Genomic DNA, 112,474 nt, shown 5'->3' with positions numbered 1-112,474 from the left:
AACCAACCGCTCCAGCGTACCGGGACGGTCGCACCGGGCCAACACGACCCCGGTCTGGCGCCGGGGCGACCGTCGTCAGGCGCTCTGTGAGAAGGCGCCGCGAAGATATTCGTGTACCGCGTGCTCGGGCACGCGGAACGAGCGGCCGACCCGGACCGCGGTGAGGTCACCGCCGTGCACGAGCCGGTAGACGGTCATCTTGGAGACCCGCATCAGTGCGGCCACCTCTGCCACCGTCAGGAACCGTACCTCCGAGAGTCGTTCCTCGGTCTGGGCTGGACCCGTCATCTCGTTCGCACCGATCCTTTCGCAGGCACGTGCGTGTCATCAGAACGGTATCGATACTGCTGTGACCAACGCGATGCGTTCCGTGAAATGCCCACAAAAAGTCAAGCCCGACACGCCAGATCTGCGAAGTTTTGACCCTATTGAGTTACTTCCGGGAGGTTACGACCTTCGCGACGAAGCCCATCCCGGCCGGGCGCTCGGCGATCCGGCGCATCAGGTACCCGTACCACTGCTCTCCGTACGGCAGGTAGACCCGCACGGTGTGCCCGCCGGCGGCCAGGCGCGCCTGCTCGTCCGGGCGTACGCCGTAGAGGAGCTGGAACTCGTACTCCCCGGTGGAGCGGTCGAACCAGCGGGCCCGGTCCTCGCCGATCGCGATGAGCCGCGGGTCGTGCGTCGCGACCATCGGGTAACCCTCACCGGACATCAGGATGTTCAGGCAGCGCACGAACGACTTGTCGACGTCGAGCGCCGACTGGAACGCCACCGACTCCGGCTCGGAATACGCACCCTTGCAGAGCCGGACCCGCGACTTGGCCGTCGACAGCTCCCGGCAGTCCCCCTCGGTACGCCGCAGGTGCGCCTGAAGCACCGCCCCGGTGTTCGGGAACTCCTCCCGCAGCGCCAGGAGCGTCTCCAGCGTCGCGTCCGTGGTGGTGTGGTCCTCGGCGTCCAGCGTCACGCTGGTGCCCGCCTCGGCGGCAGCGGCGCAGATCGCGTGCGCGTGCTCGCGCGCGAGCTTCTCGTCGATCCGCTGACCCAGCGCCGACAGCTTCACGCTCACCTCGGCCGCCGGCGTCAGACCCGAGTCCCGCAGCCGGCCGAGCAACGAGACGTACTCGTCGCGCACCGTCACCGCCTGCTCGATGGTCCGGGTGTCCTCGACCAGATGATCGAGAGTGACGGCCAGGCCGTCGTCGGCGAGCTCCCTGCTCACCCGCAGGGCCTCATCGGCGCTGCTGCCGGCGACGAACCGCCGCGCGAGGCCCTTGCTGACCGGGGCGGACTCGACCAGACGCTCGAGCCGGGAGGAGCCGGCGGCGGCGATAAAGAGGGAACGGAGCATGTGCCGAGGGTAACCTCCGGAGGAGTCCGCAAACCCCGCCGCGCTTCATACATGCCCTACCCGGCAACGTCCCGCTACCGTTGTCGGGTGAACTTCGATGCGTACGCCCGGACGGCAGTCGACCTCGTCAACGCCGGACTGGACGATCTCGCCGGGTTGCGGGCCCTGTTCTCCGGCGAGCAGGCATACATGCGGGATCAGGTCGCCGAGAAAGACGTCGTCGCGTTCCGCCGCGCCCAGCGGCGCCTGCGCGAGGTCTTCGAGTACGGCACGACCGGCCGCGACGCCGAGGCGGTGCGCGAGCTGAACACCCTCCTCGAGGCGTACCCGGTGCAGCCACGCATCTCCGGGCACGAGGCGAGCGACTGGCACATGCACGTGACCAGCCGCGGCTCCTCGGTCAGCGCGGAATACCTCGCGGGCGCGGCGTGGGGCCTGGCCGTGTGGCTCTGCGAGTACGGCAGCGTCCGGTTCGGCATCTGCGCCGACGAGCGCTGCGGCAACGTCTATCTGGACACGTCGTCGAACAACTGCCGCCGGTTCTGCTCGGAGCGCTGCGCGACCCGCTCGCACGTGGCCGCGCACCGCGCCCGCAAGCGGGCGGCCAGCCTCACGCCGGCGTGATCGCCGTTTCGGCGGGGGCGAGGTAACGGCGAGCGAACTCCAGGGACTCCCGCAGGTCGGCCTCGCGGGCCGCCCGGCTGGACGCCTTACGAGTATTGATCTCCAGCGCCACCGAGCCGGTGAAACCGCGGCCGGCCAGCGACTGGAGCAGCTCGGCGCACGGCTGGTTGCCCCGGCCCGGCACGAGGTGCTCGTCGCGGCCCTCACCGGTGCCGTCGCCGAGGTGCACGTGCCGCAGGGCGGAGCCCATCTTGTCGGCCATCTCCAGCGCGTCGATCCGGGACGCCGCGCAGTGCGAGAGATCCAGCGTGTACGCGTCGAAGCCGGTCTCGGTCGGGTCCCAGCCCGGGGTGTAGGGCACGAACCAGCGACCCGCCATCTTCACCGGGAACATGTTCTCCACGGCGAAGGAGAGGTCGGGGTGCCGGCCGCGCACCTTGGCAAGGCCCTCCGCGAAGTTCTTGGCGTAATCGCGCTGCCAGCTGAACGGCGGGTGCACCACCACGGTGGGGGCGCCGAGCGTCTCGGCGAGCTGGGCCGCCCGGCTGAGCCGCTCCCACGGGTCCGAGCTCCAGACCCGCTGGGTGACCAGCAGGCAGGGTGCGTGGACGGAGAGCACCGGGACGTCGTAGTGGTCGGCCAATCCCTTCAGGGCGCCGGAGTCCTGGCTGACGGCGTCGGTCCACACCATGACCTCAAGGCCGTCGTAGCCCACGGTGGCCGCCATCTCGAAGGCGGCAGCGGTCGGCTCCGGGAAGACTGAAGAGCTGGAGAGAAGCACAGGAACGCGGGAACTCACGCCCCAAGCGTAGCCGCGCCCGGCACGCCCGGATATATCAGCTCTAAACGGTCATGATCCACTGGTGGGCGTACGCTGAGCCGGATGAGCCGCTCGCAGCCTCCCGCCGAGGTCTCCCTCGACTTCCCTCGGGAGTGGATCGAGTTTCTCGATCCCGCCGACGAACAACACCTCGTCCGAGCCGATCTGACCTGGCTGCTCTCCCGCTGGACCTGCGTTTTCGGCTCCGCGTGCCGTGGCATCGTGCCCGGCCGGGCCGAGGACGGCTGCTGCTCGCACGGCGCGTTCTTCACCGACGCCGACGACGAGAACCGGATCAAATCGGCTGCGGCGAAGCTCACTCCGGAGACCTGGCAGCACTACCGGCGGGGCTTCAAGAACTACACCGAGATGGACTCGGTCGACGGAACAAAACCCGCACGGCGTACAGCCACCCGATCCAGTGACGGCCCGTGTGTCTTTCTGAACGAGAAGGACTTCCCTGCCGGCGGTGGCTGCGCTCTGCACGCCCAGGCTCTGCGCGACGGGGTACACCCGCTGAAATACAAGCCGGACGTCTGCTGGCAGCTGCCGATCCGCCGGGAACAGGACTGGATCAAGCGGGCCGACGGGACGAAACTCCTGCAGTCCACGTTGACCGAGTTCGACCGCCGCGGCTGGGGGCCGGGCGGCCACGACCTCGGCTGGTGGTGCACGTCAGCACCGGACGCACACGTCGGCACCGAGCCGATGTACATCACGTACGCACCGGAGCTGACTGAGCTGGTCGGCGAGGTCGCGTACGCCAAGCTCGCCGAGCTCTGCGCGGCCCGCCTCAAATCCGGCCTGATCGCCATCCACCCGGCCACCAAGGCGGCCGGCACACCGCGCAAGCGAGGCGGACGTGAGCCCGCCTCGCCGCGCGCGGCCGATCAGGGCTCGAACTTGTAGCCGAGACCGCGCACCGTGACGATGTAACGCGGTGCCGACGGCTCGGGTTCGACCTTGGAGCGCAGCCGCTTCACGTGGACGTCAAGGGTCTTCGTGTCACCGACGTAATCGGCACCCCAGACGCGGTCGATCAGCTGGCCTCGGGTGAGCACCCGTCCGGCGTTGCGGAGCAGCAGCTCCAGCAGCTCGAACTCCTTCAGCGGCAGCTGGACGCCGGCGCCGTCGACGGTGACCACGTGCCGTTCCACGTCCATCCGGACCGGGCCGGCCGCGAGCGTCGGGGTGGTCACCTCGGCGGCCTCGGTGCCCTGCCTGCGCAGCACAGCGCGGATCCGGGCGACCAGCTCACGGGGTGAGTACGGCTTGGTGACGTAGTCGTCCGCACCGATCTCCAGACCGACGACCTTGTCGATCTCGCTGTCCCGGGCGGTGACCATGATGATCGGAACGGCCGAACGCTGCCGCAGCTGGCGGCAGACCTCGGTGCCGGACATCTCCGGCAGCATGAGGTCGAGCAGCACGATGTCGGCACCAGTCCGGTCGAACTGCGTCAGGGCCGAGGTTCCGGTCGCAGCGACCGACACCTCGAAACCCTCCTTGCGCAGCATGTAGGACAGGGCGTCGGAGAACGACTCCTCGTCCTCGACCACGAGCACGCGGGCCAATGTGGTTCCTTCCGTCGTCGGTGGCCGGGTCAGCGCCCGGCCACACCGGACTCGATCTCAATCGCCGTCGGTGACGGCGAAGCGGCTTCAGGGGGACGCGCGGGTAGGCGCAGGGTGAACGTAGAACCGTCGCCGAGTGCACTCGTGACGTCGACACGGCCGCCGTGGTTGGTGGCGATGTGCTTGACGATGGCCAGGCCGAGGCCGGTGCCACCGGTTGATCGCGACCGTGCCTGATCGGCGCGGTAGAAGCGTTCGAAGATCCGGTCGACGTCCTGAGGCGAGATCCCGATGCCCTGGTCGGCGACGTCGATCTCGATCCAGTCGTCGATCTCGCGCATGGTGAGCAAGACCTTGGTGTCCTCGCCCGAGTACGCGATCGCGTTCTCCACGAGGTTGGTGACCGCCGTGGCGATCTGGGTGTCGTTGCCGTACGCCATGGCGCCCTTGGGCCCGTCGACGACGACCTCGATGCTCTTGGCCGAGGACGTGGTCCGGGTCCGGTCCACCACTTCGGCGATCACCCAGTCGAGCGAGACCGGCTCCGGCTGCGGCAGCGGCTCGGCCCCTTGCAGGCGGCTGAGTTCCAGCAGCTCGCTGACCAGCCGGCCCATCCGGGCGGACTCATGATGGATGCGCTCGGCGAACCGGCGCGCCGCCAGCAGGTCCTCGGACTGCGCCTCGGGTGCCGAGTCGGGCAGCTGGGTGGCGTCCAGCAGCGCCTCGGCCAGCAGCTGGAGAGCCCCGATCGGGGTCTTCAGCTCGTGACTGACGTTGGCCACGAAGTCGCGGCGGACCCGCGCCAGCCGGTGCGCCTCGGTCACGTCGGCAGCCTCGATCGCGACGTGCGTCGAGTTCAGCGCGACGGCTCGCAGGTGCACACCGAGCGGAGCCTGTGCCCCACCCGCGCGACCTCGCGGGAGGTCCAGCTCCACTTCGCGACGCACGCCTGTGCGTCGCACCTGCCCAGCCAGGGTACGCAAGATCGGGTGCGCCGCGATCGTGCCCGGCGCTCCTCCCGACCGCAGCAGTCCCATCGCGCGGGCGGCTGGGTTCACCAGCACGGGGTAGTCGTCCGCATCGAGCACGACGACACCCACCCGCAGCGAATCGAGGCTTTTGCGACCGAGCCCTTTGAACCCGTTCTTGCCTGCCGGGCGGTCATCGTCCGGTTCGATGGCGGCGCTCCCCTCCTGCGGCCCACGCGGGGCCGTCTCGGCCTGCCGGCGGACCCGAGCCAGAAGCAGGCCCGCTCCCACGCCGACGGCGAGCGTGACCAGGACGAGGCCGACGACGTACTTCCATTCCACGCTGCGATCGTAGGGTCAATGTTTACCTGCGCTACAGGGCCAAAGGTACGAATCGGGCCCGCTTCCAATAATGTTCACCACTACGCCTGGCGTCGTTCACCAGTGTTCATGTTCGCGCCGCTGGGTCCGCCTAACCTGGGCAGCACACCGGCCGCCCGAGAACCGGGCCGGCCCTGAGGAGCACCGGGATCAAGACATGCGCGAGGAGTACCAGGCTGACCTCGTCGAGGTGGGCCGTCTTTTGGTGACCATGGCAGAGTCGGTTCGCGCCACCCTGCGCAAGGCGACGACCGCGCTGCTGACCGCCGACCTCAAGGCCGCCGAGGCCGTGATCGAGCGTGACGCCGAGGTTGACGCCATCTACGAGCAGGTCGAGCTGAAAGTGGCGGACATCATCGCCCGGCAGGCGCCGGTCGCGAGTGACCTGCGTCGGGTGATCACCACCCTGCACATCTCCGCTGATCTGGAGCGGATGGGCGACCTGGCCGAGCACGTGGCGAAAACCGCCAAGCGCCGGCACCCGTCGCCGGCCGTGCCGGCCGAGCTGCGGCCGACCTTCAAGGAGATGGCCGACGTCGCGGACCTGATGGCCGAGAAGATCATCAAGCTGCTGGGCGCGCCGAACGTCGCGCTCGCTGCGGAACTGGAGAAGGACGACGACGCGATCGACGACGCCGAGCGTCATCTGTTCAAGATCATGCTGGCCGACGACTGGCCTTACGGCGCGGAGACCGCGATCGACGGCGCCCTGCTGGGCCGTTTCTACGAGCGGTACGCCGACCACGCCGTGAACATCGGCGAGCAGGTCATCTACCTGGTCACCGGCGAGTCACCGGCCGGAGCGAACTGAATTGATCCCAGTGTTCGCGGCGTGACTTCCGCGGCCTGAGGATCCGAAGGCCGGGACACCACGGGGGTGTCCCGGCCTTCGTCGTTCCTACGTTCTTACTTCTCTTACTTCTTGCCCTGGTTGGCGACCGCGGCGGCGGCCTCCTTCGCGGCGACCGGGTCGAGGTACGTGCCGCCCGGGTTGGTCGGGCGCAGGTTCTCGTCCAGGTCGTAACGCAGCGGGATGCCGGTCGGGATGTTCAGCTTCGCGATCGCCTCGTCGGAGACGTCGTCGAGGTGCTTCACGATGGCGCGCAGCGAGTTGCCGTGCGCCGCGACCAGGACCGTCTTGCCGGCGCGCAGGTCCGGGACGATCTGGTCGTACCAGTACGGCAGGGCCCGCTCCAGCACGTCCTTCAAGCATTCCGCCTTCGGGAGCAGTTCCGGCGCGAGGCTCGCGTACCGGGCGTCGCCGGCCTGGGAGAACTCGGAGCCGTCCTCGATCGGGGGCGGCGGTACGTCGTACGACCGGCGCCAGAGCATGAACTGCTCCTCGCCGTACGCCTCCAGGGTCTGCTTCTTGTCCTTGCCCTGCAGCGCGCCGTAGTGGCGCTCGTTCAGACGCCAGGATCGCTTCACTTCGATCCAGTGGCGGTCGGTCAGGTGCAGCGCGATCTCGCTGGTCCGGATCGCGCGACGCAGCAGGCTCGTGTGCACCACGTCGGGCAGCACGCCCTGCTCCTTGAGCAGCTCGCCGCCGCGCCGGGCCTCGTCCTCACCCTTCGCGTCCAGGTCCACGTCGACCCAGCCGGTGAAGAGGTTCTTGGCGTTCCACTCGCTGTTGCCGTGCCGCAGCAGCACCAGGGTTCCAGTCATGACCTCATCTTCCCTCTCCCGCATGGTGGCCGCGCGGGCACCCGCCATCGTGTCCACCGACACGTCGAAAACCGGTTGCCCCACCCCCTAAGTTGTAAGGGAACAGAGCATGATCACTGCTTACGGGAGGCGTCGTGTCGGGTTGGTTACGGCAGGCCGCGGGCGGATTGCCCCGGCAGTTCTGGTTCCTCTGGACCGGGACGCTGATCAACCGGCTCGGGTCGTTCGTGGTGCTGTTCCTGAGCATCTACCTGACCGGCGACCGCGGCTTCACCCAGACGCAGGCCGGTGTCATTCTCGGTCTTTACGGCGCCGGCGGCGCGATCGGCGTCCTCACCGGCGGCGTGCTGAGCGACCGCTGGGGACGCCGGCCCACCATGCTGGTCGCGCAGTTCGGCGCCGCCGCGCTGATGCTCACGCTCGGGTTCGCGCACACCTACTGGCAGATCGCCGCCGTCACGTTCCTGCTCGGCGCGTTCGCCGAAGGTGTCCGGCCCGCGTTCTCCGCGATGATGGTCGACGTCGTGCCGGAACACGACCGGGTCCGGGCGTACTCACTGAACTACTGGGCGATCAACCTCGGCTTCGCGCTCGCCGCGGTCGCGGCCGGCCTCGCCTCCCAGTTCGACTACCTGCTGCTCTTCGTCGTCGACGCGGGCACGACACTGCTCACCGCGATCATCACGGCCATCTTCCTGGCGGAGACCAGGCCGGCGCGTAGCCGTACCCAAGAAGTGACCGCACCCGGCGGCATGGGCACCGCCTTGCGTGACCGGGTCTTTCTCGTCTATCTGCTGCTCAGCCTGGCGTCGGTGCTGGTGATCCTGCAGCACGCGTCCACGCTGCCGCTCACGATGCTCGCCGACGGCCTCTCCGCAGCGACTTACGGCGCGGTGATCGCGGTCAACGGTGTGCTGATCGTTCTCGGACAGCTCTTCGTCCCGAAGCTCATCGAGGGGCGCAACAGCGCCAAGGTCCTGGCACTCGCCGTCTTGATCATCGGCGCCGGCTTCGGGCTGGTCGCCCTCGCCGACACCCCCCTTGTGTACGCACTAACGGTGACCATTTGGACACTCGGTGAGATGCTCCAGTCGCCGAGCAACGCGGCCACCGTCGCGGCGCTGTCCCCGCCCGCGCTGCGCGGCAGGTACCAGGGCCTGAACTCGCTGTCGTGGTCGGTCGGCACGGCTCTGGCCCCGATCCTCGGCGGGCTGGTGCTGCAGAAAGCCGGCGACGCGGTGCTGTGGGCGGGCTGTTTCGCACTGTGCGCGATCGCCGCGGTCGGACAGCTTCTCTCCGGTCCGGCACGGGAGCGGAGGGCGGCCCTGCGACGCGCCGAAGAGGCCACGCTCGAATCACGCATGAACGCCGTCTCGGTTCCATAGAACACATCGGACAGTGAGTGAAATCGGCTTTCCCCAAAGGGGCCGCGACCAAACGCGCGCGCCAATGGAGAATCGAAGAGAGTGCGTCACAAGTTAGACCGCACAAACAAAAGCGCCGGCGGCGGCGGGCGGCACCCATCCCCATAGGCGCCGCCCGCACTAACCGCCGGTCTCGGGTCGCGCCGTCCCCCAACGGCTCATGCCACCCGTCCCCAAACGCCGAACCGCGGCGATCATTGCTGATCGACCCGTTCCCCGAACTAACGCTCCGGCGTCCATCGACCACGCTAGTTGGGGCAGTCAAGCCTCACAACCCGATTTCGTGTCGACATCTGTCTCAACCGTCACAGAAACCAACAATCAACCGATCGGACGAGTAGGCAATCACTCTTCCGGGCTCCCCGGCACGGAAGAAATCACCACTCATCGATAAGCGGATGTTCACCCGAGAACCCATCGAGCGCATCGGGAAGCCCCGATATAGTCCGCCCTAGATCAAATTCCCCCCATCGATACGGTGTCCGGGGTTTCCCGCCTTCCAGGGTTTCCTCCAGCCGGCCGCGACGTGTTGCCTCAGCCACCCGCGAGACAGCAGCACCAGCCAGCCGGCGTGGAGTTTGCAGGGCGGGCGTGCGGCGGGTTGGGGCGTGCGGCGGGTTGGGCGTGCGGCGGGTTTTCGGCGGCATCCAGCCGCGCACAGGCCTCCATGCCGATCGTGGCCCCGAACCACAGCCCGACGGAACCGACGGCAACCGCAGCCCGCACGGAAACCACAGCCCGCACGGAAACCGCAGCCCGCACGGAAACCGCAGCCCGCACGGAAACCGCAGCCCGCACGGAAACCGCAGCCCGCACGGGAGCCGCAGCCCGCGCGCGCCGCGGCCCAAGATCGCGCAGGCCAGGGCGAGTGTGTCGACTTCGGGTTCACTACGCCCCAAACTCGACACACACCCCGCGAACCACCTGCCCTGTGTCGATTTCGGGTTCGATACGCACCTCAACTCGACACACACCGGGCGGGAGCGCCCACGGGGCGATGACCCGCCAAGCAGACCGGCCCCAGCTGCTGGGGCAAGCCGACTGGCGGGGCAAGCCGTAGCTCAGATAGGTCATCAGCCCCGATGACATATCTGAGCTACGGCTCACCCCGCGGAGACGGGGCCTGCGGCGATAGAACACGCCCGACCACAGGTCGACGCCACGATCCCCAGTAGGCGGCTACCTCAATTGACCAGCAGTGACAGCCGGGCGGGCGGGCCTCACAGGGTGGACAGGACACCACCGTGAGCGCCCGTCCAGGGCAGGCCGGGTGCGTCCGTCACCCCCGGGACGGCGCACGCTTTCCGCGTGCGCTCACCGGGACGGAATCGCCGACCGGCGTGGACGAGGACACACGTAACAGGCGATTCGCGGGGATGAAGCCACACGTAACGACATTGTGCGGCTTCGTCCATGCCAGGGCCGAGACAGGAGCTCACGCACGCGCTGTGTGAGGCCTCATCACCACTGCCAGCCGCTTACGTGGGGCCTCATCACCACTGCCAGCCACTTGCGTGAGGCCTCGCACAGCAGCGGGCACCCCCAGAACCCGATCACGCAGACGGCGCCTGGTCAGGGGTTGGTGGGGCCTTCGGCCAGGTGTTTGAAGGCCTGCAGGTTTGCCAGGGACTCGCCTCGCTTGACCCGCCACTCCCACTCGCGGCGGATGGAGGATCCGAAGCCGATCTCCAGCATCGTGTCGAACGATTCGTCAGCATATGTCAGGACAGAGCCCAGGATTCGGTCCAGCTCGTCGTCGTCCAGGCCCTTGAGGGAGACCCGGCCCGTCAGGTAGACGTCGCCGGCGGTGTCGATGGAGAACCCGACGCCGTACATCCGGGCGTTGCGGCGCAGCATCCAGGCCCACAGTTCTTCGTGGCGCTCGTCCGGGCGGCGCATCACGAAGGCCTCGATGCGCAGCGAGTGCTCGCCGACGATCAGGTTGCAGGCCGTCTTGAGTTTGTGGGTGCCGGGCAGAGTGACCACAAAGGACGACTCGCCGGTCGGTTCCCACTCCAGCTCGCGCGAAGTCAGGAACTCGGTGATCAGCTTCTTCACCATGCGTACGTCGCCCCCTCCAGCCGCGCTGCGATCAGCGCGCGGTGTTCGGTCACCGCGTCACGGTAGACCCGCAGCAGGTTGTCGGCAGTGCGATCCCAGGAGAACTGCGACGCGTGGGCGACCGCGCCGGCGGCCAGCCGGTGGCGTTGTGCGGGTGAGTCGAGGAGCTGTTCCAGTACGCGAGCCCAGTCTGCCGGGTCGTGCCCGTCGACGAGCACGCCGCTGATCCCGTCCTGGACCGCGGTGACCAGGCCGCCGACCGCGGCGGCGACCACCGGGGTCCCGCAGGCCTGCGCTTCGAGCGCGACCAGCCCGAACGACTCGTTGTACGACGGCACCGCGACCAGGTCGGCGGCCCGGTACAGCGCGGCCAGGTCGGCGCCGGTCTGCGGGGGCAGGAACACCACCGAGTCGGCGACGCCGAGTGAGGCGGCCAGCTCGATCAGCGAGGTGGGCCGGTCCAGGCCGCTGCCGCTGGGTCCGCCGCAGATCACCACGGTGACGTCGGAGGAGCCACCGCCGGCGCGCATCTCGGCGAGCGCGGAAATCAGCACGTCGGGGGCCTTGAGCGGCTGGATCCGGCCGACGAACGCGATGATCCGGCCGTGCTCGGGCAGGCCGAACCGGGCCCGGTCGGCGTCGCCGGGGCGGAAACGCTCCAGGTCGACGCCGGGCTGCACCACGCTGACCAGGCGAGGGTCCGCGCCGTAGTGGGTGATCAGGTCCTGCGCCTCGAACCGGGTGTTCGCCACCAGGCGGTCGGACTCGGCGATGACCTGCTCCTCGCCGATCACCCGGGCCCGCGGCTCGGGCCGGTCACCGACCGCGATGAACTTGTTCTTCACCTTGGCGAGGGTGTGCGCGGTGTGGATGTGCGGCACACCCCAGCGCTCCCGGGCGAGCCAGCCCACCTGACCGGAGAGCCAGTAGTGCGAGTGGATCAGGTCGTAGTAACCGGGCGGGTGCGCCGCTTCGGCCCGCAGCACGCCGGTGGTGAAGGCGCAGAGCTGCGACGGCAGCTCCTCCTTGTCGAGGCCTTCGAACGGCCCCGAGGTGACGTGCCGCACATGCACGCCGGGCGACATCTCGACCAGCGGTGGCAGCCCGCTCGCGGTCGCCCGGGTGAAGATCTCCACCTCGACCCCGCGCGCTGCGAGACGCTTCGCAACCTCCACGATGTACACGTTCATCCCGCCGGCGTCGCCGGTGCCCGGCTGCTCCAGCGGGGAAGTGTGCACGGACAGGGTGGCGATCCGCCGAGGAGTAGGAGTAGGCCACGAGCCGGAACCCGATCCCACGTTGACTCCCTCCGCTTCAGCGCCGCTTCCAGTGTGAAAACTTGTTGCGCCAACGTTCATCTTCCCCATCGGCAGGGCGTGAACCACCATGCAGCCGAGCGAGGGTGACCCAGGTCATGAGGGAAGATCGGTACATGGAGAACATCGCAGTGGTCACCGGAGCCTCGAGTGGCATCGGCGCGGCGACCGCACGCCGCCTTGCCGCCGAGGGATTTCACGTGGTCGCCGTGGCCCGGCGGGCCGACCGGCTGGACGCGTTGGTCAAGGAGATCGGTTCGGGCGCGACCGCTGTCGAGTGCGACGTGACCTCGGACGAATCGGTCGCGCGGCTCGCCGAGACGGTTTCCGGGCTGGGCACTCTCACCCTGCTGGTCAACAACGCGGGCGGGGCGCGCGGGGCGGACCCGGTGTCGGCCGGGTCGGTCGACGACTGGCAGTGGATGTACGACGTCAACGTGCTCGGCACCCTGCGGGTCACCAAGGCGCTGCTCCCGGCCCTGGAGGCAAGCGGCGCCGGCACGATCGTGACGATCGGCTCGACCGCTTCGTTCGTGGTCTACGAGGGCGGCGGCGGTTACACGGCGGCCAAGCACGCGCAGACCGCGCTGGTCGGGACGCTGCGGCTGGAACTGTCCGGCAAGCCGGTCCGGGTCATCGAGGTCGACCCGGGGATGGTCCGGACCGACGAGTTCGCTCTGAACCGTTTTGATGGTGATCAGAGCAAAGCGGACGCGGTCTACGCCGGCGTCAAGGAACCGCTCATCGCGGACGACATCGCTGACATCGTCGCGTTCGCGGCCACCCGTCCGCACCACGTCAACATCGACCGGCTGGTGGTGCGGCCGATCGCGCAGGCCGCCCAGCACAAGGTGCACCGGGAGAAGTAAGACGTGAAGCCGCTCGGCGCCATCACCCGGGGGACGACCAATCCCAACCGGTTACGCCGTGTGGACAACTTTCTCGCGTACAGATGCTCGTCGCTCTTGAAAGAAGCGGCGCAGCCGCTAGTTATTGATCTTGGTTATGGCGCCACGCCGGTCACTGCGGTAGAGCTCCGCGGCCGCCTTGCGGCCGCGGTGCGACCGGACGTCACGGTGGTCGGTTTGGAGATCGATTCGGTACGCGTAACCGACGCCCAACCCCACGCGGATCCGCCGTTTCTGAAATTCCAACGGGGTGGATTCGAGCTGGCCGGGCTGGCGCCGCACGTGGTGCGCGCGTTCAACGTGCTGCGTCAGTACCCGGAGGACGAGGTGTCCGCGGCCTGGCGGACGATGACCGCGACCGGCGCGCTGCTGATCGAGGGCACCTGCGACGAGCTGGGCCGGATCGCCACCTGGGCGGTGGTCGAGGCCGGTGTGCCGAGCACGCTGACCCTCTCCGCCCGGCTGCCGGACCTGGAGCATCCGGCGATCTTCGCGGAGCGGCTGCCGAAAGCGCTGATCCACCACAACGTGCCGGGTCATCCGGTGTACGAGTTGCTGCGCTCGCTCGGCCGCGCGTGGGAGACCGAGGCGACGCCGTTCGGGCCGAGACAGCGCTGGCTCGCCACCGTCCGGCGGATGCGCGCCGAGGGCTGGCCCGTGCTGGACGGTCCGGCCCGATGGCGGCTCGGCGAGCTGACGCTGCCCTGGCCGGCTTAGGCCACCACGGATTTAAGGGCTTCCAGAAGCGCGTCCGCGGTGAACGGCTTCTTCACCAGCAGGGCGTCCTCGCCGACCAGGCCCTTGGTGACGGCGATGTCCTTGGGCAGCCCCGAAATGAAGACCACCCCGAGCCCCGGACGCAGGTCTCGCGCGGCACCGGCAAGCTCACCGCCGGAGACACCCGGCAGGGTCAGGTCGGTGACCAGGGCGGCGATCTCCGGATGCGCACGGCAGACCGAGATGGCCTCCTCGTGATCACCGGCCACCAGTGTCGCGTACCCACGGCGCTCCAGCATGCGGCGCATGATGTCGCGCAGATCCTCTTCGTCGTCGACGACCAGGACGGTCGGCTTCTCAACGACCGGCGCCTCGGACATGCGTTCCTCCTCGGGGCTGTGGTCGAACATCACGCTATCCGCCACCGGGCCCGGAGTAAGGCGCTTTGCCAACCGGCAGTGCTTTACCGGCACTGAAACGGCGAACGCCCCGCGACGCAGTGGACGTCGCGGGGCGTACGGGACTGCAGAGCCTCAGGAGGCGAGGTGACCGGTGTAGAGGAGCTTGTTCGGCGAGCCGGATCCGGGGCTGCGGACCAGGCCCGAGCCGGCGTTGGCGACCAGGTCGTCGCGGACCTGACGAGGCGTCCAGGCCGGGTGCTCGGCGAGCACCAGGGCGGCCGCGCCGGCGACGTGCGGCGATGCCATCGAGGTGCCGCTCATCGTCTTGACCGCGGAGTTCGAGCCCTTGCCGGCCGACTGGATGTCCACGCCGGGCGCGAACAGGTCGAGGCAGGTGCCGTAGTTGGAGAACGAGGCCCGCTTGTCGAACTTGTCCACCGCGCCGACCGTGATCGCGTCGGGCGTACCGCCGGGCGAGCTCTTGCAGGCGTTCTTGTTCTCGTTGCCGCCGGCGATCGCGTACGTCACACCCTTGGCGATGGACCGGTTGACGGCCGCGTCGAGGGTTTTGCTGACCGGGCCGCCGAGGCTCATGTTCGCCACGGCGGGCAGCTTCGCGTTCGCGGTCACCCAGTCGACGGCCGCGATGAAGTCGGAGAACTTGCCGGAGCCGTCGCAGCCGAGGACCTTGAGCGCGACCAGGTCGATGTCCTTGGCGACGCCGTAGGTCGCGCCGCCGATGGTGCCGGCGACGTGCGTGCCGTGGCCGTTGCAGTCGTTGGCCGTCTTGTCGTTGTCGACGAAGTCCCAGCCGTTGCTGGCCCGGCCGCCGAACTCCTGGTGCGAGACCCGGACCCCGGTGTCGATCACGTACGCCGTGACGCCGGCGGCTGAGGTGTACCGGTAGCTCTTGGAGAGCTTCGCGGTGCGCTGGTCGATCCGGTCCAGGCCCCAGGTCACCTGCTCCGCCTGGGCGCTGGGAACCGCGGTGCTGCTGATCGTCGCGTCCTGCTCGACGTACTGCACGGACTCGTCGGCGGCGAGGCGGGCCGCCTGGAACGCGGTCGCGTGGAGCTGGAATCCGCGTACGGTCGAAAGGTAGTTCGCGCCGACCGTTCCGCCGTACTCGCGCACCAACTCCTGCGAGGCTGAGGGAACACGGCCCGCGGCGGCCGAGCCGGGCTTGAGCACCACGATGTAACTGCCCGGCACCGCGCCCTCAACGCCGGCGCCGGTGATGACGCCCAGCTCAGCGGCGGCCGGAGCGGCTGATGCCGGCGCGGCAAGGCCGAAGAAGGTCACGGATGCGGCGCTCGCAGCAGCGATGAGACGTACGGCCTGGAAGCGGGCGTCGGTACCGAACATGCGGTGTCCTCTCGGTCTTGCTCCGGCCAGAAGGCATGCCGTAGCGACTTGAGGGAAATGTTGAACTGAGACGAGAGCGCATCCGGGTCCTGCCGAGGTGCGTTGAGGTTGCCGGTGACCAGGTTGATTTAGATCGGTCTGATCACACCGGGAACCCTTAACCCGACCGTGTGCCGAACCGAACATCTCTGCTGTCAGGACCGCCCGCTGTACGCCACCTGAGCAAGGAGAGCGATATGACCACTCTGCTGTCGCCCGAGATCGACACCGTAGGCGAGTTGACCGCGCGCTGTGACCGCTGCGGAGCGGCCGCCAAGCTGGAGGTCGAGGTGTCCAGCGGCGGCGAACTGGCGTTCTGCGGCCACCACGCCAACCGGTACGACGCCGACATCCTCCGGATCGGTAGCAAGATCCGGCTGGAGGAGGGCTTCGTCTGGGCGGGCAAGTAGCCGCCCGCACCGGTTCGCCGCGTTATGCTCTTTCCCTCACGTCTTGGGGGTATATGTGCATATCGCGGCGCATGGCGTGGGCAGGCTGTCCCGGCTGATCGCCGGGTGCGCCGGGATCGCGGTCGCCGTCTGCGGCGTCGTGAGCGCGCGCACGCTCGACGACGGCGGGCCGCCGGAGGGATATTCGTCCACTCCGGCGGTCGCGCTGATTCCGGCCGGGATCGCCCTTCTGGTCCAGGCCGCACCGATATCCGGCGGACGGGCCGGCCGATTACGCGCCGGCGCCGCCGTACTGTTCGCCCTGATCGCCACCGGACTCGCGGCCGTCGCCCTCGTCGACCAGCCCGCCGCTTCCGTCGCCACCCTGCTCTCCGGGCTGGCCCTCGCCTGTTTCGACCTGCGGCTGCCCCGCCAGGACGGCTCGATGCCGTTCCGCGTCGCCGACCCCCTGCTGCTGGGCGCCGCCGTCATCGCGCTGGTCGCGCTGGTACCCCGGCTGTTCGCACCGGCATTCCCACCCGGGCGCGGGCCGGACAGCGTCATGTCGCTGCCCCAGGCCGGCGCCCTTCTGGTTCTCACCGCCGGGGCGGTCCTGGCCCGCTCTCTCGACCAGGCCGACCTCCGGCAGCGCCCCCTCGTCGAGGAGTTGCGCGACCGGGAGGATTTCGCCCAGACGCTGCTTCAGTCGATGAACGAGGCGGTCATGGTGCTCGACGCCAATTACCGGGTGATCGACGTGAACCGGCGATGGCGGGAGCTGACCGGGTACGCCGACGACGACCTGGCCCGTGATCCGCCGCCACTGCCCCCACCCGGTTCCGGCGGTGACTGGACGATCCCGCGCGCCGACGGCACGGCGGTGCCGGTCCTCGCCACCATGGCGGCCATCCCGGACGCCGCCGGAACGACCCGCGGATATGTCGCCACCTGCGTCGACATCGCCGAACGCAAGCACGCCGAGGACGCTCTCACCGAGCACGCAGCCGAGCTGGAGCGAGGCAACGCCCAGCTCGCCTCGGCGCTCGCCTTCAAGAACGACCTGACCTCGATGCTGACCCACGACGTGGCACAGCCGATCAGCTCGATCGCCAGCCTCGCCGAACTGCTCTGCGCCGACTGGGCGGACCTGCCGGACGACATCCGTCTGGAACTCGCCACGAAGATCGACAAGAACACCCGGCGGCTGGTCAAGATGATGAACGACCTTCAGCTGCTCTTCCGCCTCGACACCGGCTCGGTCACCGCCCGCCGGGTGCCGGCGCCGCTGCACGAGGTGGTCCGCACGGTCAGCGCCACGATGGCCGGCGACGACGTCGAGATCGCGATCGACGAGGACCTGGCCGCGCTGATCGACCGGGGCCATCTCACCGTCGTGGTGGAGAACCTGCTGAAGAACGCACTGACCCACGGCGCCCCGCCGATCGTGGTCCAGGCCGAGCCGCAGGGTACGACAGTGCTGCTGGTGGTGCAGGACAGCGGTCCCGGTGTTCCGGAGGCGGTGCTGCCGGGGATCTTCGGCCGGTTCAGCCGGGGCGCCGGACTGGGCCTCTTCATCGTCCGCCACCTGGTCGAGGCGAACGGCGGCACCGTCCGTTACGAGCACGCCACCCCGCAGGGCGCCCGCCTGCTGGTCACCCTGGAACGGGCACCGGCCTAGCCCACCGCCGGCACGCGAAAGGCCGGCCCATCGGGCCGGCCTTCACGACGTTTTAGCGGCTCAGCTGCCGCGTTCTTCCTCGTTGATCATGCCGTCGCCCCACATGTCGGACTTGCCGGTGTGCCCGCCCATCCGCGCGCTGCCGGAGACCCCTCCGCTGATCTCTGGCTCCGCGCCGGTGTCCCAGCCGGCGCCCGGGCCGGGTGCGGGCTGCGCGGCGTTGCGGTTACGGATGCGCTGGGCCACCGAGGCCGGTGACGCGGGGTTAGTCGTGGGCGCATTGCCCAGGAACGAGCGTCCGGTGATCTGTTTGGTGCTGGCACCGGTCGGAATCGGGCGCCCACCCAGCACGCCGCTCTCCACCAGGCCCTTGAACGTGGTCAGATCGGCCTTGAGCCGGCGGTTCAGGGACTCCTGCCCGTGCCGGTCGCTCGGCATCAGAAAGGCGATGTCCGCCTCGAGCTGCGCGACGATCTGGGTCTTCGTCTCACCCATCGGCCGCAGCGTGAGCGTCTCGGCGAGCAGCGGACCTTCCATCGTCGACCAGGAGACCCGCTCGTCCATCGACCGCTCGATGATCTGAGCGTCGAATTCGCGCCGTTTACCGTCGACATCCATGATCCAGTGGGTCTGGTCGGCGCCGATCGACGTCACCTGCCGCACACCGGTCATGAAACGCGGGTAGTTCTCGAACGCCGCGAGCTGTTCGTACACCGTGTGGACCGGTGCACTGACTTCGATCGCCTGCTGAACCATGCTCATCGCAACTCTCCCATGCTGAAGTGCTGGCATGACCGAGCGTACGGAGACGAGCACTGATCGTGTTCAGTTTTGATGCTTTGCTCAGACCCTGCGGAGGTACTGCCAGCGGCCGACCTCGGCGGCGTACCGGGCGTCACTCGCGGGAACCAGCGCCACAGCGGCGTCCCGGAGTGCCTGCACCATCCGCGGCGACGGGCTGCGCCACGCTTCGCTGATCTCCACAACCGTGCCGGTGCTCCGGCAGGCGGCAGCCAGGTCGGCGACCAGCTCCGGGCTCACCGCTGAGTCGTCGACACCGGACTGCGCCAGCAGCGCGAGCGGACGGGCCAGCTGGGCCGGCACGTACCGGGAGGCCCGCTCGATGCCCTTGATCGTGGCGCCGACGAGGTGCTCGGCGACCTGCGCGGAGGTGAACACGCCGGCGTCGAGGCGGTCCCGGATCTGCCGGGCGTCCAGGAGCTCACCGCCGATCGGCAGCGCGGAGACCGCAACCGAGAGGGCGTCCAGCTGGGCCAGGTCGGGCGGCAGTGCCAGCCAGCCGTCCGGGCGTACCACCTCGACCTCGGCGGCCACCCGCAGCGTCAGCTCGGTGCGGTGCCGGGCGCGGCGGACCGCGTCGGCGTACGCGGTCAGCCAGGCGGTGTCCGGACCCGCCTGGTCCGCGAAGGTGAGCGCGGTCAGGCCCGCCCGGTCGGCGGCCGAGACCACCACACCGACCGCTTCCCGGCCGGAGGAGAAGCCGGTGTGCACGTGGGCGTCCACCGTCAGATCCAGAACGCCGGCGACCACTGTCTCGCGCTCAACCACCACGCTTGCTCCCCGCAATCGAAGGGACGGGGTTCTTCCCGTCTGACCATGAGATTGCGGGAGCGACGTTGTCGGCCGGGTCAGCCGCCGGTGCAGGTGAGGAGCGTCATCCGCCGCTCGGACGGGCGCAACCGATCCGCACTTTCCGGGCACCCGGAACGGCATCCGTACCCCGGCAATCTTTCCCTCGACCGCGCGTACGCGCCTCGCGTGCCGGGAAGGGAAAGCATGAAGGTTCGACATCGTGGCCGTACCGTGCTCGCTGCCGTAGCCGCTGCCACCCTGGTGGGCACGCTGCTGCCCGCGGCGGCGCAGGCGGCACCCACCGCGGCCGCGGCGGCGGCCAAGGTCCCGGTGGTGACCGGCAGCGCGATGACCGGCGGGACACCGCTGAACATGCGACGCTCACCGTCCCCGGGCGCCGAGCGGGTCGGCTCGGTCGAGAACGGCAAGACGGTCTGGATTCTCTGCCAGGTCGCGGCGCAGCAGGTCACCGGCACGGTACGGACCACGAACCTCTGGGATCACCTGGCGAACGGCTCGTATGTCTCGGACGCCTACGTGGTACGCCCGGACACCGGGATCCCGGTTTGCGCGACGACCCCGGCCACTCCGGTCACGCCGGCCGAACCGGCGCCGGCCATTCCCAAACCGGTCAAGGGCGAGAGCTGGGGTCTGCCGGTCGGCGCGAGTCTGGTGAGCGGATTCCGTACCGTAGCTCGCCCTTCGCACGACGGCGTCGACCTGTCGGCGACCCGCGAGACCCCGATCCTGGCCGCCGCGGCCGGCACCGTGATCCGGGTGGTCTGCAACGTCTCCGCCGGTTCGTGCGATGTGGACGGTAACCGCAACCTCGGCGGCTGCGGCTGGTACGCCGAGGTCCAGCACGCCGGCGGTGTCGTCACCCGGTACTGCCACATGGTCCGCCGGCCGGTCGTGAAGGTCGGCCAGGTCGTGAAGAAGGGCCAGCTGCTCGGCAACGTCGGGACCTCCGGGTCATCGTCCGGCCCGCACCTGCACTTCGAGGTGCACGTGAACGGCGCGCCGGCGACCCACGCGAACGCGGTCGACCCGATCGCTTTCTACCGCACCCGAGGCCTCATCGTCCGATAAGGACAGAAAGGCGCCCGCCGCGGTGTATGCGGCAGGCGCCGTTCTGTCCGGATCGAATCACTCGTCCGGGTCGGGCTTCTCGAGCATCCGGGCCAGCGCGTGGACGGCTTCCTCGGTCGGCGACGCGGCCGCCCGGTTCGCGTCCTGGAGCTCGCGATAAACCTCCTCGCGATGGACCTGCACGTCCCGAGGAGCCTGGATGCCAAGCCGGATGACGTCACCACGGGCCTCGAGAACCGTGATGACGACGTCGTCGCCGATCATCACGCTCTCCCCTGCCCGCCGGGTCAGCACAAGCATCGGTGCCCTCCTCCATCCATGGAACGGACAGCATGGCAAAGGCGCGGCCGCGATGGAAACCGCGACCGCGCCTCAAAGGAGGATCAGAAGTGGCGGTTCATGATCGCCCGGACCGGGTAGCCGGTTCCACTCAGGACGACCTGCATGGCCCGCATGCTGTCGCGATCCACCACGATCGGCGCGAGGAGATTCGCGGTGGTCTCGTCCTGCCCCGCGGTGATCACCGAGAGCAGCAGCAGACGGTCCGGGTCCTTCGTGTTCAGCGCCGCGAACACCTGGTTCTCGATTTCCGGGGCGTACTCCGGGAAGAACGGCTCCGGCGGAGCGACCAGGAAGCGCAGCTCCGGGTTGTCGACAGACGTGAGCGCGAAGAGCAGGCCTTCGTCGTTGAGGCGCACGAGAACGAATTCCCGGTGCGCCGGGAAACCCGGCATGGGCACCGCCATCGTGATGGTCGGCAACCCGAGCGACGGGTCGGTCACGGTGGCCTCAATCGGTCGGGACGCGGTGCGAGTAGTCATGGTCACCTCAGGAAATCGATGAGCGAGGGCTGGATCACCTTGGCCGTGGCGGCCAGGGCGGCCTGATACGAGGTCTGCTGGAGCTGCAATTCCATGATCGCCTTAGGCAGGTCGACATCCTCGATATCGGAGAGCTGCGACGACACGGACATCAAGCGATCCTCAGCGGACTGCTTCATCTGGGTAACCCGATTATATCGGGCACCTACGTCCGAAAGAGTGGAATTCAGGATCTGCGACGCTTTATCGAGATTCTGTAGCCCAGCAGTTATTCCGGCGCTGTCTCCGTCACGCATGGACTTTGCAAGGCCGTCCAGGACCTTGAAGAGCTGTGCCGGATTTGCGACTTCATTGCCATTCGAGTCCGTTATGGTCTCCGCTCCGAAGACCTCCGGGCCTCGTACGTCGACCCGCACTTTGGCGTTCGGGCCGATCGATCGGAGCATTTCGCCGTTGGATTCGCCGGCGTAGGCCCCGGATGAGTCGTAGGCGGTGAACTCGGGTGTGGCACCGCCGAAGACCGGTCGATCCAGGTACTTCGTGTTCGCGTACTGGATCAGGGTGCCCTTGATCTGTTCGACCTCGGCTGCCCTGGCCTTGTTCGCCTCCGGCGTGCTGCCACCGCCGGCGCTGACCCCGGCCAAGGTCAGCTCGCGTACCTTGGAGATGAGGCCGATCGAATCCTGCAGGGTGTCCTGCACGGCTCCGAGCCGGCCCACGGCGTCGTCCGCGTTGGCCGAGTACTTCTGGTTCGCGCGAACCTCGCTGCGTAACTGGAGCGCGGTTACCGTTCCGGTCGGCGAATCGGACGGACGCCGCAACTGCTTGCCACTGGAGATCTGGTCCTGCGCGGTCTGCGTACGGGACATCGTCCGCTGCAGGCTTGCCATGGTGCGGGTACGGACGCTGCTTTCGGTTATCCGCGGACTACTACTCATGAACGGGACTCCCCCTACCTACCGACAAGGCCGGTCCTGTTGATCAGTTGGTCGAGCATCGAGTCGATCGTGGTGAGAACCCGGGACGCGGCTTCGTATCCACGCTGGTAGGTGAGGAGGTTGGTCATCTCCTCGTCGAGGTTCACCCCGGACTCGGAATCCCGCGCGGCGTCCACCTGGTCGGTCACCGCGTTCTGGATGTCGCGGCGCCGCATCGAGGACTGCGCGGCGACACCGAGGTCGCCGATCAGGGACTGATACTCGGCGTCGGCGCCGACACGCGAGGTGGAGAGCTCGGAGAGGTCGTCGGCGAGCTCACCGTTGAGGACGCCGGGAGTGCCCGTCGGGTCGCCCGTCGAGATGGCGACCTTGGCGGGGTCGGTGATGCCCACCGAGATGTTCGCGGCCGAGAGCGGGTTCACGTTGCTCGCCACGAAGAAGTCCTGCCCCGTTGTCCCGTCGAGGCTGTACCCGGAGCTGTGCAGGGTGTTGACCGTCGACGCGAGTGTGGTGGCGACCGTGTCGAGCCGCTGGGACATGCTGTCCAGCGTTCCGCCCTTGGCCAGCAGCTCCATCGACGCGCCCATGCTGCCGCCGGGGCTCACCGGTGTCCCGGTGTCCGACCACCGCAGGTTGACCTCGGTGGTCGCCAGGTCTTCGAGCCGCAGAGCGCTGCCGGCCTGGATCTCCACTCTGCGGGTGGAGAACTCGGCGACCAGCGGCGCACTGCCGACGTAGATGCTCATCGCACCGTTCGGCAACTCCGTCGCGGTGGCGCCGGCCATCTCGGACAGCTTCAGGATCGCCTGGCCCCGCTGGTCCTGCAGTTCGTTGGCCTGCAGGCCGGCACCCTTGGCGATCACGATCTCCTTGTTCAGCTTGGCGATCGAGTCGGCCGTCTTGTTGACCTCGCCGACGTACGTGTCCAGCCCCGCACGGGTTGCCTCGTACTGGTTGTTCAGTTGCTTGGACGCGTCGTTGAGAGTGGCCGCGACGGTCGTCGCCTGCTGGATCATCGCCGCCTTCGGAGCGGCCTTGTCGGGATTGGTGGCGACGGCGTTCCAGCCGTCCCACATGTCCTGCAGACGAGCCTGCAGAGCGGTGTCGCTCGGCTCGCCGAAGGCGTCCTCGATCAGCGTGTACGCCGAGGCCTTCTCGTTGTGGTACGCCGAGTTGGCATGCTCGGTGAAGCTGCGCTGATCGAGTGCGCCGTTACGCAATCGCTCCACCGAGGACACTGTGACGCCACTGCCCACCGCGTCGGTGGTGGCGTACACGCCCGGTACCAGGTTGGCGTTCTGCGACTGCATCACCACGCGTTGCCGGGTGTAACCCTCGGTGTTGGCGTTGGCGATGTTCTGGCCTGAGACGTCCAGGCCACGGCGCTGCGCGTAAAGCGAGCTCAGCGCCGTATTGATTCCACCGAATGTGCTGCCCATCAGATCGCCTCATCAACCAGGCTGGGGCGGCGAGCGCCGCCGGTGACGGTCTGGCCCTGCGGCCCGTACGTTTCCACAGTCTGGGCAAACGCGAGCATGGTTTCGCGAGCAGCGCGCTGCCCGGCCGTGAGCAGGTCACGGTTGACGTCGGCCAAGGCCTTGATCTCCGACGTCAGCAGCAGGAACGCCTTACGGTGCTGGTGCAGCAGATCCGACCAGGGGTCGGGCGCCGCGTCCGCGAGCTCACCGAGGGAGGCGTCCGGCGACAGACCCAGCTCGGCGGCTACCTCCTGCGAGTAAGCGGCGCGGATGACCTCGGTCTGCCGGATCTGGTCGAGCACCACTTCCACCTCGCGGGTGGCGTGGCTGAGCCAGCGTGACCGGTTGGCGGCGAGGAGCAACTGCTCCTCCTCAAGCTTGAACAGCAGCATCTCCAGCAGCTCACGTGCACGCCACAGGACGCTGGCCAGGTCGGTCAGGCTCACCCGGACCTCCGTGTCGTCTCGCTGGCGGGCTCACCCCCTCGGCGGACCCGCTCATTCGGACAGGTCGGCACATCCCCCGCGCCACTGAGCGGTTTCCGACGATCGGCGCTTCCTGGATTAGCCGGATAAAGACCGAAAAAATCTCAGAGAATGACTCATGGCCTCTCGGTGATCGGCCGAAGGGATGAGGCGTAACACCACGGCTCAAGGACGGGCCGGTACGGACCCCAGTCAAGGAGGAATTTTTCAATGGGTCTTCGCATCAACCAGAACATCGCCGCGCAGAACGCCTACCGGAACCTCTCGGTGACCGACAACCAGATGTCGAAGTCGCTCGAGAAGCTGTCCAGTGGTTTCCGGATCAACCGGGCGGCCGACGACGCGGCCGGCCTCTCGATCTCCGAGGGCCTGCGTTCCCAGGTCGGTGGCCTCAAGGTCGCCGTCCGCAACTCGCAGGACGCGATCAGCGTCGTGCAGACCGCTGAAGGCGCGCTGAACGAGACCACCAGCATGCTCCAGCGCATGCGTGACCTCTCCGTTCAGGCCAACAACGCGTCTCTCGACTCCGAGGCGAAGAACGCCGCCCAGGCCGAGTTCTCGCAGCTGCGTTCGGAGATCGACCGGGTCTCCGAGACCACGGCGTTCGGCAAGTCGAAGCTGCTGGACGGCAACTTCGGCAACAGCCAGTCGCTCTCGGGCGCAGCGCTCACCCTCACCGACGGAAAGGTGACCGGGGCGCAGGACCTGGGCATCACCGGCGTCGGCGGCAAGACGCTGGCCACCCCGATCGCGGTGAATGTCGCCAACACCGGCGACACGATGACGCCGGACCAGGTCGCGGCTGAGATGAACGAGAAGCTGAGCGCCGCGCTCAAGGAAAACGGCCTGAACGGCGACGAGCTCACCGTCACGACGAACACCGCCGACAACGGTGACGTCACGTTCGAGGTGAAGGGCTCGAAGACCTTCGAGGGCGGCACCGGCATCGTCACCGGCGACAGCGCCGCGAACCCCAAGGCGACAGCGGGCGACTTCCAGATCGGCGCCAACTCCGGCGAGACGCTCAACATCAACATCAAGGGCGTGGACGCCAAGGGCCTCGGTCTGAAGGACCTCGACCTGACCACCGCAGCTGTCGGCAACGGCAAGACCGGTGCGGCGACGGCGATCGAGGCGATCGACAAGGCCATCACGTCGATCTCGGACCAGCGGGCCAAGCTCGGTGCGTCGCAGAACCGCTTCGAGCACACCATCAACAACCTGAACACCGCGGTGGAGAACCTGTCCGCCTCGGAGTCCCGGATCCGCGACACCGACATGGCGCAGGAAATGGTCTCGTTCACGCGTAACCAGATCCTCACCCAGGCCGGCACCTCCATGCTCTCGCAGGCGAACCAGTCCTCGCAGGGCGTGCTGTCGCTGCTCCGCTGATAGCTCGCAACCGAACAGCACCCATAACAACTGAATCTCGTCGCCAAGCGACCGAATAGGTGGGGGTAGCCGGAAGGTTCGGCTACCCCCACCGCCGCAATTGTCCTCGGACGAAAGCAGGTTTCCCGTGTCCAGTTCGGTAGACGGACTCGTCAGCGGCATGCAGACCAGCTCGATGATCACTCAGTTGATGAAGGTCGAGGCCGCACCGCAGACCAAGCTCAAGACCAAGGTCGAGACCGCGCAGACGGCGATCACGTCCTATCAGTCCGTGAACGCCAAGCTGAAGGCGGTCAAGTCGTCGGCCGACTCGCTCGCACGGCTCGACACCTGGCGCTCGCTCAAGGCCTCGTCGAACAACGAAGCGGTCACCGCGACCGCCGCCGGTGGCGTGGCCGGCCTGTCCGGCAGCACCACGTTCGACGTGATGCGGGTTGCTCGCGCACAGACCTCGGTCCTGCAGGTGGACACCGCGTCGACCGGGTTCCCGGCCAGCTTCACCATCCAGACCGGCTCCTGGTCGGACCAGGACGGCAACCTGACCACCGACGACGATGCCTTCGCGCCGGACGGCAACGCCGCCAGCACCATCAACGTGGGCAGCCCGCAGACCGCGGAGAGAGTCGCGGCCGCGGTGAACTCCGCCGACATCGGTATCCGGGCCTACGTGGTCAAGACCGGCACCGGCACCGGCGCTCTCCAGTTCACCAGCGCCAAGACCGGCGCCGCGACCGGATTCCAGGTCCAGGGCCTGTTCGACACGAACGACGTCAACGGTTACACGGTGCAGGACACATCGGGCCGCGACGCCGTGATGAAGATGAACCCGGGTTCCGCGTCCGAGTACCTGGTCACCAGCACCACGAACACGTTCACCGACGTGATGCCGGGCGTGACCATCACCGCCACCCAGCCGGCCAACGGCGTCACCGTCACCGCCACGAACGACGTCAGCGCCATCACGGCGAAGATCCAGGCGTACGTCGACGCGGCCAACGAGGCGTTCAACGAGATCAAGACGCAGACCAAGTACGACACCGAGACGAAGACCGGTTCGCCGCTGACCGGTGACTTCACGATCCGGCAGATGAACCAGACGATGCTCAGCAAGATCAGCGGTGGCCTGACCTACTCGAAGAACGAGTACGACGCCAACGGCACGGTCATCGGCACCACCGACGTCAACTTCGGCTCGCTGAGCCAGCTCGGCATCGAGCTCAGCCGGGACGGAACACTCAGCTTCTCAGGCACGAAATTCGAGTCCGAGTACGCCAAGGACCCGAGCCGCATCCAGGGCGGCGCGATCGGCTTCGCCAACCAGGTCAAAGAGATGGTCACGAAGCAGTCGAACAGCGTGACTGATGTGATCACCGGGCGGAAGAACGAGATCGAATCGCTCAGCGGTCAGATCGAGAACTGGGACGTGCGGCTCGCCTCCCGGAAGCAGGCCCTGCAACGGCAGTACGCCGCGCTGGAGACCTCGCTCGGCAAGCTGAACAACCAGTCGAGCTGGCTCTCCGGCCAGCTCTCCGGACTCTAAGCAGCGCCGGCCGCATCACCTAGCCGGCCTCGCATACGGCCAGCAGGACCATCGACCGGCCCTTGACCGAGGAGACTCATGACCGCGCCCAACCTTCGTGACCGTTACCTCCAGGATGCGATCAACACGGCTTCGCCGGCGAAGCTGCTGATCATGCTCTACGACCGGATGATCCTTGACCTCGGCCAGGGCGAGGAGGCGTTCCGCAACGGAGACCGTGAAGCCGGTAGCGCGAAGGTGATGCACGCTCAGGAGATCGTGCTCGAGCTGCGGACGACCCTCGACGTGGAAGCCTGGGACGGTGCTCCCGGTCTGGCCAGTTTGTACGGCTTCGTACTCACCGAGCTGATCGGGGCGAACATCGCCCGGGACGCCGACCGGGTGGCGAGCTGCCGGACCCTGTTGGAACCGCTGCGTGACGCGTGGCGCGAGGCGGCTTCGGCCGGGACGTGAGCGTTTAGATGCAGACTCTGGACTGGCGGGACGCCTGGTCCGCAGCGCTCGACGAGCTCGAGCTGGATGTCGCTGCGGTCGAGTCGATGCTCGCCGACGAACAGCGGCACGCCGAGTCTCCGCCGGCCAACCTGTGGAAGCCGCCCACCGAGCTGGGCGCGCTGCCACTCGAACTGCGACCCCGGGCCGACGAGATCCTCACCCGGCAGCTCGCCGCGGCGGAGGAGGTCGCCCGCCGGCTGACGTCGAACCGCCAGCAGATGTCGATGACGGCCCGGATCGAGACCGGTGAGGCGGTAAAGCGCCCCGTCTATCTGGACCGCGCGATGTGAACACGCGTCCCGGAACCCCGGCAGGGGTTCCGGGACGTTGTCGTCTCGGTGTGCAACCTCTCAGCAACCGCTTGGGACTCAGCGGATCGCGCCTCAGGCCGAATTGCAGGGTACGAGCAACGGATTGCTCACCGAGAAGCCACGGATCGGCGATCAAACGGATCGGCTAGGAGCTCCCGTGTTCGATGATCGTTCGTCGTCCGCACTGCGCGTCGCTGTTGCCGGCCTTGCCGCCCGCCAGACCGCCATTGCCAACAACATCTCCAACATCGAGACCCCCGGGTACCGGGCCCGTAAGGTCAAATTTGAGGAAGAGCTCAAAGGCGCCATGGACAAGGGCGAGTCGGCGAGCGGTGTCACCCCGAGTGTCATGACGTCCCTGGAGCCGACAAAGCCCAACGGGAACAACGTCAACCTCGACGAGGAGACGCTCTCCCACATCGATACGACGATGCGCTACAACCTCGCGATCCGTGCGCTGGACGGCAAATACAGCCTGCTCCGCGAAGCCATCAAGGGGGCCTGATCATGAGCACGTTCAACGCGATCGGGGTAGCCGGCACCGGCGTCACTGTCTACCGCAAGTGGCTCGACGCGGTGTCCGACAACATCTCGAACATCAACACCACCACCCGTACCTCCGAGAACGCCTTCCAGGCCCGGTACGTCGAGGCCCGTGCGGCGCAGGACGGCAACGGGGCCGAGGTGGCCGGCATCTCGCTCGGCAGCGCCGAGGGCGTGCTCGCGTACGACCCGGACAACCCGCTCGCCGACGCCGAGGGATACGTCCGGCGTCCGGACATCGACATGGGTTCGCAGATGGCTCAGATGATGATGGCGCAGCGCGCGTACCAGGCCAACCTCGCGGTGGTGGATCGGGCACGTGAGTCGTACACCGCCGCGATCAACCTCGGGAAGTGATCGTGATGACCTCTCCTATCGGTGGTATCCAGGGCATCGGCGGCTTCTCCGGCGTCGAGGGCATCTCCGGGCTGGGCGGCTTCAGCGGCGTCAGCGGGATCTCCGACGACACCGGGACAGCCGCTCCGACCGGACCGAACGCGGACTTCGCCGGCATGCTTGCCAAAGGCCTGGAAGGTGTCCAGGCCTCACAGAGCAAGGCCAGCGAACTCTCCGTCCAGGTCGCCAACGGCACACTGGCCGACCCGGCGCAGTACACGATGGCGTCGACCGAAGCAGCTCTTGGACTTCAGCTCACCATGGCCATCCGCAACAAGGCCGTGGAGGCGTTCCAGGAGATCATGAGGATGCAGGCGTGACATGACTGACCGCCTTCCCGCTCCGGTACGCCGCGTCACGGACACCTTCAAGGCCTTCACGCCGGGACAGAAGGCTGTCACGATCTTCGCGGTCATCGCTCTCATCGTCGGTGGCTATTTCTTCGCCACCTGGGCGGCCAAGCCGTCGTACCAGATTCTCTTCAACAATCTTTCGACAAAGGACGCCAGCGCGATCGTCGAGGCCCTGCAGAAGTCGGGCGCCTCCTACGAGCTGGCCAACGACGGTTCGACCATTCTCGTACCGCGCGATCAGGTCAACGCCCTTCGCCTGCAACTCTCCGGTGAAGGCCTTCCCAACGACGAGGGCACCGGTTACTCGTTGCTGGACCAGCAGGGCATCACCACGAGCGACTTCATGCAGCACACCAATTACCAGCGCGCGCTGGAGGGTGAGCTCGCCACCACGATCAAGTCGATCGACGGCGTCGAGGCGGCCACCGTGCGCCTCGTGATGCCGCAGAAGGACGTCTTCGCCGACGACCAGAGCAAGCCGACCGCGTCGGTCCTGGTCGCGTCGAAGGGCAACGGAACACTTACCAGTGATCAGGTGCAGTCCATCGTGCACCTGGTGGCGTCGAGCGTCGAGGGCCTCGATCCGACGCAGGTCACCGTCGCCGGCGCGGACGGCAGACTGCTCTCCAGCGGAGGCGGCGCCACCATCGGGGCCGGCGGCGAGAGCGGTACCGAGCAGCAGACCGCCGCATTCGAGAGCCGCTTGAACAACTCGCTCCAGAGCATGCTGAACAGCCTGGTCGGCCCCGGCAACGCGGTGGTCACCAGCCGGGTCTCGCTGGACTTCGACCAGACCGAGACGCGCAGCAAGAAGTACACCGCCGACCCCGCGACGCCGGCCGAGTCGGAGAGCATCAACACCGAGACCTACAGCGGTAGCGGGACCGGCCAGGGTGGTGTGCTCGGCCCGGACAACATCCAGGTGCCGAACAACGCGGGCAGCGGCCAGTACAACAACAAGAACGAGGTACGGAACCGGCAGCTCGACGAGGTCGAGGAAGTACGCCGGAACGCGCCGGGCAGCATCGAGAAGCTGGACGTCTCGGTCCTGATGAACAGCGCCGTGGCCGGCTCGGTGGACCCCGCACAGATCCAGGAGCTGCTCAGCGCGGCTGCCGGTATCGACGCCACCCGTGGCGACACCATCGCGGTCGCCTCCATGCCGTTCGACACGAGTGCGGCCAACGCGGCTCAGGAGTCACTCACCGCCGCGACCGCGGCCGAGACGGAAGCCAAGCAGCTCACCCTGATCAAGACGGGCGCCCTGCTCTTCGTGGTACTCGCGCTGATCTTCCTGGCCTGGCGGGCCAACAAGCGGGCCAAGAAGCGCCAGCAGCTCACCGCCGAGGAGCGCAAGCACCTGGAGGACATGCAGGCCGCGCTGGAGGCTCAGCGCCGGGCCGAGCTGGACGTCACGACCGCTACCAGCATGAACATGAACGTGCTGGAGAGTCCGAGCATGGCCGGTCAGAACGACGAGGCCCGCGAGGAGCGGCAGAAGGAGATCGACCAGCTGGTCAAGGAAAAGCCGGAGGAGACCGCGGCGCTGATCCGCAGCTGGCTCTCGGCCGACTCGACGCGCTGACGAACCACTGGCAACACGACGGTTGAGGAGTGTCCGTTGACCAATCCGGGTCTCACCACGCTCTCGATGACGGGCGCGCGCAAGGCCGCGATAATGCTGGTCCAGTTCGGCAAGGAACAGTCCGCCGAAGTACTGGCGAACATGACCGAGAAAGAGGTCGAGATGCTGTCCGCCGAGGTTGCTCGGCTCGGCAAGCTCGACCCCTCTCAGGTCGACGACGTGATGGACGAGTTCTACGCCATGGCGACGACCCGGTACGCCGGGTCGGGCGGCATGGACTACGCCCGGGAGCTGCTGGAGGCGTCGCTCGGCAAGGAGCGGGCGGCGCTGATCCTGGATCGGCTCGAGGCGTCGATGAACGACATCCCGTTCAACTTCCTCAGCCATGCGGACCCGCGTCAGCTGCTCTCGTACGTCCAGTACGAGCATCCGCAGACCATCGCGCTGGTTCTGGCCCACATACCCTCAGCCCTGGCCTCGTCGATCCTGGCGGGGCTTCCGCTGGAGGTGCAGACCGAGGTCGCGCACCGTATCGCGATCATGGACCGCACCTCGCCGGACGTGATCCGGCAGGTGGAGACCGCGTTGCAGCGCAAGCTCTCCACCGTGCTCCAGCCGGACGAGCTCTCCACGGTCGGCGGTCTGCAACCGCTGGTCGACATCATCAACCGCGCCGACCGTACGACCGAACGGCTCATCCTCGAAGCTCTGGAGGCACGCAACCCGGAGCTGGCCGAGGAGATCCGCCGGCGGATGTTCATGTTCGAGGACATCATCAGCCTCGACGACCGCTCGGTGCAGCTGGTGCTTCGCCAGGTGGAGCCGGCCGACCTGGCCACCGCCCTCAAGGGCGTGCCGGAGACCGTGCGCGAGAAGGTCACCAAGAACCTCTCCGAGCGTGGCCGGGAGAACCTCCTGGAGGAGATCGACCTGCTCGGACCGGTCAAGGTCAAGATGGTCGAGGAGGCACAGGCGAAGATCGTCGGTGTCATCCGCACGCTTGAGGACTCCGGACAGATCGAGATCCAACGCGGTGGCGAAGACGATGAGCTCATCGCTTGACGGGCCGGTGATCCGTGGGGCGGTGGCCGACAATGCCACCGCCGCGCGGTTCGCCGTCGACCTGCGCCGCGACGAGCCGATCGACAGCGAGGCGGTGGAGCGGGCGAAACAGCAGGCCCGGACGACCGGTTACGCCGAGGGCTGGGCACAGGGCAAACGCGATGCCACCACGGCCGCCGAGAGCGCCGCGGCTCGTGCCGTCGCCAGCGAGGAAGCGTACGAGCACCGCCGGGCCGCCGCTCTGGTCCAGGCGGTGAACGCCCTCGGCCGGGCGGTGACCGAGCTGGAGACCCAGCTGACACCGACCTTCACCGAGCTGCAGGAAGTCATGCTGGCCACCGCCTTCGAGCTGGCCCAGGCGATCGTCGGGCGTTCCCTGACCGACGATCCGGAACGCGGCATCGACGCGGTACGCCGGGCCATGAGCGCCGCGCCACAGCAGGGCGACGTGTCCGTGAGCCTGCACCCGGACGACTATCAGACGCTGGTGGGCGAGTCCGGCACCAACGAGTTCAACTTCGAGGGGCGCCGGATCAACCTGCGCCCCGACCCCAGCCTGCGTCCCGGCGACGCCGTCGCCTTCACCGGCACCGCCACCATCGACGCGACGATCGAGTCGGCGATGCACCGGGCACGCGAGGCGCTCCGGATCTGAGCGCCTCGGCGCTGTCGAAGGGCAACCAGAATGACCGACGTCTTCCAGCAGCGGCTGCAGAGTGCCATCGCCGCCGCCCGGCCCATGGTCAGCGGCCGGGTGACCGGCGCCGTCGGCCTGCGCGTCACGGTCAGCGGGGTCGACGCCAACGTCGGTGACCTGCTGCGCATCGGCGACGGGCCGGATGCCGTGTTCGCCGAGGTCTCGGCTCTCGACGGCGACAAGCTCGCCTGCCTGCCGCTCGGCCCGATCGCCGGGATGGGCGCCGGCACCCCGGCGTACAGCACCGGCGGGCCGCTGCGGGTCGCGGTCGGGCCGGACCTGCGCGGCCGGATCCTGGACGGCCTGGGCCGGCCGATGGACGGCGGCCCACCACTGCGTGGCGAGATGGTGCCGATCGACTCACCGCCGCCGGGAGCGATGGAACGCCAGCTGGTCGACAAGCCGATGTCCCTCGGGGTACGCGTACTCGACACGCTCGTCCCGTGCGGCCGCGGCCAGCGCATCGGCATCTTCGCCGGCTCCGGCGTCGGCAAGTCCACCCTGATGAGCATGATCACCCGCGGCACCTCGGCGGAGCTGAACGTGGTCGCTCTGGTCGGCGAGCGCGGCCGTGAGGTACGCGAATTCATCGAGCACGACCTCGGCGAGGAAGGCCTCGCCCGGTCGGTCGTGGTGATCGCCACCTCGGACACACCACCGCTGGTCCGGCTCCGGGCCGGCTCGGTCGCCACCCGGATCGCCGAGTACTACCGGGACGAGGGCGCCGACGTGCTGCTGATGATGGACAGCGTGACCCGTGCGGCGATGGCGCAGCGCGAGGTCGGCCTCTCGGTCGGCGAGCCGCCGGCCACCCGCGGATATCCGCCGTCGGTCTTCGCGATGCTCGCCTCCCTGCTGGAACGGGCCGGTCCGGGAGCGCGGGGCAGCATCACCGGGCTCTATACCGTGCTGGTCGAGGGCGACGACCACAACGAGCCGATCGCCGACGCGGCGCGGTCGATCCTCGACGGCCACATCGTGCTGGACCGCAAGCTCGCGACGGCCGGTCACTTCCCGGCCATCCAGGCCCTCGACTCGATCTCCCGGGTCGCCAACAAGATCACTTCGCGGGAGCAGCGCGCCGACGCCACCGAGCTGCGCCGCCTGATGGCCGCACACCGCGAGGTCCGCGAACTCGTCGAGATCGGCGCTTACGTGGTGGGCACCAACCCGGACGCCGACCGGGCCAACGCGGCCTGGTCGCAGATCAGCGCCTTCCTCCGGCAGGACCTCGACGAACGCCTCAGCGCCGAGGACGCCTGGGCCCAGCTACGAGCCGTCCTCGCCACCACCTGAAAGTCGCATTACGCCGAGGCGACGCCGGTTAGCGCAGTAGCAAGCAGGTAGCAGGCGCTCAGCGATTCGGGTGTCGAGCCGAACCGGGAGGGTGAGGGCCCCTCCCGGCCCGGTAGGAGGCGAACGTGAACCGCTTGTTCCGGCTCGGACCCGTGCTTCGTGCCCGAAAGGCGCAGGAGGACGCCGCTCGCGGCGCGGTCATCCAGTCCCGAGCCGAGATCCGTGAAGCCGAAGCCCTGCTCAAACGCCGGCGACTGGAGCTGACCGGCGCCGACGCGCCCACCGAAGGCACCGCCCGTGCCATGGTCGCCTCGCTGGTGGCCCGGCAGTCGCTGGCGGCCGGGCTCTTCTCCGCGCAGCGCATGGTCACCGATGCCGAGGATCTCGAACGCGAAAAGATCGCCGCGCTCACCGAGGCCGCCAAGAAACGGCGTGCCGTGGAGATGATGGCCGAACGGCACGCCGAAGCCGTCCGCGACCACGACCTCCGCGTCGACCAGGCCAATCTCGACGAGCTGGCGGTCACCGCGAAGGCACGGCAGGCCGCCACCGGCTCCCAGGACGGAGGCTCGGAATGACCTCCATGGGTGTCAACGGGGTGATATCCCGCGTCGCCGAGATCAAGGAACAGCTCGGCCTCAATCCACCGCCGCCGGCCACGGTCGGCAGTGCCTCCGGCACCAAATTCGCATCCGCGCTCGCCGACGCGACGGGCGCCGGCATCGCTCAGCCCGGAAAATCCGGACCGAGCGGTGCCGACGTCGTCGCGGCGGCAAAAAAATACTTGGGTACGCCCTACGTCTTCGGCAGCGACACCCCGTCCAAAGGGCTGGACTGCTCGGGGCTGGTGCAGCAGGCGTATGAAGATCTCGGTGTTGATCTGCCGCGCAACTCGTGGCAGCAGGCCAAGGCCGGCCGGCCCGTCGGGAGCATGTCCGACGCCAAGCCGGGCGACATCCTCGCCTTCAACTCGCCGGTCGACCACGTCGCGATCTACCTCGGCGACAACAAGATGATCGCGGCGCCGAAACCGGGTGACCACGTCAAGATCCAGTCGGTGTACGAGAAGCCGAGCCACATCCGGCGTGTCCTCGACGACATTCCCGCCGCCGCGGTCCAGGACATGTCGGCGCTGCGCCCGGCCGGCCTTCGCGCACCGGCGGGCGGTGTGACCGGTGTGCCGTACGCCGACCTGTTCAACCAGGCGGCCTCCCGGCACGGCATCTCGCCGAAGCTGCTCGCCGCGGTCGCGAAGGTGGAGTCCGGGTACAACCCGCAGGCGGTCAGCAAAGCCGGCGCGCAGGGAATGATGCAGCTCATGCCGGCGACGGCGCGCGGGCTCGGCGTCAAGGACGCGTTCGACCCGGCGCAGGCCGTGGAGGGCGCCGCGAAGCTGCTCTCCCAGCATCTGAAGGAGTTCAAGTCGGTACCGCTGGCCCTGGCCGCGTACAACGCGGGTGGCGGTGCGGTGCACAAGTACGACGGAATCCCGCCGTTCGCCGAAACGCAGGCGTACGTGCCGAAGGTCCAGAAGGCCCTGGCCGCCCTCGGCGGCTGACCATCCCCTTAGGAGATACCCGATGGCGCACTCCGTGACGGGTCCCGATCGCCGGCCCACGACCGACAGCACCCGCCGGCCAGGGGCGCGGCGGGACGAGGGGGGTGCGGACTTCGGGTCGGCGCTCTCCGCCGAGATGGGCCGGCCGGGCGGCGAGGACGACAAGGGGGTCGCCTCCCGGAAAGCCGCCGAACGCAAGGCCGACGATCGAGCCGCGGCCGTCGCCGACCGGGCCGCCGCTGATCGAGCCGCGGCTGATCGGGCCGCCGCCGACCGTGGCCTGCTGAATCGAGCGTTGCGCGGACGTCCGGCGAGCCTTGCCGGGCAGACCGCCGCGGCGCGCGCCGCCGAGCAGAGAGCCGCTGTCGATCAACGGGCCGCCACCGAGCAGAAGGCCGCTTCCGAACAGCGGGCCGCTTCCGAGCGGAACGCGGATCGACGGGCCGACTCGCGCGCCGCCGACTCCCGCGCCGCCACTGATCGGGCCGCCACTGATCGGGCCGCGGCCGATCGGGCCGCCGCCGCGCGTGGCAACGCGGGCCGGGCCACCGCTGATCGAGCCGCCGCTGATCGGGTTGCCGCCGACCGGGCCGCTTCGGATCGGGCCGCGGCCACGCGGGACGCTGATCGCGCCGCCGACCGGGCGTCCGCCGTACGCGACGCGGACCGGAACGCCGCCGCACGGTCCGCCGCCAACCGTGCCGTCGCGGGAAAGGTCGCGGCGGACCGGGCGGCAGCCGCCCGAACCGCAGCGGATCGTGGCGTCCCGGACCGGCCGAGGACCGAACGTCCGGACACGGATCGCGCCGCCGACCGCGTCGCGACGGATCGCCCGGCCGCCGCGGAACGCCCGGCGGTCGCTGCGGAGCGGCCGGCTGCCGAACCACGTGCCGTGACCGACCAGCAGGCCACCAAGCAGACCGAGACACCACCGGACCAGGCACTCACCGAACAGGAGAAGGCTGCCGCCGCCATGGCGGCGATGGCCGCTCAGCAGCCGTTCGCCATCCCGATCGCGGGCACCGCCGGACAGGCCGCACCCGGCGCCGAAGCAGCGGCAAGCACCGTCGGCGGCATCGGCGGAGTCGCCGCCTCGGCCGGCTTGAGCGGCCCGGGCGGCACCGGCGCCGCCCCGAGCGGCACGGCAGCGGCCGGAGCCCCGCTCACCGAGGGCGGCACGCCCGCCGCGGGAGACACCTCAGCGGGACAAGCCTTGGCAGCCGGACCTCCGGCCGCCGGAGGGGCGACCGGCCCAGCAGCCGGAGCAGCAGCCGGAGCGGATCAGGGCGGCCCTGCCGGGCAGCTGCGACTGGACCCCGCTCTGACCGGTACGGTCCCCGCCGGCACGCAGCCGGCCGACGCGACACCGACCGCCTCCGCGACCGAAAACGCACAGCCCACCGAAGCACCACGAGCAACCGCCGAGACCACGACCGGCACCGAGAACACGACGGCCGCACCCGGATCGGAAACCGGGGCCACCGGTCCGGCCGGCGAGTCGGCGCAGACCGGCGGCGGTTCACCTGATGGCTCCGGCGCCGGGTCCGGCGGTGAGCAGTTCCGGGCTCCGGAGACCGTCGAGACCGGAGCACCGGCGGCTGGTACGGCCGGCGGGGTGCCGTCTGGCGTACCCGGGCAGTCTCCGGCTGAGGCAGGCCTGCCCGGCGGCGTACCCGCGGGCGTGGCTGGTGTGACGGGGCCGCAGGCCGCGGCACCTGTCGCAGCGACCGCGGACGTCGCGCCCCCACCGCCTTCCACGCCTGTCCCCGGACCGACCGCGCATCAGCTGGCGATGCGGATCGTTCCGCTGAAGCTGGACGCGGACGGCGTGCACCGGCTCACCGTGCACCTGCACCCGGTCGACCTCGGCCCGGTCCAGGTGGTGGCGGAGATCCGCAACGGTGACATCAGTGTCCAGCTCTCCGGCGGCACGGAAGCCGGCACCGAGGCGCTCCGGTCCGCAATGGACGATCTGCGTCGTGAGCTGGAGGACTCCGGGTTCGCGAACTGCACGCTCGATCTGCGACAGGGCACCGCTCAGCAGCAGGCACGCCAGCAGTCCGGCACGCCCGGGGCGCCGGGTCGTCCGGGATCCGCGGGTGGAACCGGTGACCTGCCGACCGAGCCGGCGCCGAACGCCACCCGCCGGGCCGCTCCGGACGGGCGAGTGGACGTCGAGGCCTGACCCGTACGCACGATGACCACCCGCCGTGGCGGGTGGTCATCGGTGTATTCGCGGCTATGTTCGGTCGGTCGGCTCGGGTGTGACCGGAACGCCGTCTGACGGGTTCTTCCGATAGCCGGCCACGATGAACCGCACCCCGGCCAGGAGCACGGCGGCGATCGGCACAGCGATCAGGAACCGGATCAGCACCTGCACGAAGTCGAGCTGGTCGAACAGCAGGCGATACCAGGCCGGCGCGCTGATCAGCAGCGCGAACAGCAGAACCGACGGACGGATCATCGCCGGGCGGCTCGGGTTGTCCGGCGGGGCGAGGCCGCGGACGGCATCACCTCGGCCGCGATCCGGGCGCAGAGCATGGCGGCCCAGGCGTGCGGTGTGGCCGGCTTGCCGTCCAGCGAGAAGATCGGCACGTCCAGCCCGAGCACCGAGGCCGGGTCGCTGGTGAGCTCGACGCTGTGCACCACAAGCGATTCCACATCACCGAGTCCGCGCAGGTGGCGGGCGGTGTCAGCGGTCTTGCGGGTGGCGTCCACGACGGCCCACAGCGCGGTGGCGCCGAGCGCGTCGCACATGTCGTTGACCCAGAACGGGTCGGTGCCGCCGACCGGCGCGTCGATCACCACGATCCACGAGTGGTCCGAGCTCTGCAGCTTGTCGGCCCGGGACTCGGCCGCGCTCCGGCTGGAGATGAGCCGCGACGAGTGCAGCCCCGTTCCGGCCGTCGACGGGCCGGCCAGCAGCAGGTGGCTCTGGTCCACGTGGACCTGCTCCAGCAGCTGCTTCGCGATCGGCATGGTGGTGTGCACCTCGCCGGCGAGGACCAGGATCTCACCGGGTCCGTCCGGGATGCCGGGCGCCGAGGGCCGGGCGGCGAGCACGCTGAGAACGCCGGCGTACGTGTCCCCGCCGATGATCTTGCGAGCCATCTCCTCCGGCATGCCGACCGTCATGAGGTTGCGCTGCACCGGGTCCATGTCGCCGGACGCTCTGATCGAGGCCGGTGCCGCGACCGGAGCGGGCGCCGGTGGCGCGGACGCGACCGGCGGAGCGGCCGGGGAGACCGGTTCGGGGGTCTCCTCCAGCCCGTACACCTCAGCGGCGGAACGGGACGGCGCCGGGCTGAACGGCGCCGCGGTTGCCGCGCGAGGTGGCACCGCGGACGGCTCGGATGTCCGCAGCGGCGTGGGCGTGGCGGCCCTGGCCTGCGCGGACATCGCCGTGCGGATCGGTGCGACCGGCTCCGGCATGTGCGGCATCGGCGCCGAGGTCATCGAAGTCGAGTGCATCGAGGCCGAATGCATCGGGGCCGGCGAGATCTGCGCGGCCGGGGACACCTGGGCGATCGTCGACGTGTACCCGGTCGGCGGCATCGGAGTGGCCGGTGGCCGGGGTGGCTCCTTCGGCGCCGCCGCGCGGGCCGGGAAGCTCGGCACGGTGGGCAGCGCGGCCGGCAGAGGCCGGTTCATCGCGGCGCCACCGGCAGCGGCCGGCCGGAACGGGCGTACCGTCGGCGTCTCCTGGTGTGCCTCGGCCTGCCGGGATCGCGCCGCGACGGCGGGCGGGCTGGCCCCGCCGGCGTGACTCGCGACGTCCAGGCCGGCCATCAGGTCCGCGAAGGCCGCACCGGTGTCACCCAGGCCGGCGGTCCGGCCCTCACGCAGAGCGCGCACGTCCGGGGCCATGCCCGGCTCGGTGGTCACCCGGTCCTGCGATTCGGCCTGTTCCAGCAGACGCTCGAAGTTGTTCGGGTTGTTGCCGGCAACGGTCTGTTGCGCCATGTCATCACTGTCCTCGGTCGAATCCGGTACCTCTACGGAAAGCTCGTAGTGCTGCTTCGCGAAGAAGCCCCCAATACCACCGCTGCGTACCTTGTCGGCGGAAATGATCTTCACACTGGAGCCGTACTCGTCACGTACCTGAGCCAGAAGCGGCTCGATGGTCGGTCCCTCAAGCAGCACCCGCGTAGGCACCGTTCACCACCCCTATCGTCTCGATCTGTGCGGTGGAACCAGAGATTTCGCTGTACGACAGCACCTGCACACGGCGGGAACCGGCCCGCAGCAGTCGCATCAGTGGCAGCCGCAGTTGTGGGGAGCAGGCCAGGATCGGGTTGAGTCCCTGCTGCTCGGCAGCCTCCGCGATCCGGCTGGCCTCGCTGACGATCGCCTCGGCACGCATGCCGTCGATCGCCATGAAGGCGCCGGTGTCACTGGGCCGTAGCGACTCGAGCAAGCCCTGCTCGAGCATCGGGTCGAGCGTGATGACGGTCAGCCGTCCGCCCGACGCGTACTGGGCGGCGATCGCCGGGCCGAGAGCGCCACGTGCCGCCTCGACCAGGCTGTCGTGATCCCCGGTCACCTTGGCCCGCAGCGAGAGCGCCTCGAAGATCCGGACCAGGTCCCGGATCGGCACGCCCTCGTCGAGCATCGCCTGGAGCACCTTCTGGATCTGGCCGAGGCTGAGCAGACCCGGTGTCAGCTCCTCGACCACGACCGGGTGGGTGCGTTTCACCATCTCGGTCAGTGCGCGTACGTCCTCGCGGCCCAGCAGGCGGCTCGCGTTGGTCCGGACGATCTCGGCCAGGTGCGTGATGATCACCGACGCGCGGTCCACCACTGTCGCACCGGAGAGTTCGGCCTGGTAGTGCAGCTCGGCGGGCACCCACTTGCCGGCCAGGCCGAAGACCGGCTCGACACCGGCCCGCCCGGGAAGCGCGTGCAGCCCCTCGCCGATCGCCAGCACCGCGCCCGGCGGCGCCTGCCCGGCTCCGGCGTCGACACCGGAGATCCGGATCGCGTACGAGGAGAGCGGAAGATCAAGATCATCTCGGGTACGCACCGGCGGCATGATGATGCCGAGTTCCATCGCCATTTTTCGGCGTAGTGCGCGTACCCGATCGAGCAGGTCCCCGCTGCTGGCGTCCACGAGGTCGACCAGGTCCGGCGCGAGGGCCAGCTCCAGCGGGTCGATCCGCATCTCGCCGATCAGCGACTCCGGAGAGTCCGGCGAGGGCAGCTCGACCGCTTCGGCCTCGGCTGTTGCCTTCTCCTCCTCCGGCTCCGGTTCCTTGACCCGCTGCGCGATCGCCAGGACCGCGCCGCCGACCAGCAGGAACGGCAGCTTCGGCAGGCCCGGGATGATGCAGAGGGCGAGCGCAGCGCCACCACCGATGCGCAGGGCCAGCTTGTTCTGGCCGAGCTGGGCGGTAACGGTCTGGCCCATGTCGCCGGAGGTGGCCGACCGGGTCACGATCAGACCGGTGGCGACCGAGAGCAGCAGCGCGGGAATCTGGGAGACCAGGCCGTCGCCGATGCTCAGCATGCTGTAGTGGTTCATCGCGTCGACCGGGGCCATCCCGGCCTGCAGGATGCCGATCGCGAAACCGCCGACCAGGTTGATCAGCGTGATGATGATGGCCGCGACGGCGTCGCCCTTGACGAACTTGGAACCACCGTCCATGGCGCCGTAGAACTCGGCCTCGGCGGCCACCTCGGCCCGGCGTTTCTTGGCCTGGGGTTCGTCGATCAGGCCGGCGTTGAGGTCGGCGTCGATCGCCATCTGCTTACCGGGCATGGCGTCGAGGGTGAATCGGGCGCCGACCTCGGCGACCCGCTCGGCGCCCTTGGTCACCACGATCATCTGGACGATGACCAGGATCGAGAAGATCACCAGGCCGATGACCAGGTTTCCACCGACGACGAAGCTGCCGAACGCGTGGATCACCTTGCCCGCGTCGCCGTCACGCAGCACCAGCCGGGTCGCGCTGATGTTCAGCGCCAGCCGGAACAGGGTCATCACCAGGAGCAGGGCCGGGAAGACCGCGAAGTCCAGCGGCTTCTGCACGAACATGGAGATCAGCAGGGTCAGCAGGGCAACCGTGATGTTGACGGCGATGAACAGGTCCAGCAGGAAGGTCGGCAGGGGCACGACCATCATGAGAATGATGCCGACGACCCCTACGGGTACGGCGAACTTGCTGATGCTCTGCTTCTTCACGGCACCTTCCGAGCGTGGGCAGTCCGATGGGCATGCGAGCTCAGCCGCCGGATTGGCGTCGTCCTCGTCGGCGATCCCTCGCCGTCACTGAGGCCGCTATGGCACCGCCACGCACCGATCTTCCCTGCTCTTGCACCGCAATGTGAGCCAATCTCCCGAAATTTCGGTTACGCCACAAAGACCACAGTCGTCAAGGAACGGCCTCTTCGGCGTGTCGCGCCACACGGGCCACACCGGTCACCCGAGTCACACCGATGCCGACTCGGCGTTCGGGTTGCGGTGCAGGCCGGCCGCCGAGCCCTTCTGCTTCAGGCTCATCACGAACGCCAGCACCTTCGCCACCGCCCCGAAGAACTCCGCCGGGATCTCCTGCCCGATCTCGCAGCCGTCGTGCAGTGCCCGAGCCAGCGGCACGTCCTGCACCATCGGAACCCGGTTCTCGGTGGCCAGGTCGCGGATCCTCGCGGCGATCGGGCCCTTCCCCGAGGCCACGACTCTCGGCGCGCCCTTCTGCGGCTCGTACTTGAGCGCGACCGCGACGTGCACCGGGTTGACCACGATGACGTCCGCGGTGGGCACGTCGGCCATCTGCCGGCTCTGCGCCATCGCCATCTGCCGGGCCCTGATCTGGCCCTTGACGTGCGGGTCACCCTCGGTGTTCTTGTACTCCTGCTTGACCTCTTCCTTCGTCATCCGAAGCTGCTTGTTGGAGCGCTTCTTCACGACGAAGTAGTCGGCCGCGGCCATCACGATGCCGGCGGCCGCGGCGGCCCGGATCAGCGAGATCGCGGCATCGCTGACCAGCTTCAGGGTGGAGGCGAGCGGAAGCTGACCGGCCTGCATCAGCTTCGGGACGATGTCCTTCATCGTCATGTAGAGGACGCCGACCAGCACGCCGGTCTTGACCAGTGCCTTGGTCAGCTCCCAGAGCGACTGCATGCCGAACATCCGCTTGATGCCGGGCAGCGGGTTGAGCCTGTTGAACTTCGGCATGAACAGCTTGGTCGCCACCCGGATGCCGCCCTGCGCACCGGCTCCGGCCACACCGACCAGCATCATCGTCAGCGCGAGCGGCAGGACCGCCCAGACGGCACCCTGGAGCGCGTCCCGGAAGATGCCGAGGGTCTTGCCCGGGTCCGGGTTCTGGATGGTGTCCGGGATCTTCTCCACCAGCTCCTTGGCGAGCTCCATCGCTTTGCCCAGGGTCTTGGGCAGCACGACGCTGGCGGCCAGGATGCCGAACCAGGCTCCAAGGTCCGGTGTCTTGCCGATCTGGCCCTCTTGCTTGGCCTTCTTCAGTTTTTGGGCTGTCGGTTGTTCGGTCTTCTCGCCGGACATCTCACCCCCTCAGGTCAGCCGGCCGCGCGGGAGTCAGCCGCCGCCGAGCTTCACGACCGCGGTGACCGCCTTGTCGACCAGCGTGTTCAACACCGTCGGCAGCATGGTGATGGCGAGCCCGGCCATGGTCACCACCATCAGGATCTTTACGGGGAAACCGAGCTGGAACGCGTTGAGCGAGGGCGCCACCCGGTTCAGCAGGCCGAGCGCCACGTCGGCGAGGAAGAGCACCCCGATCAGCGGACCGGCGATCTGGACCCCGGCCAGGAACATCTCACCCACGCCCTTGAGCAGCACCTGGCTGGAGGTCTCCATGGAGAACGCCGACGCGTCCAGCGGCATCGTCCGGAAGCTCTGCAGGAAGCCACGCAGAATCAGCTGATGCCCGTCGCTGGCGAAGAGCAGCGTGATCGCCACCAGGTTGTAGAACCGGCCGAAGATCGAGCTCTGGCTCTGCGACATCGGGTCGTAGACCGAGGCCATCGTCAGGCCACCGAACAGGTCGAGCAGGTCACCGGCGGCCTGGATGGCGGCGAAGAGCATCGCGGTGATGAAACCGAGCGTCGCGCCGATGAAGACCTGCAACAGGACACTGAAGATCAGGTCCTGGGTGTCCAGGCTCGGGACGTTGTTCCGCAGGTACGGCGCCATCGGCAGCGTGAGGCCGACCGAGAGCAGCGCCTTCACCTGGCCCGGGATGAGCCGCGAGCTGAACGGCGGGCACAGCATCATCCAGGCGCCCGTTCGCACCGCGCCCAGCATGACCGCCAGGAACTCCGCGGTGGCGACTTCGAGATTCATGGCTCAGTACGAGCCCACCAGCGCCGTGATGATCAAGGCCCAGCCGTTGACCAGCACGAACAGCAACAGTTTGAACGGCAGCGCCACGGTGACCGGTGGCAACATCATCATGCCGAGACTCATCAGCGACGCGGAGACCACGAGGTCGATGATCAGGAACGGGATGAAGATGACGAAGCCGATGATGAACGCGGCCCGCAGCTCGGAAAGAATGAACGCCGGGATCAGCGTGGTCAGCGGGACGTCGTCCATGTTCTCCGGCTGTTCCGCGCCGGAAACCTTGGTCAGCAGGGCGACCTCGTCCGGGCGGGTCACCGAGCTCATGAACTCGCGCAACGGCTGAATGCCGTCCTGGAACGCCTGCCCCTGTGTCTTGTCCCCGGCCAGGTAGGGCTGCACGCCGACCTCGTTGATCTCCGAGACGGTCGGGCCCATGATGAACAGGCTCAGGAACAGCGCCAGCCCGGCGAGCACCTGGTTGGGCGGCATGGCGGTCAGGCCCAGCGCGTTGCGGGTGATGCCAAGGACCATGAAGACCTTGGTGAACGAGGTGCAGAGCAGCAGCAGGGCCGGCGCCACCGACAGCGCGGTCAGACCGAGAACGATCACCAGGGACGAGGCCGGACGGGACCCGTCGGGATTCGTACCGTTGACGTTGAGGTTGATCGAAGGCGGCGACGGCGGAGCCGGAGCGTGCGGCACGGGCATCTGCGGCACGCGTTCCATGCTCACCGCCACGCCCGCGCCCGGGTGACCCGGCATCGCGGAGGCCGCGCCTGGCAGCAGCACCAGGGCCAGGCCTGCCGTTGCCATCAGGAGCAGGATCGCGCGTCGCATCATCGCCTCGCAGTTCGCTCGGGCCTCGCCGTACGCTCGCGAAGGGAGTCCACTGCGGACATCCAGGTTCGCGGCGAAAGCACCGAGCCATCCAGCCGCCCACCGGCGGCCGCCGGATGTCGGCCGGGAAGCTCGCTGCCTTCCAGGTCGACCGGGATGTGTTCCTCTTCCGGCTCGGTCACGAACGCTTCGAGGTCGTGCTCGACCAGAAGGCTCACCTGCGTGTCGGTAATGCCGATGACAAGAGCACGGTCGGCGACACGGACCACGGCCACGGCCGCGCCCCGCCCCACCTGCTGGCTGCCGAGCACCGAGAGCGATTCGTTGCCGCGTATGCCGAGCGGCCGCCGGATCACCCGGGCCAGACCCCACATGAGCAGCAGAACCACCAGCAGCGTCAAGGCCACCTGGATCAGGAGCTGGATCAAGGCGGTGACTCCTACTCGGCGCCGGGCGCGACGATCTCGGTGATCCGGATGCCGAAGTTCTCGTCGACCACGACGACCTCGCCCCTGGCGATCAGCCGGCCGTTGACCAGCAGATCGGCGGGACTACCCGCGGCGCGGTCGAGCTCGACGATGGCGCCCGGCGTGAGCGAGAGCAGTTCCCGCACGCTCATCCGGGTCCGGCCCAGCTCGGCCGAGACCTCCATCTCGACGTCGTGCAGCATGTCCAGCCCGCCCCGGCCGCCCATCACCGCGGCGATCCGAGGTCCGGGCTGCTGAGCGAGGCCGCCGGACGCGTCGTCGCCGGGCCACTGGCTGAGCACCAGGGCTACGACCGCGCGTACCGCCTCGTCGTCGCGCAGTGGCACCGCCACCGCGCCGTCTTTCGCGGCCAGCGCGCTGAGCGCGACCTCCGGCTCCATCAGCTGGCCCGGATCGAGCACCACCGGGCCGAACACCCGGGCCGCGGCTTCCAGAGCCGGCCGGACCGCGGCGGTCAGGTCCAGCTCGCCGAGCGGGCTCTCCCGCAACGCGTCCGCGAGGTCCTGTCCGACGACCACCACGACCTCACCGGAGGCCGCGCCGGTGAAGCGCGCGGTGATCGCTTGACCTTCGATCACCGTCCCGGCATCCGGAATCACCGGATCAGCGGCGAACAGGGCCCGGCTGGTGGGCAGGACGGCCAGCGCGGCCTCGGCGGCATTCCGGGCTAGCGCCAGCTGCGGCGCGGTCATGGTGGGCGCTGTCATTGGGGGCCAGACTCCTTGGACGGGCTCTCGTTGGGCGGCGGCACGACGAGACAGGCGAGCCGGGCGCCCTGGTTACCGGGAACTGCATGAGCGAAGACGATCTCGTTGACGGTCACCTCGAGTGGCCGGCTGGTCGCATGTCCCAGCGGCACGACATCTCCGGGACGTAGATCCACGATGTCATCGGTACGCATCCGAATGGGCTGAAATCGCACTGCTACGTCGATCGGAGCAGCGGAAAGTCCGGCGGTGAGGTTCCGCAGCGAGCGGTCCTTCGCCTGCCGTTCGGCCGCGCTCAACACGATCGTCTCGGTCCGCGACAGCACCGGCAGGATGGTGTTGAACGGCAGACAGATCGTCGAGACGCACTCCTCCGCGCCGATCTTCATCTCGAACGAGGCGATCACGACGGCGTCGCCGGGCGCGTGAGCCCGCAGGAACTGCGCGTTGTACTCGATCTCCTTGAGATGCGGCGTGATGTCCACCAGCGTCTCGAAGCCGTACCGCAGCTCGCCCAGCATCCGCTCGACCAGGCCGCGCAGCAGCGGCATCTCCACCTCGGTGAGGGGCCGCTCCGGCTGAGTTCCGCCGGGACCGCCGAGCATGTGGTCGATCGCGGTCATCACGGCCGACTGGGCTATCTCCAGCAGGACCGTGCCGGGCAGTGGGTCGAGGGTGACCACCGCGATGATCGTGGGGTTGGCGAGCGCCGCGACGTACTCGTCGTAGTTCAGCTGCTCGATCGAGATCAGCGAGCAGTTGCTGATCGCGCGCAGCCGGGTGGTGAGCAGGGTTCCGCAGCTTCGCGCGTACGTCTCGAACGCGATCTGGAGCGTGCGCACGTGCTCCCGGGACAGCTTGATCGGCCGACGGAAGTCGTACGCTGTCGGGCCTCCACCGTGGCCGCGGCGTGACATCTTTCCGGGGGAACGGGCGGCGGAGACCGCGGAGGGAGACTTGGTCACGTCGTCCTCATCGGCTCACTTCGCGAACCGCTGAGCCGGTGCGGCGTTTTCATCCACTTTTACGACCGATGGGCAGGTCCTCCACACGGAGAGCCTGCCCATCGGTCGATGCCTTAGCGCGTCATTGGGTGACGAATGAGGTGAAGTAGACGTCCATCACCATCTTCACGTCTTCCTCGGTGTACGCCTTGATGAGCGACGCGAGGAACTCCTCCTTGATCGCGTCCCGGCCCTTCTCGGTCTCCAGCTCCGCGACCTCCAGGCCGGTGTACGTCTCGATCGCGATGTTCAGCGCCTCGTTGATGTCGACAGCTTCCTCGCCGCCCTCTTCGGTCTGCTGGAGAGCGAAGCCCAGCTTGAGGTAATGGCCGTCGGCCAGGTTCACCGTGATCGTGTTGTCGATCGCCGTGACGATGCCCTTGACCGGCGCTTCTTCCTTGGCCTCGGCCGAGTCGCCGCGGAGCATGAAGAACGCTCCGGCGCCACCACCCGCGAGCACCACCACCACGATCCCGATGATGATCATCAGCATCTTCTTGGACTTCTTCGGCGCCTCAGCGGCGGCGGCGTCCTTCTCATCAGCCATGTCGGAGCCCCTTTCGTCAGTCGTGGGTGGTGGTGGAGGTCTTCTCGGCGGCTTCGGCGGCCGCCTCCGTCTTCGCCTGAGCCGTGGTCTGACCGGTGTGCAGCTTCGCGTCCGAGCCGGCCGCTGAGGGCAGCAACGCAGCCTGGTCGGCCGTGAGCGTCGTCAGGATCACGACGTCCACGCGACGGTTCTGGGTCACCGATCGCGGGTCGGACGGGTCGATCAGAGGTTTGGTGTCGGAGAAACCGACGGCACTGAGCCGCTTCTTGGCGATGCTGTGCTCGGTGAAGAACCGGACCACTGTCGAAGCACGAGCGGACGAGAGCTCCCAGCCGCTCGGGTAGAACGTCGTCTTGGCCTTGAGCTGGTTGGTGTGCCCATCCACCTCGATCTTGTTGGGCAGCTTCACCAGCGTCGGCGCGACGGCACCGAGGATCTTGCGGCCGCCGCTCTGCAGGTCGGCCCGGTTGCCGGCGAACACCACCTCGTTCGTGATGATGGTGACCACCAGGCCGCGCGCGTCGATCGTGAACTTCGCGTTGCCGAGCAGCTTCTCCTTGGCGAGCGCGTCGGCGATCTTGTTCTCGACCTCTTTGAGGTCTTCGGCTTCCTGCGCCGCCTTCTCCGCGTTGGCCGAAGCCTTCTTGCGGTCCTCGGCCTTGATGGCCGCCTCGACCGCGTCCTTCTGCTTCTGGTTCAGGCCCTCAGTACCCGAGGTGCCGTCACCAGGGTTGGAGCCCGGGTCGATCTGCACCACCTGGGCGGTGTTGGCGGCGCCGTCGAGCGGTGCCGACTGGCCGGAGAATGCCGCGCTGTCGGCGCCGAACCCGGCGGAGAGACCGGCTGCCAGCTCGGCGAACTTCTTCTGGTCGACACTGCTCATCGAGAAGAGCACGACGAAGAGGACGAACAGCAGGGTGAGCATGTCGGCGTACGACACGAGCCAGCGTTCGTGGTTGACGTGTTCCTCGTGTTCTTCGTGGCCCTTCTTCTTCCGGCCACCGCCACCACCACCGGAACTCATCTATCAGGCTGCCTTCTTCGTCGACGCGGCGGCTTCGGCCTTCTTCATCTCGTCCGGCGGCAGCAGACTGCGAAGCTTCTGGGCCACGAGACGCGGGTTCGAGCCGGCCTGAATTGCCAGGACGCCGTCGATCACCAGCTCCATCTCCTCCGCCTCGATGGCACTCAGCCGGCCAAGCCTGGCTCCGAGCGGAAGGAACATCATGTTGGAGCTGAGCACACCCCAGAGGGTCGCGACGAAGGCCGCTGCGATCGAGTGGCCGAGGGTCTCGGGCTGGTCCAAGTTCTCAAGAACGTGAACAAGACCCATGACCGTGCCGATGATGCCGATCGTCGGGGCGTAACCGCCCATGCCTTCGATGAATTTGACGCCGGTCTTGTCGGCCTTCTTCTTGGCCGTGACCTCGGCGTGCAGGATGTCGTGCAATTCGTCCGGATCGGTGCCGTCGATGGCCAGTTGAAGACCGCGTTTGAGGAACGGGTGCTCAACCGTTTTGACCGCGTCCTCAAGGGCCAGCAGACCCTCACGCCGGGCGCGCTCGGCCAGCTTCACGACGGAGTCCAGCAGCTCGGTCGACGGGGTGACTTTCGCGGTCAGGGCCTTCTTCAGCGAGAGCCCGAAGCCCTTGGCGTCCTTCAGGACACCACCGGCCATGGCTGCACAGAAGGAGCCGCCGAACACCAGCAACATCGCCGGGAGCAAAAGGATAGAGGTGGGCGTGCCACCCTCCAGGATCTGGACCGTGAAGACGATCGCCATGCCGATGACGATCCCGAGGATGCTTGCGATATCCATCAGCGGTCCTTTCGGTGCAACTGAAGCACCTTGGCGGCGGTGTCGTCATCCACGGAGGACTCGGCACTGGCAGCGGGGTCGGTTTCCATGCGGCTCGCCTGGGCTATCAGCGAGGCGCGGTAATGGCGTACCGAGTCGATGAATTCGGGCACGGACTCGGCAATGACGTACTTGGTGCCGTCCACCAGGGTCACGACCGTGTCGGGTGTGCAGTCGACACGCTCGACAAGATCCGGATTCAAGGCGAACACGGAACCGTTGATGCGGGTTACGAGGATCACGACTTCCGTCCCTGGGGCGTCTCGGCTGGTGGGGCCCTCCGTGGCCCGTCAACTACTACTTCGGCCAGTTGTGGGCCGCGGATGAGACGGTGGGCAATAAAAAGACCGGGCGGGCAGGAATGCCCGACCCGGTCTCTTTCGAGAACTTGCTTAGCGCTTCATGCTCACGAGTTCCTGGAGAATCTCGTCGGATGTAGTAATGATCTTGGAGTTCGCCTGGAAGCCGCGCTGGGCGACGATCAGGCTGGTGAACTCCTGCGCCAGGTCGACGTTCGACATCTCCAGCGCGCCGGAGATGACCTGACCCATGCCGGCGCTGCCGGGCTGGCCCACCTGGGCGTAACCCGAGTTGACCGACGACCGGTACTGCGAGTTGCCGACCTTCTCCAGACCGTTCACGTTCTTGAACGTCGCCATCGCGACCTGGCCGAGCGTCTGCTTCAGACCGTTGCTGTAGACGCCGACGATCTCACCGGTGTCCGAGACGGTGTAGGAGAGCGAGGTCAGCGCGCCGGCCGTCTGCCCGTCGGTGCCGAACACCCGGGCGTCGGAGAGCCCGGCGTACGAGGTCACATCGGACAGGTCGACCTTGTAGTCGCCCAGGTCCATCGTGCCGTCGGTGCTGGTGACCACCGGCTTGCCGCCGGAGAAGTCCAGGTCGGTCGGGCCGTCCAGCGTCGAGCCGTCCTCGGCCAGCAGCGTGACGGCCCAGGTCGAGGTGGGCGGCGACGCCGTGGCCGCGTTGGCGGACCGCGCGAACTGGGCGGTGACGGTGTGCGTCGCACCCTGGTCGTCGTACACCTTGACCGGGATCGTGGTCTTGTAGTTGAGGCCGGCGTTGTCCGTGTCGTTGGCGTCCGGGATGTCGTCGCTGCTCAGGTTGCCCTTGAGCGTGATCGTGCTGGTCGCGACCGGCGGGATCGTGGCGCCCAGCGGCATCCGGATGTCACCCGGCTTCGCTGCCGCGTTGACCTTGCCGTCCTCAGCGGTCCAGCCCTGTACCGGCTCACCGGTACTCGTGCACAGCGTCCCGTTCGCGTCGAAGAGGAACGAGCCGGCGCGGGTGTACAGCGTCTCGGCGCCGCTGCGGGTGACGAAGAAGCCGTCACCCTGAATCATCATGTCGCCGGACTTGCCGGTGGTCTGCGCGGAGCCCTGGCTGAAGTTCGAGGTGATGCCGGCGACCCGGACACCGAGGCCGACCTGTGCGGCGTTGGTGCCGCCCTGGCCGTTCTGCGGCGAGCCGGCGGCGCCCATCATCTGACTCAGCGTGTCCTGGAACTGCACCTGGGATGCCTTGTAACCGGCGGTGTTGACGTTCGCGATGTTGTTACCCGTGACGTCGATCATCCGCTGGTGCGCATTGAGGCCGCTGATACCGGAGTAGAGAGAACGCAGCATTTAAGGGTCCTTTGCGTCGGGCGAGGAATACGGGAATCAAGCGGTCTGGGTGATTTCCGTGACCTTGGACAGCTGCACATCCGTGTTCCCGACCTTGAGCGTCGGTTCGCTGTCTCCGTTGAGCTTCGCTGAAGTGATCACACCGGTCTGCGTGGCGCCCGTGTCGTCCATGTACGAGACCGTCTTGCCGACGAGCGAGCTGGCGCCGATCATGCGCTGCGACTGCAGCATGCTGATCATGTCTTCCAGCTTCTCGACCTGCGTGAACTGGGCGGTCTGCGCCAGGAACGCGGCCGAGTCAGCCGGTTTCGTCGGGTCCTGGTACTTCAGCTGGGCAACGAGCAACTTCATGAACGTGTCTTTGTCGCTGAGCGACTTGCTCTTCGCTTCGGCACCCTTGGCGCCGGCCAGGGCCGCGGCCTTGGCGGCGTCGCTGGAACTGGAACCGATGGGTCCGGAGGTCGGCGAGGTCATTGACTTCTCCTGTCCGTTACGAGCTCAACCTAAGGTTCGGCTCGGTTGCGGAATTGCTTAGGCACAAATTTGCGGGCCCGCCGATCGGCGGGCCCGCAACAGGAGATCTTCAATTTTCGGGCCTCGGTCAGGGTGCGACAGAAAGGCTGAGCTTTCCCTTGCCGTACCGGTTGACCTCGCACATGAGGTCGAGACGGCGACCGAGAGCGAGCAGGATCGCGCGGGCGTCGCCCGGCAGCTCCATGCCCGGGTAGATGACCTGGTAGAGCTTGAGGTGCGGTTGCCCCTCGCGGTTGAGCAGGCTGGTGAAGACGTTGCAGAGCTCGAAGACGTTCTCCGCGAGGTTGGGAAAGAGCTGCTTCTCGTCGATGCTGTCCTCGGCCGCACCGGCCGGGAGCAGGCCGAGCGCCGCACCGGCGTTCGCCGCGAGACTCAACTGCATACCCATCACCGCGTAAATCTTCTGGCTCGGTTCGGTGAAGATGGCGACCGTTGCGGTCTTGATCTCCTCGGCGCTCAGTGGGTCGCCGGGACTCACGACCACCTCACGGCCGAGCAGATCCTCGAACAGGTTACGGACGGCTAGAGAGCCGGGAAGTACCGAGACGTCTGACATGTCTTAATCATCCCAAAATAGGAGCGAAAACCTCATCGAATCGCTCAGCTGTGAAGGGTTTGACGATGAAGAACGCCGCCCCTGAGGATTCGGCGGCCGTCTTCATCTCCGGAGTGCTCTCCGAAGTGACGAAACCGAACTTGACGTTGTTACCGGCGGACCGGAGCTGCCGCAGCACCTCGATACCGGTCAGATGCGGCATGTTCCAGTCCGAGATGACCACGTCCGGATTCTCGGCGATGGCCTTGTCGAGCGCTTCCTGTCCGTCCGCGGCCTCGATCAGGTCGTGATCACCGAACCCGGCCTGACGCAGGGTCCGGACGACGATCTGCCGCATCACTCGGCTGTCATCGGCAATGAGGATCTTCATTCGCCCTTCTCCTCCTTGTTGTCCGCGCTGCTGTGCCACATCGAAATGGACACCGGTTCGCCCTCCCAGATCCCGTAGACGCCACTGATACGCGTGGCGTTCGGGTACCGCGTCGAGGTTTCCGGCGCGAGCATCACTTGAGGGAGGGACAGTTGTGCGCCGGAAGGCAGCATCGCCTTGACGTTGCCACCGACGATGTTGGCGAGTTCGCCGAGCGTGTCGGAGATGTCCTCCTCGCTCACCTCCTCGGCCTCCATGGCGAGGAATGCGGCCGCCGCACGCTGGGCGGCGACCCGTGAGGAGGCGAACACCACGTGCCCGCTCCAGGATCCGGTGATGGACACCGAGGAGTGCACCTCGGAGGGCTGGTTCTCGTCGTACGTCTGGATCAACGGGCTCACGCCCTCCGGATCCAGGTACGACTCCCACACCTGTTCCACCATCTCGGCGAGGTCGGTCTCGTTGACCTCGACTTCGACACTCATGAGTTCGCTCCGGTCGGCACGAGGCCCAGCAGGGCCAGTTTTTCGATCATGGCGCCCTCCGTGAAGGGCTTGATGACGTATTCGTGGGCACCCGCGGCGAGCGCCCGGACGATCTGGCTCTGTTCGCTTTCGGTAGTGACCATCACCAGGGTCATCTCCCGCAAGCGCGGATCGGCCCGGACTTTGGTGACGAACTCGAGCCCGTTCATGTTGGGCATGTTCCAGTCGATGAGTGCCAGCTCCGGCACCTCGGTCATATCCGCAAGAAGATCCATCGCCTCCTTGCCGTCACCCGCCTCCACCGCCTCGAAGTTCAGCTTCGTGACGATGCGCTTGAGGATCATGCGCATCGCGCGGGAGTCGTCGATCACCATGGCGCGCATCGGCGTCATCCCCTTCTCGCGGCGCCGGCAGGCATCGCGTTTCGAGTCCGGTAAGCAGAGGTGCGGCCGGCGGCCACGCGCTCGTAGTTGTCGTCGATGCCGATCGTGGTCTCGGCCGCGCCCAGGAAGAGCCAGCCGTCCGGACGCAGGATCTTGGCAGCGTTCTGGAGCACCTGGCGCTTGGTCGTGACGTCGAAGTAGATGAGCACGTTGCGCAGGAAGATCACGTCGAACGGCTGCATCGGCGGGAACGGCGCGGTCAGGCTCATGTGCTTGAACGAGACGCTGCGGCGCAGCGTCGGCACGATCCGCCAGTGCGCACCGGCCCGCTCGAAGTACTGCACCAGCTGAGTCGCGGCCAGGCCACGGTTGACCTCGACCTGGCTGTACTCGCCCTTCGTCGCCCGCTCGACCATCGCGGTGGAGATGTCGGTTCCGACGATCTCGTACGTCCAGCCCGCCGGCAGGTTCTCCTGCAGCGTGATCGCGAGGCTGAACGCCTCCTGGCCGCTGGAGCTCGCCGCCGACCAGAACCGCAGCTTGCGTACCGAGGCACGCGACTTGATCAGCTCGGGGAGCACCACCTCGGTGAGCGCCGTGAACGGCTCCCGGTCCCGGAAGAACGACGTCTCGTTGGTGGTGAGCGCGTCGATGATCTTCCGCTGGAACTGAGGATTGGGCCGCCGCTGCAGATCAGCCAGGAACTCGTTGACGTTGGCTGCCCCAACCGCTCGCGCAACCGGGATCAACCGGGCCTCGACCAGGTATTCCTTGCCGGGCGCCAACACGATCGACGCCTCCCGGCGGACCAGGTTGGAGACATAGTTGAAGTCGGCTTGGGAGAGTGTCATCGCGCCACCGCCGGCGATCGACCCACCCGGACACGGTTGAGCAGCGCTCCCGCGATCCGGTCCAAAGGCAGCACCTCGTCGGCAAGCCCCGCGCCGACCACGGCGCCGGGCATACCCCAGACCACCGAGCTCGCCTCGTCCTGTGCCAGCACCTCGGCGCCCGAGTCTCGTAGCACTTTCGCACCACTCCGTCCGTCTTGTCCCATTCCGGTGAGCACAGCAGCGAAGGCCGATGCGCCGTACAGCGAGGCCACCGAGCGGAACATCACGTCCACTGCCGGTCGGCACGAGTTTTCCTGTGGAGCACCGCTGAGCTGGGTGAGCGTCGCGGTCCCCCGGCGAAGAAACACCAGATGTCGGTCACCCGGAGCGATGTAGACAGTGCCCGCCGCGAGTTCCATGCCCTCACCCGCTTCGAGCACCCGCAGCGGCGTGCTGCGGTCCAGCCGCTCGGCGAACATCTTGGTGAAGACCGGCGGCATGTGCTGGGTGATCACGACCGGCACCGGCAGGTCGGCGGGCAGCCCGAGCAGCACCTTGGTGAGCGCGTCCGGGCCGCCGGTCGACGATCCGATGGCGAGGATGTCCACCCGGCCGCCGGGTGCGCGACGCGACGCGGAAGGCCGGCCGGGAGGTGGCGGGGCGGCGGAGAGTGGCGGGCGCCCGGGAGCCGTCGGCGGAAGGCCGGGACGCGGCGGCGCCGCCCCCGGACGCATACCGGCCGGCGCCGGGCGGGTGGGTGGTCCAGCCGATCCGGCCGGCTTCCGCCGGCCACCACCAAGAGCCAGGATCTTGGGTACGAGCTGCTCCCGTACCGCCTCCATCGACTCCTTCACCGAGCCGACGTTGCTCGGCTTGGTGACGTAGTCGGTGGCGCCCGCCGAGAGCGCCTCCAGGGTGGCGGAAGCGCCCGCCGCGGACAGCGTGCTGAACATGATCACCGGCAGCGCCGCGTGCCGTTTGCGCAGCTCGCGCACGGCAGCGATGCCATCCATCTCGGGCATCTCGATGTCCATGGTGACCACGTCGGGCTTGAGCTGGTCGATCTTGGCTTGGGCCAGCAGGCCGTTCGCCGCGGTGCCGACGACCTGGATGCCCTGCGCCTCGCCGAGAGCGTCGACGATCAGCCGACGGACCACCACGGAATCGTCGACGACGAGAACCGAGATCATTCGACCACTCCCTTCAACCGAGCCAGGCCGGACCGAGTGCCGCGACAACCGGTGCGAGCAGCCGGTGAGCTGTTGCGGTGTCCAGCAGATCGCGGACCACCAGCGCCTGTACGGCGCCGCTGAGCATGTTCCAGACGCCACCGGCCCGGTCGGCCAGCGGAATCCCGGCGGTGTCCACCGCCTGGACCAGCAGCATCTGCGCCGCCGCGGCGGTACGGACCCGGTCCGAGAGGTACGCGGCCCAGGAGGCCGAATGCACCGCCGGCGACCACCCGGCGGTGTTACGCCTGGCATCGTCGGCGGAGGTGAGCACCCGGTCCTGATCCTCCGGCCGCAACGTGCGCAACCGGTCGAGCAGGGCCGACACCGTGTAGTGGTGAGGCCCCAGGTCGATCGGGGCCCCGGCCGGCAGCTTCTTCACCGCCGCCACCCACCCGGCGCCGAGACCCCGGCGGGTCTCGTCGTCGAGCACCTCACGCAGATAACTCGCGACCGCCGCGTCACAGAGCAGTGCGGTGGCGGCGGTCGCGTCATCGCTCTGCCGTGCGTCGCGCCCCTTGCCCTCCCAGGTCCACGACATGACGTCGTATCGCAGGCAGGTGAGAAGCGCGTCCACCGAGCCGATCGGCGCGCGCTCGACCAATGTGAGGTTTCCCGCGGGGTCGTCCTTCGACATCCCCTTCAGCGAGGGCATCCGGCGGGCGGCGCTCTCCACCTCCACCCAGAGCGGACCTCGTACGCCCTCGTCCGGCAGTTTCGCCGCCAGGATCGGGAGGTCCTCGGCCTGGAGGCGGAGGGCGCGCAGCAGCACATCGGCAGCGGCCGGCCCACCTTGCAGGCGGGTCAGGTCGAAGCCCAGGACGGGGGCGCTGACGAGGCTGTACATCAGGTCGTGGCGCGGTACGTGTCGACGGCCTGGTTGACGTCGAGAGCCAGCATGAGCCGCCCGTCCAGCTTGAAGGTCCCGACGACCAGCTCCCTGGTCGGTCCGCTGAGCGTGTCCGGTGGTGGCTCGAACGTCTCGTCCTCCAGATCGACGACCTCGCCGATCTTGTCCACCAGAAGGCTCACCGGCTCGCCGTCACCTCGAAGGATGACGTTCATGACCGGACCCTTGAGCGCCTGCCGGACGAGTCCGAGCTGCACCCGCAGGTCCACCGCCGCGATCACCTGACCTCGAAGGTTGAACAGGCCGCCGACGGCCGCCGGCGCGAGCGGCACCGGGGTGTACTCGTTGTACGAGAGCACCTCCTGCACCGTGTGCACCTCGACGCCGAAGAGCTGCCCGGCCACTTCGAAGGTGGCGAACTGACGACTCGCCATCTCAGGCCTCCACCAGCATGTCGTCCATGGTGTCGTTGTAGAAGTTCGGGTCGGCGGCGAGGATCGCGCGGCGCACGTCGAGCAGCTCGGTGACCCGTTGCTGGATCACCGCGGTGCCGACCAGGCCGTCCTCCTCGGCGTCCCGGCGAGCCGTGGTCGAGTTCTCGGCGATGTCGACGATCCGGTCCACCACCAGCGCCACGCTCTTGCCGCCCTCGCTGTAGACCACGACCGAGACGGTGTCCCCCTCGATCTCCTCGCCGTACGCGCCGAGCAGATGGGAGAGCCGGACCAGCGGAAGGATCTGACCGCGGTACTGGACGACCTCGCGGGAGCCGGCGTGTTCGAGCCGGTCGCGCGGGAACTCCTCGAGTCGTGTGACGGTGTCCAGCGGGATCGCCACCCGGCGTTCGCCGACCGCGGTGACCAGCAGGCGTTCGGTTCCTCCGCCGGCCGCGGCGCGGGAGTTCGCGACGACGTTCTCGCGCTCCGAGTCGACGGCCAGGTGCGAACGGCGGGCCAGCGACGAGACGTCCAGGATCAGGCCGACCTTGCCGTCACCGAGAATGGTGGCGCCGGCATAGAGGCCGATGTCCTTGAGCCGCGTGTTGAGTGCCTTGACCACGACTTCTTCGGTGTTCAGGACCCGGTCCACGACCAGGCCGAACCGTCGGCCGTCGGCCTGCAGAACCATGATGTAGACACCCTGGTCGCCGCCGACCTCGAACCCGAGGGCCCGGTCCAGCCGGACCAGCGGGAGCAGCTTGCCGCGCAGCCGGTAGACCGGCGCGCCGGAGGCGTACTCGACCTTCGTGGTGTTGCCGTCGATGAAGACCAGTTCGAGCACCGCGACCTGCGGGACCACGTAACGCTGGTCGCCACAGTCGACAGTGAGCGCCTGGATGATGGCGAGCGTCAGCGGGATGGTGAGCCGCCAGACCGTACCCTCGCCCGGGGTTGAGTCGACGCTGACCGCGCCGCCGATGTTCTCGATGTTGGTCTTCACGACGTCCATGCCGACGCCGCGGCCGGAGACGTTGGTGACCTTGGCCGCGGTGGAGAAGCCGGGCTGGAAGACCATCGCCATGATGTCGCGCTTGTCCATGTTCGGAACCTGCTCCGGCCGGAGCAAGCCCTTCTCCACGGCCTTCTGCGCGATCCGGTCGACGTCCAGGCCGGCGCCGTCGTCAGCGACCTCGACAGCGACGTGACCGCCCTCGTGGTACGCACGAAGCGTCAGCGTGCCGACCGGTCCCTTGCCGCTCGCGGTCCGCCGCTCCGGGTCCTCGATGCCGTGGTCGACCGCGTTGCGCACCAGGTGGGTCAGCGGGTCCTTGACCGCTTCCAGCAGGCTGCGGTCGAGCTCGGTGTCCTTGCCCTGCATCACCAGCTCGACCTGTTTGCCGAGCGAGTTGCTCAGGTCCCGGACGACTCGGGGCAGCTTCGACCAGATGTGCTCGATGGGCTGCATGCGGGTCTTCATGATGCCCGCCTGCAGCTCACTGGTGATCATGCCGAGCCGCTGGGCGCTGCGCACCAGGGTCGCGTCGCCGATCTCCATGACGCCGCGGACCAGCTGGTTACGGGCGAGGACCAGCTCACCGACCATGTTCAGCAGGGTGTCCAGCAGGTCCACGTCGACGCGGATCGCGCTGTCCGCGATGCTCCGCTTCGGCGTCTGCGCCTGCAACGCCTCGCTGACCGCGGCGGGCTGGGTCTTGCCCTCTTCGAGCAGGATGGTGCCGAGTTTGCGCTCGTCGCCCTCGATCTGCTGCTGGAGCGCGGAGCTGACGTCGACGGGCTGGGCGGCTCCGGCCTCGACCAGGATCTGGCCCAGAGGCTGGCGCTGCTCGGCGACCGGTTCGGGCGCCACCCGCTTCGGCGTCTCGTCCAGCTGCACCGGGGCTTCGCCCTCGGGCGCGGGCGCCGCCTCGGCGGCGGCCGGCGCGGCCGCGGGAGCAGCCGCCGGAGCGGCGGCCGTCGGCGCGTTCATCTGCGCGTTGACCTTGACGAGGATGCTGTCGATGTCGACCTCGTCCTCGGTGCCCTTCTCCTCGATGGAGGAGAGCAGCGCACGGACGCCGTCGATGGTCACGAGCAGTACGGTGATCGTCTCCGGGGTGACCGGCTGAACGCCGTCCCGGAGCCGGGACAGCAGCGACTCACCGCCGTGGGCCAGCTTCTCCAGGCGACTGAACGCCAGGAATCCACTGGTGCCCTTGATCGTGTGAATCGCCCGGAAGATACGGGAGATCAGGTCACGCGAGTTCGGTTCCTGCTCAAGGCTCACGAGGTCCCGGTCGATCTGGTCCAGGTTCTCGTGGCTTTCCATCAGGAATTCGCCGACGATCTCGCCAAGGTCTTCCACCACTTACCTCCTGCTCGGCTTCACAGCCCTCTTCGACGTGTGCGGGCGCCAACTGAGAAGACTCGACCGGAACGGCGAGATATCAGGCTTCTCCGCCTGGTCGCCGGTATCGGTAGCCGAATCCGCGAACGGATTCGATGGGCGACTCGTCCGGATCGGACCAGCCCAGCTTGCGGCGCAGTCTCAGCACTGCGAACTTGACCCGTTCCTGGCCGATGCCGGTCGGGTCGTCCCATGCCTGGGTCAGTAACTGGTTCGGCGACAGGACTGCTCCCGCGTGCCGGACCAGGGCGTTGAGCAGTCGGAACTCGGTCGGCGTAAGGCGCTTCTCGTCGCCTTTCACATAGACCCGGCGCTTGGTCGGGTCCAGGTGTACGAGACCGTCGTCGTAGATCTGGCTGGCCCAGTTGTTCTGTCCGCTGGAGGACCGCCGCAGCAGCGCCTCCACCCGGGCCAGCAATTCGTTGTTCGCGAACGGCTTCGTGAGGTAGTCGTCGGCGCCGCCCCGCAGGCCGCGTACTTTCTCGGCCTCCTGACCGTGCGCCGTGAGCACCAGCACCGGGACGTCCGAGACGTCACGGAGCCGCTCCAGCACCTGCCAGCCGTCCATCTCCGGCAGGCCCACGTCGAGCACCACGAGATCGGGGTGTTCGGCGTACGCCTCCTTCAGGCCGGCGCGGCCGTCGGCGGCGTGCGCGACCTCGTATCCGGCTCGGCTGAACAACAGCCGAAGAGCGAGTGCGATGTCCGGGTCGTCCTCTACCACGAGTAGGCGACTCATCGTTTGTTCACCATGCCCCCAACCCGCACTCGCACCCTTCTCGGGCACGGCCGATTGCCGGGCGCGCGCCTGCGACCTGGCGGAATCAGCATCTTGCCTGGCACCGTTCGCGCGACCACGAACGGAGGAATTTACAACGGCGCAAAAACACCATAGCGTGATGTCGCAGCCTATTTACGGACAGTGACAGTTTAGCGTCCTATGCCCGGCGTAAGAGCCTGTCCGCGAGGATCCGTGGCCAGCTCACTTTCTGCGCCGGGGAACGGTCGCGCGCGCGGCAATCCCTTCAGCCTGACATTTCGCGTACGGCTTTTAGCCCATTTCGAGAAAGATGTGACACGCCACGAACAACGGGGTGCGATAGGCCCTGATGGACGATCCACGTCCGTTCCGATCGGAGGCACCCGTGTTCGACCTGGCGGTACGACGTGTCGTGATGATCGCGGCAACGCCCGCGCTGCTTGTCCTCGCCGCACCCGCGCTGGGCACCGGTCCGATCTCCCCGCCGCGCCCGGTACGCGTATCCCCGCCGACGACACAGCCCGCGCCGGGTGAGGTTAGAGAAGCCACGCCACGCGCCGTCTCCACCGCTGCCCCGGCGGCCACACCGGGCGCCGCCACCGTCGCCCGGCTGCGCGCGCGCTCGATGATGACGCAGGTGCTCCGCCTCACCAACGAGAGGCGCAAGGCCGCCGGGTGCCCGGCGCTCACCCAGGACCAGAACCTGGTCACCGCTTCACTACGGCAGAGCTGGTACATGGCGCGGACCCGGCTCTTCAGCCACGTCTGGCGGGACGGCTCGACGTTCGTCAGCCGCAGCCGGGTCGCCGGGTACCGTCAGCCGGCCGGGGAGAACATCGGCTGGGGTTACCCCACCGCCACCGGCGTCGTCGACGCCTGGATGAAGAGCCCCGGCCACCGGGCGAACATCCTCAACTGCGGCGCCAAGGCGATCGGCACCGGCGTCGCGTACGCGGCCGACGGCACTCCTTATTACACGCAGGTGTTCGGGTGGCAGTAGAAAGCCGGCTCAGAACTCGCAGTTGACCAGCACCGGCTCGGGGTGCAGGTCCACGCCGAAGCGCTCGCGCACCCCGTCGCGGATCGTGCGGGCCAGGTCGAGCAGCGCGGTCGTGCTGCCGGCGCCCCGGTTCGTCAGGGCCAGCGTGTGCTTCCCGGAGATCGCGACGCCGTCACCGGCGAAGCCTTTCGGGAAGCCGGCCCGCTCGATCAGCCAGGCGGCCGGCAGCTTGACCATGTCGTCGCCGGCCGGCCAGTGCGGGATCTCGCCGAGGGTACGGAAAAGCTCCTCGGAGATCACTGGATTGGTGAAGAACGAGCCGACCGACCAGGTGTCGCGGTCCTCCGGGTCGAGCACCATGCCCTTGCCGGCGCGCAGTTTCAGCACGGTGTCGCGGGCCAGGCCGAGCGGCACCCGGTCACCGGCCTCGCCGCCGAGACTGCGGGCCAGCTCCGCGTACCGGATCGGGGCCGAGTCGCCGGACTTCGCCAGCCGGAAGTCGACGGAGAGCACCAGGTAGCGGTCGTTGTGCTTGAAGACGCTCGCGCGGTAGCCGAAGCCGCACTCGGCGGGCGTCATCCTGCGGATCTCGTCGGCGACCCGGTCGTACGCGTGCACGGCCTCGATCGTGTGCCCGACCTCCTGGCCGTACGCCCCGACGTTCTGGATCGGGGTGGCGCCGGCCGAGCCGGGGATGCCGGACAGGCACTCCACGCCGGACCAGCCGTTCGTTACGGCGTACGAAACAAAATCGTCCCAGGTCTCGCCCGCCGCGACCCGGACCACGACGCTGCTCGGGTCTTCGCCCACGACCTCGATGCCGCCGGTACGCAGCAGCAGCGTCTCGCCGGGGAACCCGGCGTCGCCGATCACGACGTTGCTCCCGCCGGCCAGAACCAGGACCGGCCGCCCGGCGGATGACGCCGCACGCACCGTCTCCACTGCCTCGTCCGCGTGGACAGCCGTGGTCAGGGTGCCGGCTGGGCCACCGAGGCGTAGCGTCGTGTAGACCGCCAAGGAGTTCTCGGCAGCCGGGGGTGTGTCAATCAGATGGTCGGCGAATGCGTCGGGCACGAGGTTCACCCTAAGCTCAGGCTGTTGGGGGCGACACCGGCGGTCCGGCCGAGCGGGAGACATCTGCGATGAACAGGTTGCACGCGACGAAGGACTTCTGGCTCGCGGCGCTGCGCGCCGACGGGCCGGCGCTGTGGGACGCCGTCGCCGAAACCGGTCCTGACGTGGCGATCGCCGCGTGCCCAGGCTGGACCGTCGCCGACCTCGCCGACCACCTGACCGGGCTGCTGCGCTGGGTCCGCGCGTCGGTGGCGCGCGGCGTCACCGACCGGCCCGCCCCGAGGGACGAGGCGACCGAACGCCCGGAGTGGTCCGAGGCGCTGGACCAGTTGCGGCGTGAGCTGACCGGCACGATCGAGACCCTAGAAGCGCTCGACCCGGACTTCCCCGCGTGGAACTGGGCGCCGCAGCCCAAACGGGCGAGCTTCTGGGACCGCCGGATGGCGCATGAGATCTCGGTCCACCGCTGGGACGCCGAGACCGCCGCCGGCCGGGCCACCCCGATCGAGACGAAACTCGCCGCCGACGGCGTGAGCGAGGTGCTGGACACCTGGCTGCCGGCCGGCCGCCGGCAGGGCCCGGACGACCTGCACGGTGTGGTGCACCTGGTCGCGACGGATGCCGCGCACGAGTGGTTCGTCCGGCTCCGCGGCCCGGGCATCGCGCTGCTGGACACCGGCACGATCCTGGACAGCGACGACCACCACCCCCGAGCAAAGATCACCGGCACCGCGAGCGACCTCCAGCTCGCGCTGATGGGCCGTAAGCGGACCGATCAGCTCGCCCTCACCGGTGACCCGCGCCTGGTTCAGGCACTGCGGACCGGCTGACCCCCAGCGGTTGAGAAAACGCTCTCCTCAGCGGGGGCCCCAGCCGCATGAGCAAGTATCCTCTGAACCGGTTAAGTCACAGAACCTGATCAAGAGCAGGAAGCGGTGCAGAATGACGGCTACCGTCACGTCCACGTCGGCGCAGCCCGCGCCCACGGGGATCACCTTCCCCGAAGGTTTCGTCTGGGGCGCGGCCACCGCGTCGTACCAGATCGAGGGCGCGGCGCGGGAGGACGGTCGCGGCCCGTCCATCTGGGACACCTTCAGCCGCACCCCGGGCAAGGTCTACGCCGGCCACACCGGTGACATCGCCTGCGACCACTACCACCGGTACGCCGACGACGTCGCGATGATGGCCGACCTCGGTCTCGGCGCGTACCGCTTCTCGGTCGCCTGGCCGCGGATCCAGCCGGACGGCACCGGCCCGGTCAACGTGCGGGGTCTGGACTTCTACGACCGGCTCACCGACGAACTGCTCGCCAAGGGCATCGACCCGGTCGTCACGCTGTACCACTGGGACCTGCCGCAGACGCTGGAGGACCGCGGCGGCTGGACCGCACGCGAGACCGCCGAGGCCTTCGCCGAGTACGCCCAGATCGTGCACCGCCGCCTCGGCGACCGCGTCGCCACCTGGACCACGCTGAACGAGCCTTGGTGCTCGGCGTACCTGGGTTACGGCAACGGCATCCACGCGCCCGGTGTGCAGAACCCGGCCGCCGCCCTGGCCGCGGTCCACCACCTCAACCTGGCGCACGGCCTCGCGGCGAGCGCCCTGCGGTCGGCCGGTGCCCGCAACATCAGCATCACGCTCAACCCGTGCGAGGTCTCCCCGCTCGACCCGGCGAACCCGGCCGACATCGACGCCGCCCGGATCATCGACGGCGTCGCGAACCGGATCTTCTTCGACCCGCTGCTGCTCGGCCGGTACCCGGCGGACGTCCTGGAGCACATCTCCCGGATCACCGACCTGTCGTTCATCCGTGACGGCGACGAGGCGCTCATCCACCAGCCGCTCGACGTGCTGGGGATCAACTTCTACACCCCTTCGTACGTCTCCGCGAAGGCCGGCGCGCCCGGTGCCGGCGATTACCCAGGCAGCCAGGGCATCGCGTTCCGGCCGCCGGTCGGCCCGGTCACCGACATGAACTGGCAGATCGAACCGGCGTCGCTGAACCGTCTGCTGACCCGCATCCACCGGGACTACCCGGGCACCGCACTGATGATCACCGAGAACGGCGCGGCGTACCCCGAGGTTCCGTCCGAGAACGGCGAGGTTCAGGACCTCCGTCGGATCGAATACATCGACGCTCACCTGCGCGCCTGCCACGACGCTCTGGCGGACGGAGTGGATCTGCGTGGATACTTCGCGTGGTCTCTGATGGACAACTTCGAATGGGCCGAGGGCTACAAGAAGCGCTTCGGTATCGTGCACGTCGACTACACGACGCAAGAGCGTGTGCTCAAGGACAGTGCGAAGTGGTACCGCGAGGTCATCCGGCGCAACGGCCTGGAGTAAAGCCTCACTAGACGGGGAGACTTCTTGTGACGACGCGGGAGCGGCCCACCTTGGAAGCGGTGGCCCGTCGTGCCGGGGTGTCCCGGGCGACCGTGTCCCGCGTCGTCAACGGCTCCACCACGGTGGCGGCCGGCATCCGGGACGCGGTCAACCAGGCCGTCGACGAGCTCGGTTACGTGCCGAACCAGGCAGCTCGCAGCCTGGTCACCCAGCGGACCGACTCGATCGCGCTGATCCTGCCGGAGACGGCGAACCGGGTCTTCTCCGACGACCTGTTCTTCCCGGCGATCATCCGGGGTGTCGGCATGGAGCTGGAAGCCGCCGACAAACAGCTCGTGCTGATGATGACCGGCTCCGAGGCCGGTCATCATCGCGTCGAGCGGTACGCGGTAGCCGGTCACGTCGACGGAGTGCTGTTCGCCTCGATCCACGGCGCCGATCCGCTGCCCGGCGCGCTGGCCCAGCGCGGCATCCCGGTCGTGTGCAGCGGCCGCCCGATGAGCGACGGCCCCCAGGTGCCGTACGTCGACGTCGACCACGCCGGCGGAGTGGCCGCCGCGGTTCGTCACCTGGTCGCCGCCGGACGCCGCCGGATCGCCACCATCGCCGGACCGCAGGACATGGTCGCCGGCCTGGCCCGGCTCGCCGGTTACCGGGACACGCTGCGCCAGGCCGGTCTCCCGGAACTTGTGGCGCAGGGCGACTTCACCCGCGACTCCGGCATCGCCGCGATGCGCGACCTGCTCGACCGCGACCCGTCCCTGGACGCCGTCTTCGCCGCGTCCGACCTGATGGCACACGGTGCGCTGCAGACGTTGCGGGCGGCCGGGCGGCGGGTGCCGGACGACGTCGCGGTGATCGGATTCGACGACTTCGACATCAGCCGGTACAGCGATCCGCCGCTCACCACGGTCCGTCAGCCGATCGCCGAGTCGGGCCGGACCATGGCCCAGCTGATGCTGCGGCTGATCGCGGGCGACGAGGACGTGCCGGAGTCGGTGGTCCTGCCGACCGAACTGGTCCTGCGCGAGTCAGCCTGAAATTTCTACAACGACGCCGTCGTGGTGATCGTGATCGGCTTACCCAGCGACCTGCGGGCCAGCAACGTCGCCCCGGCGATCGCGGCCGGCATGAACAGCACCGCCCCGAGCGGGATCAGGAACACCGCGAACACCGCAGCGCCGAACCCCAGCGTGAGCGGCTTGCTCGCGCCCAGAACCGCTCGCCGGTGCCGCAGACGCTGACCACGCCGCTGGAACGGCACACCGGTCAGCTCCAGCGCGAGCAGCCAACCGCCGATCGCGCCGCCGATCACCGGGATCACGGTCTGCCCGATCACCGGCAGCAGCCCGAGCAGGAAAAGCGGGATCGCGACCAGCACACCGATGCCGATCAGCCGCAGCGAGTCGGCGAGGCTGCGACGCAGCGACTCCAGCAGGCCGACCTCGACCTCGTCCGGAACCCCGCCGAAACGGTTCTCGATCCGGCCCGAGATGGTCTCGTAGAACGGATCGCCGATCAGCAGCGTCACCGCGGTGAACGTGAGGATCCCGAGCAGCACGGAGAGGCCCAGGATGCCGGCGCCGGCGAAGACCTGCACGACGTCGCGGAGCCAGCCGGCCCAGCCGTCGGCGAACCAGGTCGCGTCCTCCGACAGGTCGGGCAGGAACCGGACCAGCAGAACCAGCAGAACGATGTAGAGGATCCCGGAGAGCACCGCCGGAATCAGCCCGAGCAGCAGCAACCGGGGGCTGCGCAGGATCAGGCCGAGCCCACGGCCGAGCAAACCCGCCCCGGTCACGAACTCCCGGACCGCCGACACCGCTCGACTTTGATCACCGCTCACGGTCCGTGAGCTTAGGACCCGCTCGCTACACCCGATGGAGCGAGGGTCTCCGATGGAGACGGCGTCGCGCTCGACGACGGCGTCGCCGACGGAATCGGCGGGTCGATCACCGACGTCGGCGTCGGCACCGGCGGATCAGTGAGAAGCGGGGGCAAAGACGAGGTCAAAAGCGGCGGGGGTACGGAAGTAACGACCGTGACCGTCACCGTGGCCCCCGGAGTGACCGGCGCGGCCGTGACCGGAGCCGTGGCGGGCGCGGTGGTCGTGGCTCGGGGCGGGTGGCCCGTGTAGCCGTGGGGGTTGACCTTGTCGGGCGTGATGGTCGCGGGGGCGGCACCGATTCCGCCGACACCGCCGGCCTCGCCCGTGACACCGATCGCGGCGGGCTCGACAGCCGGAGCACCGAGGGCCCAACCGGAGACGATCGAGAACGGCAGCCCGACGGTAACTAACCCGAAAAAGAGGGATTTAGGGGACAAGCGCACGCACTAAAGACGCCCCAGACCAACCAAAAGTTACGGCTTTCGGACATAACGGCACCAAACTCAGCCCGAGATCGGGTTAGCTGTTCAGGAAGGTGGAGATCCGGGTTCGGAGTTCCTGGCGGCTCGTCCAGAGGATCGAGGGGCGGTCGAAGACCTCCAGCTCGGCTCCGGGCAGCAGCTCGGCCAGTCGTTCGGCCCAGCTCACCGGGTGCACGTCGTCCCCGAGGCAGCCGATCACCAGGGCCCGGCCGCGGAACTCACGCAGCACCGAGTCATCGGTGACAGCGGGCGAATCCCAGATCGTCGCGATCTCCTGGGCCAGGCCGTCACGCTGCAGCGACTCCACCCGCTGACGCAGGTGGCTCCAGCCGGCCGGGGTGTTGCGGACCGCGGGCGGGATCTCGGTCTCCACCGCCTCGGCGATCATCGCGGCTTCGCCGGACTCGACGCAGGCCAGGAAACGTTCCATCCGGGACACCGACGCCGCCGTGCGCTGACCGTCCAGTGGGGCGGGCAGGTAGAGCACCACCCGCTCGAATCGGTGCGGGTCGGTGGCGAGCAGCCGGCAGAGGGCGGCCGCGCCCATGCTCACGCCGAGCGCGCGAGTGGCGCCGGCGAGGTCGGAAACGGCCGAGAGCTCGGCGGCGAGGTCGGCGAAGCTCCACGGGCCGGGCGGCACGTCGGAGCGGCCGTGCCCGCGGAAGTGGAAGAACACCCGCCGACCGGTCACACCACTGCCGAACGGGCGGGTACCGGCGATGTCACCGGCCAGGCCGTGCGCGAAGACGGTCACCGGGTCGCCGGCGCCGGTGGTCAGCTGCTCCACGCGTACCCCAGAGGGGAGGGTGACCAGCTCGGTGGCCGGACCCGGCAACGTAGGGCGACCGGTCCGCGGGCCGGTCCGATCGGCGCGCTGCAAGCGCGGGCCGCCGTCCGGAGGCGGCGGCCCGAAACGGCCTCTCAAAAGGCCGGCCCAGAAGAGCCCGGAGTGATCACCAGAAGCCCTTGCCGTCCGACAGGTCCTTGAGGCCGGGACGGACATCCAGCAGATAGACCAGCGCCGCGGCGATGCCGATCATGCTGAAGATCAGGAGAGAGCCGCCGGTCAGGAACGTGATGACCAGGCAGACGCCGATGATCGCGGCCCACGCGCCTTTCGGCAGTGTGCCGATGGCCTGGAAGCCGGCACCCCGCTGAATGAGGCAGTGGATCAGCGCCACCGACTGCACGATCAGCGAGACCAGCAGCACCAGGAGGTCGATGTAGTTGCGTACGTCGTCGAAGAAGATCGGCGCGGAAGAGGCCATGAGGCAGATTCTATGCCGCGGGCCCCAGCAAACGCCGGGGCCCGCGATGCATGTCTAATTACTCAGCGGTCTTCGGGGCCGACGGCTTCGCGCGCTTGCGCGGCGCCTTGGGGGCGGCCTCGACAGCCTTGGCCTCGACAACGGCGGCCTGGACGATCGTGGCGTCGGCAGCCTCGACGGCCTTCGGCTCCTCGGTCGTCTCGATGTCCGCGTTCACCACGTCGGCGGCCTCGACCACGCCGGTGCCGACCACGCGCTCGCCGCGGGCGACGAGGGCGGTGTAGATGGTGGTGGCGCGCTCCTGGGCGACCTGCGCGAAGGCGGTCGCGGCGGTGGCCGCGTTCTCCCGGAGGGCGACGAAGTCGGTCGTGTTCGCCTTGTCACGCAGCTCGGCGGCCTTGGTGCCGGCCTGGTCGTTGTAGACCTTGAGCGACTGGGCGGCCTTGTCGCTCAGCTCGGTCAGCACGGCGGGGAGCTTGCGCAGCTGCTGGTACGCCAGGTCGCCGGCGCCGGCAGCGGCGTACAGCGGGGCGGGGATCTTGGTGTTCGTCTGCTCGGTCATTTGGTCTCCTCAGCGATCGGGTCGGAAGTCTCCGCCTGGTTGCGCGCACTCTCGTTGCGGAACGTCTCGTAGATCTGCGACAGGGACTGCTTCTGCGCGATCGTGAGATCCGGGTCGACCGCGATGGCGGCCAGCACACCCTGCTGGCCCTCGCCATCGAGCAATCCGGCCCGCAGGTACATCGCGGGCGTCGACACTCGCAAGGCGCTCGCGATCTGCTGCAGCACCTCGGCGCTAGGTTTGCGCAGGCCACGCTCGATCTGGCTCAGGTAAGGGTTGGAAACCCCCGCCTTGTCGGCGAGCTGCCGCAGCGAGATCTTCGCGGTTTGCCTGAGGTCCCGGATGAAGGATCCGATGTCCTCGGGCAATTCCTTGGATGTGGCCATGGCTCGAAGTTAGCTCGGAGTGCTAGCTGTTGCAAGCAAAACGCTAGCTACAGCTAGCGTGAACCGAGTCACCCCGCCATCTACCAAACCGCGCGAACCTCGCCGACCGGGCGACCGCCGCCGAAAATCAACTCTGGCTGAGAAGGCATTTCCAGGCCGAGGCGGTTCAAAGCCGAGAGCAGCACCGGCATCCGCGCGCGGGACGACCCGTCCGAGATCTTGAGCGCCACCGCACCCACTCCGGGCATGGCGGCCGCCGAGACCCCGTCGGCGCCCTTCTTCACGAGCAGGCCCGGCATCGCGTCCATCAGCACGGTGTCCTCGGTGCCGGTGCCCGCCACCAGGGACGGATGCGCCCGCATGGCGTCGGCCACCCGGCGCTCCGGCGTGCCCGGCTCGGCCTCGACCAGCCGCAGGAACGCCCGGGCCAGCCCCAGCGGGGAGATCGCGAAGATCGGCGCGCCACAGCCGTCGACACCGAGCGCCGCGATCGGCTCGCCGGCGAGCCGGCTCACCGCGTCGCCGAGAGCTTTCTGCAGCGGATGACCCATTTCAAGGTACGAGTCAAGGGCCCAGCCGTTGACCACACAGGTCGCCAGCATTCCGGCGTGCTTGCCCGAGCAGTTCATCAGGATCGGCTCGGCCTCGCCGCCGGCACGCAGCCAGGCGTTCCGCGGGGTCTCGCCGAGCGGCAGGTCGGCCGGGCAGCGCAGCGCCTCGGCGCCCAGCCCGGCGGCGTCCAGGATGGCCCGGACTCGTTCCACGTGGAACGACTCGCCGTCGTGGCTGCCGCTCATCAGGGCCAAGTCTGCCTCTTCGCGCGGGACCAGCCCGGAGGTGAGCAGGCCGACGGTCTGCAGCGGCTTGTTGGAGGAGCGAGGAAAGAACGGGGACTCGACGTCTCCGAAACTGTCTCCGCTGGTCAGGGCCACGATGCCGTGGTGGGTGGACTCCACGAAACCGGAGCGCACGACTTCAGCGACGATCATCGGGCCGGCACTCCGAGCAGGTCGCGGGCCTGGGCCGGGGTCAGCGGCGGGCGCTGTGCCAGCTGGGCGAACCCGACGGCGCGTGCCACCAGCTGCATGTTCGACTCGACGGGGCGGCCCTTCGCGTACGTCAGGGTGTCCTCCAGGCCGACCCGCAGGTGGCCGCCGGCGGACAGCGACGCGAGCATCACCGGCAGCGTGCTGCGGCCGATCCCGGTCGCCGAGAACGTGGTGCCGTCCGGCAGGTCGCGGATCACCTGCTCGCAGGCGACCAGCGCGGCCGCCGTGCCCGGCATCCCGCCCGGCACGCCCATCACCAGGTCGACGTGCACGTGGCCGCCGAACGGCAGGCCGTACTTGCCGAGCAGCCGCTGCAGCGTGGTGAGCTGGCCGAGGTCGAAGATCTCGTACTCCGGCACGATGCCGCGTTCCTGCATCCGGGTGTGCAGGTCGACGATGAACTCCCAGCGGTTCAGGAACACACCGTCACCGAAGTTGACGGTGCCCATCGTGCAGGAGGCCATCTCCGGGCCGGCGTCCAGCACCGCGAGCCGGTCCTGCTCCGGGTCGGTGACCGCGCCGCCCGAGGAGAGCTGCACGATCAGGCCGGTGGCCTCGCGCAGACCCTCGACGGTCGCCCGCAGCCGGCCCTGGTCCAGGGTGGGCCGGGCATCCGCGTCCCGGATGTGCACGTGAACGATCGAGGCGCCGAGCGCCTCACACTCTTTCGCGGTCGACACGAGCTCATCCAGGGTCACTGGCAGAGCCGGCACGTCCGCCTTGCTGCTCTCCGCGCCGGTCGGGGCGACGGTGATCAAGGTCCCGGTCATGCGGCTCATATAACCACGCTCAGGCGGGATCCACGGCCGCCGCCGACTCACCCACGATCAGCCTCGCGTCGTCGGCGACGTTGCGCTTCAGCACGGCCAGCGCGATCATGCCGAGCTCGTGGTGGCGGACGGCGGTGCCGATGAAGCCGATCGCCCGGCCGTCCAGCTCGACCGGGGTGCCCTGCACGGGCGGGTGGTCGGAGGCGATGCCGTCCAGGTGCAGCAGCACGAGGCGGCGCGGAGGCTTGCCGAGGTGATGCACCCGGGCGACCGTCTCCTGGCCTCGGTAACAGCCCTTGTCCAGGTGCACACCGGCGGCGAGGAGCCCGGCCTCCGGCGGAATCGTCCGGTGGTCGGTCTCCCAGCCCAGCCGCGGCGTCCGGGCGGCCACCCGGACCGCTTCGTACGCCCACAGGCCGGCCCGGGCCACCCCCAGTTTCTCGATCACCGCGGTCTTGGCGGCGCGGGGCACCAGCAGGTCGACACCGAGCGGGACCCGACGGGCCAGGCCGCCTTCGAAATCCCGTACCGAATAGAGGCTTGTCGGCTCGGGGGGCACCGAGCCGGCGGCGAATTTCGGGCCTGGCACCGCACCCACCCGGGGTTCGGCGAGGCCGGGGACGAGATCGGCCGCGCCCGGGCCGACGAGCGAGAGAACCGCCAGCTCGGAGGACGCGTCACGCGGCTCGACCTTGGTGAAGAACCGCATCATCGTGAGGTATTTGAGCAGGCCGGCGCCCGCACCCGGCTCGGTGTCGAGCCAGGCCGTCTCGCCGTCCTCGGTTATGAACGCGTGCTGCTCGACGTGACCGTTCGGCGAGAGGACCAGAAGTTCGCTGGCCTCCCCCTTCGACAAATCCGTCAAATGCTGTGTTGTCAGGGTGTGCAGCCAGCTCGCCCGCTCCTCGCCCGGCACCGCGATCACGTCACGGTTGGAGCGGTCGACCAGGCCGACAGCGGTCTCCAGCAGGCGCTGCTCACGCATCGGGTCACCGAAGTGGGCCGGAACACCGGCGTCGGGGGACTTGGGGTCGAGATCCTCGACCATGACGACGGTCACGCGCTCTCCTTGCAATTGCCGCAGACCCCGAAAAGGGAAACGTGGCCCACGTCGACCCGGAAATCACGCTCGTCACGCAGGCGCTCGGTGACCGGCAGCATCACCGCCGGATCCACCTCCGCGATCGAGCCGCAAGCACGACAGACCAGGTGAACGTGCTGGTCCTCGCCGGCCGCGTGATAGGTCGGCGAGCCGTGCGACAGATGGGTGTGGTTGACCAGACCGAGCTCCTCAAGCAGCTCCAAGGTCCGATAAACCGTGGTGATGTTGACGCCGGCCGCACGCTCGCGGACTGCGTTGTGCACGGACTCCGGAGTCGCGTGACCGAGCTCGTGGACCGCTTCCAGAATCAGCTGGCGCTGCGGGGTGAGCCTCAGTCCACGCTCACGCAGCATGGCGGCTAGCGATGTGGCGGACACGGTTGAAGCATAGTTCGCTATTTTCGACAGCTGTGACCGAGCGGATCCTGGTCTCGCCCGGCGACCTGCTCGGCGACGGCGTCTTCGAGACCCTGCATGTGCGCCCGTCCGGGCCGTGGCTGCTGGAGGAGCACCTGGCGAGGCTGGCGTCGTCAGCCGCGCTGCTGGACATGCCGGAGCCGCCACTGGACGAGGTGCGCGCCGAGCTGTCACGGGCAGCTTTAGCTTTGCCGGACATTTCCGATTTATCCGGTGAGAGAGACGCCATTAACGCTATGGCCCGCGTCGTCTACACCCGCAGCGGCCTCGTCCACGTCTCCGTCGGCGAGATCCCGCCGGCCATCCTCCGCGAACGCCGCGACGGCATCCGCGTCCTCACCGCCGGCCTCGGCGTCTCGATCCGCGAAACCCCGCCATGGTCCATCACAGCGGCCAAGTCACTCTCCTACGCGAGCAACTTCGCCGCTCGCCGCTGGGCGACGCGACATTCCGCCGACGACGTGGTCTGGCTCTCCACCGAGGGGTACGCCTTGGAAGCCCCCACCGCCTCGCTCATCTGGCTGTCCGACGGGGTAATCCACACGGTCCCGCCGGCCGAGGCAAGGATCCTGCCCGGCATCACCGCCGCCCACCTGTTGTCGGTGGTTTCGTCGGTAGGACTCGATGCGAAGCAACAGATGATCACCGCAGCCGAGCTTGCCGACGCCGAAGCGATCTGGCTGGCCTCATCCGTCCGAGGCCTGGCCGAGGTCACCAGCCTCGACGGAACGAGGCGCCCACGTTCCCCGTGGACGCCCCGCCTCCTGAACCTGCTCGGCTTCTCAGCCGCCGATGCGCAGCAGCCGCGCTGACATGTGCGGCTGCAGCCCGCTGTTGTCGATCGAGATCTCGTGGGCGTACAGCAGCGCGCCCTCGACCACCCCGAACAACCGGTGCCCACCCGTCACATGCAGACCCGAAGGCGTGTAGGCCACGGCATCCGTGCCCATCTCCAGCCGGGTCGTCGCGGCCTTGCCCATGTAGAGCTCGGCCACCCCGTCCGGGCGGATCATCGTGGCTTCCATCTCGTCGCCCGGACGCCCGTCGATCAGGACGGGACGCCAGAACCCGGACTCGGTCAGCGACGGCCCGATCGGCTCCGACTCGTCGTCGAGCAGCCAGGCCCGCGACTCGTAGCGCAGGAACGCCCGGCCGTCGTGACTGATCCGGACCTCTTGGGCGAAGTTGTAGTCGTTCTCCTGCGGGTAACCGCCCTGCCCGCGACCCCGCCAGAGGCCGATGAACGGCAGCAGGCCGAGCAGCGCCGGATTGAGGTCCGGCCCCGACCGCAGGTCGTGGGTGTCCTCGTAGGGATAGCGGGCAACCGGTGGCGCGTTCAGCCACGGCGGCGGCCCCAGCGGGTTCTCCTGCTCGGTGCTCACCAACGCCCCCTCGAAATACGAACGGCCAGATAGCCGAAACCGCCCGCCAGCGCGCCCAAGGCGGCAACCAGCAGGCTCACGAACCCGATCTCCGTAACCATGACGCGCCCATCCTATGCTGGCCGGTATGGCACGTTTGCTGGTCGTCAAGGCCACCTCCGGAGCGGATGCGCCCGAGCGCAGCTCACAGGCTTTCACCGTGGCGAGCACCGCTGTCGCTTCCGGGGTGGACGTATCGCTCTGGCTGACCGGCGAGTCCGCCTGGTTCGCGCTGCCGGGCCGGGCCGCCGAGTTCGAGCTCCCGCACGCCGCACCCCTGCCGGACCTGCTCGACGCGATCCTGGCGGCCGGCCGGGTCACCCTCTGCACGCAGTGCGCGGCCCGCCGCGACATCGGTCCGGACGACGTCCTGCCGGGCATCCGGATCGCCGGCGCCGCGGTGTTCGTCGAAGAGATCATGTCCGAGAACGCCCAGGCGCTCGTCTATTAAGAACCGTCAGCCCGCACGGCAAGCGGTGGTCACGCTCACCTGCAGCCGCCCACCCTGGGCGGTCACCACGACCGAATCAGATCCCATTCGGTACGCCCAGCCGCCCGCATCAGCCCACACCGGCACCGTCCCGTCCGGCACCCCACGAGGCCCGTCCTCAGGATCAGCCGGCCCGCCGTCGGCCACGAACGTGGCCGCCGTCCCACCGTCCGGGCACGCCACCGCCCGGGTTTCCGGCTCCGTCGCATCGGCGTTGAGCGCGGAAAGCACGGCGGCCAGTGATGCCGGAGCCGGCCCGGCCACCGGATCGGTGGTCTCGGCCGTCCTGCTCGCCGGACGACAACCGGAGCCGGCCCGGATAGTCAGCTGCTGGTCGACGGAGAGCGCCTCGGCCTCGATCGCGATGAACGCGCCCGCGTCGGCATAGAGCGACAGCCGCGTCCCGCCGCGCATCGCCATCACCGACGGCTGATATCCGTCCGGCAGCCCGGCGGCGATCGCGTCCAGCGCGGTCCGGGCCTCACCCTCCGGCACGAAAACGGTCAGGTCCCGGCTCGCCACCCGGCCCGGCCGCACCGGTGTGATCGAGCAGTCCTCGATCCGCAGCTCACCGAGGCGCAGCACCCAGCGGTCGTCGCCGGCCGCCGCGGCGAACAGCGACCCGGTCGCACGGCTCAGCTCGGGCATCGCCTCAGCGATGTCGCGCTGCTCGGCGACCGTCGGCGGATCCTTGCGCACCGACCAGAAGCTGATCGCGAGCAGCACCGCGACCCACGCGGTCACCACCGCTGCCGTCCGCAGGCGCCGCCCTTTCGCCGTCACGGCTGACATGGTGCCATCCGCCATCTCGCCGCCGTCTCGCCGCCGCAGCGACCGGTGTCGGCGCTCATCGATCTCACCGATTCCGTCGGTCTCACCGATTCCGTCGGTCTCACCGATTCCGTCGGTCTCATCGAAGAGATGCGTACTCCGGTGAGGCCAGGAACCGCTCGATGATCTCGGCGCTGCCCGGGGTGAACGGCCGGCCCAGCAGCTCGGCGGCCGGCACGAAGATCATCGCGGCGCCCTCGCCGAGCACCACGTCGGCCTGGGTCGCGCGCGTCACGCCGTAGAAGTAGTGCTTCTCGCGCTCCTGCTCGGGCAGGTCCTGGCGGGCGAACAGCCGCAGCTCGCCGCCGGCGACCAGGCCGGACTCCTCAAGCAGCTCGCGGGCCGCGCCCTCGGCCGGCGTCTCGCCCGGCTCGATCTCGCCACCCGGGAGCCCCCAGACGTCCGGGTAGTAGGGCGCGTGCTCGTCACGCAGCTGGAGCAGGATCGCGCCGGACGTGTCGACCAGAAAGGTGCAGGCAACCCGCTTCAACTTTTCGCCAACCTGTTCAGGGCGCCGAGCGCCACGTCGGAACGGGTCGTGTACCAGAACGGGGGCAGCGACTTGCGCAGGAAAGCGCCGTAACCCCGGGCCGTCTCCAGCCGCGAGTCGAGGACCGCGACCACGCCCTTGTCGCCGCTCGACCGGATCAGCCGGCCGACACCCTGCGCCAGCCGGACCGCGGCGATCGGCACGCTCACCGCGGAGAAGCCGGAGCCGCCGGTCGAGTCGACCGCCGCCGAACGGGCCGCCGCGAGCGGCTCGTCGGGACGCGGGAACGGCAGCCGGTCGATCACCACGAGCTGGCAGGCGTCACCCGGCACGTCGACGCCCTGCCAGAGCGACATCACCCCGAAGAGACAGCTCTCTTTCTGCTCCTTGAACTTGCGGACCAGGATCGGCAGCGTCTCGTCACCCTGCAACAGGATCGGCAGGTCGGTCTTGGCACGCATCAGCTCAGCGGCCTGCTGCGCGGCCTTGCGCGAGGAAAAGAGCCCGAGGGTACGCCCACCGAGCGCCTCGACCATCTTGAGCAGCTCAGCGCCCGCCGCGTCGGGCAGGCCGGACTGGGCCGGCCGGGGCAGGTGCGCCGCGACGTAGAGAATCCCCTGTTTCGGGTAATCGAACGGGGAACCCACGTCCAGCGACGTCCAGCCCTCACCGGAGGTCACCTGGCCGTCCGGCCCCGGTGTCGCGGCCGGCAGGCCCAGCGAGCGGGCCACCGTGTCGAACCGGCCGCCGAGCGTCAGGGTCGCCGAGGTGACCACGACCGTCCGGTCGGTGTAAAGGCTCTGCGAGAGCGTGCCGGCGACCGAGAGAGGCGCCACCACGAGGGCGCGACGGCCGTTGCCGAGGTCGGATTTCTCCACCCAGGCCACGTCGAAGTCGTCCTCCTCCAGCACCCGCTGCGCGGTCGTGGAGAGCTCGTCCAGCACGGCTTTGGCCTGCTGCTTGCCGACCGGATCGGAATCGTCGGATTTCACCTCGCCGATCGCGCTGAGCCCGGCCCGGGTGGCCGACTCCAGCAGGGTCACAGCGACCCGCAGTTGCTCCGGCAGGCCGCTGGTGATCCGGCCGGCGGGCGCCTCGGCGAGGCCGATGGTGAGCGCGTCGGCCGACTCGGCGAGCTGCTCGGCCGCGACCGGCGTGATCATGGTGCGGGCGCGGCGGCCGGCCCGCTCGATCGCCTCGGGGGTGAGCTCGGCCTGCGCGGCCGAGGAGACCCGGTCGGCCAGCTCGTGCGCCTCGTCGACGACGAGCAGCTTGTGCGGCGGGACGATCTGCCGCTCGGCCAGCATGTCGACGGCGAGCAGGCTGTGGTTCGTCACCACGATGTCAGCCTCGCGGGCGCGGACCCGGGACGCCTCGGCGAAGCACTCAGCGCCGTACGGACAGCGGCCCGCTCCGACGCAGTCCCGCGCCGGCATCGACACCGAGCGCCAGGCCGTGTCGTCGACGCCCGGGTCGAGCTCGTCGCGGTCGCCGGTCTCGGTCTTGTCGGCCCAGGCCCGGACACGCTGGATCTGCTTGCCGAGCCGGCCCGCCTCGCCGAGCCACTGCCCGGCCTTGGGTGCGGGCGCGTCGTCGAACAGCGTGTCGGACGGCGCCTCCTCGTCGGCGTGCTCGAGTTTCGCCACGCAGAGGTAGTGGTGGCGCCCTTTCAGCACGGCGAAGCTGGGCTTGCGGCCGAGGACCGGCTCGACCGCCTGCGCGAGGCGCGGCAGGTCGTGCTCGACCAGCTGGTTCTGCAGGGCGAGGGTGGCCGTGGAGACGACGACCGGACCGTCCACGAGCAGGGACGGCGTCAGGTAACCGAGGCTCTTGCCAGTGCCCGTGCCGGCCTGGACGAGCAGATGCTTTCGGTCCTTGACGGCCTGGTCGATCGCGTCGACCATGGCCTGCTGGCCGGGGCGGGTGCTTCCGCCTGGCACGGCGCCGACCGCCGCTGCGAGAAGCTGCTCGGCGGTCGCCTTTTTTCGGGTAGCTGCGGGCACGCAGGAACCGTACCCGCCACCACCGACAGAACCGGACCACCGCTAGGGTGCACCTCATGCCGAGCGAGATGGTCCGGGTCATCTACACGAAGTACGACGGATCAGCTCATCGTGACTACCCGGCCCGCCGCTTGGCCGAGGACGACCTCGGCATCTGGGTCGGCGTGACGCGCGGGACCCCGTCGGTCTACCACGGCCGGCCATCGGTGGAGCAGATCCCGTTCGTCCTGCTCATCCCGCATTACGCCTGGTGGACGGGCATGTTCAACCCGCCGCCGCGGACCAGCGAGGTCTACTGCGACATCACCACCCCGGCGCGCTGGGAAGGTGACACGGTCCACATCATCGACCTCGACCTGGACGCGGTCCGCCGCCGTGAGACCGGCGTCGTCGAGCTTCGCGACGAGGACGAGTTCGAGGAACACCGCCGGGCCTTCGGTTACCCGGAGGAGGTCGTGGTGAACGCGCAGGCCGCCGCCCGGCAGCTGATCACGGCGCTCGGCGACGGCACCGAGCCGTTCGCCACGCATCACCGCAAGCACCTCTCAGAGGTCACCCAGCAATAGCTTCTCCGGGTTCTGCTGGTTGAACAGGCCGGTGATCCGGCCCTCGTCGACCGCGACCGTGAGCACCGCGAGAAGCCGCTGACCGTCCGGCCGGCTGCCGCGCAGCAACATCGCCGCACCGCCGTTGACCAGCACCGGCTCGACCCGGATGTCGGCGATCCCGGCGAGCTTGTGCCCGAGCAGCCCGGCGTAGAAGCGGGCCACCTTGTCGGCGCCGCCCACCACGTTGATCGCGGTACGGACCAGGCCGCCACCGTCGCTGATCGCGACCACCTCGGGCGCCAGCACGGCGGCGAGCGCGACCACGTCACCGCTCTGCGCCGCGGCGAGGAACGCGTCGAGCGCCCGGCGCTGCTCGGCCAGCCCCGCGGTGTGCTTGATCCCGCCGTCGGCGACCGCACGGCGGCCACGGCTCGCGTGCTGCCGTGCCGCCGCCGGTGTGGTGTCCAGGACCGTCGCCACCTCGTCGAACGGCACCGCGAAAGCGTCGTGCAGGACGAACGCGACCCGCTGCTCGGGTGTCAGCCGTTCGAGTACCACGAGCAGGGCGACGCTCACCTGGTCGGCCAGCTCCGCCAGCTCGGCCGGGCCGGCGTCCGGATCCACGAAATAGGCGGGCAGCCACTGTCCGGGGTACGCGGCTCGGCGTACCCGGGCTGAATTGAGCTGGTCCAGGCAGATGCGCGCGGTGACCGTCGTGAGCCAGCCCCGGGGGTCTCTGATCTCTTCGGTCTGCTGCGCGTAGCGCAGCCAGGCCTCCTGTACGGCGTCCTCGGCTTCCGCGCGATTGCCGAGCATCCGGTACGCGACAGCGGTGAGGTAAGCGCGATGGGCCTCGAACTCAGCTGCGTCAGTCGTGTTCCCGGGCGAGATCGCGCGCGGCTTTCCGGTCGGCGGCGGCATAGGAGGAATTCTGCGCGAGATGACCGGCTCCCGGTATCACTTATGCCACAGTATAAAACACGCAAATCGTACGTATCGGATGGTGGACCGTGCAGGACGTGGCGACTATCGCGGGCAGCCTCGCCGGGCTCGCCGGTGCCGGCGGCGCGGCCGCGGTCGCCGTGCGCCGCAGGAACCGGCCCTGCCTCCCGGCCGGGCACGCGCTGCTCCGGGAAACCGACACCGACCCGCTCCCCGGCGTGCTGCGCCTCGGGCTGACCGGGATGACCGTGCCGGTGGTCCCCGGACCGCGCGGCGAACTCTTCCTCGGACCGGGCGCACCGCAGCCCGGGCGGACCCTGCGGCGCCTCGTGCTCGCGCCGCTGTTCAACCGGGCCAAGGCCGGCGCCGGCAAGCTCTACCGCGACCAGCGGGACCCGTTCCGGCTGGTCGTCGAGTTCGGCGGGCAGAGCCGGGACACCGAGACGCTGTTCCGTGCCTACCGGATGCTCGACCAGCAGCTGCGCGACCACGCCGGCCTGCTGAGCCGGTTCCGGGACGGCCTGCTGACGCCCAGCGTGGTGACCGTGACGGTCACCGGCATCGTCGACGTGCGCGAGTTACTCGCCGCACAGCGCGACCGGTATGCGTTCGCCGAGGGCACCTTCGACGACCTCGGCACCCGCTCCGCGCCGCCGTTGCTCGCGCCGATGATCAGCGAGCCGTGGAGCCGCCGGTTCGGCTGGGACGGCCGCGACACGATCACCGCCGAGGAGCGGCACCAGCTGCACGCGCTGGTCCGGGCCGCACACGAGGACCGCCGGATCGTACGGATCTCAGGCCTTCCCGAAGGCTCCCGCAAGGCCCGGGCGGCGATCTGGGCCGAACTCGGCGCCGCCGGAGTCGACGTCATCGCGGATACCGATCTGAGTGGACTCGCGAAGCATCTGCGCAGGCACCCGGCCAGCCCGGCGCCGCTGCCACACGTGCCGGTCCGGGCCGTACGCCGCCCGGCGCCCCGCCCTCACGTCACCGGGCGTCACGAGACCGTTTAGGACCGTGGCGAACGGGTCAACCAGCGTGGACCGATAGCATGCCCTGCGGAGATCCAACAAAAAGCCGTCGATAGAGGGTCCACGCCGTGAAGTTTTCATTCCGTCCCGTCGAGGGTGCGTTCTACGACCTCTTCACCAAGGCGGCGTACAACCTGGTCAAAGGCACCGAGTTGCTCAACGAGCTGGCGCTGCCGGGCGTTGACGTGCAATCGGTGTCGGACCGGCTCAGCGACGTGGAACACGACAGCGACTCGATCACCCACGAGCTCTACAAGAAGATCAACTCGACCTTCATCACGCCGTTCGACCGAGAGGACATCTACTCGCTGGGCTCACAGCTCGACGACGTGATGGACCACCTGGAGGCTGCCGGCAACCTGCTCTACCTCTACGGACTCACCGAGTTGCCGTCGCTGCCCCGCGAGATGCACGAGCTCGTGACGGTCCTCGACCAGCAGGCGAAAATCACCGCCGAGGCGATGCCGCGACTGCGCTCGATGAAGGGCCTCGAGGAGTACTGGATCGAGATCAATCGGCTGGAGAACGACGGCGACCGGGCGTACCGAATGTTGCTCGTCCGTCTTTTCTCCGGTGAATACGACGCTCTCACGGTGCTCAAGATGAAGGAGGTCGTGGACGAGCTCGAAGCCGCCTGCGACGCCTTCGAACACGTGGCGAACACCGTCGAGACCATCGCGGTCAAGGAGTCCTAGGCCTTGGACCCCCAGCTCATCGCCGTCGTGGCGGTGATCCTCGCCGCGATGGCGTTCGACTACACCAACGGCTTCCACGACGCCGCGAACGCGATCGCCACCAGTGTCAGCACCCGGGCGTTGACGCCCCGGGTCGCGCTCGCCATGGCCGCCGTCGGCAACTTCGTCGGCGCCCACCTCGGGACAGAGGTCGCCAAGACGGTCGGTGACGATCTCGTCAGCCTGCCGGTGGGCGTACCCAGCCTCGGCGTCGTCTTCGCCGGCGTGCTCGGCGCGATCACCTGGAACCTGATCACCTGGTACTTCGGGCTGCCGTCGAGCTCGTCACACGCCCTGTTCGGCGGGCTCGTCGGCGCCACCCTGCTCGCCTCGTTCGGCGGCGTCCAGTGGGGCAACATCGTCACCAAGGTGCTGGTGCCGATGGTCGTCTCCCCCATCGTCGGCCTGATCCTCGGCTTCATCATGATGGTCGCCATCATGTGGATCTTCCGCCGCGGACACCCCGGGAAACTGAACCGCGGCTTCCGGCTGGCGCAGACCTTCTCCGCCGCCGCGATGTCCGTCGGCCACGGCATGCAGGACGCCGCGAAGACGATGGGCATCGTGGTGCTGGCGCTGTACACCGGTGGATACCAGAGCTCCGCGACGCACATCCCCGAGTGGGTCTACTGGGCATCCGCCACGATGCTGGCCCTCGGCACGTACGCCGGCGGCTGGCGCATCATCCGCACCCTCGGCCGGAAAATCATCGACCTGGGCCCGGCGGAGGGCTTCGCCGCCGAGACGGTGGCCAGCACGGTCCTGTTCTTCAACGCCCAGGTCCTGCACGCCCCGATCTCGACAACCCACACGATCACCTCAGCCATCATGGGCGTCGGAGCGACGAAGCGCCTGAGCGCGGTCCGCTGGAACGTAGCCGGCAACATCGTCATCGCCTGGATCACCACATTCCCGGCGGCAGCCCTGATCGCCTGCCTGATCTACGTGGTGGTCCGCCCCCTCTTCTAAAGCCCGCCACCACCCGCCTGCCTGCTTGCTTGCACCGCCTGCACACCGCCACCCGCCCGCACCGCCACCCTTTGCCCAGCCGCTTCCTGCCTTGGCGCGCGTCTCGCCCTTGCACCCCTCTTGCCCTGCACCCGTCTTGCCCTCGCGCGTGTCCTGCCCTTACGCGCGTCCTGCTCTGCGCTGGCATCCGGCCGGTCCGATCGGTTCAATCCAGCGTCCGGCCGGACTCTCGCGAGGGCGAATCCAGGGCCCACCGTGTGCCCCGGTTCACGTGTCCTGAACACGAGCACACACAAGCCGCGGGCGACCGTGACGAAGTCGCACATAATGCGACCGTGTGCCCTCGTCTCGGCCCTGGCATGGATGAAGTCGCACCGAGTGATTGCGTGCGACCTCATCCACCCGAACCTCGCCGTGCGTGTGCTTCTGTCCACGCAAGCCCGTTCCGGACGCCGATCGCCGTGCACCCCCATCGGCCGGCCAGCGCTCGCGGCAGTTCTATGTCCGCTTTGCGGAGCCACAAGCACAAGCCGACCCGGCCCGGCCAGCGCCTACGGCAGCACTGCGCCCGCTTTATGGAGCCGGGAGCGCGAGCTGGTCGCTCGGAGACGAGGGGCGGGGAGGCGATTGGGGCGGGGCGTTGACCGATGGGCTCCAGCCGCGGGGTACGGGCTGCGGCTATGGGCTAGGACGACGGTAGGTGGAAGGTTGCCTGGCCGTCTGGGGTCAGCTTGATCTGGGGCTGGACCGGGGTTGCCGCGTTTCGGTGGGCTGATTCGGCGATCACGCCTGCTGGGGTTCCGCAGGCTGCCATCTGGGCGAGCGTGTGGCGGGTGGGTGGGAGCATCGGCAGGTCCGCTACTGCTGATGGGTCTACCCAGGCTGTTCGGTCGGCTTCGCCTGATACGTCGCGGGTTTCCTGGGATTCCGGCATCAGGGCGGCGAAGAACCAGGTGTCGAAACGGCGCGGTTCGAACTCCGGGGTGATCCAGCGGGACCAGGGCACCAGCAGGTCGTCCCGGAGGCGGAGGCCCCGGCGGTCCAGCAGTTCGGTCATCGAGAGTTCGCGGCGTTGCACCGCTGCCCGGTCGGCCTCCCAATCAGCACCGCCGGACGAGGTCAAGCCGTCCGCCGAGGACACCCCGTCTGCCGAGGGCGCCGGCGGAGGCGTGGGCACTGTGTGGTCTGGCTCGGAGATCGGGGCGGCCAGCAGGACGCCTGTCTCCTCGAACAGCTCTCTGGCCGCGGCTCCCACCACCGCATGAGCCTGCTCCTCCGGGACACCGAGCAGAGACGCCCAGTCGCCGCGGATTGTCGACGGGCGGTCGGACGGGTCCACAACACCGCCGGGAAACGCGTAGACGCCGCCGAAGACCATCGTTGTGCGGCGCCTCAGGACGTACACCTGGAAAGCCTCACCGGAAGGCCGGAGAAGGACCACCGTCGCCGCGGGGCGGGCCGCCGCGGGCGGGCCGGTGAACTCGCGCGCCCGCTTGAGCATGGCGGGTGGAAGGGAGTCGGTCACCGGTCGATCCTGCCACCGAGGGCGGTTCGGGCGATACGGTATCGATCATGAACGGACAGAAGGTGCGCTGGGGCATACTCGGCCCCGGCGGGATCGCCAGCACATTCGCCGCCGACCTGCCGCTGGTGGAGGGGGCCGAGCTGGCCGCCGTCGGGTCGCGTTCCCTGGCTACCGCGGAGGCGTTCGCGCAGCGGCACGGATTCGCGCGGGCGCACGGCTCCTATGCGGATCTCGCCGCCGACGACGGGGTCGACATCGTCTACGTCGCTACGCCGCACGCGTTCCACTTCGAGGGCGCGATGCTCTGCGTGGAGGCCGGCAAAGCGGTGCTGGTCGAGAAGCCGATCACGCTTGATCTGGCGTCCACGGCTCAGCTGATCCAGGCGGCGCGCGCCAAAGGGGTCTTCCTCATGGAGGCCATGTGGATGCGGTGCAACCCGGCCATTCGCAAGATCGCTGAGCTGGTCGAGGAGGGTGCGATCGGCTGGGTCAGCGCGATTCACGCCGACTTCGGGCTGCAGGGGCCGTTCGACGCCTCGCACCGGCTGCGTGATCCGGAGCTGGGTGGTGGGGCGCTGCTCGACCTGGGCGTCTACCCGATCCACCTGACGCACATGCTTCTCGGCAGCCCGGCCAAGGCGCACGCCTGGGCTCATCTGACGCCGGAACGGGTGGACGAGAACACCGGGGTGCTTCTTGGGTACGAGGCCGGAGCGGTGGCCGCGCTGACCTGCAGCATCAACGGCGAGAGCCGGAACGCGGCGTCGATCACCGGCACTGATGGGCGGATCGACCTGCCGCCGGGGTTCTTCATTCCGCGCAGTTTCGTGCTGAACCGGCCGGGCAAGGCGCCGGAGACGTTCGAGTTCCCGTTCGAAGGCAGCGGATACCAGTTCGAGGCGGCTGAGGCGCAGCGCTGCTTCCTGGCCGGGGAGGCGGAGAGTCCGCTGGTCAGCCACGAGGCGACGCTTGAGGTGATGGCTCTTCTCGACGCGTTGCGCGAGGAGATCGGCGTTTACTACTAGAAGTAAGCGTGAGGGAACGCCGGTGCCGCCGGCGGTGTGAGCCGGCGGCACGGGCGTCAGAGCCGGAAAATGACGGCGCTGACGGTAGCGCGTACCCAAAAAAGGGCTTAGCCGAAGCGACCGGTGATGTAGTCCTCGGTCTTCTTCTGCGTGGGGTTGCTGAAGATCTTCTGGGTGTCGTCGTACTCGATCAGGCGGCCCGGGTCGCCGGTCTTGTCGATCGAGAAGAAGCCGGTCTTGTCGCTGACGCGGGCGGCCTGCTGCATGTTGTGCGTCACGATGATGATCGTGAAGCGGTCCTTCAGCTTGAACATCAGGTCTTCGATCGCCAGCGTGGAGATCGGGTCGAGCGCGGAACACGGCTCGTCCATGAGGACGACCTGCGGCTCGACGGCGATCGTGCGGGCGATGCAGAGACGCTGCTGCTGACCACCGGAGAGGCCGGCGCCGGGACGGTCGAGGCGGTCCTTGACCTCGTCCCAGAGGTTCGCCGAACGCAGCGACTTCTCGGCCGCCTCGTCCAGGACGGCCTTCTTCTTGACGCCGTTCAGCTTGAGGCCGGCGACCGCGTTCTCGTAGATCGACATCGTCGGGAACGGGTTCGGCCGCTGGAAGACCATGCCGATCATGCGACGGACGGCCGTCACGTCGACGTCCGGGTCGTAGATGTTCTGGTCGTCGATGGTGAGCCGGCCCTCGATGCGGGCGTTCGGCAGCACCTCGTGCATGCGGTTGATGGACCGCAGGAACGTCGACTTGCCGCAGCCTGACGGGCCGATCAGGGCGGTGATCGTCTTCGGCTCGACGGCCATCGAGACGCTGTCGATCGCCTTGAACGAACCGTAGTAGGAGGAGACGTTGCTCGCCTCGATGCGCTTGGCCATTGGAGACATCCTTCTAACGGGACAGCTTGTTGCGACGGGCGAGCAGCTTGGCGGCGATGGTCAGGACCAGCACCAGCGCCACCAGGGTGAGCGCGGCTGTCCAGGCGCGAGCCGGTGCGTACCGGGAGGCGTCGCCCGCCTGCTGGTACACGAAGAGCGCGAGCGACTGCTGGTTACCGGCGAACGGGTCGAAGTTGATCGCGGCAGCACCACCGGCGACCAGCAGGACCGGGGCGGTCTCACCGGCGGCGCGGGCGATCGCCAGCATGACACCGGTCACGATGCCGGGCAGGGCGGTCGGGAGGACGACCTTCAGGATCGTCTTCCACTGGGGTACGCCGAGCGCGTACGAGCCCTCACGCAACGGACCCGGCACGAGGCGCAGCATCTCCTCGGTCGACCGGACGATCGTCGGCAGCATCAGCACGGTCAGCGCCAGTGAGGCCGCGAAGCCGGAGAACCGCGGGTTTCCGTCGTTGAACCACGGGCTGACGATCAGCACCCAGAACGACAGGATGAACAGACCGGCCACGATCGACGGGATACCCGTCATGACGTCGACGAAGAAGCGGACCGTACCGGCGAACCGGCCCCGGCCGTACTCGACCAGGTAGATCGCGCCGAGCACACCGAGCGGCACGGCGATCAGGGCGGCGATGCCGACCTGCTCCAGGGTGCCGACGATCGCGTGGTACGCGCCACCGCCCGGGTCCCGGGCGCTGATGTTGTTCATCGAGCTGCCGAAGAAGGTGCCGTCGAGTCGCTCGACGCCCTTCGACACCAGCGTCCAGACCACCGACGCGAGCGGCAGGATCGCCAGGATGCAGGCCGTGTAGATCAGCGACTGCATCGTGCGGTTCTTCGCCGCACGGCGGCCCTCGACCCGGCTGGCCGCGAAGTAGAGGCCCACCAGGTAGAAGACCACGGCGACCACGGCGACCAGCACCCAGTTGCCGACGCCGGTGCCGAGCACGATCACGGCCGACAGCACGATCGCCGCGAGTGCGACGCCGAGGTTGACGACCAGCGGGAGCTGCTTGGTCCGGATGTTGTCCGGCGTCATCGCGACGCCGGCTGCTTCACGCTCGAGGAGGCTCATGCGGCACTGTCCCGGAACTCGCGACGGCGGTAGATGATCGCCCGCGCCGTCATGTTGACCACCAGTGTGATCGCGAAGAGCACCAGACCGGAAGCGATCAGAGCGCCGCGGCCGGTGGAGTTGGCCTCGCCGAAGGTGTTCGCGATGTTGGCGGCAATCGAGTTGCCGCCGTTCTGGATCAGGTTGAACGAGATGTTGAACGTGATGCCGAGGGTCAGCGCCAGAGCGATCGTCTCACCGAGCGCGCGGCCGAGGCCGAGCATCACGGCGGCGATGACACCGGGCTTGCCGTACGGCACGACCGCGGTGCGGATCATCTCCCAGCGGGTGGCGCCGAGTGCGAGCGCCGCCTCCTCGTTCATCCCCGGGGTCTGCTGGAAGACCTCACGGGACAGCGAGGTGACGATCGGCAGCACCATGATCGCCAGCACCAGGCCGCCGAGCATGATCGACTGCCCGAACGGGCCCTCGCCGCCGAAGATCGGCAGCCAGCCGAAGTAGTGGTTGAGCCAGACCGAGAACTCCCGGACCGGCTGCTGGAGAACGTCACGACCCCAGAGGCCGAAGACCACACTGGGCACGGCCGCGAGCAGGTCGATCACGAAACCCAGCGGCGTGGCGAGCCGCTTGGGTGCGTAGTGCGACAGGAACAGCGCGATGGCCAGGGCGATCGGCACCGCGATGATGAGCGCGATGACCGAGCTCAACAGGGTGCCGAAGGCGAGCGCCGCGATACCGAAGACCGGCTCGGTGTCGTTCGGGAACCACGTCTTCTCGGTCAGGAAGTTCGCGGTGTTGTCCTGGAGGGCGGGAACCGCCTTGGAGACCAGGAAGACGGCGATGGCCACGATGATGACGAGCACCATCGAGCCGGCTGCCGTGGACAGGCCGCGAAAGCCTGTCTCCATCGAGAACCGGGTCTTCTTGGGAAGGGCGCCGCCGCCACCCAGCGGGGGCTCGAAACTGCTCGGTGACATGCCGGAGCCGGCGCCCTGAGCGTGACCGTTATTGGTCACGCCCAGGTCGCCGGCGGTGGCGTTCACCGAGCGGGAGGGGTTGTCACCCATCTGCGCGCTCGCTGTCGTCTCGGAGGGATTGACGAATCGATCAGGAGATCGCGGCGACCGAGGTCTCGACCTTGGCACGCAGCGCCTCGGGCAGCGGGGCGTAGCCCAGCTCAGCGAGCGCCGTCTGACCGGCGGTGCTGGAGGTGTACTTCAGGAAGGACTGGATTTCCTTGGCCTTCGGAGAGCCCTTGCTGCAGGCGATCTCGTAGGTCACCAGCACGATCGGGTACGCGCCCGGGGTGGTGGTGGCGTAGTCGAGGTCGAGGGCCAGGTCACCGTCGGTGCCCTTGACGGTCGCGTTCTCGAAGGTCTTGCCGGCCGACTCACCGGTCAGCTCGGTGTACTCGCCGGCGCCGTTCTTGATCTTCGCCTTCTGCAGGTCGCTGTTCTCAGCGAACGACAGCTCGACGTAGGAGATCGTGTTCGGGGTGCTCTTGACCTTGCTGGCCACACCGTCGGACTTCGCCGCGCCGGTGCCGCCCGGAGCCTTCCACGCCTTCGCGTTCGCGAACGACCAGTCGGCCTCAGCGGTCTTGCTCAGGAACTTGGTGAAGTTGTCGGTGGTGCCGGACTCGTCCGAGCGGTGAACCGTCTCGATGGTCGCGTCCGGGAGCTTCGCACTCGTGTTCTCCGCGGCGATGGCCGCGTCGTTCCACTTGGTGATGGTGCCGGCGAAGATCTTCGCGATGGTGGAGGACGACAGCTGGAGGCCGTCGACGCCGTCCACGTTGTAGACGACCGCGATCGGGCCGATGACCATCGGGAGGTTGAGCGCCTTGCCGTCGGGGCACTTGGCGTCCGCCTGCGGCTGCTCGTCCTCCTTCAGGGCCGAGTCAGAACCGGCGAAGTCGGCGGTGCCGGCGATGAACGCCTCGATGCCCGCGCCGGAACCGGTGCCCTGGTAGTCGACCTTCGAGTCGGAACACTGCGTCTGGTACGCCTTGATCCACTCGTCCATGGCGTTCTTCTGGGCCGTCGAGCCCTGCGCCGTCAGGCTGCCGCTGACGCAGCTGCTGGTGTCGGCAGACGCGGCACCGCTCGCCGTCGGCGCCTCGTTGTCCGAGCCGCACCCGGTGAGTGCGATCGTCGCAGTCAAAGCAATGCCGGCCACGAGTCCGGACCGCTGGAGCTTCACGGTTTTCCCTTCGGGTTATCTGCAGCCGGTCTCTCACCGGCCCACACCCGGAAAGTTAGGAGCGCGAAGTGACCGGTTAACCGGCCCCAAATGAACTGGGGGTGAACAGGTAAACCCCAGAAGGTAGCCATCCCCGGAGCGCCAGTTGTCCGTTAAGTGAACCGAGTACTCACTACCCGATATGTCGGATAAATACGGTCGACCGTGACCTTCGCGAGATCTCCCCTTGTCCGGGCCGTGACCGAAAAACAGCGCAGATCACTCACTGCAGACCATCACTCACCCAGCGTGCGCCTGTAACCCAGGCCACAACCCAAAACCCCTTTCTTGTACGCCTTTCCGTGGACCGCCAACCGCATCAACGGGGCCCAGCGGTTTCCCAGGCGCGACCCCACCGCAACCCACCCCCGCCAGCGGCGCCACCGGCACAACGTGCCCACTCACCGGCGGAGCAAGGCAGGCAGCAGCCCAAGCCCCCAGCCCAGGCCCGACCACCAACTGAACACAGCACCCACCCGGCCCAGCGGACAAAATCCCGAACCGGCGGGGCAGGACCCGAGCCGACGGGGCAGGGTCCCGAACCAGCGGGGTCGGCGTCAGGGCAGGCCAGGTCGGGGCAGGCGGGGTCGGGGCAGGCGGGGTCGACGGCAGTGCGAGCGTGGACAGTCGACGGCAGAGCCGAAGACCTTCGCGAGCCCACCAAGCGTGCGTGTCGAGTTGAGGTCCAATCCGCACCCAAATTCGACACGCACACCAGAAACCGGCCGCCCGTGTCGACTTCAGGTTCGATCCGCACCCAAATTCGACACACTGGCGCGCGACAGCCCCCGCCAAAGCCCAGGCAGCGCCACCCCGCGCACCGCCACCCGTGCACCGTCATCCGCGCACTGCCACCGGTGCACCGTCATCCGCGCACCGCCACCGGTGCACCGCCACCCGGCCAGCCGTACTTCAGCCACGCTATGGACCGGCCATTCCGTGATTGACCTACGGCTCGCAGCGCCGAGCCGTAGTCCAGGCACGGAATGCAGCCCTGATAACCCTGCTCAGCTACGGCTCGCAGGAAGCGCTTGCCCGCCGGGACCGTGGCCCGCGCCGCACCTGTGCGGGAGTGGCGCAACGGCCTGGAGTCGCGCCCGGCCGCCTGGCGATCAGAGCGGGACCGAGGCTCAGCGCAAGCCGCACTACGGCGTCGCACCAAGCAGGAGCCCGCGGCGCCGTCCCCAAACAGCGACCGCACAACTTGCCAAGATTGCGACGGGAACGCGAGCAGCGAGCAACAAACGACGGCTGCGCGCGCCAAACGAGCGCGCGGTTACCCACACCGAAGCGCGGCTACCCCGCACTGAACGAGGACGACTGCGCTACGCGCACCAAACGAGGACAACTGCGTTACGCACACCGAACGAGGGCGACTGCGTTACGCGTACCCAAGGGGGGTTTTAAGGGCGCTGGTAACTGATGTCGGTCTTGTGGACCTCGTAGCCCAGCCCGCGGTAAAGCTTGACCGCCCCCGCATTGGACTCGTCCACATAAAGGTTCGACACCGTCAACCCCTGGGCGGCCAAATGCCGCAGGCCGGCAACGCTCAAAGCCGCACCCAAGCCCCGACGATGCCCGGAAGGGTCGACGCCCAGAACATAAATCTCGCCCAGCGCCGGATCCTCCCCCGCCGCAGCGTGGACCTTGGTCCAGTGGAAGCCCAGCACCTTGTCGGTGATGTCGACCGCGAGCAGGAAGCCGGCCGGGTCGAACCATGGCTCTGCCTCGCGGGCGAGCAGGTCGTCGAGGGTCCAGCGGCCCTGTTCCGGGTGGTGGGCGAAAGCGCGCGCGTTGACGTCGAGCCAGGCCTGCTCGTCGTGGCCGGGGCTGAACGCCCGCAGGGTCACGCCGTCCGGCACCGGGATCGACGGCAGGGGCTGAAGCAGCGAGCGGCGCATCTGCCAAAGGACGCGGGCCCGCGAGAAGCCGTTACGCGCAGCGAACGCCACCGCGCCCGGATTGTCACCATGTGCCCAGAACGTCAGCGGGCCAGAGCCGGCAGCAGCGAGCAGGGCGGTGCCGTGGCCGGCGCGACGGAAGTCGGGATGGACGACCAGCTCGCCGGAAGAATCGGAAATATACGCATAACCCGCCACTCGCGAGCCGTCGAACGAAAGCAAGTGGCGACCAGCACCCCGAAGCCCGAGCACAGCATCCTCGGACAACGGATAAACACCATCCGACGCCGCCGCGGCATCAGCCAGGGCCAGGACGTCGGACACCGAAGACGCGGACAGCCGGTCCGCAGCGCGGACCGGCTGCACCATCGTCACCTCAGTCTTGATCAGACCGGCAGGGAAACCGGCTCGTTGTCCGGCAGCTGGCGGCCGTTCGGCGGGACCACGAACTTGTAGCCCACCTGGCGGACGGTGCCGATCATCGATTCGTACTCGGTCGTGAGCTTGGCGCGCAGGCGACGGACGTGCACGTCGACGGTACGAGTACCGCCGAAGTAGTCGTAGCCCCAGACCTCGCGCAGCAGCTGGTCGCGGGTGAAGACCCGGCCCGGGTGCTGGGCGAGGAACTTCAGCAGCTCGAACTCCTTGTACGTGAGGTCGAGCGGCCGGCCCTTGAGCTTCGCCGCGTAGGTGTCCGGGTCGATGTTGAGCTCGCCGGCCCGGATCGAGCCGCCGGCACCGGCCGTCGCGTTGTTGATCCGGCCGACGCAGAGCCGCAGACGGGCCTCCACCTCGGCGGGACCGGCGCTGGCCAGGATGACGTCGTCGACACCCCAGTCGGCGTTGAGCGCGATCAGCCCGGCCTCGGTGACGACCGCGATCAGCGGTACACCGATGCCGGTGGCGTGCAGCATGCGACAAGTCGCACGTGCCTCGGAGAGTTCGGAGCGCGCGTCGACGAGCACGGCATCGGGACTGGGCCCGGAAACCAGGGTGCGGACGTCACGCGGTGCGGTACGTACTGAATGAGGCAGAAGGTCCAGGGCGGGCAGTACGGCTGAAGGCTCACCGGCACGTGCCGTCACCAGCAGAAGGATCTCCACACTCACCTCCGTCCTCGCGGCACTCGAAAAGGCCGCTCGGGTGACCCGGTCTGCGCAGCTCAGAGCTCCGCCACCGGAGAGACTGGGCCCGGCGTCACCGACGGGTGGGTTGCGATTACCTTAACCGATGGAGCACTCCCGACATCCAGGTCAAGCCTGCAAGTGATGTAGAGAACGCTAACAAGGTGACTGAACGGCCGATTCGTAACCAGCCTTTTACCTGACTCTAAAGAGCAGATTGGGACCGCGGTCACGGGTCTGGCACGATCGGCCTCGTGTTCCCCTCCATGCCGCAGGACGATGCCTGGGATGCCGAAACCTCCCAGAAGGTCGCACGCAACCCAGGCCGGCCCAAGCCCGGGTTCTACGGCGCTGTGCCCGACGAGGAGGGTGAACAGCCTCCGGGCGAGTCGGAGGAGGACGACGAATTCGAGGAGATCGAGGTCGTCCCGGTCCGGCCGCGTCTCTCGATCGCGATCGCCGGCTTCGCCGGTCTTCTCGCGATCGCCCTTGTGCTGGGTTCGGTGACCTCCGGTCCGGATGCCCGTCTTTCGTACGCGATCGTGCTCTTCGGTGTTCAACTGCTCGGGGTGCTGGCCTGGACGATGGCATTGCAGCCACCTGCCGCGGTGGCGACGGCGGCGGTCGCCGCGGTGGCCGCGCTGATCGCCGATTATCTGGCGGTCACCGGTGAGACCCCGGCGCTGATGCCGATTCTGTACGTGGGCGCGGCCGGCACCGCGGTGGCACTGGTCTGCCAGGTGTTCAAGGCGGACGACAGGCACCGGATCAGCGACTCGTACCGCTCGACTTCGATGATCGTGTTCGGCGCGGTGGCGTACGCGACCCTGATCATCCTGACCCGCCAGCCGATCGGCACCCAGGCGATCCTGGTCTGCTGCACCGGCGCGGGCCTGGCCCTGCTGGTGTCCCGGCTGACCGACGCGATCTTCCCGAAACCGCGGATCGCGGCGCAGGTGCCGCGCGGCGCGACCGGCATCGTGCTGGGCGCGATGGTCGGCACGCTCGCGGCCGCCATGCTCGGCAGTTACCTGGTGCTGCCGTTCACCCCGGCGAAAGGCGCGGTCCTCGGCCTGGTCGCGGCGGTCGCGGCGATCCTGGTGGATCTCGCGGTGAACTTCAGCGAGGCGGGACGCCGGTTGGCCGGTGACGCGCCGACGTTCTGGCTGGCCCGGCACATGCAGGGCCCGCTCGGCGGTTTCGCGCTGATGTCGGTGGCGGCGTACGCGCTGGTTCACCTTTACCTCTCCTGACTCATCCGTTTCGGTGAACCCCCAGCCTGGGCATGTACGTTGCCCAGACATCCGGGCGCGAAAGGGGAGGCATCGTGAGGCGCAGGCTGCTCACCGTCGTCGTTGTACTGGTGCTGCTCCTGCTGGGTGGTGCGCTGGTCCTGGACCGGGTCGGTAAGTCGTACGCGGAGCGCGAGCTCGCGGACCGCATCGCGGCCGAGGTCGCCTCGCAGAACGCGACGAGCGCCAGCCCGGACGTCACCATCGACGGCTTCCCGTTCCTCACCCAGGTCGCGGCCGGCGACTATCAGCAGGTCAACATCGCGCTGCCGGACTTCGCGGCGCCGAACGGCGCCGGCGGCACGGTGAAGATGTCGCTGCTCGACATCAGCGCCCAGGACGTACGCGCACCGCTGAGCACCCTGCGCAACGGCGGCGACGTGATCGCGGGCGCGGTCTCCGGTGCCGGAACCATCGGGTACGAGGAGATCACCACCCTGGTGAACCAGGACGGCCTGAAGCTCGCCGAGAAAGACGGCAAGCTGAACGCCACGGTCCAGCTGGACATCCCAGGCCAGAAGCCGATCGAGATCACCGGCACCACGGACCTGACCGTGGAGAACGGGTCGATTCGGGTTCGTTTCTCCGAGGTGACGTCGAAGGATCTCCCGGCTCTGCCGTTCCTACAGAACATGATCAAGGCGCTGGCCTACGATCTGAAGATCCCTGAGCTGCCGTTGAACCTGGTCGTGCGCGAGGTCGAGGCCCTTCCGGAAGGCCTGCGGGTGACCGCCGGCGCGGAGAACGTGAACCTCTCCGCAGGCGGTCTGTGACCGTCCGTTCCCGGATGGTGGTCGGCTCTGTTCCGCGCCTTGGGCTCGCTGGTACTGTCGGACGCATGAGCCCGTTGCTCACGAAAAGGCGCGCGATCGACCTGTGTCGCGTGGCCGCGTGCCTGTGTCGCCCCGCAATCTGACGGGGCCACTCGGTGCTGAGCACCTTCTCTAGATAGCCCGGGGCAAACTCTTTGTCCGGCAGTGGCGCCGTCGCACAGCAAGCCCGTGATCCTACTTTTCACCTTGGGTCCGCGCGGAGTGCGACAGCATTTCTCCGTGCGCTGACTCTCTCCTCACCCACCATCAGGGAGTGAACCGATGAGTCGCGACACCGCACTCGTTTCGGCCGACTGGGCCGAGAAGAACCTCGAAACCCCCGGCATCGTTTTCGTCGAGGTCGACGAGGACACCACCGCGTACGACGGTGGCCACATCCCGGGCGCCATCAAGATCGACTGGAAGAAGGACCTCCAGGACCCGATCCGGCGTGACTTCGTCAACCAGGAGCAGTTCGCCGCTCTGCTCTCCGAGCGGGGCATCTCCAACGACGACACCGTGATCCTCTACGGCGGCAACAACAACTGGTTCGCCGCGTACGCGTACTGGTACTTCAAGCTCTACGGCCACGGCGACGTGAAGCTGATCGACGGCGGCCGCAAGAAGTGGGAACTGGACGCCCGGGTGTACTCGAAGGACGTTCCGGTCCGCGAGAAGACCACGTACGTGGCCCAGGCGCCCGACCTGTCGATCCGCGCGTTCCGCGACGAGGTCGTCGAGGCCATCGGCGTGAAGAACCTGATCGACGTCCGCAGCCCCGACGAGTTCGCGGGTCGCCTGCTCGCCCCGGCGCACCTGCCGCAGGAGCAGTCGCAGCGGGCCGGCCACATCCCGACCGCGCTGAGCGTGCCGTGGAGCAAGGCCGCCAACGAGGACGGCACCTTCAAGTCGGACGAGGAGCTCGCCAAGATCTACGGCGAGGCCGGCCTCGACGGCAGCAAGGACACCATCGCGTACTGCCGCATCGGCGAGCGCTCCTCGCACAGCTGGTTCGTGCTCAAGGAGCTGCTCGGCCACGAGAACGTGAAGAACTACGACGGTTCCTGGACCGAGTACGGCTCGCTCATCGGCGTTCCGATCGCGCTCGGCGACGAACCTGGAAAGGCCTGATCATGACTTCACCCACCGCAAACGCGACGGCCGCTGCCAGTTGCGCTGCCCCCGACCAGTCCGCGCCCCTCCCCAGCAGCGTGGACCTGACCCGGGAAACGGTCATCACCGGCATCGTGACCAACGCCGAGGGCGACGCTGTCGGCGGTGCGTACGTACGCCTGCTTGACGCTTCCGGTGAGTTCACCGCCGAGGTGGTGTCCTCTCCCGAGGGTGTTTTCCGGTTCTTCGCCGCTCCCGGCTCGTGGACCGTGCGGGCGCTGAGCCGGCACGGAAACGGTGAGCTCGCTGTTGACGCCGGTGTTGGCGTCAACGAGATCTCGCTGAACGTGGCCACTGCCTGATCGCCCACGCTCTGTTGAAAAGGGGGCGGGATTTCCCGCCCCCTTTCGCTATCCACCGGCCGTGACCACCACCGCGTCCGGCGGCACCTCGGGGCGGCGGCGTGACAGCCGCCGCACACCGGTGTTGAGCACCGCGATGAGCGGCACCGCCACGAGCGCGCCGATGATGCCGGCCAGCACCACGCCGCAGGCGATGCCGATGATCACCGCGAGCGGATGGATCGCCACCGCCCGGCCCATGATCAGCGGCTGGAGCACGTGTCCTTCGAGCTGCTGCACCAGGATCACCGCGCCGAGCGTGAGCAGCGCGACCACCCAGCCCTTGTCGACGAGCGCGACCAGTACGGCCACTGCCCCGGAGATGCTGGCGCCGACGATCGGGATGAACGCGCCGAGGAAGACCAGCGCGGCCAGCGGGAACGGGAACCGCACGTCGAGAACCAGCAGTGCCAGGCCGATGCCGACCGCGTCGATGAACGCCACCAGCACTGTCGCCCGGACGTACGCCCCGAGCGTGGCCCAGGACGCGTCACCGGCGTCGGCGATCGACCAGCGGGCGTTCACCGGGAAGAGCCGGACGATGAACCGGAAGATCTTGCGGCCGTCGCGCAGGAAGAAGAACGTCGCGAACAGCACCAGCACCAGCCCGGTCGCCACCTCGGCGATGGTCGCCGCGGTCGCGATGCCGGTCGAGGTCAGCTGCGAGGTGTTCGAGTTGACCCACTCCTGCGCCGAGTCGATCGCCTGATCGACCTGAGCGTCGGAGAGGTGCAGCGGGCCGGTCCGCGCCCAGTTCTGGATCTGCCGGACACCGGCGCTGGCGTTCTCGGTGAGGCTCGGCAGGCCGTTGATGAACTGGTTCACCACCAGCGTCAGCGTGCCGGCCACCGCGGCCAGCCCACCGATCAGCACCAGGAAGGTCGCGAGCGAACGCGGCAGGCGCGCGCGCAGCAGCCAGCCGACGGCCGGGCCGAGCAGCGCGGAGAGCAGCAGCGCGATGGCGAGCGGTACGACCACGACGCTGATGATGCCGATCAGCCGGAGCAGTGCCAGGCCGATCACGCCGACCACGATCAGCCGCCAGCTCCAGGCCGCCGCGATCCGCAGCGGCTGCGGCACGTCGGCGTCGTCCCGGCTGTTCGTCGAGTGGTGCACGATCTCCGGCTCGGGCTCACGAGGCACGAACTCGGTGTAACTCTCTTCCCGCTCCGGTGCCGGGCGCGCGTCGCGGGCCGTCCGGACCTGTTCCCGGCCGGAGTTGTAGGCCTTCTTCAAGTTGTCCCGGACCCGCCTGAAGCGGTTCAACAGGTTACCCCCTCGGAACTGTGTGATACGCGCTCGTAACGGTAGTGCCCGCGTGCCTCAATAGCCCCCCGGCCATGCCCGCCCAGCGGTGAAGAGCTGTTGGTCACGGGCGTACCGTCTGCGGATGTGAGCTCCGATACCCACACCGAGGCCGGATTGCCGATCCGGATGCTGCACGACCGGGTCCTGGTCCGCCAGGACGGCAGCGAGGGCGAACGCCGTTCCACAGCGGGCATCGTGATCCCGGCGACCGCGTCGATGGGACGCCGGCTGTCCTGGGCGACCGCCGTCGGCGTCGGCCCGAACGTCCGATCGATCGTCGTCGGCGACCGGGTCCTCTTCGACCCCGACGACCGCTCCGAGGTGGAGCTGCACGGCAAGGGTTACGTGCTGCTGCGCGAGCGCGACGTGCACGCGGTCGCCGCCACCCGGGTCGAGTCGGACGGCACCGGCCTCTATCTCTGAGGCCAGCCGCCGCCTTGCGGCGGCTGCGGCTGCTGCCAGGTCGGCTGCTGCGGGAACGGCGGCGCGCTCGGTTGCTGCGGGAACGGCGGCGGGCTCATCGGGCCACCACCCATGGGGTACGCGTGAAAGCCCGGCGGTGGATAACTAGGAACAGCGAGACGAACCGGCACCGGCATGACCGGTTCGGCCGGAGGAGCAACCGCCCGCACCACCCCGTCGGGGAACGTGATCCGGTAATGGTTGCCGTCCCACCAGGCCGGCGGCGTCTGCGGGTCACGGCCGGCGAAGACCGACCGGTAACCGGTGATCGCGGCGAGCAACTCGCGTTCCTCGATGGCATCGCGCTCGGCGTCGCGTGGCTCGCGGGCCAGGCCACGCTCCATGCCGTCGCGCAGCAACGCCAGCCGGGTGGCTGCGAACTGGAAGCTGCGCATCGCCTTGTGCCCGGCCGGACCGGCGACCCGCTTGGCCCACTGCCGGGCGGAGTGCCGGCGGCCGAGGCTGGCGAGCGAGGCCACCTCCGGCGGCGCGAACCAGCCGGTCGCCACGTACCGCGGCAGGATCCGCTCGGTGAGCCGGCCCTCCCAGCTGCGCAGCGCGATGGCGAACCCGACGACCGCGAAGAAGAACGGCACCATGAAGCCGAGGTACCCGTACAGCATGATCAGTGACTCGCCGGTGGCCGCGGAGAGCGTCGGCAGCAGGTTGAAGAGGCCGTGCAGGATCATCGCGGCGAGCAGGCCAGCGATCGGGGCGAGCCAGCGGATCGACCGGTCGGCGGACCGCGCCGCGATGCCCAGGCCGATGCCGGCCATCGAGGTGAAGAGCGGATGCGCGAAGCCGGTGAACAGGATCCGGACGATGAAGATGAGGAAGACGTTCTGCAGGCCGGTCGCCGGGCCGTACTCGTCAGCGCCCGCCGCGTAACCGTGTCCGCCCAGGTAGAGCACGTTCTCCACCATGGCGAAACCGAGTGCGGAGAGCCCGCAGTAGACGATGCCGTCGGTGATGCCGGACCACTCGGCGCGACGCCGCCAGAAGAGCAGCAGCGGGCCGAGGAATTTCATCGACTCCTCGATGAACGGCGCGACCAGCACCGCCACCAGCGCGTCCGGCAGGCCGATCTTGTCGAAGAGCCAGGCCGCGCCGGTGTTGACGACCAGCGCCACCGCGGTCGCCACGGCGGCACCCCAGGCGAAACAGAAGGCCAGGTACTTGACCGGCTCCGGTTCGTACCGATCCAGCCAGGCGAACGCGCTGGCCAGCAGCGGGACCGGCAGGATCGCCGCGGTCAGGCCGATGGCCAGGCCAGTGACGCCGATCGAGTAACCGAGGAAGACCAGCATGCCGATGGCGGCCGACGCGATCAGGGCGATCACCGCGGAGACCGGCAGCCAGCGCCGCCAGCCCATCCGGCGGCCGGGGATGGGCGCGCTCGCCATCGCATCGGTCGTCTCCGGAGTCGTCTCCGGATATGCCGGGATCGGGTCCTCGGAGACGGCGTTCTCCTCATCGGGTGTGACTGAGGTGACTGCCTGCGGGTGGGCACCCGGGTCGGACGACCCCGGCGGCGAGACGTCGGCCATGAACGCCAGCGTAGTCACCGCGGTCGCGTACGGCGCGCCCCGTCTTCAGGACTGCTTGGGCCGGCGTGAGCGTTGGCGGGCCCCGTGCGGCCGGCCGTGCCAGCCCACCGCGTCACGGACCTGCCGGGTCGCCTCCGCGTACTCGATGCCGGTGGCCCGCAGCAGGTCGGCCACCGCGGTACGCACCTGCGCCACCACGACGCCGCCCGAGTACCCGACACCCTCCTGGTACGCGCGCCCCGACTCGGCCACCGCCCGCAGTGCCCGTTCCCTGGTGGCCAGCGGCTCGACGCCCCGGTCCCACTCCTGCCGGAGCAGCTCCACGGCGTCGCCGAGGTGCTGGATCGAGGACGGCAGCACGTCCGGGACCGGCTCGTCGTCGTTCAGCGCGGTCTGCGCCCGGCGGATCATCACCCGGACGTTGCGGAGCGAGTGGGTGAGCTGGGTGGCGCCCTCGACGTATTGCGCCAGGGCACCTCGCGCTCGCCACCTCGCCGGTGCGAACGCGACGTTCTCCCGGGCGGCGTCGATTGCCGTACGAAAGGCGGTGAAGGTCCCCTCCGCCGCGCGTAACCGTTCCAGCGCTGCCTGGATCATGTCGGGGTCGCGGGCGGCGAGCCCGCGCGCCGCGTCGTGCAGGCCGCCGGTGAAGGCGCGCAGCGCCGGATCCGCGGCGCGCGACACCACCGTGAGCGGGTTCAGCGGCAGCAGCAGGCTCATCACCGCAAGACCGATTCCGCCGCCCACGAGAGCGTCCAGGAAGCGTGTCCACGGCTGACCGCTACTCGTGGTGAGGGTGGCCACCAGCACGGCTGAGGAGGCCGATTGGACGATCAGAGGCGTGCCGCCGCCCACCGCTGTGGCGATCAGCACGGCGAGGAGCACGATCAGGCCGATCTGCGCCGGTCCGGTTCCGATCAGCAGGATGATCCCGTCGCCGAGTCCGATGCCGACCGCGACACCGAGCACCAGCTCAGCGGTACGCCGCACCCGCTGGCCCACCGAGGATCCCAGCGTGATCACCGCGGCGATCGGGGCGAAGAACGGCGTCGGCCGTCCGAGAAGGTCGTGCGCGACGAACCAGGCGAGCCCGGCCGCGAGACCCGATTGCGACGCGAGCATCAAGCCCGCACGTCCGCGGGCCAGAGCGGCGATCATGCACCCAACCTACGTGCCAGGATGCTTTGGTGACATCTTTGCCCGATCGTTTCCGGGCGGCGGCGCGGGGCGCCGGCGCCACCGCGCCCGACGCCGACCTGGACGCCGCCGCGAACTACCTGCTCGGCCGCTGGAGTGAACCGCAGCGCCACTATCACGACGTGACCCATCTCGCGTCCGTTCTGGACGTGGTGGACCGATTCGCCGGCCTCGCGCCGGACCCGGACCGGGTACGCCTGGCCGCCTGGCTGCACGACGCCGTCTACGACCCGCGGGCGCTGGGCGACGCCAACGAGCGGGACAGCGCCGAGTTCGCCGAAGGCCTGCTGCTCAGCCTGGGCGTGCCGGAAGAGGTGTCCACCGACGTGGCCCGCCTGGTCGGGCTGACCGCCGGCCACGCCACCGAGGAGAGCGACCCGGACGGCGAGCTGCTCTGCGACGCCGACCTGGCGATCCTCGCCAGCGACGACGAGCGGTACGTCGCGTACACCAGCGCGATCCGCCGCGAGTACGCGCACGTGCCGGACGACGCCTTCCGGGCCGGCCGGACCCAGGTGCTGACCGCGCTGCTGGAGCTGCCGTCGATCTACCGGCACGCGGAGATCCGCGCCGAGTGGGAGGACCGCGCCCAGGCCAACCTCAAGGCCGAGCTGGAAGACCTCGCTTAGCGGCCAGATGCTTCGGGCGGCGTAATCCGGCCGCCCGGAGCCGGGCCGCCAGGACCCGGGACGGCATCAGTGTCGCGCCGAGCCAGATCGCACTGTGGAATCGGTACTCCGGGATGTCGTAATGGTCCCGGTCGAAGGCACGCCGAGGCGAGCCGAGCATCTCCGCGAACGCGTGCAGCTCGTCGAAGGACACGTCGCTGACCAGGTGCGACCAGAGGCAGCCGCGACCCGGCCAGAGCGGTTCGTCGACGAGGATCAAAGATCGATCTCAAGCAGTTCCACCCGGCGGTCGGCGGCCAGGCCGCGCACGTCCGGCACCCCGATCCGGGCCGCGTCGGCCGTCGCGTCGTCCGGCATGGTCTGCGACTGCCGCTCGGCGGTCACCCGGGCCAGGTAGTGCTCGATCTCCTTCTGCCGCACGGTGGCGTCCCAGCCCAGCGCGTCGCCCATGATCTGCGCGGTGTGCTCGGCGGACTCGGTGCCGCGGTGCGTCGTCTCGATCGAGATCCGGGTACGCCGGGTCAGCACGTCGTCCAGGTGGAGGGCACCCTCGGCCAGTGCCGCGTACGCCACCTCGGCCGCGAGGTATTCCGGTGCTCCGGCGAGTGGCGCCGCCAGGTCCGGATCGGCGGCCATCATCGCGAGCAGGTGGACGGTGAGCGTGCCGTATCGCTCCAGGAGGTGCTCGACCACCCCGGCGGTGACACCGTGCCGGCGGGCCATGTCCTGCCGGTCGCGCCACGCGGCGGCGTAACCGTCCGCGCCCAGCAGCGGAAGCTGGTCGGTGCGGGACGGCTGCGCCGGGCCACCGAGGCGGCGGACCGCGTGGTCGATGACGTCGGCGGCCATCACCCGGTACGTCGTGTACTTTCCGCCGGCCACCAGGAGCAGCCCGAGCATCGGCTCGACCACGGCGTGCTCACGGGACAGTTTCGACGTCGAGTCGGCCTCGCCGGAGAGCAGCGGGCGCAGCCCGGCGTAGACGCCCTCGATGTCGTCGGTGGTGAGCGGCCGGTCCAGCACCGTGTTGACCTGGTCGAGCAGGTATCGGATGTCGCGGGCCGAGGCGGCCGGGTGCGATCGGTCGAGCTGCCAGTCGGTGTCGGTGGTCCCGATGATCCAGTGGCCGCCCCACGGGATGACGAAGAGCACGCTGGTGGCGGTCCGCAGGATCAGCCCGGCCTCACCGGTGATCGCTGAGCGGGGCACCACGAGGTGCACGCCTTTCGACGCGCGGACCCGCAGGCCGGGACGCAGGCCCACGTCGCGCAGCATCTGCGACATGTCGTCGCTCCAGACGCCGGTCGCGGCGACCACCGTCTTGGCGCGGACCTCGAACTCCTCCGAGTCGGGCGCCTCCAGGTCGCGCACCCGGACGCCGACCACCTGGCGTGCCTCGCGCACGAAACCGGTGACCCGGGCGCTGGTGACCATTGCCGCGCCGAGGCTCGCCGCGGTCCGGGCCAGGTTGACCACCAGACGGGCGTCGTCGACCTGGCCGTCGAAGTACCGGATCGCGCCGGCGATCTTGTCGGCGCGCAGGCTCGGGAACATGTGCCGGGCGCCGTCGCGGGTCAGGTGCCGGTGCAGCGGCATGCCCCGCCCGGAGCCGAAGGCACCGGCGAAGACGTCGTACGCCGCCACGCCGAGACCGTAGTAAGCCCGCTGCCAGGTGCGCTGGGCGTAATTCGCCTCCGGCAGCGGCACCAGGATCGGCACCGGGCGCACCAGGTGCGGCGCGAGGCGGGTGGCGAGCAGGCCGCGCTCGGTCAGCGCCTCGTGCACCAGGTGCAGCTCCAGCTGCTCCAGGTAACGCAGGCCGCCGTGGATCAGCTTGCTGGACCGGCTGGACGTGCCGGCCGCGAAGTCACGGGCCTCGACCAGGGCGACCTTGAGCCCCCGGGAGGCGGCGTCCACCGCGGCCCCGGCGCCGGTGACGCCGCCGCCGATGACCAGGACGTCGAACTGCTCGTCACGGAGGCGGCGCAGGTCAGCCGTCCGCCGGATCGGAGAAAGACGTCCTGCCGAGTACCGGGATTCCGAGGGATCACGCACGTGTCCCACGTTAGCTCGCCGCGGTGTCACCCCGGTGGACGAATGTTTGCCACCGAGAAGCACCGTCGTTGCACCCGTTCTGCACCTTTGACTTCCTCCCCCTGCACCTTCGAATTCATAACCTGCGACCATGTCGTACCGTTTGGCGGCTTTTATGACCGCCATCGCCCTGCTCGTGCTGACCGGGATCGCCGTCACGACCCGTGAGGCCGGCGCTGCCATCACCGACCCGTTCACCCAGCGGTTCGGGGTTAACGCCAACGGCGCGATCATGCTGCGCGGCAACACGAACCTGCGCTGCCCGGCCGCGGCCAACGGCTGCCCGGCGGGCCAGGGCGGGACGGCCACTGCCGCGTTCGGCGAGTCGCTGAACAACAACGGGTACGACATGGAGCAGATCAACACCGACAGCGACCCGCTCACGTTCAACCACAGCGCCGCGACGGTCACCCTGCCGGCCGGTGGCACGGTTCTGTACGCCGGCCTCTACTGGAGCGCCGACACGACCGCCGGGACCAACGGCGCGGCGGCCACCACCCCGGCGGACAAGAACAAGGTGCTGCTCGCCACCCCGGCCGGCGCCGCGTGGAACACGGTGACCGCGGATCGGATCTTCAACAGCGGGTCGCTCACGGCGTACCAGGGGTTCGCCGACGTCACCGCGCTGGTGTCCGGTGCCGGTAACGGCGTGTACCAGGTCGCCAACATCCAGGCCGGCACCGGCAAGGACCGGTACGCCGGATGGGCCCTGGCGATCGCGTACCACGACGACGCCCAGGCCATGCACAGTCTGCGGATCTTCGACGGGTTCGGCGTGGTCAGCAGCAGTTCGAACTCGCTGACCATCGGCATCAGCGGTTTCCAGACCCCGCACACCGGCACTGTCGACGCCGACATCGGCACCGTCGTCTACGAGGGTGACCTCGGCAAGATCGGCGACACGCTGCAGCTCAACGCGGCGCCGATGAGCGACGCGCTGAACTTCTCGAACAACTTCTTCAACAGCACGGTCAGCGAGGGCGGTTCGGCGGTCGGCAGCCGCACGCCGGCCTGGTCGAACCTGATGGGCGTCGACATCGACCAGTTCGACGCGAACAACAAGCTGGCCAACGACGCCACCTCGGCCTCGCTCACGCTGACCACCAGCGGCGAGACGTATTACCCCGGCGTGGTCACCTTCACCACCGACCTGTTCGCGCCGAAGCTGGTCACCACGACCACGCCGACCGATCTGAACGGCGGCGACGTGCTGCCCGGCGACGTCATCGAGTACCGGATCGCGGTCCGCAACGACGGCAGCGACACCGCGAGCCTGTCCACCCTGATCGACGCGATCCCGACCGGCACCACGTACGTGCCGAACTCGCTCACCATCGGCGGCACCCCGATCAGCGACACCGGGAACTACACGCCGAGCAAGGCCACGTTCGACCTCGGCACGCTGGCGTTCAACGACACCAAGTACGTCACCTTCCGGGTCACCGTGAACACCGGCACGGCCGCCGGTTCGAGCATCGTGAACGTCCCGAACACCACGTTCCGGGGAACCACCAGCTCGATGACGATCTCCGGGATCGGCGATCAGAACACCCTGACCGTGCACCAGCCCGACACGGATCGGCGGGCCGGGCTGACCGTGGCCCCGGCCGTCGTGCAGCGGGCCGTCGCCTCGAACCCGGTCGACTACACGATCACTGTCGACAACGACGGGCCACACCTCGAACCCGAGCCCCGGGCCGTGCTGACCCTCCCCACCGGCGTCACCCCGGGCGTCACCCAGCCGGCCGGCTGCTCGGCCTCCGGCCAGACCGTCACCTGCACGTTCGCCGCGCTGGCCGGCGGCACCCGGGGCACGGTCGTCGTACCGGCCGTGGTGGACAACAGCGCGGCCACCACGGCGACCGCGAGCGTGACCGTCTCCGGTGTCGGCTCGGACGCGAACGCGGCGAACAACACCGCGACCGTGAACCTGCGGGTCAACGCCGCGCCGCAGCCCCAGCCGGAGAGCGCGAGCACCGGCAACGCCACGGCCATCACCATCGGAGTACGCGCGAACGACACCGACCCCGACGACGCGACGAACACGCTGACCGTGTCGGTGACCGGCGCGCCGAGCCACGGCTCCACTGTCGTGAACGCCAACCAGACGGTCACGTACACCCCGAATCCGGCCTGGCGCGGCGTGGACACGTTCACCTACACGCTGACCGACCCGCAGGGCGGCACCGGCACCGCGACCGTCACGGTGACCACCGGGAACGGCGTGCCGGTGGCCTTCGACGACCAGATCGGCACCCCGGCCGGCGTGGCGGTCACCATCGACGTGGTCGCCAACGACACCGACCCGAACGGCGACACCCGGACGGTCACCGCGGTGACCCAGCCACCTGGCGGCGCCGGATCCGTGGCGATCAGCGGCAACCAGGTCGTCTACACCCCGCCGAGCCCGGCGTTCCACGGCCCGGCGACCTTCACGTACACGATCTCGGACGGTAACGGCGGCACCGCGACGGCGACCGTACGCGTGGACGTCGGCAACACCACCCCGGTCGCGGCCGACGACGCGGACACCGTGGGCTACCTCGGCACCGTCGCCGTGGACGTGCTCGCCAACGACAGCGACCCGGACGGCGACGCGCTCAGCATCACCGGCGTGAGCACGCCCGACCACGGCAGCGCGACCATCTCCGGCGGGATGATCAGCTACACCGCGCCGGCCGGGTTCTCCGGGAACGCCACGTTCACGTACACCATCTCGGACGGCAACGGCGGCACGGCGAACGCCCAGGTCGTGGTGACCGTCGCCAACGCGCCACCGACCGCCGCCGCCAAGTCGGTGACCACCCCGTACGGCAGCGCGGTGACCGTGGACCTGGTGGCCGGATCGAGCGACCCGAACGGCGACACGCGCACGGTGCTGGGCACCAGCGCGCCCGCCAACGGTGTGGTGGTCCGCAACGCGAACGGCACGGTCACCTACACCCCGAACGCCGGGTTCTCCGGAAGCGACCGCTTCGACTACACGCTCACCGACTCCCGCGGCGGCACGGCTACCGCCTCGGTCACGGTGGTGGTGGCGAACGGCGTACCCATCGCCCGGGCCGACGCGGTGAGCGTCGCGTCCGGCGCGCCCACGCCGATCGACGTGCTCGCCAACGACTCCGACCCGAACGGCGACCCGCTCACGATCACCGTCGACGTCCAGCCCTCGCACGGCACCGTCGCGGTCACGGCGGGCAAGGTGGTCTACACGCCGGCGGCCGGCTATCACGGGCCGGACACGTTCCACTACACGGTCAGTGACGGGCAGGGCGGCACCGCGGGGGCGACCGTCGCCGTCACCGTCCTGGACGTGGCCCCGGTGGCCCGGCCGGACTCGATCGCCACCGACTCGGCGACGCCCGTGCTGATCCGGGTGCTGGACAACGACACCGACGCGAACGGCGACACCCTCAGCGTCACCGCGACGACCACCCCGGCGCACGGCACGGTTGCGATCAACGCGGACGGCACGCTCACCTACACCCCGGCGTCCGGGTTCCTCGGCATCGACACGTTCACCTACACGGTCACCGATCCGGACGGTCTCACCGACACCACGACGGTCACCGTGACCGTGCACAACGCCCCGCCGATCGCTGTCGACGACCGATTCACCGTTCAGCCCGGCAAGGCGGCCACGCTCGCGGTGCTGAGCAACGACGTCGACCCGAACACCGGCCAGGTCCTCAAGGTCACCTCGGTCGGCACCGCGTCGAAAGGCACCGTGAAGCTGGTCGGCGGCAAGGTCGTCTACACCCCGAAATCGGGCGCGACCGGCACCGACACCTTCACCTACGTGATCGCCGACGACCATGGCGCTACCGACACGGCGACCGTGACTGTGGTGATCGGCGCTGTCACTCAGCCCTCGCCGTCACCCTCCGCCACATCCGCCGCACCCGACAAGTCCGTCGTCGCGAAGCCCGGCACCCCGCTCTCGATCACCATGCCCAGAACCGACAAGAGCGGCAACAAGATCAAAATCAATTCCCTGGGTACGCCTGAGCACGGCACCGTCCGCCTGAACAGCAACGGCACCGTCACCTACACACCGGCACCCGGTTTCCGGGGAAAGGACACGTTCACCTATTCCGCGGTGAACGCCAAGGGTGAGCTGGTCAGCGGGACCATCACCGTGCGGGTGGCCGGCGCCAACCGCCCGCCGGTGGCGACGGATGACCGTTACTCCGTGGTCAGCGGCAAGTCGATCGTGGTCCGGCCGACCTCCGACGACACCGATCCCGACGACGACTTCTTGACCGTCGTCTCGGTCGGCCGGCCCGAGCACGGAACGGCAGTGGTCACCGCGGACGGCGGCATCACGTACGCGCCGGACGACGAACGGACGTCCGGGCTCGACACGTTCACGTACACGATCAGCGACGGTCACGGCGGTACCGCCACCGCGACCGTGACGGTCCGCGTCGCCTCCGCAGACGACCTGGCCACGACCGGCGCGAACGTCTCCACGATGATCAACACGGGTGTGGTGATCCTGCTGATCGGCGGTGTCCTGTACACGGCCGGGGTGCACGGCACGCTCCCGCCGGGCCGGCACCGACCCGGTCGCCACCGTGCGTGACGGGTACCCGGCGAAGAGCGCCGGAGTCCTGCTCCTCGTCCTGGCCCTGATGCTGACGATCCTGCCGCCGGCCCGGGTCGCGGCCGCCATCACGACGCCGTTCACCACCCGGTTCGACGTGAACGCGAACGGCGCGATCCTGCTGCGCGGCAACGCGAACCTGACCTGCCCGATCCACCTGCTCACGCCGACCTGCGCGGACGCGCGGAACGGCATCGGGTCGGCCGCCACCGAGGAGCTGAACGACAACGGCTATCCGATGATCTTCACGGATGCGGACGGTGACCCGGCGACCTTCAACGACAGCACCGCGACGATCGACATGCCCGCCGGGAGCACCGTGCTCTTCGCCGGCCTGTACTGGGGCGCCGACCCGAGTGCCGGCAGCTCGGTGGGCGCGCTGCTCGGCGCGGCGGCGCCCACTCCGGCGAACAAGAACAGGGTGCGATTCCGGACCCCGGCCGGGCCGGCCTGGAACCCGATCACCGCGTCCAGCCTCTACACGATCAGCGCCAACGGGGCTTACCAGGGTTTCGCCGACGTGACCGCGCTGGTCGCCGGCGTCGGCAACGGCGTGTACGGGGTAGCCGACATCCAGTCCGGCCGGGGCACCGATCGGTACGCCGGGTGGACGCTCGCGATCGCGTACTCGAACCCCGCCGAAGCGCTGCGCAGCCTGCGGGTCTACGACGGGTTCGGCTCGATCACCTCGGGCAGTGTGTCGATTCCGGTGACCGGTTTCGAGACGCCGCACAGCGGAACCGTGCGTGCCGAGGTGGGCGCGGTCGCGTACGAAGGGGATCTGGGAAAGAGCGGCGACGGCCTGCAACTGAACGGCCAGTCGCTGAGCGACGGGGCGAACCCGGCGAACAACGTCTTCAACAGCACGGTCAGCCAGGCCGGGGCGATCGTCGGCGGCCGCAGCCCGAACTACCGGAACCTGCTCGGTGTCGACATCGACCGCCTCGACGCCTCCGGGGTGCTCGGCAACGCCGCGACCAGCGCGACCCTCACGATGACCACGGCCGGCGAGACCTATTACCCGGGCGTCATCACCATCGCCATCGACCTGTACGCGCCCAAGATCGTCACCACCATGACCGCGACCGACGTGAACGGCGGCCCGCTGGTGCCCGGCGACGAGATCGAGTACCGGATCGCGGTACGCAACGACGGCAACGACATCGCCGACGGTGTCACGCTCGCCGACGCGATGCCGGTCTTCACCACGTACGTGCCCGGTACGCTGCGAATACAGGGCTCGGCGGTCACCGACGCGGCCGACGCCGACGGTGCTGAGGCCGGCGGTGGCACCGCGGTGTTCCGGCTGGGCAACATCCCGTACCTGGGCAGCACGTACGTCACCTTCCGGGTCAAGACCGACCTGAACACCCCGGCCGGGTACGCCATCGCCAACATGGTGAACGTCAGCTACACCGGGCGTACCACGAGCGTGGCCGTGGCCTCGGTCGGCAGCACCGCCGCCAGCACGGTTCTCCAGCCGGACAGCGATCTCACGGCGACGCTGACCGTCGTGCCCACCTACCTCCAGCGTGCCGCCCTGCCGGCCGGGGTGACCTGGACCGGGATCGTCCGCAACCTCGGCCCGGACCCGGAACCCGCCGCCCGGGCCGAGCTCACCCTGCCCGCCGGGCTGACCGCCGGCGCCCTGCCCGCCGGATGCGTGGCCGCGGGTCAGGTCGTCACCTGCGCTCTCGGGCCACTGCTCGCCGGTCATCAGGCGAGCGTCAGCATCCCCGCGGTGGCCGACGCCTCCGCCGCGTCCACCGCGGTCGCCACGCTGGCCGCCGCCGGCACCGGCCGGGACACCGTGAGCGGCAACAACACCGCCACCGCCCCGCTCGCCGTCAACACCCCGCCGACCGCGGTCGCCGACACCGCCACCACCACGAACGGCACCCCTGTCTCGATCGACGTGACCGGCAACGACACCTCGGCACAGCCGCTGCTGGTGTCGATCACCGCGATGCCGCCACACGGTGCCGCGGTCGTCGAGGCGGACGGCACGATCACCTACACCCCGGTCCTCGGCTGGACCGGCGCGGACACGTTCACCTACGAGGTGGACGACGGCCACGGCGGCACGGGCACCGCAACGGTCACGGTGACGACGGCGAACGCCCTGCCGACGGCGTTCGACGACGCCCGCAACGCCCCACCGGCCACCGCGGTGACCATCGGGGTCCTCGCCAACGACACCGACCCGAACAGCGGCTTCGGCGACTCGGTGAGCCTGATTGGTTTCGGCCAGCCGCAGTCCGGCGCGGGTGTCGTCACGCAGACCGGGCCGCAGCTCACCTACACACCGGACGTCTCGTTCAGCGGCCGGGCCCACTTCACCTACACGATCGCGGACAGCCACGGCGGGCAGGCGACCGGCCATGTGTACGTGGACGTCGAAAACGCCGCTCCGACCGCGGCCGGCGACGCGGCCACCACGCCGTTCCAGACCGTCGTGCTGATCGACGTGCTGAACAACGACACCGACCCCAACGTGGCCGACGTCAAGATCCTCGACTCGGTCGGTGCGCCGGGCTCGATCTCCGCCGGGCAGGTCCGGTACCAGCCGCCGGCCGGGTTCTCCGGGACCGTGACATTTCCGTACACGATGAAGGACGGCGGCGGGCTCACCTCCACCGCGACCGTCACGGTGACCGTGCTGAACGCCGCGCCGGTCGCCGCCGACCTGGCCTTCAGCAACATCCCGTTCGGCCAGTACCTCGACGTCGACGTGCTGGGCTCGGCGACCGATGCCAACCTGCCGCCGGACACGCTGCGGGTCAGCGGCGCGACCAACCCCTCGAACGGGACCACGGTGCTGCAGCCCGACGGCAGCATCCGGTACACCCCGGACGCACGGTTCTCCGGGGCTGACCAGTTCGACTACACGATCGACGACGGGCACGGCGGCACCGACACCGGCCGGGTCACGGTGACCGTGGTGAACGCGCTGCCGGTGGCCCGGCCCGACGCGGTGACCGTGCGGGCCGGTATCGCGTACGTCATCGACGTGCTGGCCAACGACGATGACGACCCGAACGGCGACCCGCTGACCGTCACTGTCACCTCGCCGCCCGCGCACGGCACCGCGACCGTCGGCCCCGGCCGGAAGATCACCTATACGCCCGGCGCCGGGTACAGCGGGTCCGACTCCTTCGGATACACGCTCAGCGACGGCATCGGCTCGTCCGGTGCCGCCGTGACGATCGGCGTGGTCAACTCGCCGCCGGTGGCCCGGGCCGACTCGATCACCACGGACACCGACACCGCGGTGATCATCGACCCGCTCGCCAACGACGACGACCCGAACCTCGACGCCCTGACCCTGGCCGGTACGACCGCCGCCACGCACGGCACGCTGGTCCACAACGCGGACGACACGCTCACCTACACGCCGGCGGCCGGGTTCTACGGCACCGACGCGATCGGCTACACGATCGAGGATCCCGCCGGGTCGGCCTCTTCGGCGATCATCACCATCACCGTGCGCAATGCGGCGCCGATCGCGGTGGACGACGCCTTCACTGTCCAGCCGCAGGTCGTCACGGTGCTGAACGTGCTGGCCAACGACCATGATCCGAACACCGGGCAGGTGCTGCGCGTCGCCTCGGCCGGCACCGCGGGCAAGGGCGCTGTCGTGCTCCGCCCGGACGGAACGATCACCTACACCTCGGCGGCCGGTAACAGCGGGCCGGACACGTTCAGCTATGTGGTCAGCGATGATCTCGGGCGTACCGACACCGGCCTGGTGACCGTCACGATCGTCGCGAACGCCCCGCCGGTGGCCCGCCCGGACACGTCTTCCGTGCTCACCGGCCGCACCGTGCTGATCGACGTGCTCGCCAACGACACCGACGTCAACACCGGCCAGACCCTGACCATCGACGCGGCCGGGCTCCCGGGGCACGGTTCCGCTTCGCTCTCCGGCGGCCGGATCCGGTACGCCCCAACAGGTGACCAGACCGGCCTGGACACCTTCACCTACCAGATCAGCGACGGCGCGGGCGGAACAGCGTCAGCCACCGTCGAGGTGATCGTCATCGACGGCCGCCCACCCGCGGTGCCGGACCGGGCGGCGGCCACCAAACCCGGGCAGCGGGTCGGTGTCCCATTGCCCGGCACTGACCATCAAGGGCGGGCGATCACGGTGACCGGGGTCGGCACACCGGCGCACGGCACTGTGGTGCTGAACGCGGACGGCAGCGTGACGTACACACCGGATCCGGGCTTCACCGGGACCGACACGTTCACCTACACCGTGGTGGACGCGAACGGCAACGTGGCGCAGGCGTCCGTGGTGATCGTGGTAGGCCTGGAAGCCTCCACAAGCCCGTCACCAGGGCCCAGTCTCTCGCCGTCGCCCAGCCTCTCGCCGGCGCCGGGCGTTTCAGCGAGCCCGCACCCCACCCAGCCGGCGCAGCCGAGCATTCCACCAGGCCCGAACCAGCCGGAGCCCAGCTCTCCGCCGCGCCCCTCGCCGACAGATCCGATAAATCAGGAACTGCCCACGACCGGCAGCAGCACCACCATCTCCCTGGTCCGCGCTGGTGCCGCCGCCGTCCTGACCGGCGCCGCCCTGCACCTCCTGAGCCGCCCCCGCAAGAACTGACCCGAACGAGAAAGGGCGGCCCGCCGAAGCGGACCGCCCTTTCCAAGACTTGGACTTAGAAGTCCATGTCACCGCCGCCCGGGGCGCCGGCCGGAGCCGGGTTCTTCTCGGGCTTGTCGGCCACGACGGCCTCGGTGGTGAGGAACAGCGCGGCGATCGACGCGGCGTTCTGCAGCGCCGAACGGGTGACCTTGGCCGGGTCGATGATGCCCGCGGCCAGGAGGTCCACGTACTCGCCGTTCGCAGCGTTCAGGCCCCAGCCGGGCTCGAGGTTGCGAACCTTCTCCACCACGACGCCACCCTCAAGGCCGGCGTTCACGGCGATCTGACGCAGCGGGGCGTCGAGCGCGACCCGGACGATGTTGGCACCAGTGGCCTCGTCGCCGGACAGGTCCAGCTTGTCGAACGCGCTCTTGCCGGCCTGAACCAGCGCCACGCCACCACCGGGGACGATGCCCTCCTCGACGGCCGCCTTCGCGTTGCGAACGGCGTCCTCGATGCGGTGCTTGCGCTCCTTGAGCTCGACCTCGGTGGCCGCGCCGACCTTGATGACCGCAACGCCGCCGGCCAGCTTGGCCAGGCGCTCCTGCAGCTTCTCACGGTCGTAGTCGGAGTCCGAGCGCTCGATCTCAGCGCGGATCTGGTTGACCCGGCCCTGGATCTGCTCGCCGTTGCCGGCACCGTCGACGACGGTGGTCTCGTCCTTGGTGATGACGATCTTGCGGGCCTGGCCCAGCAGGGTCAGGTCAGCGGCGTCCAGCTTGAGGCCGACCTCTTCGCTGATGACGGCGCCACCGGTGAGGATGGCGATGTCCTCCAGCATGGCCTTGCGGCGGTCACCGAAGCCCGGGGCCTTCACGGCGACGGACTTGAAGGTGCCACGGACCTTGTTGACGACCAGGGTGGCCAGGGCCTCGCCCTCGACGTCCTCGGCGATGATGACCAGCGGCTTGCCGGACTGCATGACCTTCTCGAGGACGGGCAGCAGGTCCTTGACCGCGGAGATCTTGCTGTTCGCGATGAGGATGTACGGGTCGTCGAAGACGGCCTCCATACGCTCCGCGTCGGTCATGAAGTAGGCCGAGATGTAGCCCTTGTCGAAGCGCATGCCCTCGGTGAGCTCAAGCTCGAGGCCGAAGGTGTTGCTCTCCTCGACGGTGATGACGCCTTCCTTGCCGACCTTGTCCATGGCCTCGGCGATGATCTCGCCAACCGTGGAGTCACCGGCGGAGATGGAGG

114 protein-coding genes (1 of these 114 cut by a window edge) are annotated in these 112,474 nt (G+C 68.8%); 43 read left to right on the top strand and 71 right to left on the bottom strand.

The window, feature by feature from the left end; translation table 11 throughout:
- Positions 1-75 precede the first annotated feature (75 nt).
- On the bottom strand, positions 76-288 hold the full coding sequence (locus B0I29_RS16355; RefSeq protein ID WP_014447695.1) for a helix-turn-helix domain-containing protein: 213 nt from the start codon (positions 286-288) through the stop codon (positions 76-78).
- 145 nt (positions 289-433) lie between these two features.
- Entirely contained in the window at positions 434-1,354 is a 921-nt protein-coding gene (locus tag B0I29_RS16350; protein ID WP_111649846.1) for a proline dehydrogenase family protein, read from the bottom strand.
- Between the two features lie 87 nt (positions 1,355-1,441).
- On the opposite strand from B0I29_RS16350, the gene B0I29_RS16345 reads away from it, so the two are divergent.
- Entirely contained in the window at positions 1,442-1,978 is a 537-nt protein-coding gene (locus tag B0I29_RS16345) for a CGNR zinc finger domain-containing protein (RefSeq protein ID WP_111649845.1), read from the top strand.
- Here B0I29_RS16345 and B0I29_RS16340 read toward each other — a convergent pair.
- On the bottom strand, positions 1,965-2,777 hold the full coding sequence (locus tag B0I29_RS16340; protein WP_111649844.1) for a sugar phosphate isomerase/epimerase family protein: 813 nt from the start codon (positions 2,775-2,777) through the stop codon (positions 1,965-1,967). The genes B0I29_RS16345 and B0I29_RS16340 overlap by 14 nt on opposite strands.
- A gap of 84 nt (positions 2,778-2,861) precedes the next feature.
- On the opposite strand from B0I29_RS16340, the gene B0I29_RS16335 reads away from it, so the two are divergent.
- The gene (locus tag B0I29_RS16335; RefSeq protein WP_111649843.1) at positions 2,862-3,707 is read left to right on the top strand and encodes a DUF3109 family protein; all 846 of its coding nucleotides are present in this window, start codon (positions 2,862-2,864) and stop codon (positions 3,705-3,707) included.
- On the opposite strand, the gene B0I29_RS16330 is transcribed toward B0I29_RS16335, so the two are convergent.
- On the bottom strand, positions 3,689-4,372 hold the full coding sequence (locus tag B0I29_RS16330) for a response regulator transcription factor (RefSeq protein ID WP_014447701.1): 684 nt from the start codon (positions 4,370-4,372) through the stop codon (positions 3,689-3,691). The two genes, B0I29_RS16335 and B0I29_RS16330, sit on opposite strands and share 19 nt — an antisense overlap.
- A gap of 29 nt (positions 4,373-4,401) precedes the next feature.
- Positions 4,402-5,682 carry a sensor histidine kinase gene (locus B0I29_RS16325; protein WP_111649842.1) on the bottom strand — a complete coding sequence of 427 codons (1,281 nt, stop codon included), beginning with the start codon at positions 5,680-5,682 and terminating at the stop codon, positions 4,402-4,404.
- Between the two features lie 196 nt (positions 5,683-5,878).
- Between B0I29_RS16325 and phoU the strand changes: the two genes are divergently transcribed.
- Positions 5,879-6,532, top strand: a complete 654-nt coding sequence (phoU, locus tag B0I29_RS16320; protein ID WP_111649841.1) for a phosphate signaling complex protein PhoU — start codon at positions 5,879-5,881, stop codon at positions 6,530-6,532.
- Positions 6,533-6,636: 104 nt separating this feature from the next.
- On the opposite strand, the gene B0I29_RS16315 is transcribed toward phoU, so the two are convergent.
- Positions 6,637-7,386, bottom strand: a complete 750-nt coding sequence (locus B0I29_RS16315) for a phosphoglyceromutase (RefSeq protein WP_181557831.1) — start codon at positions 7,384-7,386, stop codon at positions 6,637-6,639.
- 134 nt (positions 7,387-7,520) lie between these two features.
- Here B0I29_RS16315 and B0I29_RS16310 point away from each other — a divergent pair, with 134 nt between their 5' ends.
- The gene (locus B0I29_RS16310; RefSeq protein ID WP_111649840.1) at positions 7,521-8,771 is read left to right on the top strand and encodes an MDR family MFS transporter; all 1,251 of its coding nucleotides are present in this window, start codon (positions 7,521-7,523) and stop codon (positions 8,769-8,771) included.
- Between the two features lie 1,611 nt (positions 8,772-10,382).
- Here the strand turns inward: B0I29_RS16310 and B0I29_RS16305 are convergent.
- On the bottom strand, positions 10,383-10,871 hold the full coding sequence (locus tag B0I29_RS16305) for a type III secretion system chaperone family protein (RefSeq protein WP_111649839.1): 489 nt from the start codon (positions 10,869-10,871) through the stop codon (positions 10,383-10,385).
- Positions 10,865-12,229 (bottom strand): D-inositol-3-phosphate glycosyltransferase, encoded by a 1,365-nt coding sequence (mshA, locus tag B0I29_RS16300; protein WP_375790631.1) that lies wholly within the window; start codon positions 12,227-12,229, stop codon positions 10,865-10,867. The genes B0I29_RS16305 and mshA overlap by 7 nt, the downstream gene beginning before the upstream one ends.
- 74 nt (positions 12,230-12,303) lie before the next feature.
- Between mshA and B0I29_RS16295 the strand changes: the two genes are divergently transcribed.
- Both B0I29_RS16295 and B0I29_RS16290 read left to right on the top strand, forming a co-directional pair.
- Positions 12,304-13,056, top strand: a complete 753-nt coding sequence (locus B0I29_RS16295) for an SDR family oxidoreductase (protein ID WP_111649837.1) — start codon at positions 12,304-12,306, stop codon at positions 13,054-13,056.
- Positions 13,057-13,059: 3 nt separating this feature from the next.
- A complete protein-coding gene (locus B0I29_RS16290; RefSeq protein WP_111649836.1) occupies positions 13,060-13,812 on the top strand; it encodes a class I SAM-dependent methyltransferase in 753 nt (250 codons plus the stop codon).
- On the opposite strand, the gene B0I29_RS16285 is transcribed toward B0I29_RS16290, so the two are convergent.
- Both B0I29_RS16285 and B0I29_RS16280 read right to left on the bottom strand, forming a co-directional pair.
- Positions 13,809-14,222 carry a response regulator gene (locus B0I29_RS16285; protein WP_245972556.1) on the bottom strand — a complete coding sequence of 138 codons (414 nt, stop codon included), beginning with the start codon at positions 14,220-14,222 and terminating at the stop codon, positions 13,809-13,811. The two genes, B0I29_RS16290 and B0I29_RS16285, sit on opposite strands and share 4 nt — an antisense overlap.
- 123 nt (positions 14,223-14,345) lie before the next feature.
- The gene (locus tag B0I29_RS16280) at positions 14,346-15,578 is read right to left on the bottom strand and encodes a S8 family peptidase (protein WP_111649835.1); all 1,233 of its coding nucleotides are present in this window, start codon (positions 15,576-15,578) and stop codon (positions 14,346-14,348) included.
- 236 nt (positions 15,579-15,814) lie between these two features.
- Here B0I29_RS16280 and B0I29_RS16275 point away from each other — a divergent pair, with 236 nt between their 5' ends.
- Positions 15,815-16,027 (top strand): DUF7455 domain-containing protein, encoded by a 213-nt coding sequence (locus tag B0I29_RS16275; protein ID WP_111649834.1) that lies wholly within the window; start codon positions 15,815-15,817, stop codon positions 16,025-16,027.
- Between the two features lie 76 nt (positions 16,028-16,103).
- Positions 16,104-17,684, top strand: coding sequence for a sensor histidine kinase (locus tag B0I29_RS16270; RefSeq protein WP_111649833.1), 1,581 nt, complete (start codon positions 16,104-16,106; stop codon positions 17,682-17,684).
- A gap of 60 nt (positions 17,685-17,744) precedes the next feature.
- Here B0I29_RS16270 and B0I29_RS16265 read toward each other — a convergent pair whose 3' ends face one another.
- Together B0I29_RS16265 and B0I29_RS16260 are read right to left on the bottom strand one after the other, a co-directional pair.
- The gene (locus tag B0I29_RS16265; protein WP_245972555.1) at positions 17,745-18,446 is read right to left on the bottom strand and encodes an SRPBCC family protein; all 702 of its coding nucleotides are present in this window, start codon (positions 18,444-18,446) and stop codon (positions 17,745-17,747) included.
- Positions 18,447-18,527: 81 nt separating this feature from the next.
- Positions 18,528-19,256 (bottom strand): hydrolase, encoded by a 729-nt coding sequence (locus B0I29_RS16260; protein ID WP_111649831.1) that lies wholly within the window; start codon positions 19,254-19,256, stop codon positions 18,528-18,530.
- Positions 19,257-19,481: 225 nt separating this feature from the next.
- On the opposite strand from B0I29_RS16260, the gene B0I29_RS16255 reads away from it, so the two are divergent.
- Complete coding sequence (locus B0I29_RS16255) at positions 19,482-20,366, top strand: peptidoglycan DD-metalloendopeptidase family protein (RefSeq protein ID WP_111649830.1); 885 nt, start codon at positions 19,482-19,484, stop codon at positions 20,364-20,366.
- A 57-nt stretch (positions 20,367-20,423) separates the two neighbouring features.
- Here B0I29_RS16255 and csrA read toward each other — a convergent pair whose 3' ends face one another.
- The 5 genes from csrA to B0I29_RS16230 all read right to left on the bottom strand — a co-directional run bounded on the left by csrA (position 20,424) and on the right by B0I29_RS16230 (position 24,049).
- A complete protein-coding gene (csrA, locus tag B0I29_RS16250; protein ID WP_111649829.1) occupies positions 20,424-20,666 on the bottom strand; it encodes a carbon storage regulator CsrA in 243 nt (80 codons plus the stop codon).
- An 83-nt stretch (positions 20,667-20,749) separates the two neighbouring features.
- Complete coding sequence (gene fliW, locus B0I29_RS16245; protein WP_181557829.1) at positions 20,750-21,187, bottom strand: flagellar assembly protein FliW; 438 nt, start codon at positions 21,185-21,187, stop codon at positions 20,750-20,752.
- A gap of 2 nt (positions 21,188-21,189) precedes the next feature.
- Positions 21,190-22,077: a flagellin N-terminal helical domain-containing protein gene (locus B0I29_RS16240; protein WP_245972554.1), complete on the bottom strand. Its 888-nt coding sequence runs from the start codon at positions 22,075-22,077 to the stop codon at positions 21,190-21,192.
- A 62-nt stretch (positions 22,078-22,139) separates the two neighbouring features.
- Positions 22,140-23,564, bottom strand: coding sequence for a flagellar hook-associated protein FlgK (flgK, locus tag B0I29_RS16235; protein ID WP_111649826.1), 1,425 nt, complete (start codon positions 23,562-23,564; stop codon positions 22,140-22,142).
- The gene (locus B0I29_RS16230) at positions 23,564-24,049 is read right to left on the bottom strand and encodes a flagellar protein FlgN (RefSeq protein ID WP_111649825.1); all 486 of its coding nucleotides are present in this window, start codon (positions 24,047-24,049) and stop codon (positions 23,564-23,566) included. Before B0I29_RS16230 ends, flgK begins: the two co-directional genes overlap by 1 nt.
- A 249-nt stretch (positions 24,050-24,298) precedes the next feature.
- On the opposite strand from B0I29_RS16230, the gene B0I29_RS16225 reads away from it, so the two are divergent.
- The 14 genes from B0I29_RS16225 (at position 24,299) to B0I29_RS16160 (ending at position 37,501) form a co-directional block, all read left to right on the top strand.
- Positions 24,299-25,480 (top strand): flagellin N-terminal helical domain-containing protein, encoded by a 1,182-nt coding sequence (locus B0I29_RS16225; RefSeq protein ID WP_111649824.1) that lies wholly within the window; start codon positions 24,299-24,301, stop codon positions 25,478-25,480.
- Positions 25,481-25,607: 127 nt separating this feature from the next.
- Positions 25,608-27,020: a flagellar filament capping protein FliD gene (fliD, locus tag B0I29_RS16220; RefSeq protein ID WP_245972553.1), complete on the top strand. Its 1,413-nt coding sequence runs from the start codon at positions 25,608-25,610 to the stop codon at positions 27,018-27,020.
- A 78-nt stretch (positions 27,021-27,098) separates the two neighbouring features.
- Positions 27,099-27,473, top strand: coding sequence for a flagellar export chaperone FliS (gene fliS, locus B0I29_RS16215; protein ID WP_111649823.1), 375 nt, complete (start codon positions 27,099-27,101; stop codon positions 27,471-27,473).
- An 8-nt stretch (positions 27,474-27,481) separates the two neighbouring features.
- Complete coding sequence (locus B0I29_RS16210) at positions 27,482-27,805, top strand: hypothetical protein (protein WP_111649822.1); 324 nt, start codon at positions 27,482-27,484, stop codon at positions 27,803-27,805.
- A gap of 178 nt (positions 27,806-27,983) precedes the next feature.
- On the top strand, positions 27,984-28,331 hold the full coding sequence (locus B0I29_RS16205; protein WP_111649821.1) for a flagellar basal body rod protein FlgB: 348 nt from the start codon (positions 27,984-27,986) through the stop codon (positions 28,329-28,331).
- A 2-nt stretch (positions 28,332-28,333) separates the two neighbouring features.
- A complete protein-coding gene (locus B0I29_RS16200; RefSeq protein WP_111649820.1) occupies positions 28,334-28,726 on the top strand; it encodes a flagellar basal body rod protein FlgC in 393 nt (130 codons plus the stop codon).
- 5 nt (positions 28,727-28,731) lie between these two features.
- Positions 28,732-29,085: a flagellar hook-basal body complex protein FliE gene (gene fliE, locus B0I29_RS16195; RefSeq protein WP_111649952.1), complete on the top strand. Its 354-nt coding sequence runs from the start codon at positions 28,732-28,734 to the stop codon at positions 29,083-29,085.
- Position 29,086: 1 nt separating this feature from the next.
- Complete coding sequence (gene fliF / locus B0I29_RS16190) at positions 29,087-30,703, top strand: flagellar basal-body MS-ring/collar protein FliF (RefSeq protein WP_111649819.1); 1,617 nt, start codon at positions 29,087-29,089, stop codon at positions 30,701-30,703.
- Positions 30,704-30,739: 36 nt separating this feature from the next.
- Positions 30,740-31,765: a flagellar motor switch protein FliG gene (fliG, locus tag B0I29_RS16185; RefSeq protein ID WP_111649818.1), complete on the top strand. Its 1,026-nt coding sequence runs from the start codon at positions 30,740-30,742 to the stop codon at positions 31,763-31,765.
- Positions 31,749-32,420 (top strand): FliH/SctL family protein, encoded by a 672-nt coding sequence (locus B0I29_RS16180; RefSeq protein WP_221402723.1) that lies wholly within the window; start codon positions 31,749-31,751, stop codon positions 32,418-32,420. Before fliG ends, B0I29_RS16180 begins: the two co-directional genes overlap by 17 nt.
- A gap of 30 nt (positions 32,421-32,450) precedes the next feature.
- Entirely contained in the window at positions 32,451-33,758 is a 1,308-nt protein-coding gene (locus B0I29_RS16175) for a FliI/YscN family ATPase (protein WP_111649816.1), read from the top strand.
- Positions 33,759-33,883: 125 nt separating this feature from the next.
- Positions 33,884-34,336: a flagellar export protein FliJ gene (locus tag B0I29_RS16170; protein ID WP_111649815.1), complete on the top strand. Its 453-nt coding sequence runs from the start codon at positions 33,884-33,886 to the stop codon at positions 34,334-34,336.
- Positions 34,333-35,316 (top strand): transglycosylase SLT domain-containing protein, encoded by a 984-nt coding sequence (locus B0I29_RS16165; RefSeq protein WP_111649814.1) that lies wholly within the window; start codon positions 34,333-34,335, stop codon positions 35,314-35,316. The genes B0I29_RS16170 and B0I29_RS16165 overlap by 4 nt, the downstream gene beginning before the upstream one ends.
- A gap of 22 nt (positions 35,317-35,338) precedes the next feature.
- Entirely contained in the window at positions 35,339-37,501 is a 2,163-nt protein-coding gene (locus B0I29_RS16160) for a flagellar hook-length control protein FliK (protein WP_111649813.1), read from the top strand.
- 54 nt (positions 37,502-37,555) lie between these two features.
- Here B0I29_RS16160 and B0I29_RS16155 read toward each other — a convergent pair whose 3' ends face one another.
- The 25 genes from B0I29_RS16155 to B0I29_RS16035 form a co-directional block, all read right to left on the bottom strand.
- The gene (locus B0I29_RS16155) at positions 37,556-37,780 is read right to left on the bottom strand and encodes a hypothetical protein (RefSeq protein WP_111649812.1); all 225 of its coding nucleotides are present in this window, start codon (positions 37,778-37,780) and stop codon (positions 37,556-37,558) included.
- Positions 37,777-39,471, bottom strand: coding sequence for a hypothetical protein (locus tag B0I29_RS16150; RefSeq protein WP_245972552.1), 1,695 nt, complete (start codon positions 39,469-39,471; stop codon positions 37,777-37,779). Before B0I29_RS16150 ends, B0I29_RS16155 begins: the two co-directional genes overlap by 4 nt.
- Positions 39,449-41,497 carry a flagellar biosynthesis protein FlhA gene (gene flhA, locus B0I29_RS16145; protein WP_111649810.1) on the bottom strand — a complete coding sequence of 683 codons (2,049 nt, stop codon included), beginning with the start codon at positions 41,495-41,497 and terminating at the stop codon, positions 39,449-39,451. Before flhA ends, B0I29_RS16150 begins: the two co-directional genes overlap by 23 nt.
- Positions 41,498-41,743: 246 nt before the next feature.
- Entirely contained in the window at positions 41,744-42,835 is a 1,092-nt protein-coding gene (locus tag B0I29_RS16140) for an EscU/YscU/HrcU family type III secretion system export apparatus switch protein (RefSeq protein ID WP_111649809.1), read from the bottom strand.
- A 33-nt stretch (positions 42,836-42,868) separates the two neighbouring features.
- Entirely contained in the window at positions 42,869-43,636 is a 768-nt protein-coding gene (gene fliR / locus B0I29_RS16135; RefSeq protein WP_111649808.1) for a flagellar biosynthetic protein FliR, read from the bottom strand.
- A gap of 3 nt (positions 43,637-43,639) precedes the next feature.
- Positions 43,640-44,449: a flagellar type III secretion system pore protein FliP gene (gene fliP / locus B0I29_RS16130; RefSeq protein ID WP_245972551.1), complete on the bottom strand. Its 810-nt coding sequence runs from the start codon at positions 44,447-44,449 to the stop codon at positions 43,640-43,642.
- Positions 44,450-44,472: 23 nt separating this feature from the next.
- A complete protein-coding gene (locus B0I29_RS16125) occupies positions 44,473-44,901 on the bottom strand; it encodes a flagellar biosynthetic protein FliO (protein WP_111649806.1) in 429 nt (142 codons plus the stop codon).
- Between the two features lie 11 nt (positions 44,902-44,912).
- The gene (fliN, locus tag B0I29_RS16120; protein WP_111649805.1) at positions 44,913-45,668 is read right to left on the bottom strand and encodes a flagellar motor switch protein FliN; all 756 of its coding nucleotides are present in this window, start codon (positions 45,666-45,668) and stop codon (positions 44,913-44,915) included.
- Positions 45,665-46,633, bottom strand: coding sequence for a flagellar motor switch protein FliM (locus B0I29_RS16115; RefSeq protein WP_245972550.1), 969 nt, complete (start codon positions 46,631-46,633; stop codon positions 45,665-45,667). Before B0I29_RS16115 ends, fliN begins: the two co-directional genes overlap by 4 nt.
- A 121-nt stretch (positions 46,634-46,754) precedes the next feature.
- Positions 46,755-47,219, bottom strand: coding sequence for a flagellar basal body-associated FliL family protein (locus B0I29_RS16110; protein WP_111649804.1), 465 nt, complete (start codon positions 47,217-47,219; stop codon positions 46,755-46,757).
- Between the two features lie 16 nt (positions 47,220-47,235).
- Positions 47,236-48,243, bottom strand: a complete 1,008-nt coding sequence (locus tag B0I29_RS16105; RefSeq protein ID WP_111649803.1) for a flagellar motor protein MotB — start codon at positions 48,241-48,243, stop codon at positions 47,236-47,238.
- 3 nt (positions 48,244-48,246) lie between these two features.
- Positions 48,247-49,038, bottom strand: coding sequence for a motility protein A (locus tag B0I29_RS16100; protein ID WP_111649802.1), 792 nt, complete (start codon positions 49,036-49,038; stop codon positions 48,247-48,249).
- On the bottom strand, positions 49,038-49,319 hold the full coding sequence (locus B0I29_RS16095; protein ID WP_111649801.1) for a flagellar FlbD family protein: 282 nt from the start codon (positions 49,317-49,319) through the stop codon (positions 49,038-49,040). The genes B0I29_RS16100 and B0I29_RS16095 overlap by 1 nt, the downstream gene beginning before the upstream one ends.
- Before the next feature lie 150 nt (positions 49,320-49,469).
- Complete coding sequence (flgF, locus tag B0I29_RS16090) at positions 49,470-50,720, bottom strand: flagellar basal-body rod protein FlgF (protein ID WP_111649800.1); 1,251 nt, start codon at positions 50,718-50,720, stop codon at positions 49,470-49,472.
- Between the two features lie 36 nt (positions 50,721-50,756).
- Positions 50,757-51,194: a flagellar hook assembly protein FlgD gene (locus tag B0I29_RS16085; protein WP_111649799.1), complete on the bottom strand. Its 438-nt coding sequence runs from the start codon at positions 51,192-51,194 to the stop codon at positions 50,757-50,759.
- Between the two features lie 127 nt (positions 51,195-51,321).
- Positions 51,322-51,810, bottom strand: coding sequence for a hypothetical protein (locus B0I29_RS16080; RefSeq protein WP_111649798.1), 489 nt, complete (start codon positions 51,808-51,810; stop codon positions 51,322-51,324).
- Between the two features lie 7 nt (positions 51,811-51,817).
- On the bottom strand, positions 51,818-52,180 hold the full coding sequence (locus B0I29_RS16075) for a response regulator (protein WP_111649797.1): 363 nt from the start codon (positions 52,178-52,180) through the stop codon (positions 51,818-51,820).
- Positions 52,177-52,665, bottom strand: a complete 489-nt coding sequence (locus tag B0I29_RS16070) for a chemotaxis protein CheX (RefSeq protein ID WP_111649796.1) — start codon at positions 52,663-52,665, stop codon at positions 52,177-52,179. Before B0I29_RS16070 ends, B0I29_RS16075 begins: the two co-directional genes overlap by 4 nt.
- Positions 52,662-53,048, bottom strand: coding sequence for a response regulator (locus B0I29_RS16065; protein WP_173476755.1), 387 nt, complete (start codon positions 53,046-53,048; stop codon positions 52,662-52,664). Before B0I29_RS16065 ends, B0I29_RS16070 begins: the two co-directional genes overlap by 4 nt.
- Positions 53,049-53,053: 5 nt before the next feature.
- Positions 53,054-53,899 (bottom strand): CheR family methyltransferase, encoded by an 846-nt coding sequence (locus B0I29_RS16060; RefSeq protein WP_111649795.1) that lies wholly within the window; start codon positions 53,897-53,899, stop codon positions 53,054-53,056.
- Positions 53,896-55,071 carry a protein-glutamate methylesterase/protein-glutamine glutaminase gene (locus B0I29_RS16055; RefSeq protein ID WP_111649794.1) on the bottom strand — a complete coding sequence of 392 codons (1,176 nt, stop codon included), beginning with the start codon at positions 55,069-55,071 and terminating at the stop codon, positions 53,896-53,898. Before B0I29_RS16055 ends, B0I29_RS16060 begins: the two co-directional genes overlap by 4 nt.
- A 13-nt stretch (positions 55,072-55,084) precedes the next feature.
- Positions 55,085-55,957, bottom strand: coding sequence for a hypothetical protein (locus tag B0I29_RS16050; protein ID WP_111649793.1), 873 nt, complete (start codon positions 55,955-55,957; stop codon positions 55,085-55,087).
- A complete protein-coding gene (locus B0I29_RS16045) occupies positions 55,957-56,394 on the bottom strand; it encodes a chemotaxis protein CheW (RefSeq protein WP_111649792.1) in 438 nt (145 codons plus the stop codon). The genes B0I29_RS16050 and B0I29_RS16045 overlap by 1 nt, the downstream gene beginning before the upstream one ends.
- 1 nt (position 56,395) lies before the next feature.
- Positions 56,396-58,762 carry a chemotaxis protein CheA gene (locus B0I29_RS16040; RefSeq protein WP_111649791.1) on the bottom strand — a complete coding sequence of 789 codons (2,367 nt, stop codon included), beginning with the start codon at positions 58,760-58,762 and terminating at the stop codon, positions 56,396-56,398.
- Positions 58,763-58,844: 82 nt separating this feature from the next.
- A complete protein-coding gene (locus tag B0I29_RS16035) occupies positions 58,845-59,543 on the bottom strand; it encodes a response regulator transcription factor (RefSeq protein WP_111649790.1) in 699 nt (232 codons plus the stop codon).
- A 370-nt stretch (positions 59,544-59,913) separates the two neighbouring features.
- Here B0I29_RS16035 and B0I29_RS16030 point away from each other — a divergent pair, with 370 nt between their 5' ends.
- A complete protein-coding gene (locus B0I29_RS16030; RefSeq protein WP_221402722.1) occupies positions 59,914-60,564 on the top strand; it encodes a CAP domain-containing protein in 651 nt (216 codons plus the stop codon).
- 9 nt (positions 60,565-60,573) lie between these two features.
- Here the strand turns inward: B0I29_RS16030 and B0I29_RS16025 are convergent, their stop codons facing one another.
- Complete coding sequence (locus B0I29_RS16025) at positions 60,574-61,638, bottom strand: UDP-N-acetylmuramate dehydrogenase (RefSeq protein ID WP_375790630.1); 1,065 nt, start codon at positions 61,636-61,638, stop codon at positions 60,574-60,576.
- A gap of 68 nt (positions 61,639-61,706) precedes the next feature.
- On the opposite strand from B0I29_RS16025, the gene B0I29_RS16020 reads away from it, so the two are divergent.
- From B0I29_RS16020 to B0I29_RS16010, 3 genes are all read left to right on the top strand, one after another.
- Positions 61,707-62,468 carry a maleylpyruvate isomerase family mycothiol-dependent enzyme gene (locus B0I29_RS16020; protein WP_111649788.1) on the top strand — a complete coding sequence of 254 codons (762 nt, stop codon included), beginning with the start codon at positions 61,707-61,709 and terminating at the stop codon, positions 62,466-62,468.
- A gap of 112 nt (positions 62,469-62,580) precedes the next feature.
- Positions 62,581-63,984, top strand: coding sequence for a GH1 family beta-glucosidase (locus B0I29_RS16015; RefSeq protein ID WP_111649787.1), 1,404 nt, complete (start codon positions 62,581-62,583; stop codon positions 63,982-63,984).
- Positions 63,985-64,010: 26 nt separating this feature from the next.
- Positions 64,011-65,024: a LacI family DNA-binding transcriptional regulator gene (locus B0I29_RS16010; RefSeq protein WP_111649786.1), complete on the top strand. Its 1,014-nt coding sequence runs from the start codon at positions 64,011-64,013 to the stop codon at positions 65,022-65,024.
- 5 nt (positions 65,025-65,029) lie between these two features.
- On the opposite strand, the gene B0I29_RS16005 is transcribed toward B0I29_RS16010, so the two are convergent.
- From B0I29_RS16005 to B0I29_RS15965, 9 genes are all read right to left on the bottom strand, one after another.
- Positions 65,030-65,830 (bottom strand): EI24 domain-containing protein, encoded by an 801-nt coding sequence (locus B0I29_RS16005; protein WP_245972549.1) that lies wholly within the window; start codon positions 65,828-65,830, stop codon positions 65,030-65,032.
- A 561-nt stretch (positions 65,831-66,391) separates the two neighbouring features.
- Positions 66,392-67,279: an alpha/beta fold hydrolase gene (locus B0I29_RS16000; protein WP_111649784.1), complete on the bottom strand. Its 888-nt coding sequence runs from the start codon at positions 67,277-67,279 to the stop codon at positions 66,392-66,394.
- Positions 67,280-67,307: 28 nt separating this feature from the next.
- Positions 67,308-67,622, bottom strand: coding sequence for a DUF2516 family protein (locus B0I29_RS15995; RefSeq protein ID WP_111649783.1), 315 nt, complete (start codon positions 67,620-67,622; stop codon positions 67,308-67,310).
- A 58-nt stretch (positions 67,623-67,680) separates the two neighbouring features.
- On the bottom strand, positions 67,681-68,184 hold the full coding sequence (locus B0I29_RS15990; RefSeq protein ID WP_111649782.1) for a hypothetical protein: 504 nt from the start codon (positions 68,182-68,184) through the stop codon (positions 67,681-67,683).
- Complete coding sequence (locus B0I29_RS15985) at positions 68,181-68,570, bottom strand: helix-turn-helix domain-containing protein (protein ID WP_111649781.1); 390 nt, start codon at positions 68,568-68,570, stop codon at positions 68,181-68,183. Before B0I29_RS15985 ends, B0I29_RS15990 begins: the two co-directional genes overlap by 4 nt.
- Positions 68,571-68,650: 80 nt before the next feature.
- Complete coding sequence (locus tag B0I29_RS15980; RefSeq protein WP_111649780.1) at positions 68,651-69,559, bottom strand: asparaginase; 909 nt, start codon at positions 69,557-69,559, stop codon at positions 68,651-68,653.
- Entirely contained in the window at positions 69,556-70,389 is an 834-nt protein-coding gene (locus B0I29_RS15975; RefSeq protein WP_111649779.1) for a beta-keto acid cleavage family enzyme, read from the bottom strand. Before B0I29_RS15975 ends, B0I29_RS15980 begins: the two co-directional genes overlap by 4 nt.
- Before the next feature lie 19 nt (positions 70,390-70,408).
- Positions 70,409-71,437, bottom strand: coding sequence for a CAF17-like 4Fe-4S cluster assembly/insertion protein YgfZ (ygfZ, locus tag B0I29_RS15970; protein ID WP_221402788.1), 1,029 nt, complete (start codon positions 71,435-71,437; stop codon positions 70,409-70,411).
- Between the two features lie 8 nt (positions 71,438-71,445).
- A complete protein-coding gene (locus tag B0I29_RS15965) occupies positions 71,446-71,844 on the bottom strand; it encodes a Fur family transcriptional regulator (RefSeq protein WP_181557839.1) in 399 nt (132 codons plus the stop codon).
- 56 nt (positions 71,845-71,900) lie between these two features.
- Here B0I29_RS15965 and B0I29_RS15960 point away from each other — a divergent pair, with 56 nt between their 5' ends.
- Entirely contained in the window at positions 71,901-72,719 is an 819-nt protein-coding gene (locus B0I29_RS15960; protein ID WP_111649776.1) for an aminotransferase class IV, read from the top strand.
- On the opposite strand, the gene B0I29_RS15955 is transcribed toward B0I29_RS15960, so the two are convergent.
- Both B0I29_RS15955 and mtfM read right to left on the bottom strand, forming a co-directional pair.
- The gene (locus B0I29_RS15955; protein ID WP_111649775.1) at positions 72,690-73,289 is read right to left on the bottom strand and encodes a heme-binding beta-barrel domain-containing protein; all 600 of its coding nucleotides are present in this window, start codon (positions 73,287-73,289) and stop codon (positions 72,690-72,692) included. The two genes, B0I29_RS15960 and B0I29_RS15955, sit on opposite strands and share 30 nt — an antisense overlap.
- Positions 73,286-73,390, bottom strand: a complete 105-nt coding sequence (mtfM, locus tag B0I29_RS47430) for a small membrane protein MtfM (protein ID WP_041830316.1) — start codon at positions 73,388-73,390, stop codon at positions 73,286-73,288. The genes B0I29_RS15955 and mtfM overlap by 4 nt, the downstream gene beginning before the upstream one ends.
- Before the next feature lie 14 nt (positions 73,391-73,404).
- Between mtfM and B0I29_RS15950 the strand changes: the two genes are divergently transcribed.
- Complete coding sequence (locus tag B0I29_RS15950) at positions 73,405-73,779, top strand: DsrE family protein (protein ID WP_111649774.1); 375 nt, start codon at positions 73,405-73,407, stop codon at positions 73,777-73,779.
- Between the two features lie 6 nt (positions 73,780-73,785).
- Here B0I29_RS15950 and B0I29_RS15945 read toward each other — a convergent pair whose 3' ends face one another.
- The 3 genes from B0I29_RS15945 to B0I29_RS15935 all read right to left on the bottom strand — a co-directional run bounded on the left by B0I29_RS15945 (position 73,786) and on the right by B0I29_RS15935 (position 77,142).
- A complete protein-coding gene (locus B0I29_RS15945; RefSeq protein WP_221402719.1) occupies positions 73,786-74,610 on the bottom strand; it encodes a hypothetical protein in 825 nt (274 codons plus the stop codon).
- Between the two features lie 118 nt (positions 74,611-74,728).
- The gene (locus B0I29_RS15940) at positions 74,729-75,139 is read right to left on the bottom strand and encodes an NUDIX hydrolase (protein ID WP_111649773.1); all 411 of its coding nucleotides are present in this window, start codon (positions 75,137-75,139) and stop codon (positions 74,729-74,731) included.
- Positions 75,136-77,142, bottom strand: coding sequence for an ATP-dependent DNA helicase (locus tag B0I29_RS15935; RefSeq protein ID WP_181557828.1), 2,007 nt, complete (start codon positions 77,140-77,142; stop codon positions 75,136-75,138). The genes B0I29_RS15940 and B0I29_RS15935 overlap by 4 nt, the downstream gene beginning before the upstream one ends.
- A gap of 56 nt (positions 77,143-77,198) precedes the next feature.
- Between B0I29_RS15935 and B0I29_RS15930 the strand changes: the two genes are divergently transcribed.
- The gene (locus B0I29_RS15930) at positions 77,199-77,708 is read left to right on the top strand and encodes a DUF402 domain-containing protein (RefSeq protein ID WP_111649947.1); all 510 of its coding nucleotides are present in this window, start codon (positions 77,199-77,201) and stop codon (positions 77,706-77,708) included.
- Here the strand turns inward: B0I29_RS15930 and sigJ are convergent.
- Positions 77,688-78,611: an RNA polymerase sigma factor SigJ gene (gene sigJ / locus B0I29_RS15925; protein WP_111649772.1), complete on the bottom strand. Its 924-nt coding sequence runs from the start codon at positions 78,609-78,611 to the stop codon at positions 77,688-77,690. The two genes, B0I29_RS15930 and sigJ, sit on opposite strands and share 21 nt — an antisense overlap.
- 98 nt (positions 78,612-78,709) lie before the next feature.
- Between sigJ and B0I29_RS15920 the strand changes: the two genes are divergently transcribed.
- The 3 genes from B0I29_RS15920 to B0I29_RS15910 all read left to right on the top strand — a co-directional run bounded on the left by B0I29_RS15920 (position 78,710) and on the right by B0I29_RS15910 (position 81,366).
- Positions 78,710-79,645, top strand: coding sequence for a PI-PLC domain-containing protein (locus B0I29_RS15920; protein ID WP_245972548.1), 936 nt, complete (start codon positions 78,710-78,712; stop codon positions 79,643-79,645).
- An 86-nt stretch (positions 79,646-79,731) separates the two neighbouring features.
- The gene (locus B0I29_RS15915; protein WP_111649770.1) at positions 79,732-80,358 is read left to right on the top strand and encodes a DUF47 domain-containing protein; all 627 of its coding nucleotides are present in this window, start codon (positions 79,732-79,734) and stop codon (positions 80,356-80,358) included.
- A gap of 3 nt (positions 80,359-80,361) precedes the next feature.
- Positions 80,362-81,366: an inorganic phosphate transporter gene (locus tag B0I29_RS15910; RefSeq protein WP_111649769.1), complete on the top strand. Its 1,005-nt coding sequence runs from the start codon at positions 80,362-80,364 to the stop codon at positions 81,364-81,366.
- Between the two features lie 685 nt (positions 81,367-82,051).
- Here B0I29_RS15910 and B0I29_RS15905 read toward each other — a convergent pair.
- Positions 82,052-82,867 (bottom strand): NUDIX hydrolase, encoded by an 816-nt coding sequence (locus B0I29_RS15905; RefSeq protein WP_111649768.1) that lies wholly within the window; start codon positions 82,865-82,867, stop codon positions 82,052-82,054.
- A 71-nt stretch (positions 82,868-82,938) separates the two neighbouring features.
- On the opposite strand from B0I29_RS15905, the gene B0I29_RS15900 reads away from it, so the two are divergent.
- Positions 82,939-83,916 (top strand): Gfo/Idh/MocA family protein, encoded by a 978-nt coding sequence (locus tag B0I29_RS15900; RefSeq protein WP_111649767.1) that lies wholly within the window; start codon positions 82,939-82,941, stop codon positions 83,914-83,916.
- 107 nt (positions 83,917-84,023) lie between these two features.
- On the opposite strand, the gene pstB is transcribed toward B0I29_RS15900, so the two are convergent.
- From pstB to B0I29_RS15870, 6 genes are all read right to left on the bottom strand, one after another.
- Complete coding sequence (gene pstB, locus B0I29_RS15895; protein ID WP_111649766.1) at positions 84,024-84,800, bottom strand: phosphate ABC transporter ATP-binding protein PstB; 777 nt, start codon at positions 84,798-84,800, stop codon at positions 84,024-84,026.
- 13 nt (positions 84,801-84,813) lie between these two features.
- The gene (gene pstA, locus B0I29_RS15890) at positions 84,814-85,899 is read right to left on the bottom strand and encodes a phosphate ABC transporter permease PstA (RefSeq protein ID WP_111649765.1); all 1,086 of its coding nucleotides are present in this window, start codon (positions 85,897-85,899) and stop codon (positions 84,814-84,816) included.
- Positions 85,896-86,966: a phosphate ABC transporter permease subunit PstC gene (gene pstC / locus B0I29_RS15885; protein ID WP_111649764.1), complete on the bottom strand. Its 1,071-nt coding sequence runs from the start codon at positions 86,964-86,966 to the stop codon at positions 85,896-85,898. Before pstC ends, pstA begins: the two co-directional genes overlap by 4 nt.
- A 40-nt stretch (positions 86,967-87,006) precedes the next feature.
- Positions 87,007-88,101, bottom strand: a complete 1,095-nt coding sequence (gene pstS / locus B0I29_RS15880) for a phosphate ABC transporter substrate-binding protein PstS (protein WP_111649763.1) — start codon at positions 88,099-88,101, stop codon at positions 87,007-87,009.
- 1,442 nt (positions 88,102-89,543) lie between these two features.
- Entirely contained in the window at positions 89,544-90,410 is an 867-nt protein-coding gene (gene mshD / locus B0I29_RS15875; RefSeq protein ID WP_111649946.1) for a mycothiol synthase, read from the bottom strand.
- 17 nt (positions 90,411-90,427) lie between these two features.
- A complete protein-coding gene (locus tag B0I29_RS15870) occupies positions 90,428-91,144 on the bottom strand; it encodes a winged helix-turn-helix transcriptional regulator (RefSeq protein WP_111649945.1) in 717 nt (238 codons plus the stop codon).
- A 275-nt stretch (positions 91,145-91,419) separates the two neighbouring features.
- Between B0I29_RS15870 and B0I29_RS15865 the strand changes: the two genes are divergently transcribed.
- The 5 genes from B0I29_RS15865 (at position 91,420) to B0I29_RS15850 (ending at position 94,744) form a co-directional block, all read left to right on the top strand.
- Positions 91,420-92,418: a hypothetical protein gene (locus tag B0I29_RS15865; protein ID WP_245972546.1), complete on the top strand. Its 999-nt coding sequence runs from the start codon at positions 91,420-91,422 to the stop codon at positions 92,416-92,418.
- A gap of 74 nt (positions 92,419-92,492) precedes the next feature.
- Positions 92,493-93,230, top strand: coding sequence for an LmeA family phospholipid-binding protein (locus tag B0I29_RS15860; protein ID WP_111649761.1), 738 nt, complete (start codon positions 92,493-92,495; stop codon positions 93,228-93,230).
- A 14-nt stretch (positions 93,231-93,244) separates the two neighbouring features.
- Positions 93,245-93,373, top strand: a complete 129-nt coding sequence (locus B0I29_RS47790; RefSeq protein ID WP_375790639.1) for an Ms5788A family Cys-rich leader peptide — start codon at positions 93,245-93,247, stop codon at positions 93,371-93,373.
- Positions 93,374-93,551: 178 nt separating this feature from the next.
- Positions 93,552-94,400, top strand: a complete 849-nt coding sequence (locus tag B0I29_RS15855) for a sulfurtransferase (protein WP_111649760.1) — start codon at positions 93,552-93,554, stop codon at positions 94,398-94,400.
- Between the two features lie 2 nt (positions 94,401-94,402).
- A complete protein-coding gene (locus B0I29_RS15850; protein WP_111649759.1) occupies positions 94,403-94,744 on the top strand; it encodes a DUF1416 domain-containing protein in 342 nt (113 codons plus the stop codon).
- 48 nt (positions 94,745-94,792) lie between these two features.
- Here B0I29_RS15850 and B0I29_RS15845 read toward each other — a convergent pair whose 3' ends face one another.
- Complete coding sequence (locus B0I29_RS15845) at positions 94,793-96,049, bottom strand: AI-2E family transporter (RefSeq protein WP_111649758.1); 1,257 nt, start codon at positions 96,047-96,049, stop codon at positions 94,793-94,795.
- A 168-nt stretch (positions 96,050-96,217) separates the two neighbouring features.
- Here B0I29_RS15845 and B0I29_RS15840 point away from each other — a divergent pair, with 168 nt between their 5' ends.
- Positions 96,218-96,514 (top strand): GroES family chaperonin, encoded by a 297-nt coding sequence (locus B0I29_RS15840; protein WP_221402784.1) that lies wholly within the window; start codon positions 96,218-96,220, stop codon positions 96,512-96,514.
- On the opposite strand, the gene B0I29_RS15835 is transcribed toward B0I29_RS15840, so the two are convergent.
- Together B0I29_RS15835 and B0I29_RS15830 are read right to left on the bottom strand one after the other, a co-directional pair.
- The gene (locus B0I29_RS15835) at positions 96,505-98,100 is read right to left on the bottom strand and encodes a PrsW family intramembrane metalloprotease (protein ID WP_181557827.1); all 1,596 of its coding nucleotides are present in this window, start codon (positions 98,098-98,100) and stop codon (positions 96,505-96,507) included. The two genes, B0I29_RS15840 and B0I29_RS15835, sit on opposite strands and share 10 nt — an antisense overlap.
- Before the next feature lie 45 nt (positions 98,101-98,145).
- Positions 98,146-99,258, bottom strand: a complete 1,113-nt coding sequence (locus B0I29_RS15830) for an FUSC family protein (RefSeq protein WP_111649756.1) — start codon at positions 99,256-99,258, stop codon at positions 98,146-98,148.
- 29 nt (positions 99,259-99,287) lie between these two features.
- Between B0I29_RS15830 and B0I29_RS15825 the strand changes: the two genes are divergently transcribed.
- On the top strand, positions 99,288-99,926 hold the full coding sequence (locus tag B0I29_RS15825; protein WP_111649755.1) for an HD domain-containing protein: 639 nt from the start codon (positions 99,288-99,290) through the stop codon (positions 99,924-99,926).
- Here the strand turns inward: B0I29_RS15825 and B0I29_RS15820 are convergent.
- Together B0I29_RS15820 and B0I29_RS15815 are read right to left on the bottom strand one after the other, a co-directional pair.
- Positions 99,898-100,185, bottom strand: coding sequence for a DUF4031 domain-containing protein (locus tag B0I29_RS15820; RefSeq protein ID WP_111649754.1), 288 nt, complete (start codon positions 100,183-100,185; stop codon positions 99,898-99,900). The genes B0I29_RS15825 and B0I29_RS15820 overlap by 29 nt on opposite strands.
- Positions 100,182-101,981, bottom strand: coding sequence for a glycerol-3-phosphate dehydrogenase/oxidase (locus B0I29_RS15815; protein ID WP_111649753.1), 1,800 nt, complete (start codon positions 101,979-101,981; stop codon positions 100,182-100,184). The genes B0I29_RS15820 and B0I29_RS15815 overlap by 4 nt, the downstream gene beginning before the upstream one ends.
- A 130-nt stretch (positions 101,982-102,111) precedes the next feature.
- Between B0I29_RS15815 and B0I29_RS15810 the strand changes: the two genes are divergently transcribed.
- Both B0I29_RS15810 and B0I29_RS15805 read left to right on the top strand, forming a co-directional pair.
- Entirely contained in the window at positions 102,112-106,605 is a 4,494-nt protein-coding gene (locus B0I29_RS15810; RefSeq protein ID WP_146616800.1) for a beta strand repeat-containing protein, read from the top strand.
- Positions 106,532-111,235, top strand: coding sequence for an Ig-like domain-containing protein (locus B0I29_RS15805; RefSeq protein ID WP_111649751.1), 4,704 nt, complete (start codon positions 106,532-106,534; stop codon positions 111,233-111,235). The genes B0I29_RS15810 and B0I29_RS15805 overlap by 74 nt, the downstream gene beginning before the upstream one ends.
- Positions 111,236-111,290: 55 nt before the next feature.
- Here B0I29_RS15805 and groL read toward each other — a convergent pair whose 3' ends face one another.
- Positions 111,291-112,474, bottom strand: the 3' portion of a protein-coding gene (groL, locus tag B0I29_RS15800) for a chaperonin GroEL (protein ID WP_111649750.1). Its footprint extends 439 nt past the window's final position; the window shows 1,184 of its 1,623 coding nt (coding positions 440-1,623); its start codon lies off the right edge, out of view; the stop codon is at positions 111,291-111,293.

The organism is Actinoplanes lutulentus (genome assembly GCF_003259845.1).
Classification (GTDB): Bacteria; Actinomycetota; Actinomycetes; order Mycobacteriales; family Micromonosporaceae; genus Actinoplanes; species Actinoplanes lutulentus.
The sequence above is the reverse complement of the archived record's forward strand: the minus strand, read 5'-3'. Positions and strand labels throughout refer to the sequence as shown.

What these genes read in the sequence shown, in the direction of transcription:
- B0I29_RS16175 (WP_111649816.1), top strand. Translation starts at nt 32,451, where the DNA reads ATGACCGACGTCTTCCAGCAGCGGCTGCAGAGTGCCATCGCCGCCGCC.
- B0I29_RS16210 (WP_111649822.1), top strand. Translation starts at nt 27,482, where the DNA reads ATGCAGACTCTGGACTGGCGGGACGCCTGGTCCGCAGCGCTCGACGAG.
- B0I29_RS15835 (WP_181557827.1), bottom strand. Translation starts at nt 98,100, where the DNA reads ATGGCCGACGTCTCGCCGCCGGGGTCGTCCGACCCGGGTGCCCACCCG.
- B0I29_RS16140 (WP_111649809.1), bottom strand. Translation starts at nt 42,835, where the DNA reads ATGTCCGGCGAGAAGACCGAACAACCGACAGCCCAAAAACTGAAGAAG.
- B0I29_RS15900 (WP_111649767.1), top strand. Translation starts at nt 82,939, where the DNA reads ATGAACGGACAGAAGGTGCGCTGGGGCATACTCGGCCCCGGCGGGATC.
- B0I29_RS16335 (WP_111649843.1), top strand. Translation starts at nt 2,862, where the DNA reads ATGAGCCGCTCGCAGCCTCCCGCCGAGGTCTCCCTCGACTTCCCTCGG.
- B0I29_RS15995 (WP_111649783.1), bottom strand. Translation starts at nt 67,622, where the DNA reads ATGGCCTCTTCCGCGCCGATCTTCTTCGACGACGTACGCAACTACATC.
- B0I29_RS15840 (WP_221402784.1), top strand. Translation starts at nt 96,218, where the DNA reads ATGCTGCACGACCGGGTCCTGGTCCGCCAGGACGGCAGCGAGGGCGAA.
- B0I29_RS15905 (WP_111649768.1), bottom strand. Translation starts at nt 82,867, where the DNA reads ATGCTCAAGCGGGCGCGCGAGTTCACCGGCCCGCCCGCGGCGGCCCGC.
- B0I29_RS16225 (WP_111649824.1), top strand. Translation starts at nt 24,299, where the DNA reads ATGGGTCTTCGCATCAACCAGAACATCGCCGCGCAGAACGCCTACCGG.
- B0I29_RS16070 (WP_111649796.1), bottom strand. Translation starts at nt 52,665, where the DNA reads ATGAGTGTCGAAGTCGAGGTCAACGAGACCGACCTCGCCGAGATGGTG.
- B0I29_RS16315 (WP_181557831.1), bottom strand. Translation starts at nt 7,386, where the DNA reads ATGACTGGAACCCTGGTGCTGCTGCGGCACGGCAACAGCGAGTGGAAC.
- B0I29_RS16075 (WP_111649797.1), bottom strand. Translation starts at nt 52,180, where the DNA reads ATGAAGATCCTCATTGCCGATGACAGCCGAGTGATGCGGCAGATCGTC.
- B0I29_RS16280 (WP_111649835.1), bottom strand. Translation starts at nt 15,578, where the DNA reads ATGTTCGGTACCGACGCCCGCTTCCAGGCCGTACGTCTCATCGCTGCT.
- B0I29_RS16165 (WP_111649814.1), top strand. Translation starts at nt 34,333, where the DNA reads ATGACCTCCATGGGTGTCAACGGGGTGATATCCCGCGTCGCCGAGATC.
- B0I29_RS15985 (WP_111649781.1), bottom strand. Translation starts at nt 68,570, where the DNA reads ATGGCCACATCCAAGGAATTGCCCGAGGACATCGGATCCTTCATCCGG.
- B0I29_RS16060 (WP_111649795.1), bottom strand. Translation starts at nt 53,899, where the DNA reads ATGACACTCTCCCAAGCCGACTTCAACTATGTCTCCAACCTGGTCCGC.
- B0I29_RS16100 (WP_111649802.1), bottom strand. Translation starts at nt 49,038, where the DNA reads ATGGATATCGCAAGCATCCTCGGGATCGTCATCGGCATGGCGATCGTC.
- pstC (WP_111649764.1), bottom strand. Translation starts at nt 86,966, where the DNA reads ATGGGTGACAACCCCTCCCGCTCGGTGAACGCCACCGCCGGCGACCTG.
- mtfM (WP_041830316.1), bottom strand. Translation starts at nt 73,390, where the DNA reads ATGGTTACGGAGATCGGGTTCGTGAGCCTGCTGGTTGCCGCCTTGGGC.
- ygfZ (WP_221402788.1), bottom strand. Translation starts at nt 71,437, where the DNA reads ATGGTCGAGGATCTCGACCCCAAGTCCCCCGACGCCGGTGTTCCGGCC.
- pstA (WP_111649765.1), bottom strand. Translation starts at nt 85,899, where the DNA reads ATGAGCCTCCTCGAGCGTGAAGCAGCCGGCGTCGCGATGACGCCGGAC.
- B0I29_RS16020 (WP_111649788.1), top strand. Translation starts at nt 61,707, where the DNA reads ATGAACAGGTTGCACGCGACGAAGGACTTCTGGCTCGCGGCGCTGCGC.
- B0I29_RS16295 (WP_111649837.1), top strand. Translation starts at nt 12,304, where the DNA reads ATGGAGAACATCGCAGTGGTCACCGGAGCCTCGAGTGGCATCGGCGCG.
- mshA (WP_375790631.1), bottom strand. Translation starts at nt 12,229, where the DNA reads ATGAACGTTGGCGCAACAAGTTTTCACACTGGAAGCGGCGCTGAAGCG.
- B0I29_RS15930 (WP_111649947.1), top strand. Translation starts at nt 77,199, where the DNA reads ATGCCGAGCGAGATGGTCCGGGTCATCTACACGAAGTACGACGGATCA.
- fliS (WP_111649823.1), top strand. Translation starts at nt 27,099, where the DNA reads ATGACCGCGCCCAACCTTCGTGACCGTTACCTCCAGGATGCGATCAAC.
- fliP (WP_245972551.1), bottom strand. Translation starts at nt 44,449, where the DNA reads ATGGCAACGGCAGGCCTGGCCCTGGTGCTGCTGCCAGGCGCGGCCTCC.
- B0I29_RS15975 (WP_111649779.1), bottom strand. Translation starts at nt 70,389, where the DNA reads ATGACCGGGACCTTGATCACCGTCGCCCCGACCGGCGCGGAGAGCAGC.
- B0I29_RS16285 (WP_245972556.1), bottom strand. Translation starts at nt 14,222, where the DNA reads ATGTTCGACCACAGCCCCGAGGAGGAACGCATGTCCGAGGCGCCGGTC.
- B0I29_RS16050 (WP_111649793.1), bottom strand. Translation starts at nt 55,957, where the DNA reads ATGTACAGCCTCGTCAGCGCCCCCGTCCTGGGCTTCGACCTGACCCGC.
- B0I29_RS15950 (WP_111649774.1), top strand. Translation starts at nt 73,405, where the DNA reads ATGCTGGCCGGTATGGCACGTTTGCTGGTCGTCAAGGCCACCTCCGGA.
- pstB (WP_111649766.1), bottom strand. Translation starts at nt 84,800, where the DNA reads ATGGCCAAGCGCATCGAGGCGAGCAACGTCTCCTCCTACTACGGTTCG.
- B0I29_RS15830 (WP_111649756.1), bottom strand. Translation starts at nt 99,258, where the DNA reads ATGATCGCCGCTCTGGCCCGCGGACGTGCGGGCTTGATGCTCGCGTCG.
- fliR (WP_111649808.1), bottom strand. Translation starts at nt 43,636, where the DNA reads ATGAATCTCGAAGTCGCCACCGCGGAGTTCCTGGCGGTCATGCTGGGC.
- phoU (WP_111649841.1), top strand. Translation starts at nt 5,879, where the DNA reads ATGCGCGAGGAGTACCAGGCTGACCTCGTCGAGGTGGGCCGTCTTTTG.
- sigJ (WP_111649772.1), bottom strand. Translation starts at nt 78,611, where the DNA reads ATGCCGCCGCCGACCGGAAAGCCGCGCGCGATCTCGCCCGGGAACACG.
- B0I29_RS15945 (WP_221402719.1), bottom strand. Translation starts at nt 74,610, where the DNA reads ATGTCAGCCGTGACGGCGAAAGGGCGGCGCCTGCGGACGGCAGCGGTG.
- B0I29_RS47790 (WP_375790639.1), top strand. Translation starts at nt 93,245, where the DNA reads ATGGTGGTCGGCTCTGTTCCGCGCCTTGGGCTCGCTGGTACTGTCGGA.
- B0I29_RS15980 (WP_111649780.1), bottom strand. Translation starts at nt 69,559, where the DNA reads ATGATCGTCGCTGAAGTCGTGCGCTCCGGTTTCGTGGAGTCCACCCAC.
- B0I29_RS16110 (WP_111649804.1), bottom strand. Translation starts at nt 47,219, where the DNA reads ATGGCTGATGAGAAGGACGCCGCCGCCGCTGAGGCGCCGAAGAAGTCC.
- fliE (WP_111649952.1), top strand. Translation starts at nt 28,732, where the DNA reads ATGACCTCTCCTATCGGTGGTATCCAGGGCATCGGCGGCTTCTCCGGC.
- B0I29_RS16160 (WP_111649813.1), top strand. Translation starts at nt 35,339, where the DNA reads ATGGCGCACTCCGTGACGGGTCCCGATCGCCGGCCCACGACCGACAGC.
- B0I29_RS16055 (WP_111649794.1), bottom strand. Translation starts at nt 55,071, where the DNA reads ATGATCTCGGTTCTCGTCGTCGACGATTCCGTGGTGGTCCGTCGGCTG.
- flgF (WP_111649800.1), bottom strand. Translation starts at nt 50,720, where the DNA reads ATGCTGCGTTCTCTCTACTCCGGTATCAGCGGCCTCAATGCGCACCAG.
- flgK (WP_111649826.1), bottom strand. Translation starts at nt 23,564, where the DNA reads ATGGGCAGCACATTCGGTGGAATCAATACGGCGCTGAGCTCGCTTTAC.
- B0I29_RS16045 (WP_111649792.1), bottom strand. Translation starts at nt 56,394, where the DNA reads ATGGCGAGTCGTCAGTTCGCCACCTTCGAAGTGGCCGGGCAGCTCTTC.
- B0I29_RS16265 (WP_245972555.1), bottom strand. Translation starts at nt 18,446, where the DNA reads ATGAGCATGGTTCAGCAGGCGATCGAAGTCAGTGCACCGGTCCACACG.
- B0I29_RS16015 (WP_111649787.1), top strand. Translation starts at nt 62,581, where the DNA reads ATGACGGCTACCGTCACGTCCACGTCGGCGCAGCCCGCGCCCACGGGG.
- B0I29_RS15810 (WP_146616800.1), top strand. Translation starts at nt 102,112, where the DNA reads ATGTCGTACCGTTTGGCGGCTTTTATGACCGCCATCGCCCTGCTCGTG.
- B0I29_RS16105 (WP_111649803.1), bottom strand. Translation starts at nt 48,243, where the DNA reads ATGAGTTCCGGTGGTGGTGGCGGTGGCCGGAAGAAGAAGGGCCACGAA.
- mshD (WP_111649946.1), bottom strand. Translation starts at nt 90,410, where the DNA reads ATGGTGCAGCCGGTCCGCGCTGCGGACCGGCTGTCCGCGTCTTCGGTG.
- B0I29_RS16085 (WP_111649799.1), bottom strand. Translation starts at nt 51,194, where the DNA reads ATGACCTCGCCGACCTCCGGACCCATCGGTTCCAGTTCCAGCGACGCC.
- B0I29_RS16035 (WP_111649790.1), bottom strand. Translation starts at nt 59,543, where the DNA reads ATGAGTCGCCTACTCGTGGTAGAGGACGACCCGGACATCGCACTCGCT.
- csrA (WP_111649829.1), bottom strand. Translation starts at nt 20,666, where the DNA reads ATGCTTGTGCTGACCCGGCGGGCAGGGGAGAGCGTGATGATCGGCGAC.
- B0I29_RS16080 (WP_111649798.1), bottom strand. Translation starts at nt 51,810, where the DNA reads ATGTCAGACGTCTCGGTACTTCCCGGCTCTCTAGCCGTCCGTAACCTG.
- B0I29_RS15850 (WP_111649759.1), top strand. Translation starts at nt 94,403, where the DNA reads ATGACTTCACCCACCGCAAACGCGACGGCCGCTGCCAGTTGCGCTGCC.
- B0I29_RS16200 (WP_111649820.1), top strand. Translation starts at nt 28,334, where the DNA reads ATGAGCACGTTCAACGCGATCGGGGTAGCCGGCACCGGCGTCACTGTC.
- B0I29_RS16030 (WP_221402722.1), top strand. Translation starts at nt 59,914, where the DNA reads ATGGACGATCCACGTCCGTTCCGATCGGAGGCACCCGTGTTCGACCTG.
- fliW (WP_181557829.1), bottom strand. Translation starts at nt 21,187, where the DNA reads ATGACTACTCGCACCGCGTCCCGACCGATTGAGGCCACCGTGACCGAC.
- B0I29_RS16355 (WP_014447695.1), bottom strand. Translation starts at nt 288, where the DNA reads ATGACGGGTCCAGCCCAGACCGAGGAACGACTCTCGGAGGTACGGTTC.
- B0I29_RS16155 (WP_111649812.1), bottom strand. Translation starts at nt 37,780, where the DNA reads ATGATCCGTCCGTCGGTTCTGCTGTTCGCGCTGCTGATCAGCGCGCCG.
- B0I29_RS16305 (WP_111649839.1), bottom strand. Translation starts at nt 10,871, where the DNA reads ATGGTGAAGAAGCTGATCACCGAGTTCCTGACTTCGCGCGAGCTGGAG.
- B0I29_RS16350 (WP_111649846.1), bottom strand. Translation starts at nt 1,354, where the DNA reads ATGCTCCGTTCCCTCTTTATCGCCGCCGCCGGCTCCTCCCGGCTCGAG.
- B0I29_RS16255 (WP_111649830.1), top strand. Translation starts at nt 19,482, where the DNA reads ATGAAGGTTCGACATCGTGGCCGTACCGTGCTCGCTGCCGTAGCCGCT.
- B0I29_RS15855 (WP_111649760.1), top strand. Translation starts at nt 93,552, where the DNA reads ATGAGTCGCGACACCGCACTCGTTTCGGCCGACTGGGCCGAGAAGAAC.
- B0I29_RS16180 (WP_221402723.1), top strand. Translation starts at nt 31,749, where the DNA reads ATGAGCTCATCGCTTGACGGGCCGGTGATCCGTGGGGCGGTGGCCGAC.
- B0I29_RS16240 (WP_245972554.1), bottom strand. Translation starts at nt 22,077, where the DNA reads ATGGCAAGCCTGCAGCGGACGATGTCCCGTACGCAGACCGCGCAGGAC.
- B0I29_RS16275 (WP_111649834.1), top strand. Translation starts at nt 15,815, where the DNA reads ATGACCACTCTGCTGTCGCCCGAGATCGACACCGTAGGCGAGTTGACC.
- B0I29_RS16065 (WP_173476755.1), bottom strand. Translation starts at nt 53,048, where the DNA reads ATGCGCGCCATGGTGATCGACGACTCCCGCGCGATGCGCATGATCCTC.
- fliN (WP_111649805.1), bottom strand. Translation starts at nt 45,668, where the DNA reads ATGACAGCGCCCACCATGACCGCGCCGCAGCTGGCGCTAGCCCGGAAT.
- B0I29_RS15965 (WP_181557839.1), bottom strand. Translation starts at nt 71,844, where the DNA reads ATGCTGCGTGAGCGTGGACTGAGGCTCACCCCGCAGCGCCAGCTGATT.
- fliF (WP_111649819.1), top strand. Translation starts at nt 29,087, where the DNA reads ATGACTGACCGCCTTCCCGCTCCGGTACGCCGCGTCACGGACACCTTC.
- B0I29_RS15990 (WP_111649782.1), bottom strand. Translation starts at nt 68,184, where the DNA reads ATGACCGAGCAGACGAACACCAAGATCCCCGCCCCGCTGTACGCCGCT.